This window comes from Bacillus sp. FSL K6-1218 (assembly GCF_038006445.1).
In the GTDB taxonomy this organism is placed as follows: domain Bacteria; phylum Bacillota; class Bacilli; order Bacillales; family Bacillaceae_G; genus Bacillus_A; species Bacillus_A thuringiensis_S.
In genome coordinates this window covers 1,364,174-1,479,516 of record NZ_JBBOVE010000001.1, presented here as the reverse complement: position 1 = coordinate 1,479,516, position 115,343 = coordinate 1,364,174, and the positions used below count along the sequence as shown (strand labels likewise).

Sequence of the window (115,343 nt, the reverse complement as noted above, 5' to 3'; positions counted from 1 at the left end):
TTTAATTAAGTTCTCTGGAATTTCTTCCTCGATTACTTCCGAAATACGTTTTGACGTACCAGGTTCAATCCCTTTACTCGCATGAATCCAAGTAATCGGTTCTGTAACAATTTCTTTCATCTCTTGTAATACATCTCTGTAGGCTTTCGTCGGTACTACTAGCAGTACTGTATTTACATCTACTAATGCTTCTTCTAAAGAAGAGTAGGCTACGATTGTGCTTGGCAATGTAATGCCTGGGAGATATCGACTATTCTCATGTTTCGTATTCATTTCATCCATAAGTTCTGAGCGATTTCCCCAAATACGTACATCATGTCCATTGTCAGCTAATACCATCGCTAACGCTGTTCCCCAGCTACCTGCTCCTACTACTGTGATTTTTGTCATAAAATCACACCCTCTCCATTAGTCTCTTGCTCGAGCAATAATGTGAATCGGCGTTCCTACAAAACCGAACGCTTCACGTAAACGATTCTTTAAGAAGCGCTCATATGAAAAGTGCATTAATTCTGTATCGTTTACAAACACAACAAATGTCGGTGGTTTTACCGCAACCTGTGTCGCATAGAAGATTTTCAGACGGCTACCATTATGAGTCGGTGTTGGATTCATCGCTACCGCATCCATAATTACATCGTTTAATACGTTTGTTTGTACACGGATACTATGGCTTTCATTTACCTCATTGATAACCGGTAATAACGTTTGTGTACGTTTTTTCGTTTTTGCAGATAAGAATACAATCGGCGCATAATCCAAGAATTGGAAATGAGCACGGATATTTTCTTCAAATGCTTTCATTGTTTTTTCATCTTTTTTCACTGCATCCCATTTGTTTACAACGATAATAACAGCTCGTCCTGAATCATGAGCATATCCAGCGATTTTTTTATCTTGCTCAATAATTCCTTCTTCTCCGTCTAAAACAACTAAAACAACGTCAGAACGTTCAATTGCTCTAAGTGCACGAAGTACACTATACTTTTCTGTACTTTCATATACTTTTCCTTTTTTACGCATACCAGCTGTATCAATGATTACATAATCTTGATCATCTTTACTATATGGTGTATCGACAGCATCACGCGTCGTTCCTGCGATATTACTTACAATTACACGTTCTTGACCAAGAAGTGCATTTACAAGCGATGATTTCCCTACATTTGGACGTCCAATTAAAGAGAAACGGATTGTTTCATCGTCATACGCCTCTTCTTCAATCTTTGGAAAATGATTTGCAGCTTCATCTAACAAATCACCAAGCCCTAAACCGTGTGTACCTGAAATCGGGAATGGCTCGCCAAATCCTAATGAATAAAAATCATAAATATCACTACGCATTTCTGGATTATCAACTTTATTTACCGCAAGTACAATTGGTTTTTTAGAACGATACAAAATTTTAGCAACTTCTTCATCCGCTGCAGTTACACCATCGCGACCATTCGTCATAAAAATGATAACATCTGCTTCATCAATCGCAACTTCCGCCTGTTGACGAATTTGTGTCAAGAACGGCTCGTCTCCAATATCAATTCCACCTGTATCAATAATGTTAAACTCATGATTTAACCATTCTCCCGCACTATAAATACGGTCTCGAGTTATACCTGGGATATCTTCTACGATTGAAACTCTTTCTCCAACTATTCTATTGAAAATAGTAGATTTTCCTACGTTCGGGCGGCCTACTATTGCTATTACTGGTTTCGGCATATACTTTCATCCTTTCAACTTGCTTCTGTTTATTATGTAAAAAACCCTTCTTTGTGCAAGAAGGGATTTGCATTCCAGAATATTTCTCAACGTATCAAAACACCTCACATTATAACACACGTTCCTAATGTTTCACAATAATATATACATTCTCTTGTAAGCGATGCGCAATACCATCTAAAATTGCCTCTAAATTATTTGCAACAAATTCTAGTTCCTCCATCGACTCACAAACAAATAAAGGAGCACCACCTGCAAATTTTTCTGGCGCTGTTGTAATAACTGCCAGGATAACGCTTTCTAACATCATCTCTTATCTCCCCTTCCTTTCGGGGCTTCCGATGACATATGGACAGCACTTTCTAACGTTGGTACATTTCCTATGACACTTATCGCTTTCTCTGCATCTTGATCTTGCGGTAAGACAAAGATTCCAACCCTGCCATCCTCTAAATCACGCTTTGCTAACGGTACAAGCGCTGGTGTACCAGAATCTCTATAAATCCCTAACGCCACCGAAACATCGTGTAAAATAGCTTGTCGTTGCCCTAAATTTGAGATTGTAACCATCGCATCAATTGATTTCGGTTTTAAAATAAACCCCATGCCATATTTCATAATCTCTTCTTGCCTCGCCGGCAATCCAATATTCATAATATAAATATTATCAATATACAGTCCTGCCCCTTCAAAACGAAGCGGAACGTGCTCAATTTCAACAAGATCATGTAGCCTTTTTCCAGACATTAATTTTTTCGCAATAAAAAATGCGATTATAGCCATAATTACTCCAGCAATCCATGAACGGAATCCTATATACGCAAACGTCGTTGCAAACGACGTTAACATCGCCAAATAGTTGCGACTTTCAAAAACCAATGCAATTCCTTCAATATATGTATTTCCACGCGGTACGAGCTCATATCCATCTAATTGTTGAAGCGTATTTCTTTCCATATTACGTACATCACGAAATTGTGTTGCTGCTAACGTAAGAAATGTAATGGCAGAAAAATCTTTTTTCAAAATAGACGGGATTGCAATCGCTCCTAAAGCTGCTGCAATTAACCCCATTGCAATATGAATAATTTTCCCATGCAGCCTCGTCGGATATTGCCGCGTATCCGTCCGAAGCATTAACAACCTTGTAACTGTACCCGCTATTACGCCGCATAAAATGGCTGGTGTATATTCAGTCATGTATTACCCTCGCCTTTCTTTTACGTGTTTTTCTCTTAAACTGTTCCATGTATACTGATGCTTTTGCAATCCAAAACAATACTGCCATGAATAATGTAGAAACGGCGACGATATCAAAAAATGCTAAACTACCGTAATCATATGGAAAATTCAATTTCCGAAAAATAAATGTCACTAGCAACTCTCCTTGTAACATCCCTACATATAGGGAACATAATCGTAATATGCGATCCCCATGCAATAACACCGATGCATACACAAGAGCACTACTTAGCAGAAACACTCTATCCACCACAATCCAAATCGGATCATATATCTCTAACAGATGAAAACTTGTATATAACATTGCAATAATAAGTGCCGAAAGTAAGCTATATAATTTTTTCCAAACAGAATATAGCGTGATCCCTATAAAAGAAATAATACAAAGTAAAAGAGCATTTACTGATACCATGAATGAGGCAATCGTTACATGTAACGGAGAGCAAATTATAAAAATCAATATACAAGCGCCTAACTTCCACCGAATAGGGTCCTTTTTCATAAAAAAGGTTACGACAATCCACCCTATCCAAGCTATAAAATAAAAAGTACTTCCATCCATCAACTTCACCTCCTATGTTTTCCATTATGGGAACTTTTTATGAAAGTTAATCCACTTTATTTACGCATAGTTTTTTCTTATAACAGCAACACTTTTAACAAGGAGGTGTTATTCATTATGGGTAAAGATCGCCAAGAACGAAAACTGCGAGAATCGCGCCGCGTTGAATCTGATCGTAATCAATCACTACAGTATCCAGGTGCAACTGGACTTGATACACCAGAGCAGGCTCGAAAACAAAACCAGCACTAATCAACACAAAAAGACGGTTTCGATATTGTACGAAACCGTCTTTTACATAATCATTTTAATGATTTTTATTTATATTGAAATAATATTTTGTGTACTATATCCTCCTATCACTCCTTTTTACCTCCACCTATTTTCCTTAGAAAATCAAGCCCTCTCCAAAAATCTAGTAACTAATCATCTTCATTTTTTAACCTTTTTTCAATTACAATTTTTATAAAATTATATTTTTATAAAATACCAATTCCATTTTATATTACGAGAAACAAAACAAAACAAAAAAATCAACCGAACGGTTGATTTTTTATCTCCTACTATAATGCGCAGTATCAATACCACGCTGCATTAACCAATGATATGTTTCACCTTTTACAACAAGAGGTACAGATTGCAACTCTTCTATCGTCTTCGCACCAAGAGCTGTCATAATAAATTTCAAATCTGTATGTAGAAGCTCAATTTCATCCACTAATTTCTCGATACCATCTTGCATTAAAATACGTAAAAAGTAACCAGCAAACGCAGTTGTATTCGCCCCTAATGCGATTGCTTTTGCTACGTCAAGCGCTGTCTGTATACCCCCTGATGCAATAAAAGAGAGGTTATTATTTGTAGAGGTTGCTTCAATAATCGAGGTTGCTGTTTGTATGCCCCAGTTATTAAAATAAGAAAGCATTCGCTGTCTTCTTTCATTTTCAACAGCAGCAAAATTCGTACCACCTTGCCCACCAATATCAATTGCTGTTACACCTACGTTCGCTAACTGTTGCATTGTTTCCTTACTCATCCCAAATCCAACTTCTTTTACAATGACAGGAACTTTACTATTTAAAACAATTTTCTCAATACGCTGAAGTACGCCAGTAAAATCACGGTCTCCTTCTGGCATCGTTAACTCTTGTATGACATTTAAATGAATTTGCAACGCATTCGCTTCAATCATATCAACGGCACGCTCTGCCTGCTCGATAGTTGCCTCACTACCTAAATTAGCAAAGAAAATACCATTTGGGTTTACCTTTCTGATCACCTTATAAGAAGCAGCCTCACTTTCATCTTTTAACGCCGCCATTTGCGAACCTACAGCCATAGCAAGGTTATGTTGTTTCGCTACATATGCTAATTGCTCATTGATATGTAACGTTTTCTCTCCTCCACCACCAGTCATCGCATTGATAAAAATCGGCGAACTTAGTGAAAGTTCGCCGATTTTTGTTTCACATGTTATTGTGTCATAATTTGAATTTGGCAAGCTTTGATGCACAAAATCAATATCATGAAAGCCATGCGTACGAGACTGACCAGTAGAAAGAGCGTATTCAATATGATCTAATTTACGTTTTGCCCTTACCACTTGTACCCCTCATTATTTCTTTAATTTTTTCAGTTGTTCACCAATAATATCACTTAATTGGAAAGTAGCAGAATCAGCATTTGGCTCATACTGACTATAATCTTCAATTACATTATTTTCCTCAAGCGCTTCTTTTATACTTAAAGAAATACGTTTCTCTGCTGCGTGAACTTCAAGTACTTTCACTTTTACTTCTTGTCCCATTTCCAATACTTCATTCGGATTTTTCACGTGACGATTTGCAATTTGAGATACATGTACAAGTCCTTCAACGCCAGGTAAAATCTCAACGAATGCACCAAATGTAACAAGGCGTTTTACTACTCCCTCACGAATATCTCCAGCTTTTATTTCGCCAGCAACGTTTTCCCAAGGTCCTGGTTGAGCTGCTTTAATCGATAAAGAAATACGTTGTGTATCAGCATCAACAGATAACACCTTTACCTTAACCTTTTGACCTTGCTCTAAAACTTCAGAAGGTTGCTCTACACGTTCGTGTGAAATTTGTGAAATGTGAACTAAACCGTCCACGCCACCAACGTTAACGAAAGCACCAAAGTCAGTTAATCGTTGCACTGTTCCTTCAACAACGTCCCCTTCTTTTAATGAAGAAATTGCTTCTTTTTTCTGAGAATCTAGTTCTAATTCTACTACCGCTTTATGCGAAAGGATTACACGATTTTTTTCACGGTCTAATTCAATAATTTTCACCGCTAACGTTTTACCTTTATAGTCAGTAAAGTCTTCTACATAATGTACTTCTACAAGTGAAGCTGGGATAAAACCGCGAACCCCAAGATCCACAACTAATCCGCCATTCACAATATCTTTTACAGTAACATCAAACACATGACCAGAAGTAAATTTCTCTTGTAATTCTACCCATGCTTTTTCTGCATCAACAGCACGTTTAGACAAGACAAGATCATCTTCTTCTAATTTAATAATTTTCAACTCTAGTGTTTGATCTAATTCTACAACATCGCTTGCTTTTTCAATATGAACGTTAGCTAATTCACTAATTGGAATTACGCCATCTGTTTTGTATCCAACATTTACAAGCACTTGTTTCTCTTCAACTTTCGTTACAGAACCTGTAACAACGTCACCAACTTGTAATTCTTTTGAATCCATAACTTCTTCATTCATTTTCTCTACCATGGAAATACCTCCCTACAGAATTGACAAAGCATTTTTTATGTATATACGAAATGAAAACAAAGTTTTCATTTGCATGTTTAAGAATTTCTCATCACATACTTTTTTTCAATACCATTCACAAGAAAATATATTAAACCTATATAAATAGTATACAGCAAAACCAGCTTGAAAAAAGTATGTTTTGAAATATAATAGCGAATATATTCTGACAGTTTTATTCCTCTTTAACTAACTTCTTACAAATCAGCTCATTTGTCAAGGAAAGAGACTCACAATTCACGTATCCTTTACATTTCTATTTAAACAAAAAAAGAAAGAGGATCATCCCCTTTCTTTATTTCGCAAACACTCCTGAAACAATACTCATAATTTTTTGGACAACTTCTTCAATTGATAAAGAAGTCGTATCTAATTCCAATGCATCATCAGCCTTTTTTAGTGGAGAAACTTCGCGTTCTGAATCTAATTTATCACGCTGAGCAATTTCTTCTTTTAGCTGCTCTAAATTAGAATCGAAACCTTTATTTAAATTTTCTAAATGTCTTCTTTCCGCTCTTTCTTCAACAGAAGCAAGCATAAAGATTTTCACTTCAGCATCCGGTAATACATGTGTACCAATATCACGGCCGTCCATTACAACGCCGCCTTTTTTCGCTAAATCTTGCTGACGGCGTACCATTTCTTCACGAACAAGGCGATGCTTTGCTACAATAGATACTCGATTCGTCACATCAGGTGTACGAATTACTTCAGAAACATCTTGTCCATTTAAAAATACAAGCTGTGTATTTTCTCCTTGCTGAAATTCAATATTTACATTCCTTACAACTTCCATTAACTGCTCTTCATTTTCAATATCTACTTTTTGTTCAAGGGCTGCATATGTAAGCGTACGGTACATTGCGCCTGTATCAATATAAACGTAAGAAAGTTCCTTTGCAACAACTTTTGCCACTGTACTTTTCCCAGCAGCTGCTGGACCATCTATAGCAATTGAAATTCGTTTATCCATTGTAACACCTCATTTTTTCACTTATAAAACAAAACGAAAAGCAGGTGTTCACCCTGCTTCTTCTCATTTGCTTCACGTCATTAAATCCTCAATTATTGTAGCATAATCCTTCATAGAAGAAAATGAAAACTACCTATTCACCTGTAAGATTTCCGCTTTGTCTTTTACCATGACACCTTCATAATAAACAATTTTAGATAAATATTTCACTGATGACTTATGTATAAATAACAATTGCACAACAGAAAGACAAATAAATTGTATTATTAATATACGAATAAAAATTCTCTCCATCTTTTCCACCGTAATTGCTCCCTCCTATACTATATTTGCACATCTCGTTTCGTAATTTTATACATCGTACATATAGCAGTTAATTTTATTGTCATTTGCGAGGCATACTTTTATACATTTCCATTGTCGAATTTACTAAAAACATGTTATGTTCTAAATGTATTTTTTTACTTGAAAGGGGTATAAGAATTGAAAAGAATCCTAGTTTTACACACAGGTGGAACAATTGCAATGGAGGAGGATAAAGAAACTGGAGTCGTACAACCAGGTGAAAAAAATCCTCTTTTAAAATTCATTCCTGATTTAGAAGACGATGTTGATTTAATCGTTGAAGATGTGTTCCATTTACCATCTCCCCATATGACACCGAGCGAAATGTTACAATTACAAGTCATCATTGATGAAAGAGTAAAACAAGACAACATTCATGGCGTAGTCATTACGCATGGTACTGATACATTAGAAGAAACAGCCTATTTCTTAGATTTAACAGTACAAGCAACTATTCCGATCGTTGTGACAGGTGCAATGCGCTCTAGCAATGAATTAGGTGCTGACGGCCTATATAACTTCTTATCAGCTGTAAAAGTTGCTAGTTGTGATGAAGCTGCAGAAAAAGGTGTTTTAGTCGTATTAAATGACGAAATTCATTGCGCTACAAATGTAACGAAAACACATACAAGTAATGTCGCAACATTCCAAAGCCCACAATACGGACCAATTGGAATGGTAACAAAACGCGGCGTTGTCTTCCATCACGCTTTAGTACATCATGAAACATATACGATAAACACAGTGTCTAAAAATGTAGTTGTTCTAAAAGCATATGCTGGCATGGATGATACATTATTAGCAGCAATCGAAAATCTTCCTGTAGACGGTATTGTTATCGAAGCGCTTGGACAAGGTAATCTACCTCCAAGAACACTTCCTAGTCTAGAACGATTATTAAATAAAGGTATTCCTGTCGTATTAGTTTCTCGCTGTTTCAACGGTATCGTTCAAGACGTATATTCGTATGAAGGTGGTGGTAAACACTTAAAAGATATGGGCGTTGTATTCACATACGGCTTAAATGCACAAAAAGCACGTATTAAATTACTTGTCGCATTAGAGAATACAAATTCTCATGAATCCATTCAAAATATGTTTATGCACGAATAAAAAGGAGCTGTCGAGATTTTCTCGACAACTCCTTTTTATTTTTCTCTTGATGCAATGGTTTGCGCAATCGCATCTCCATGAAATCTACCGTTCTCGATAAATATTTCATTTGCATTATTTCCAGCAGCAATGACACCTGCAATGAAAATATTTTCAGCATTCGTTTCCATTCTATCCTCTGTATAAATTGGACGTCCTGTTTCTTCATCAATCTGAACACCCATCTTCGTTAAGAAGCTATGATCAGGATGATAACCAGTCATCGCAAATACAAAATCGTTTTGGATTGTATAAACTTCACCATCAACTGTAAACGTTAATGTATGCTCAGTAATTTCTTTCACATGAGCCCCGAAATGCATTTGAATTGTACCGTTTCGTACTAACGCCTCAAATTCCGGCAAAATCCAAGGCTTTATGCTTGGTGAATACTCACTTCCACGATACAGTACCGTTACACGCGCACCAGCTTTAACAAGTTCTAATGCGGCATCTACACTCGAATTTTTCCCACCTATAACTACTACGTCTCGATCAAAATAAGGATGCCCCTCTTTAAAATAGTGAGCTACTTTCTTCAATCCCTCACCTGGAACATTCATATAATTTGGATTATCATAATATCCAGTTGCTGCAACAATATATTTCGCTATATATGTTTCTTTACTTCCGTCACGCTTTGTCGTCTCAACTTGAAAAACTTCTCCATCTTTTTGAACTTTCTCCACTCGCTCAAAAGCATTTACACGTACAGATTTACGTTTTACTACTTCACGATAATACGCAAGCGCTTGATTTCGAACTGGCTTACGATTTTCTGTAATAAAAGCTACATCACCAATTTCTAATTTTTCACTAGAAGAGAAAAATGTTTGATGAGTTGGATAATTATAAATGGCATTTACAATGTTTCCTTTTTCAATTACTAACGGATTTATTCCTACCTTTTGCAACGAAATCGCTGCCGCTAATCCGCACGGACCGCCTCCAATTATAATAACTGTTTCTTTTTGCATACTCGTCCACTCCTAGTCTTCTACCAATACACTATTTATAAAAACAAGAAAAAACCTACTTACAGCAGTAGGCACCTATCTTTATTGTATTCATTTTTCATATATTTGTCATCTAAACGAAACGTACATCCGATAGACATCTGCTAAAAACTGCTGAAATTTAATACCTTGTTTCCCTAATACATTCTCAGGATCAATCTTTCTAGCTGGATCAAGCGTTTTATGTGACACGATATCTTTTTTCGGATTTAAGCCAAAGTTTTGGCATAAATACGCATGATACCATGTAAAACGATTATATGCTTCCCAAAAGTTAACATCACCACCATAACAAAGTTCCACTCCAATGGCCGCCTTATTCGCATCATAGCCGTATAAGTCATTATCCGTCGGCACACCATATCGAACATGATACGCAACTTCATTTATAGGAATAATCTCCAATATTGTTTTATCATCTATAAATGTATGCGCCGAAGCTTTCGGTTGTAATTCATTAAAGTAATCTCGATTTCCTATCGCATTGCTTCCTGGATTCCCCGTATCATGGCTTACAATAAATCTCACTTTAGTCAGAGGAATCCCCGGCCGTGAACTTCCATATCCAATATAGTTGCGCTCTATAGGAAACATCGCCATTGCTACCAACTCCCGCTCTAGAAGATTACCTTACTTCCTTATATATGTATTCGGTAGCAACGTCCTTATCGCATATTTCTTACACGAAGAGAAAATCGAAAATATTTGAAGTGAACACCATAAACAACAAGATACTTACAGCCACTCCATAAAAACCGTAAAACCAAACACAATCTTCTTTCGTATCTAAACCGAAAAATTTATTTACCGATTGTAATAATGTGCCACGCTTGCTTTGTTTGTTTCGTAATACTTCCACTCTCTCTACAACATCTGCTGGCATCATAAATCTTTGGTCTACTGTCATTTTCATCATTTATCTCTCCTTAAAATCATTTCCGTTTTGTTTATCTAAGGAGAGTATAGCACGTTTGTTCGTATAGAACAAGCGTTCTTTTTTTATTTTTATTTTATTTTTCAGCAAGCCAAGTAAAAATTGAGATTACAACGGCAATAATCGGCCCTACTACAACCACACCAAATATCAAAAACAGTAGCCCTTCCCCGAACATTCTAACGGTACTTATTTTTCGAGCTTTCATCGTTCTTGCAAGTTCTCCCTCTAACCTCTTAACCTTTTCTTCTAATTGTTCTACTCGTTCCAGCATTTCATTCTCCATATATAACACCTCATTTAATACTTCAACAAAAAAACGTGATTCCCTCGAAAGGAAATCACGTTTTCTCAAGATATAATATTTTATACCCAACCTCTGAAGCGGCTTGCTTCAGCCATTTTACGAACACCAACCATGTACGCCGCTAAGCGCATGTTCACTTTACGAACTTGTGCTGTTTCATAAATAGAATCAAATGATCTTACCATTACTTTTTCTAAACGTTGTTCTACTTCTTCTTCAGTCCAGTAGTATCCTTGGTTATTTTGTACCCACTCAAAGTAAGATACTGTTACACCACCAGCACTTGCTAACACGTCTGGAACAAGTAAAATTCCGCGATCTGTTAAAATTTTAGTCGCTTCTAATGTTGTTGGACCATTTGCAGCTTCAACAACGATTTTCGCTTTAATATCATTAGCATTTTCTTCTGTAATTTGGTTCTCAATTGCAGCTGGAACTAAAATATCGCAATCAAGTTCTAACAATTCTTTGTTTGAAATTGTATTGTTAAATAGCTTTGTTACTGTACCGAAGCTATCACGACGGTCTAATAAATAATCAATATCTAATCCGTTTGGATCATGTAACGCGCCGTAAGCATCTGAGATTGCAATAACTTTCGCACCTGCATCATGCATAAATTTAGCTAAGAAGCTACCAGCATTACCGAATCCTTGAACAACAACGCGTGCACCCTTAATATCAATGCCACGTTTTTTCGCAGCTTCACGAATACAAATTGTTACACCTTTCGCTGTTGCTGTTTCACGGCCATGTGATCCACCTAATACAAGCGGTTTACCTGTAATAAATCCTGGTGAATTAAATTCATCAATACGGCTATACTCATCCATCATCCATGCCATAATTTGAGAGTTTGTGAATACATCTGGAGCTGGAATATCTTTCGTCGGACCTACGATTTGGCTAATTGCTCGTACATAACCGCGGCTTAATCTTTCTAACTCACGGAATGACATTTCACGTGGATCACAGATAATTCCACCCTTACCTCCACCATATGGTAAATCAACAATACCACATTTTAAACTCATCCAGATTGAAAGTGCTTTCACTTCATTTTCTGTTACATTCGGATGGAAGCGAATTCCACCTTTCGTTGGACCAACAGCATCATTATGTTGTGCACGATATCCTGTAAATATTTTAACAGTCCCGTCATCCATACGAACTGGTATTTTCACTGTCATCATACGAATTGGTTCTTTTAATAATTCATATACTTCGTTTGGATAACCCAATTTTTCTAACGCTTCACTAATAACAATTTGTGTTGAATTCAATAGTTCAAAATGTTGTTCCCTTTGTTGTTGTGTTTTTGTTTGAGTTCCCTTTTCGGCTACCATAGTAAGTAAACCCCCTGTAATTTCACTTGTTTAGTAAACCTTCATTGCCTAGTATACACCCTTAAATTTGGAATGCAATAGAAAACGCTAACAAATATATACAAACTATTTTCTATTGCAAGCGTTTTCACTATTATTATAGTCCTTTTATTACTTTTAGAAAAGTAAAATACTTAAATATTTAAATATTTTTTATTTTACTCAAACATACTCCCATAAAACTGCATATTTTATTTTAAAAAAGTATGTTGGAGTATTTACAATCATCCTTTCCCTTATCCAAATAAAAACAAAACCTCAGCTATGTTGTATTAGCTGAGGTTTTGTTTTTTCACAAAGTAATTGTGTATTTGTTCTATCGCATTAAAATCCATTAATTCTTTACCGTACTCCATGATGCGATAAATAGTTGCTGTAGACGGATTACCGTATTCCGCTAAAATAGCTATAAAATCCGCCTTTAACAATTGAATTTGTTCCTCTTCTTCCATCCAAAGATAGAAGCGCTTATCCCACGTATATAGCTTTCCGCCAGTTACACCAAGGTTATATAAGCGATTCGACAGGTTAATTATGTCATCTAGCGTAGCAAACTCATATAATATATGCTCACTTTCATCTAGAGTCACTTGCATTTCAATAAACTCGTCACGAAACTCATCATCTGTATCCATTTCTTGATTTTCTTTCGTTACAATTACAACCATCCCTTGTGCTTGTAGAGAAAATACTTCAACTGCAATCGGACCATCTGCTTCAAATCCTAATTCCTTATTTGCTTCTTGCATCATATCACGAAATAATTGCTGTACTTTCGGCGCATTTCTCCATAAATCTTCTTTCGTTAATCCTCGTTCAGATAAATCATCAAATGTTAGAAAAATTTTTATCTTATTGTAATTTAATCGTTCCAGCCTCATCTCATACCCTCCCTACGTAACCAATGCATCTAATTTTTATTATATGAAATAGAAAATAGATGGTTCTTTTCGAACAACTATTCCGACATTTTTAACCATTCATCCCATTCTTCTTTCGTATCACCAATTAAGGTTGTTTCAATGTCCAACTGGTTTAGAACGCCTAGCTTTCCGATAAACCCAACAGAAAGAGATTCCCTTTTTTCTTGTAATAAATTTATAAAGTTCATCGTCTTTTTCATTTCTTGTTCGTCAGCAAAAGATACAAATACATATTTCGGCTGTATTTCTTCTACCGCTGACAACATACCATCTTCAGCTAAGCTTGTCCTAATATATATCGCCTCATATCCTTTTAAGCGTAAATACGTTGAAAAAATAAATCCTTGCAATGCATTCTTTTCTAACACAATAACTTTGTGTAAAGAGGAAAACATTGAGGCATTGTGATACACCATTCCTAGACGCGTTTGTAAAAATGATAGTGCATATTGGAATTGCGCCATTGAAATCTCATTATTATTTTTTGACATTAATAAATTGTCTGTCACTCGAAGAACGATACTGGCAACAACCTTTTCTGTTGAATATATACTAAAAGCTTCGTTTAATAATGCAGTAATTGTAATTTCATCAAATTTTAACAAAGCTTGTAGCAAATCGTCCACTAAAACAACTTCTTTATCGAAAGGTATCTCTTTTTGAACTGTACTCTGCAAACGATTCTCTTCTAATAACTGAACTGCTTGTCCAATCATCATACCGGAAGAAACTTTTTCCATTAACCATTTTAAAATTTGAATATGTTCTTCTGTATATAAACGATGCCCAGCTTGATTCCGCTTTGGGGCAATAATTTGATATCGTCTTTCCCATGCACGAAGCGTACTCGGCTGAACTCCAATTATATTCGAAACAGCTTTTATATTATATTTTCCACTAAGAGTTGGCATCATTTCCCTCCGCACAATGTAATGATATGTGTTTGAGCAGGTGCTCGGAAACGAAGTGGTATCAATGTTGTTCCGTACCCATTACTAACAAAGAGAATCGTATTCAAATGGTTATATACGCCACCTTTTAAATATTTTTTAGATGGGAATAATCGGATTTGTCCCCCATGCGTATGTCCACTTAATACAAGTGAAATCTGCTCATTTCCAGACATCTTTTTTATTATATCAGGGTTGTGACTAACTAAGATACGAAAACCATCTTCTTTACAATCCGCCAATGCCAAATCTAGACGATCACGGTGCAATCCAACATCATCTATACCGAGCAAACAAATTTTCTCTCCTAATTCAGACTCAAATACCACTCTTGTATTATCTAAAACTTTTACGTTATTTTCTAATAATAACGCATCTAATTCATGATATTCTATCTCATAATCATTGTTTCCCCACACAAAATATACAGGAGCTATCTCTCTTAACTTTTGAATATTCGCAGAGATTTTTGATAAAGAGACACCTTTCTCTGCTAAATCTCCTCCGATAATTACTAGATCTACTTTTCCTTTTACTTGTTCAATTAACAAATTCGAAATGACTCTTCTATGAATATCAGAAATAAAAAACACATTTACTTTTTGAAAACTTTTCGGAAATTCTTTAAATACTAAAGTATGTTCCAACACCGTATTACGCGTCGCTTCTTTATACATCACAAGAAGTAATAAAATCCCCATGCCTATGAGAGTACTGAATAATATAATCCATATCATATTTTTTACTCCCCTCCTCATAAAGATAATCCTAGGCTTTTATAACAAATTGTGATCGCTTAATTCACTAGCTCTCTTGCTTTGTGGATTTATCTTTTATCGGAATTTTTAATTCTTGCCCTGCACTCACTTCATCTTCTTGCAAGTTATTATACTTTTTAATGACTTCAATCCCATTTTCATCCGAAAAATATTGCTTCGCTATACTTTCTAAAGTTTCTCCCTCTTTCACAGTATGCGTTATCGCTTTTTCAGACTGTTTCTGCGAATCAGATTTAGCTGAATCAAAGAAGATTACTTCAAACGCACTTTTCCCGGCATTATTACTATCGCCCTTCACCTGAATATATTTATCCGTATACCACAAAATACTAATTGGCAGCAGAATGAATAGAAATGTTAAAACCCGGACGAAAATGTGATTTATTTTAAACTTTTGTTTTTTCTCTTTATTTCTATGAATTTCACTACGCGGCGGTAAACTTTCTTTTTCTTCCACTCGCTCAACTTCTAATTCCTCTTCAAAATCAGGAATTCGTTTCCTCATGTTGTTCACCACCACCTTCCATTTATTTTCTTAATTGGAGTCCCATTATAAAATCAACAAGAAAGTGTGCAAAGATTGTTATAAACAAATTCCCTGTCCATTCAAATACATAACCAAAGACAAAACTAATGAAACAGACGAAACAAAACAAAAATGGCTTTGTTATATAACGAATATGTAACACTGCAAATACTAAACTCGCAATTACAATTCCAAAATGAGTCTGCACTACACCTCTAAATAAAAATTCTTCTGCAAAACCGATTACGAACGTAATAACGAGTAAATGGAGAACCGACATTCCTCGAAACATCTTATCGTTAATACCACCATCATCAAACCAAGACTCTGGAAACACTCGCATTGCAACATAATCTAATAACACAATACCAATCGCTAACAAACCACCTATAATAAGTATAGATACTGGTTCCCATTTCCATAAATTAAACACTTCTTTTACATCTTGAAATAATATATATGCTAGTAAACAGCCAATACCGATAATAATTAACTGTGTTATATATAGATTCAGCCTTATTTCCTGCGGACTCATATCTTCAACATTATACCTTTGAATGTTCATCATTCCTCCATCTTTTCTAGGCCGAAAAGCTTTTGTAACTCTGTTTCCCAATTATAGTCGAAATCCGATTGTTGCGCTCGTCTTTTTTTATAATCTTCTTTTGTAATACCGCAATAATCGCAGCAATTATTTAACTCTTTCTCTTTCCTATAACCGAACTGTTGCAGCACATATTCACGTCTACATCCTTTAACTCGTATCCATGACTTCATATTTTCTAGTTCACTATATTTATTACGCAACCTTATTTCTACTTCAGCTATTAATCGGTTCATAATTTCATCTGACAAACCCTCTAATAATAATCTTCGTTGTTGTATAATTCCAACCTGTTCGAGATGATAACGAACGAAACGCCAATATTGCTCATTAAATCTTGCTGCATTATAACAAATTTCTTCTACATCTTCTATTGGTAATTCTTTCGTTTGGAACATTCTTTCTTGTAGTAAAGAAAATAAAAATTGTATTTGCGACTTACTTGGCAATTCATCCTCAATGATTGAAATTGGTAAATCATGATCCAACGGACTACACAATAAAATAGCTATACTCGGTTCGCCATCTCTTCCAGCTCTTCCGATTTCTTGTAAGTAAGAAGCTATATTAGTTGGATAATGAAAATGAATAATATATTGCGTATTCGCCTTATTTACCCCCATACCAAATGCACTTGTACATATTACAAGCTGCAATTGATCGTTCATAAACTGCTGTTGAATTAACATACGCTCTTCATGTTCCATACCACCATGATAAAAAGCTACACCAGTAACACCTTTCCCTCTCAAGTATTCCGTTAACCTTTCTGTCCACGCTCTACTTGAACAATATACAATCCCCGGCCCTTGTAAATACATCACCTGCTCCAAAAGCGCCTCTTTCTTTTCTTCTATCGTCTCTACAAATTGCACCTCCATTGCAATATTAGGACGGTCAATAGAGTATACATGTTCCGCGGCACCCTTTAAATTTAAACTGTCTGCGATATCTTGCAGTACCCCTTTTGTCGCTGTGGCTGTCAATGCTAACACTGTAGGAGAACCAATATTTTCAATAACTACATTTAGTTTCTTATAGTCCGGTCTAAAATCATAACCCCATTGAGAAATACAATGAGCCTCATCAACAACAAATAATGAAATATGAATTTTCTTCAATTCCCTAATTAATAACTCCGACTGTAACATCTCTGGTGAAACAAAAATAAATTTATATGAAGATAATTTTTTCATCGCTTCTCTTTTTTCATTTAATGTCCGAAAACTATTAAATGCTATCACTCGGTTTTTCACAACATACTTTAATTGTGTCACTTGATCTTCCATTAAAGATAATAACGGTGATACAACAAGCACTGTTCCTTCTCGCATAAGCCCCGGAAACTGATAGCACATAGACTTTCCTCTTCCAGTCGGAAGCATTGCTATCACATCTTTTCCTTCTAATAAATCTGTAATAACTCCTTTTTGACCTGGACGAAATTCAGAATATCCAAACCACTTATATAAATATTCTTCAAGTTTCATTTACACCCTCCATCCGCGCTAATACAAGACGAACTTCAAAATAAGAGATATCTTCTCCAATCGCTTGTTTCAAAACACGTAACTTCCGCGTTTGCAATGCTTCAATTACTTTTATTACTTTGTCTATCTTTTCTTTTTCCATAAACATTTCAATAGAAAAATCTTTTTCTCGCAAAGCAATTTCAACAAAATGATCTTCTATCGTTGCAACCTTCAAATTCCGAATCGTTGCTATTTCTTCTAAAGAACGCCCTTGTCTCCAAAAATTATATGTTTTTTTCGTAGATAAACTAAATAATTCAGCTCTCTCATTTGGATAAGATATAATTTCAGCTAATAGTGGAAATTCATTTTCTTTATCACGAACTTCTTGTATAAAGAAATGCATTGTACCCCAAAATAAAAAATACACCCTGAACATATCTTGTTTCGTAATTTCTGCTAATTGTTGCAATGTACAACCAATCCGTTCATAACCCGTTAGTCGATATGTTACAATCGTCGCTTCTATCGCATTACTTTTTTCTAAAAGATTATGTACTTCCGTCCACAATTTTCTCGCCAATTCACTTCTCTTATATGGCCTTCCTGTTAGAAAACGTTTCACCCACATCATTATTTCTGTATCTTGTTGAATCGGGATAAACTTCGTATTATTCTGTTGTAAATTTGATATAGTTTGAATAATCAATGATAATCTTTTCCAAAATGTTTCACCTAATTCTCCATAATGTAAACCATGCAAATGCGCTGGAAAAGCATAAACTTCCTCCCATTTATGTAACTGCGTTTTACCCTTAGGTGTTAACACATATGTATTTTCATGTATTTCTTGAATAAAATCTGCTTGCAACAACTTTACAACTTCACCATCATAGTCATTTCTATTTAATGATTTATATATTCCGAACAAAAAAGAAATTCTAAACATATTTCCATCTTGTAAAGTTTGCGAAGAACGTTTGCCCTTTAGTAAATAATAAATAGATGAAACGGTTCTTTCACCATTCAATTGTTTTAAACAATGCAACAAAGTATATTGTATTTGCATGACCGCTTCCACCTTCCAATCTTAACTTCATTCTTTTCAGTACAATTACACTATCTACTGTCGCTCATTAAACTTATCATAATAAGAACTATATACTTGTATATATTCTATTGTATCAAACGAAATCATATTTACGTATTTTGAAAATCTTATGACATAATTCAAAAATAAGTTGACACTCTAATTGATAAGAATTATCATTATAATTTTATGTTGAAAAGTTTTACAAACCGTTTTACAATAAGGTTATAATTTTTATGGCAAGCTTTTCACATACATATTATCAGGAGGGAAAAAAGATGGCAAAATATACAATCGTTGATAAAGATACTTGTATTGCATGTGGTGCTTGTGGCGCTGCTGCACCAGATATTTATGACTATGATGATGAAGGTATTGCATTTGTAACATTAGACGATAACCAGGGTATCGTTGAAATTCCAGATGTATTAATTGAAGATATGATGGATGCATTCGAAGGCTGTCCAACTGACTCAATTAAAGTTGCTGACGAATCATTCGACGGAGACGCTTTAAAATTCGAATAGTCTTTTATTAACTTCAAAAAATGCCCCTCATATTGATGAGGGGCATTTTTTGTATCTAAATTTTATTTTTCTTAATAAAAAACCATTAGTAGTTCCACACTACTAATGGTTTATATATATTATGCATTTTTCATTTTTGCAAACACCCATACTTTCAGGCGTGAGAATAATGCTACAAATACAATTGTTACAACAATTCCTTTAATTAAATTAAATGGTAAGATTGCCGTTACAACCGTTGTTCTTATAGCTTCGCTAGACATAGCCGGTGAATTTAAAAACCAAGTGTACGCCGGGAATATGATGATGTAGTTTAATACACTCATAATAAGTGCCATTGTAATTGTCCCTAGCATTAACCCTGTCGTTAAACTCTTCACAGTACGATACTTTCTAAATAAGAAAGCTGCTGGTCCAATAAATAAACACCCTGCAATAAAGTTTGCAATTTCTCCAACTGGTACTCCCGTTAAACTTCCTTGAATCCCGTAATGTAAAATGTTCTTTATTGCCTCTACAATCACTCCTGCTACTGGTCCAAAGATAATTGCTGCAATTAGAGCTGGTACATCACTAAAATCAATTTTCAAAAATGGCGGAAGCCCTGGGAACGGGAAATCTAACATCATTAGTAAATATGCAATACTACTTAGCATCGCTACACTCACCATCTGCACCACACTGTTTTTTTGTTTCATCTTTCTCTCTCCTTTTCCATCGATCATCTCATGGAAAGTGGAAAGGTTCTGCTATGCCTATTTTTTCATAGAACGAAAAAACCCTTTGTGTTTTACACAAAGGGAGAATTTAAGGCACATCAAACAGACGTTCAAATCCATATCTTTTTTGAACGCTTGAACCTCCATCTTCTCCCATCCAGACTGTACTGTCGGCTTTGGAATCACACCAAATCCTGCCTTAACGGCTCGCGGGCTTAGAACAAAATCATAAATAGTTCATCACCGCCGGTCGGGATTTTCACCCTGCCCCGAAGATAGACCGATATTCTATTTTCCCCCTCATTATACAACAACCTCATAACATTGTGAACAAAAAAATTGTAACTTATTTAAAATTAGTTGTTTATTTTTCGTAACAATAAATAAATTGCGAGATATTTTACAATACAATCCATATTTTTTATTATTCGGCATTTCTCTTTTGAATTACCTAGTCATATATAATTAAAAGTGATAAGATATTGAATTGTTAAGATAAGAACATTTTCTGAGTTATGGAGGAAATGTCATGAAAAAAGAAAAGAGACATTCTATTCGAGAAGCAATGAAAAAAAACTTAAGAAAAGAATACTTTTACTTAAAAAAAGAATTACTTTTCTACTGCCCAATTGATTTAGGCACATTCTCAAACGAGACATACTATGCTACTTTCGATGAAGATGGCATCAGTATTTATCAGTATGATAAAAAAACAGAAAGTAAATTAAAATTGTGTGAGCGTCATCCGTGGAAGAGTTGGAGTAAAGTGAAGATTGATCACTATTTGACAACTTCTCAATTTATTTTTCAGGGTGAGCGAAATTGGATCTTATCCCTTTTTCAAAAAGGAAAAGAAGCTCAAAGAATTATTGAAGAGCATACATCTTTACAAACAGAAGTTGTTTCCCGCTCTTTCTTAAAAAAACTTCCTGGTTTTCGTTCTAATACACCACTGAATAAATACATCGGTAGCATTTGTTACACTGCACTTATTGCATTTTTATTAAAATGGATGATTCCATTTCAAGCACCACAAATCGCCCTGTATTCTATTTCGATTGGTTGTATGCTTCTTGGCCTACTTTGTTTGACAATCGGTTTAATCGAACCGACTATCGTACTGTTTCGAACAAAAGAGAAAACAAGAACAAAAGTTTTTTACTTATATAGCTATTTAGCTATTTCTGGATTTATATGTGTCTTTATTTTTTGGTAAAAGAAAACCGTCCCAAAATAAATTTTGGGACGGTTTTCTTTTAGATATAAATACTCTAATTCACTCAATACTTCTAGCAGAAGCGCCCATATAATTTCATTTACATTGAACCTTATTTAAGATTATTCAAAGTTTAATTTTTGAGACGTTGCCTTTACTTAACATATAATTGTTGATTAGGATAAATTAGCTCTTGCCGCAATCCATTTTTTTCTTTAATTTCCTTAAGTGTCATACTAAATTTCCGTGCAATACTAACTAAAGTATCCCCTTTTTGTACGACATATAATGATGAAGAAACAACTTCATTTCTTTGTTCACTTAAAACAAGCAATGGGTTCATCGCATTCTTTTTCGCCATCGTCCATCTTCCTTGATGAAGTTCTAGATGTAAGTGTGCACCTCGCGATTCTCCCGTGTTCCCTACTTCTCCAATTTTTTCACCTTTTGAAATATAATCTCCTTGACCCACATATCTCTTATTTAAATGTGCATATACAGCCTCATATTCTCCGTGTTTAATAAATACAACATTTCCATAACTACTTGAATAATAAGACTTTGTTACCTTACCATCTTGGATAGCTGCCACAGGCGTTCCAATCGGTGCAGCTACATCAATACCATAGTGTTTTCCATGCCTTGTCCCAAAATAATCACTTATCTGACCTTCAACAGGCCATGTCCATCGATTTTCTTCTGCATAAACATGTAATTGAGATACAAACAGTATACTCAATAACATGACTCCGCATTTTAAAACTTTCATATACATCCTCCGTTTTCTAATTACCACCATACCTTCTCTATTTTGGTATATTACAGAAAAAAGTATACAAAAAAAGAAAGTGAATTACTCCACTTCCTTCTCTTTCTTATCACGAAAAACTAATGCACTACGGTTATACTCCACATCTTTCACTTGTAATCGTGCATTTATTACTCTAGCTATCGCAAACAAATAATCAGATAATCTATTTACATACTTTAAGACAACTTCATTTATTCTCACTTCTTTTTGCAATGATACTATAGAGCGTTCCGCTCTCCTTACAACAGTACGTGCAATATGAATAGTAGCCGCCGCCTCGCTACCACCTGGCAAAATAAAGCGTTCTAATGGCGGGGCTTCTTCTATATATAAATCAATCTTTCTTTCTAAGCTTTCAACCATCTCAATTGTCACTTTATAAGGAATTTTTTGTTCCACTATTGCCAAGTCTCCTCCGCAATCAAATAGTTCATGTTGAATATTTTCGAGCTCATTGTAAATATTTCTAAAAGCCCCGCTTTGAAGCTTAGTCATTGCATATCCAATATAAGAATTTGCCTCGTCTATTGTTCCATACGCTTCCACACGGATATCGTCTTTATCAACCCTACCACCTATTACACTTGTCGTTCCTTTATCTCCTGTTTTTGTATATAATTTCATTTCTTCACAGCACCTCTCTTGTTATTCTTAATTCGACCAAGATAGAAAAAAGTTCTACTATTCTTTATTTAATTGAGTTTACAAAAAAATAAAAAACAGTAGAACTTTATTCATTATCAACTTTAAAAACACATATCTAAATTATACGATTCGGTAAATATACAGAGAATGTAGTTCCTTCTCCAACAACACTTGAAACAGAAATTTTACCATCATGACCTTGAACAATATTTTTCGCAATCGCAAGCCCGAGTCCTGTTCCACCCTTTTTACCACGTGTTCTTGCTTTATCAGCTTTATAGAAACGATCAAATAAAAATGGAATATCCTCTTCTGGAATACCTGCACCCGAATCTTGTACTTCAAAAATGAGGCCATTATTTTTCGTATCAATTACAAGCGTTACATGTCCACCCGCATTCGTATGACGAATTGCGTTATCAATCAAGTTCGTCAACACTTGTTCCATCCGATCTGCATCAAACGCATATTCTTCGATCGGATTTCGGAAATCAACTGTTAGTTCAACTTCTTTATCCTTTGCGATCCCTTGGAATTTACGACCAATTTTCTCAACAAACGGATGTATGTCCACTTCACCAATATGTAACTCTACATGACCGCTTTCCATACGAGCTAAATCTAACAATTCATTTACAAGTTTACCTAAACGAACAGATTCATCATAAATAATTTGAACAAACTCATCAATTTCCTCTTTCGTTTGCACAATATCATCTAAAATCGCTTCACTATACCCTTGCAGCATTACCATTGGTGTACGAAGTTCATGCGATACATTCGCAATAAAGTCTTGACGCATCTTTTCAAGACGACGTTCTTCCGTCATATCTCGCAGTACTGCTACAGCTCCTCGAATTTTCGTTTGATTGTAGAGCGGCGTCATAAGAACTACATAGTTCCCTTTTTGTAAATTAATTTCAACAACTTGTTGTTGTTCGCTTTCTACAACGAGATGGAATAGTTCCACAAGTTCAGAAGGTAGTTTTTTACTTAACTCTATCTCTTTTTCTTCTTGCCAAACTTGTAAGAAATGTTCGGCCGGCGGATTGATTACTACAACTTCACCTTCTTGGTTTAACGTAATAACCCCATCTGCCATACTACTCAAAATACTTGCTAACTGCTCTTTTTCTTGCTGCAAGGCGTTCATATTGAACTTCAACTGTTTTCCCATTTGATTTAAGGCCGTTGCAAGCTCACCAATCTCATCCTGAGATACCATAGGAGCCTTTGCATCAAACTTCCCACGTGACACTTCAAAAGCAACCTCACGCATTTTACGAAGCGGCGCTGTAATCCGAGTAGATAAGAAGAACGCAAAGAAAGTTGTTAATATAATCGCAATCCCAGCCGATAAGAAAATAAAATCAGTCGTTCTTTCCATACCTTGTATCGGCACTTGTAATGATTCATATACGAACACTGCACTTTGATTTTTTGATTGCACTGGTTTTCCGACGATCATAATATCATTTTCGGTGTTTTTATTCTTCCTACTATTAGACGCTTTTCTAACGTTATTTTTAATTTCTTTTTTGTCCGTAAAAACAGCAGCTAATTCTTTATCTTCTTTTAAATCATCCATTGTAAGAGTGACTAGCCCTTCTTGTTTCGGTGAAGAAGAGATTTCCTTACCATCTTCTACAATAATGATCCTTGAAAGTGGATCAGAGAATTTGTACGCGATATTCTCAATCGTTTTTACATCGGCACCTTCTTCAATTAACTCCGAAACACTTGTTGCGACTTTTTGAAGCCTAGCTTCACTCATATCAACATAATACGTTCTAAAAAACTGTGAAAGTAAAATCGCAACAAATCCAAGAACAAACGAAACGAGAAGTAATATGGTCATCCATAACTTCCCTACTACACTTCTCCAAAGCATCAGTCGTTCACAACCTCAAATTTGTAACCCACACCCCAAACAGTAACAATCATTTTCGCTGCATCTGGTGATTTTTTGCTTAACTTCTCACGTAAACGCTTTACATGTGTATCAACTGTACGTAAATCTCCGAAGAATTCATATTGCCATACTTCTTTTAACAGTTGCTCACGATCGAATACTTTATCAGGAGCTTTCGCTAAAAATAATAGTAACTCATATTCTTTCGGCGTTAAGTTTACTTCATTACCATCTGCAGTAACACGGTGTGCATCGTTATCAATTGTTAAGTGCGGGAATACAGTAACATCTTTTGTCGTTGTATCTTGTGTAAAGAATGTTGTTGGTACAGCACGACGTAATACCGCTTTCACACGTAGCACGACCTCACGTGGACTAAATGGCTTTACAATATAATCATCTGTTCCAACTTCAAATCCTTGTACTCTATTTACTTCTTCACCTTTTGCTGTCAGCATAATAATTGGTGTCGCTTTCTTCTCACGAACCCCTTTACATACTTCAATGCCATCTTTACCAGGCATCATAAGATCTAATAAGATTAAATCGTAATCATTTTGCAACGCCATTTCTAAAGCTGTATCACCATTATCTGCTTCTTCAATTGTGTATTGTTCTCTTTCTAAGTACATTTTCAATAAACGACGAATACGATCCTCATCATCTACAATTAAAATTCTTGATTCATTTTCCATCTCTACCCGCTGCGTACTCTCACCTCAGCGGTTCACACCTACCCTTCTTTACTATTATGTTGCGCTATTCTCGTTTATTTAAGCAATCTTCTAAATGTTTCACTTCCCATATTATGCTTCACAAGAATAATAAATTTTGTTCAATTTTTTTCCAAAACTATGTATTTTTTTTGAACAGTATATAATGTCCTCGACATCATTTTACAAAATCAACCGCTACTTTGTCATGTTTTTCTCAAAAAAGAAGAAAAGTTGACAAAAATAAAATAGGAAAGTGACATGCACTCTCCTATTTTATTTCTCTATGCATATGAATGTAAACCGGCAATAATTAAGTTTACTACAATAAAGTTAAACATAATAATTGCAAAACCAATTACTGCAAGCCAAGCTGATTTCTCTCCATGCCACCCTTTAGATAATCGTAAATGTAGTACTGCAGCATAAAATAGCCACGTTATAAGTGCCCAAACCTCTTTCGGATCCCAGCCCCAAAAACGCGTCCACGCTATTTGAGCCCAAATCATTGCAAAAATTAACGCTCCTAATGTGAAAACTGGGAATCCAATTGCAATAGATCGATATCCGATTTCATCTAGTAAATCACTATTCGTATTCTTTACTAACGGCTGAAGTGCCGCCGATACTCGCTTCCGTAAAACAAGTCTTAATACAATATAAAGTAATGTTCCAACTAACACTGACCAAATAACAGTATTTAATTTTTTCGCATTTACAATTGCTGGAACTTCAACTGCCGGTTCTAATTTATTTTCTGTCTGTAACTTCCCTTCATGCGGTCCTACTAAAGCTGGAAGATTGTACTTCATTTCCAGTTGTTGTTCATTTTTATCAACCCATTGAAACTTCGCTTCATATTTCATACTAGAAAATACCGTTGTTACTCCAATAAATCCAACTGTACAAACAAGTGTAAATACTACCGTCTCTAGCCAAAATGTCCGTTTACTTCTCATTGATTGATCTACATTTTTTAACAAATACATGACGCCCGTAATAAAACTAATCGCTAAAATTGCTTGTCCTGCTGCTGCAGTCGTCACGTGAATATGTAACCAGTTACTTTTTAAAGATGGAATAAGCGGAGATATTTCCCTCGGAAACATACTTGCATAGGCAATTAATAAAAGCGCAACTGGTAATGCAAATAGTCCAATTATACTTACGCGGTACATAAAATACATTACAATAAATGCTCCTACAAGCATCATGCCGAAAAATGTACCGAATTCAAAAAAGTTACTAACTGGCGCATGTCCTGATGCAATCCACCTTGTAACAAAATATACTGTTTGTGCTATAAACCCTAAAATTGTAATTGTTATTCCTACATTTGCCCATTTATGACCCTTTTCTTTAATGGCTCCACCAAAAAATAGAGTCGCAATTAAATATAAAATAAATGCGGTAAAGAGAAAGTTACTACTTATTTGCACCATATCGTTTCCCCACCTTAACTAATTTTTTTATCGATTACTTTATCATTTGGCTGTGGAATTGCTGTACCTTCTATTACTCTTTCAATATCTTTCTTTAAACCAAACCAATTTTTATTCGTATGCCCTGCAATCCACCATTCATCATTAACACGTTGTATCCAAATACGGCGATGATTCCAATACATACCTTGAATGACACCAACCATAAATATAAACCCTCCAATACCGAGAATCCAAAGCGTTAAATCTTTTCTTACAGTAAGTGCTGTTGCATTTTGCATTTCAACACCTGCAAACGACATTTTATATTTGTTGTTTCCATCAGGTTCTATATTTTGCTGAATACCAACAAAACTCACTTCACCATCTGGTGTTTCAGGTGTAAACATTTTAAATACAAATGCAGGATTGTTCGGTAATTTCGTTTTTGTATTTGGTTTTCCATTCTCATCAAAATAAAAATCAGGAAAATAGCTTAATAGTTCTAGAGAATAACCATTTCCTAAATCATATTTTTCCTTAGGATTCGTTAAATCTACTTTAATCGGTCCCCATTTTTGATTATTTTCTTTATTTTGCAAGTTGAAGGACATACTTTTAAATTCACTTTCTTTATAATCCACTTGATACACTGCAAATTGATCAAATTTCAGTGGTTCATTCACTCGAATTTCTGCTTCTTTTACTTTTTCTAATTTCGGTTTTTGTCCTGCAATATTTTCTCCTACCGCTTTATATAATACGGCATTCGTTTGGAAGTTTTTCGCAATCATTTTATCGCCTACACGATCAATCGCTTCCTCAAAAACTTCCTTGTCCTTACTTTTATCATAAACTTCTTTTATAAATTTCTCGTTTTTTAAGTAGTATTGCCCATCCGTCCCTGGTATTTCTTTCGTTTCACCGTCACGTAACCAAAGTGCTTCGTCTACGTACATACTCGGTAAAAAACGAAGCATCGCACCGAATAAAAAGATAATAAGACCGATATGATTTACATATGGACCCCAACGCGAGAAGCGTCCCTTTTCTGCTAAAACGTTTCCGTCTTCTACTTTCACGTTATAGTTTCTTTTCTTTAAACTCTTTTGCACTCTTTCCAGGTCACCATCTTGCGGTGTACCAGTCCCATATAATCTCTGTCTCTTTAAAAAGCTAGGATGTCTTTTTACGCCTTGCTTTTTTAAAGCTTTATAAAGTGGAATAACGCGGTCTAAACTACATATCACAAGTGAAATACCGATAGAAGCAATCAAAATCATATACCACCATGAACCGTATAAATTATTAAATCCTAATTGATAGTATAATTGTCCTAAAAATCCGTATTCTTGTTTATAATATTCAGCTGGTGCAATCCCTGGAGTTATGTACATTTCTTGCGGAAAAATAGTTCCTATCGCTGATGCAGCTAAAGTTATTACGATTAGCCATACCCCCACTTTTACAGAAGAGAAAAAGCTCCAAATTTTATCGACTATCGTTTTTGTTTGCGTGAGAGATCTCCGTGCACTCCCCTCATAGCGCATATCCAATAGTTTTGCATTTTCATTGCTTTCAAATGGTTTCCCGCAAGCTTCACAAAAAACGGTTCCTATCGGGTTAACATGTCCACATTCACATTTAATTTCTTTCAACACTCTCACCGCCCCTGTATCTATATGTACTATTGTATATTCTAACCTCAAGTTACCGCAATACTCAGAATTTTTAAATCAGAGGCACTATAGACACGCACCTCTTATGTAAAGGCTTTCTTTATTACGGAGTAATTTTCTTTAAATACCCTTCTAACTGTTCTTTCGTTTGTTCACCTATAATTTGCTCCACTACTTTTCCATCTTTATCAATCAAAAAGCTTGTCGGTAATGGACCTACTCCATATGTCCCTATAATCTTCTGTCCTTTATCAATGGCAACTGGGAATTTCAAACCATATTGGTTCACAAAGTTCTTTACTGCAATATCCGTTTCATCTGCATCTAACGCTATGATTTCAACGCCTTTTTCTTTATACTTTGGATATAATTCATTCATATAAGGCATTTCTTTTTCACAAGGTTTACACCACGTGCCCCAAAAGTTTAAAAATACTCCTTTTCCCTTTAAATCTTTTAGTTCAATTTTCTTCCCTTCTAAATCCGTCACAACAAAGTTAGGTGCTTCTTTTCCGATTTGCATTTTCTCTTTATTAGCAAAGAATCCTTGATAAAGGGTAAACCCTACAGCACCGCATAAAATGAGTAGAATAATAACGCGAAATAATAAGCGATTTTTCTTCATATTACCTCTCCTCTCCTCGGTAAATGTTATGTATTATCTTCTGTAAATGTTGTATTGAATAAATCACCAGCAGAGCACTCCACTGGTGAATTTTTAACTCTATAGCTTATCTTGGCTTTGTAGAAGCAAGCGCGCGTAATTGTTTCACCTCATGTGGTGTCAATTCTCTCGCATCACCAGGTCGCAGGCTTCCTACTTCTAAGAAAGCATAACGTTCACGTTTTAATTTCACCACTTTACAATCTAACGCTTCAAACATACGACGTACTTGACGGTTACGTCCTTCATGAATTGTTAATTGTACAATAGCCATTTCTTTACGCTTGTCCCAAGAAATAATTTTCACATGTGCTGGTGCTGTTTTACCGTCTTCTAGTGCAACACCGCGTTCTAACATGCGAATTTTCTCACCTGTTAATGGGCCTTTTATTTTTGCAACATACGTTTTTTCAACTTTATATTTAGGATGCATTAATATATTTGCGAAGTCCCCGTCGTTTGTCATTAATAATACTCCTGACGTATCATAATCTAGACGTCCGATTGGGAATAAACGTTGTGTAATTTCAGGGAAAAAGTCTGTTACAACACTTCTACCTTTATCATCTGATACACTTGAAATTACACCAGTTGGTTTATATAGTAAAAAATAAACAGGTTCTTCTTTTTCAAGAGGGATGTTATTTACTTCTACTTTATCTTGAGGAGTTACTTTTGTTCCTAACTCTTTCACTATTTTTCCGTTAACTTTCACTTTTCCTTGCTGAATTAATTCCTCAGCCTTTCTTCTCGATGCAATACCTGCTTGCGCAATCACTTTTTGTAATCGTTCCATTTCTTTTTTTCACCTCGAATTTATCTTACCTTACATTAGAAAGACTTGGCAACCGCATACGCTTTACGGTTATTCGCTCCATCTCACTTAAACAACATAGCGATGATATTAAACATATAAAGGTCAAATCATGTTTTTATCCTTTATTATTGTCCATATTTTTCATATTTCTCACAATAAAAGTTCATCATTTTGTCAAAAATACCACATAAAAAAACCACTATTAAGCTACACCTTAATAGTGGTCGTATACGTATTATACGCGAAATAGCATAAAAAATGAATAGCTTTACTGAAACAATAGGGAAACAAAGACAATCGAGCAAATAATTCCGATTAAATCTGCAAAAAGCCCTACTTTTAATGCATCTCCCATTTTTCTAATACCAACAGCTCCAAAGTATACTGTTAAAATATAAAAAGTCGTATCTGTACTCCCTTGCATCGTAGAAGCTAATCTCCCAATGAATGAGTCTGGCCCATATGTGGCAATTAAATCAGTCGTAATACTTAGACCAGCAGAACCAGAAATAGGGCGTATTAGTGCTAATGGAACGATTTCTGCTGGAACATGAATTAAATCTAACATTGGCTTCATTACTGATATCATTGCATCTAGCGCACCTGACGATCGGAATATAGAAATAGACACAAGCATTCCAACCATAAATGGTAAAATGGAAATTGCAATTTGAATCCCTTCTTTTCCTCCCTCAACGAACGATTCATACGTCGGCACTTTCTTTATCGTGCCATATAAAAGGATAAAACCAATTACACAAGGGATTACCCATAAGGATATTGCATTTACAATACTCATTTTTTCCGCCCCTTTCTACTCCTTCTTCGGTAAAAATAGCGGTCAATCCAAATTGCTCCAATCATAGAAAGTACTTGTGCAATAAATGTTACCCCAACAATTTCAGTAGGATTGGCTGATTCATACGTCATTCGAATTGAAATGACTGTCGTAGGGATTAATGTAATAGCTGATGTATTTAATGCTAGAAACGTCACCATAGAACGGCTCGCCGAATCCTTTCCTCCATTTAACTCTTTTAGTTGTTCCATCGCTTTAATACCAAGAGGGGTTGCTGCATTACCTAGACCAAAAAAGTTTGCCATCATATTTGATAGAATAAATCCCATGGACGGATGATCCTTTGGTATTTCTGGAAACAACCTTTTTACTATCGGCATAAAAAGTGAAACTAATTTTTTTAACAATCCGGCTTCCTCTGCAATTTTCATTAAACCAAGCCAAAATACTAAAACACTAATAAGTCCTATACAAATCGTTACTGCATCTTTTGCTCCGTCAAATACAGCTTTATTCACTTCTTCCATCGTTCCATTTATCATGGCGTATACAATCCCAATGACAGCCATCGCTACCCATACGAGATTAACCATCGTTCCCAACACCTATCATGTAAGAAAAAATTTCTTTCACATTATTCCAGTAAAGTCCTGTTGTAGCTACTAACTTCCGTTTACTATAAAATAAATTCCGTTCTCCAACTTTCTCATTGCCAACATAAACATCTGTCTTTCCAACCTTTACTCCATCCTCAAGCGCTATACTTTTATCCAGTTCAACTTTTAATAACACGTTCTTTCTTTCCTCTTCAGTTAACGGCACTGAAAAACTATTTTTCGTATAAACATGGTTGGCATACTTCTTTTCATTTATTTCAGCAATTGCTCCTTGTCCCAAAACTTTCGTTTGCTTGAAACGTTCAAATCCTTTGTCAAAGAGATTCATATGATCATCCCAATCACTAGAAGCACTCAAAGTTACGACAATTAAGTCTAATCCATCTTTTGATGCAGTTGTAACAAGCGTTCTCCCAGCTTTCTTCGTAAAGCCTGTTTTTCCTCCTGTTGCAAATTCATAATAAGACGTTACCAGCTTATGTTTATTTTTCCACGGATAATCCCAAGAATCGGATTTATACGTTTTTGTTCCAAAGATTTTCTTAAATGACTCGTTTCCCATTGCATATTTCGTTAATAACGCCATATCGTAAGCCGACGAATAATGTGATCCATCTCCATCTAAGCCATGAGGGTTTGAGAAGTGCGTGTCTTTCATTCCAATTTCTTTCGCTTTTTCATTCATTAAATATACGAATCCATCTATACTCCCACCCACACTTTCAGCAATTACTTGCGCTGCGTCATTACCAGATCTAAGCATGAGTCCGTATACTAAATCTTCTAACTTCACTTTTTGTCCAGGCTTTAAATAGATTGCCGATCCTTCCACCCTCACCGCTTCATTACTAACTGACACCATTTCTTTCATCTTCCCTGATTCAGCAGCTAACAAGGCGGTCATAATTTTTGTTATACTAGCAATTTTTTGAGGCTCATGTTCTGCTTTTCCGTATAATACACGACCAGACTGTTGCTCCATTAATACAGCATTTCGAGCACTAACATTGCTGTTCATCTTTGCATATGTAGGAATCGGCATAACGCTTGCATACATAATAAGAAGCGTAATAATTACACAAATTCGTCTCATATTTCCCCCCACGTCCTTTTGGCACTTTTTGTACAAGTGTATGCTTGGCCTTTTAAAATATGAACGAAATCTTCCTTCTGCTTCCATTAAAAAAGACGCAGAGAATTTGCGCCTAATATGGTGTCCATTCAATTTGTTTCGCAGTTTCAAACCTTTTTTCTACATCAGGCCAATTTACAACATTCCACCAATTTTTAATATATTCATCTTTTCGATTTTGGTATTGTAAATAATACGCATGTTCCCAGACATCTAGTACAAGGAGTGGTATCGTATCCCATTGTGTAAATAATTGATGAAGTGTACTTTGCAAAATTTCTAACCTTCCAGACCGGGGCACCCAAACGAGAATCGCCCAGCCTGAACCTTCTACTTTAGAGGCCGCTTCTGTAAAATGTTTTTGGAAACGTAAAAAGCTCCCAAAATCTTGTTCGATTTGTTGTGAAAAAGCACCTCTTGGACTTCCACCACCGTCTTTTTTCATGTTATTCCAAAATATCGTGTGTAAGTAATGACCTGACCCATGAAAAGCCGCTTCTCTTTCCCAATGCTTAATTAAATCAAATTGATTTGTTTTTCTCGCTTCTTCCATCATCTTCTCTGCTTTATTTAACCCTTCCACGTAACTCCGATGATGTTTATCATGGTGTAACATCATAATTTCTTTAGAAATATACGGTTCTAACGCATTATACGGATAAGGTAATGGCGGGAGTGTATGTCCTCCAATTGGAACAGCTCGTTCGCTATCCCCTCTTTCATATAATTCATATTCCTCTTCTTCTTGCATAAATACTTCCTGCAAATGATGCTGAATATGTTCTACATCATCGCTTATTTCATACATAAACTCTGCATCTGTTTCATACTCATGCTCTTTCATACGCTCTAACAACGTCTGAATTTTATAAGCAAGCATATGGACATCATACACTTCCATTGCGCGGCTATCTAATACGTGAAGAACACTTTCACACCAATTTTCTACTTCATGAAAGTAATCTGTAAATACACCTTGCTGATTCATGTCGCACCTCCCTAATGCTATCCACTTAACTATATTCAATGAAAATCCCTTATATAACTGTACAAAAGGAAAAGAAGCTAAGTCACCTTAGCTTCTTTTCCTCAATCAATATTTGTGTAACATCTTTGTCTGATAATCCGTCTCATAATATTCTAGTTCTTCACGCATCAATTGAAATTTACCTTCTAAACTCTTCATCACTTGCTCCAAAGATGCAGGTGGTGTTTGTTGAAAAACGATAGAATTTTTCCCTGTATATGCAGACCGACTATTTTCATACCAATAATCACTCTTCGGTGAAAAAAACTCTGCAATTACTTGATGGTAAATCTTATATAAAATTTTTTCAGCTGCTGTTTTTCGAAATGGCTGACTATTCAACAAAACAAAACATGCATCATGTCCTTCTTCGCAAAAAACGAGAAGTCGTCTCATTGATGCTAATAACCCTTTATAATATTGCTCATTCCCTGCTGGTGTTTCCTCTAATAAAGAAGGCAACGTATGATAATTTACATAATCGGTTATCAAATTAATAGCATCTTCTAAAAATATAGAAACTTGTTCTGTTTGATTTTCAACCATCAAATTAGACATTTTCTCTCTCTCCTTTGCCATTTCACGCTATTTCTACTCTTTTATTTTTATGTAATTCAGCCAATATTTCTTGTACTTTCGACACCGTTCCCTCATCAAAATATTGTTGAAATTCTTCCATATTATTTAAATACAAACGTTTTTGCGCACGAAGTTCCCTATCCTTCACTAAACAACATATCGCTACAATATCGCGCAAATATATGTTTTGTTCTTCTACTTTATACACTGGATTTCCTTCAAAAGGAGTAATTTCTTGTAAAACTTCTTCAAAATATCGAACGTATAAAACCGAAAAAGTTTTCTCTTTATCATTTAATATATATGTCACTTCAGATCTGTTAAAAAAATCTTCTGATGTATTAGGTTTCGCTTTTTCTAACTCATATCCTACATAACCTTTTATAATCATATACTCCCCCTCCACCTTATTCTAACTTAATTTTCTGATAAACAAAATATTCTTTTAAATATACCTATATAAAAAATAGCTCCCCTATACAGGAATTTACCTTTTTATTTTTCTTGAAGTTTGTCATAATAATATTATTGTCTCAGTTTTCTTATACAAGGAGAGTTGTATTTATGTCGTTTTCATGGAAACGTTTCTTACAAATCGGGAAAATTATCTTCCCATTTGTTGTATTAACAATTGTATTCTTTCAAGCAAAAAAAGAATTAGCAGGCATTTCTTTTTTAGAAGCGATTGATACAATTAAAAACATTCCAACTGGAGGAGTCTTTTTAGCAATTACACTTGGTGCATTCGCTGTATCAACAATGTTCTTTTATGACTATGTTATGCTTCGTTACTTAAAAGCTGATATCCCTGTCCAAAAGATTTTCCGTATCTCGTGGATTGCTAATACTTTAAACGGATTTATCGGGTTTGGTGGTCTAGTTGGAGCCGGCGTACGCACAATGCTTTATCGTCCATACATAAAAGAAAATGGAAAACTTATTAAAAGTATCGCTTGGATGACAACTGCCTTTATTAATGGATTAGCCATTCTTTCATTTCTTGGTCTTATCGGAATATTAGACACGAGATTTATTTTGCATGAAAAACCATGGCTATGGCCTGTTCTTATCTTCTTTGCTCTTTTCGTCCCTATATATATCGGATTTTCTAAATTAAAAAATAGAAAAGCGATGCAAACAGAGGGACAAGAAGAAGAGGAGAAAAACCCAACTGTTTTATACTCATTAGTTTCATTAGTCGAATGGGTATCTGCTGGTATTGTTATGTACGTCATATTACTATTATTTGGCATTGAAATCGAATTCCAAAAGTTTTTAGGCGTATATGTCATTGCTGCTTTAGCTGGTGTCGTTAGTCTTGTTCCTGGTGGCCTTGGATCATTTGATCTTGTCTTCTTAACTGGGCTTGGGCAATACGGCATCGATACAGGTGTTTTACTTCCTGCTATGTTATTATATCGTCTCGTCTATTACATCTTACCATTCTGCCTTGGTCTCATTTTTGCAGCTTTTGAAATGACAGGAGTAGCCATTAAAAAGTTTGAAGATAAACCCTTTATTGCGCCTGCATTAGAGACAACTGGTGTTATATGGACTTTGCAGCGTGACTTTCTAGGAAAGTTAGGTTCTTGGGCATCTGCTGCTTTAACAGTATTTGCTGGCTTAATGGTTATTTTATCAACTATTCTACCGACAAGTATAAATCGGGCACACGCCTTACATATTCTAGCTCCAAAACATCTTATTCAATTTTCTTTTAGCTTATCGCTAACATTCGGTATTCTCCTCCTCATTCTTTCACGAGGGATATATTACGGAACAAAACGTTCTTATTATATGACGATTGTTTCTTTAATTGGAGCGGCTATTTTTAATACACTAAAAGGAATTGATGTTGAAGAAACTTTTATTTTATTAATCGTACTCGCTGTATTGTATATGCTTCGTAAAAGGTTTGTACGTGAGAAAATGGAAGTCTCACTTTCCGATATCGTAAAAGTTTTTATATTCCTACTTGTAACGTTATATTTATATAAAAACTTAGGTATTTTATTTGCAGGTGCAAAAGAAGCTTTCAAACCTGATTTTGTCGTTCGTAATATTACACAAGTGAAACGAAGTGCATTAGCAGCTGCCTTTTTTGTTCCTACTTTTTTACTAATTGGTTCACTCATTGCAAATCGTTATCGAAATGAATTTCCCGGGCAACCAGCTAATGATAAAAGATTACAAAACTTCTTAGATGAACATGGTGGAAATGTACTTAGTCATTTAGGTTTTTTAGGAGATAAACAGTTCTTTTTCAGTAGTGATGGAAAAGCACTCATTCTCTTCTCAATAACTGGAAAACGACTTATTGTACTAGGTGATCCAATCGGGGACCCTTCCTCCTATCGTACTGTATTGCAAGAGTTTTTAGCTGAGGCTGATCGATTTGGATACATTTGTGTATTCTACCAAATTGAAAGTAAATGGATGAGTTTATATCACGATTTTGGTTATAACTTCTTTAAGCTCGGTGAAGAAGCTGTTGTTGATTTAAATACATTTACAATAACAGGAAAGAAACGCGCTGGGATGCGAGCTACTTTCAACCGTTTTGAAAGAGAAGGCTATACATTCTCTATTCATGAGCCACCTTTCTCAGACGAATTATATGAAGAGTTAAGAAAAGTTTCGGATGCATGGCTTGGTGGAAAAAAAGAGAAAGGTTTTTCACTCGGATACTTCGATCGTGAATATATTAGTCGCGCTCCTATTGCAACATTATCTGATGCGGATGGAAAAATTATTGCATTCACAACATTCATGCCCGTATATCAAAACGGATCATTATCTGTCGATTTAATGCGATATTATCCAGATGCGCCTAGCGGCATTATGGACGCAATTTTCATCCACTTATTCCAATGGGCAAAAGAAAATGAATACCACTCCTTTAATATTGGTATGGCACCACTTTCAAATGTTGGTTTATCCACACAGTCTTTCTGGTCTGAAAGAGTGGCTGCTGCAATCTTTAATAACGTTCGTTATACGTATAGTTTCAGCGGATTACGGCATTTTAAAGAAAAATATAAACCAGCATGGAGCGGTAAATATTTAGCATTTAGGAAGAATCATTCTTTACCAATTACAATGCTCTCTGTAACAAAATTAATAGGAAAAAGAAAAAACAGCTAAATTCTTAGCTGTTTTTTCTTTTTTGAACTTGTACAATAAATTCTTTTTCATATTTCTTACCATTTATATAGAAATTCCCCCACATTTTATACGTACCCTCGGCAGGAAATGTAATCCGGTATTGTAATTGCTCATCCGTATCCACAGGCATAGCGTATAAAAAGTTCTCCTTCGTTTCATCAACGATATAAAGTGACTCTACTTCTCCTCTCTCTGAATGTAATTTCAATTTTTCACCCTTTTTCGCTTGAAACTGAAATGTTAACGTAACTGGTTCATTCGGATGTAATGCGCCAAATAAAAGAGAAACTTCATACTCTCCTATTTTTTTTGTAAGTACACTGTCGATTGGAAATTTCACTTTTTTCTTATTGTTCTCCTCTTTCGTTCTACCAAAATCTTTCCTAGCGAATGACTCTACGGACTTATTTTTATCTTCGTATAAAAATATTGTATATTCTTCGTCTTTCGCTATTTTGGAAGATAACTTATATGACCCGTTCCCTGCAAATGTAGGTTTAATTTGTTGTATGTGTTTTAACTGTCCATCTACAATCACTGCCCGAATTTGATCATTTACACCACGAATTTCATTATTCTTTTTGTTTAACAACTGAAATATAATATCTACTTTCTCATTTCCCTTTCCAGTTGACACATCCCACTTTACTTCCTGAACATCTCCTACAGTCTCTTCGTTTTCTTGATATTTTTTTATGTAAAATCCTCCTGCCACAATAAGTACTAACGCAATAAGCCCAATGACAAGGTTTTTCAAAACATCACCTACCATTTTTATTGTCTCTGTTCATATAAAACTTCTTAAGCTATATATTCTAGATTATGATTTATGAAATCCTCCTATTTTGCACATATTACAAATAATAAAAAGATTTTAATTGAAAGGATTCGTAGTGTATAATGCAAATGATATTGATTTCTATCAATACATTATAAGGAGGACTTTTCATGAGTGTACATATCGAAGCAAAACAAGGCGAAATCGCTGAATCTATTCTATTACCAGGTGATCCATTACGTGCAAAATATATCGCTGAAACATTTCTAGAGGATGTTACTTGCTATAATAACGTACGTGGTATGTTAGGTTTTACTGGAACTTATAAAGGAAAACGTGTATCTGTTCAAGGTACAGGTATGGGTGTTCCTTCTATTTCTATTTATGTAAACGAATTAATCCAAAGCTACGGAGTTAAAAATTTAATTCGCGTTGGCACTTGCGGTGCAATTCAAAAAGATGTAAAAGTTCGTGATGTTATTATCGCAATGACGGCTTGTACTGATTCTAATATGAACCGTTTAACATTCCCAGGATTTGATTTCGCACCAGCTGCAAACTTTGATCTTTTAAAGAAAGCTTACGATGCTGGAACTGAAAAAGGATTACACGTTCGTGTCGGTAACGTTTTAACAGCAGATGTGTTTTATCGCGAAAGCATGGACATGGTTAAAAAACTTGGAGATTACGGTGTATTAGCAGTAGAAATGGAAACAACTGCTCTTTATACATTAGCAGCGAAATACGGTGTAAATGCATTATCTGTATTAACAGTTAGCGATCACATCTTCACTGGCGAAGAAACAACATCTGAAGAGCGTCAAACTACATTTAACGAAATGATTGAAATCGCTTTAGATGCAGCAATTCAACAATAATACACTAAAGAACTTGTCATACGTCTGGCGAGTTCTTTTTATGTGACTTTTTATAAATAACTATTTTATAAAGAGACAGATTTCTCCCCTCTACTTTATTGAAACGTTTGTTATAATAAAGTGAAACTTTAATCAGTGGGTTTTTTTTCCATCCTCCACTGATTATTAGTTGAACCAATCAGGCTTTTACGGACAGTTGATCTCCCACCTAACTCCCTTGTATTCGCCGAATTTTGAAGTGGGAGTCTTATTGCCTGTTAAAGCGGGATAAAGAAATCATTTACAGTATTTCTCATAAGAGGTGACGCAGTGAAAAACAGAAGTATCGTCTTTAAACTATTTTTATTAACATCAACTTTATTTACAATCATATTCCTACTTTTTTTCCTAGGACAATCTCTATTTTTAGAGAAATTTTATATTAATAAAAAAGTAAAAACAGTTCAAACTGCTTTTGAAAAATTCGTAGATAATTATGACAAAAGTGATAAAAGTTATGAGAAAGTTAGGAAACTAAAACAAGAATTTCATGATAAAACAAATGCCGATATGCAGTTTTTGGATTCTAACGGTATTATTAAAAGTGATAACAATTACTATATCGATGTATTTAATCCCAATAATAATAAACAGTATTCCATTCCACTCAATAACCTTTTAACACCAGAAGAATATAATAAATTCGAAAATTTAGGTTTAAAAAAAGATGTAATAATTAATGTTGATGGAGTCGTACAAGAGAATAATATAATTACACCACAAAAATTAGGAACGAATTATAATCAATGGCAAAACGAACATTTCTATTCGGATTTTCAGTCAATTAATGGTAATCCTTCTAAGAATAGACTTGCAAGCCGCTACAAATCTACAACTCGCATCGTCTTTACAGGTGTTATAACTAAGTTACAGCTCCCATCAAAAGCTGAGGTTCGTCTTGCAAATGATATTGAAACATTACAAGCCGTTCAATATTTTGCAGATATTATTAGAGATGGCACTTCTAACTCGAACCAATTAAACACTTTCATATTAGATGGCGGCGAAAATATAAAAAATAGTATCTTTGTAAAGCCGATTATAGAAAACGGAAAGATTACAGAATATGCTTTTGCGATAGCATCTTTACAACCCGTTAATGAAGCGATGCTAGTTTTAAAAGACTATTATGTTTATGCCTTAATCATCGTGTTTCTCGTTATTATTTTATTATCCTTCTACTACTCAAAAATCATTGTTAAGCCATTAATTAAAATGAATCGTGTTACAAAAAAAATGGCTAATTTTGATTTCAGCGAGAAATTACCTGTTACAGCCGACGATGAAATTGGTGGGCTTTCCGGCAGTATCAATACATTATCTGTAAATTTAAAAGATCGAATCGATCGATTAAATGTTGCCAATACAAAGTTACAACAAGACATTGAACGTGAACGTCAATTAGAGAAAACAAGAAAAGAATTCATTTCTGGCGTATCACACGAATTAAAAACACCACTGAGTGTAATTAGAAGTTTTGCAGAAGGTATTAAAGATGGTGTTAGTAAGGATACTTCGTATTATACTGATGTTATTTTAGAAGAAACAGAAAATATGAACAGGCTGATTGTTGAAATGTTAGAATTAGCAAAGTTAGAATCTGGTACTTACAAACTAGATATGACGACGTTCTCAATTGGTGAATTAACGCAACAAGTCTATACAAAATTATTATTTAGCATGGAAGAAAAGCATCTACAAGTGAACGTCGATGCAGACCCTTCTATACTTGTTAAAGCAAATCGTAGCCGTATTGAGCAAGTAGTTGTGAACTTACTAAGTAATGCAATCCGCTATACGCCGGATGGAGAAAAAATACAAGTCTCCATTATAGAAGCAGAAGATACCGTAAAAATCGAAATCGAAAATACAGGAAACCCTATCCCTGAAGAAAGTCTTGAAAAAATTTGGGATCGCTTCTATCGCCTGGATGCATCACGTAGCCGTCACACCGGAGGTACCGGTCTCGGATTATCTATTGTAAAAAACATTCTAGACCTCCATCATGCCGAGTACGGTGTGTATAATACGACTAACAGTGTTGTATTCTATTTCAATTTACAAAAAGTAAAAGAAGTCAAATAATTTGTCTTAATTTCACTAGGAGTTCACATGAAATTCACACTCTCCCTTTATAGTAAGAAACAAGTTAATCCTTTCCTTTACACATATAAAAGAGGAGAGTGCGTGAAATGAAACAAGCAGGACAACCTATTCAAAATGAAAAACAATTAGAAACTATCAAAAATATACTTTTACAATCTTCGAAACGTGATGGCTTATTATTCGTATTAGCTGTAAATTCTGGCTTAAAAGTAAGTGAAATCTTACAATTAAAAGTTAGTGATGTAATCGATGAAAATGAAAATGTTCGCCATTCCATTTTATTTTACAATGAAAAAGTGAAGAAACATAAATGGTTTGCTGTAAATGAAGACTTACAGCACGCAATCGAAGACTACATGAAAGAACGTAAAACTTGGAAACGTAATGAACCATTGTTAAAATCTCAAAAAGGAACAAAATCTATTACGAGACAACATGCATGGTACATTTTAAACAAAGCTGCAAAAGAAGTTGGATTAGAAGGGATTAGCTCACATACACTTCGAAAAACTTGGGGTTATTGTGCATACAAATCAGGTGTTGATATTGCATTTTTACAACACTTCTTTGATCACAGTACTCCATCAAAAACTTTAAAGTATATCGGTATTGCTTAATAACTCTTATACATAAAAAAGGTTACCATTTGAAAATTTGGTAACCTTTTTTATATTTCACATTCTCTTTTCTTGTCTCTCCTATACTGTAGTGGTACTCTAATAATAAGGGGGAGAAATTATGAACACACTTACAATTGAATTACCAAAAGAAACGGCTGAAAAACTTGATTTATTAAAACAAGCTTACGAAAAGAAAACAGGTGCTTCTATCTCTGAGAGCACTCTCGTGCAAACACTTATCTCAAAAGAATTTATCCAGGCGATAACTCCTTTTGATTTACAACAATTCGTCAACGGAAAAGAACAGCATTAATGCTGTTCTTTTTCAGAGTGTTGGGAAACCCTTTAGGGTTCCCCACACTCTGGAATCATTTTGATTTTAGCGAATAAAAACAACATAAAATAATAGAGTTTCAAAAAAATAGCCCTCCACCAGACCTTTTTTGGTCAGATGGAGGGCTATTTTTTTCATGTTTTGACAAGTTGCGGTGAGATAAGCCTGCATTTGGACAGACTTCAGCCCCCGAAATCGAGCATATCGATAGCCATGTAGTTCTTTGGCATCCGCAAAGCTTCGCTCTATAGTTGAACAGCGTACTTTGTACAACTTTTTCCCTGTAACTGTTAGTTTGTTTTTTCTAGCGATATCCTTATATTTCTCCCATATATGATGAGTGATAACTTTTTGTTTTTGTTTCTTTGAAAAACATACCTCACGTAGCGGACAAACAGCGCAGTCTTCTGGGTTGGATTTATAGTGACGATATCCTTCACGATCCGTTGTCGCATACTCTAAAATACACCCCATCGGACAAGCAAATGCATTCATTTCTTCTACATATTTAAATTGGCTTTTTGGTACTTCTTTATTTCGTTTTCCAAATCGGCGATACCCCATCACCATAAATATATTTCTCTCCGATAATTTCTTACAGATATACCCTGTAAAATAGCCTGCATCAAGAGCTACAGCTTCCACTTTAAATCCGAATTTATCAATTTGAGCTTGTAGACGCGCTAAATATGGCTCGGAATCTGCCATATTTCCAGCCGTTACATAAGTATCTGTAATAATATTGTACTTCGCATCAGTCGTACGATGGTCTAAGAAATGAAAACCGTTCGGTTTTCCATCTCTCATTAAAAATCCACTATCTGGATCCGTAGTACTTATACGAGTTTTTTTAGTGGGAGTATCACTTTCCTTTCTGGGTTTTAATTCTTTTTTTCGTGTACCTCACGATCTTCAATTACCGCAACTTCTAATTCATCTATATAAAACTTTGCCTTTTCTTTTTTATATTTATGTACAAACTTATTTTTATTAGCATTGGCCTTAATGTGCGTAGAATCTGTCATCAGCGCACGTCCTCCCACCATCCGGTGCTCTGTCGCTTGCCTCACGATCTCATCAAAAATTTCTTCGAAAATATTTGTATGAATAAAGCGAGTACGACGATTCCAACTGATTGTAGAATGATCCGGAATAGTATCTGATAGAGAAAACCCTAAAAACCAACGGTAGGCGATATTCGTTTTAATCTCTTTTTCCAATTGACGCTCCGAACGAATACCGTAAAAATATCCAATAAACATCATTTTAAATAAAACGATAGGATGGATTGACGGACGTCCATTGTTTTCACAGTAATAAGGGCGTAACTTCTCTTCAATAAAATCAAAACTAATTGTCGCTTCGATCGCACGAAGGAAATGATCTTGTGGAACCAACTCTTCTACAGAAACAGATACACGTTCATCACGATGATTTTTTAAAGCACCCATCATAAAAAATCTCTCCTTTACCTCTTTTTATCAGTGTTGACACATAAAAAGAGGTTCAGACACAAAAACAGACTTTCTCCACAGCCTGGAAAAGAACAGCATTAATGCTGTTCTTTTTTTATCTCTATTTAAAATATACAAAGTTTTTTATATATTTTTAGAAAAACCATTGACAATGATAATGATAACCATTATCATTTATTATGAAGCCAACAATTGATGAATCAACCAAACGCTCAGTAACATTGTTACCCCTCTTTTTCATATAGAAAGGCACTGTACATTCCCCCTGTTTGTACAGTGCCTTTCTTGTTTATTATCATTCAAAAAAATTTAATTGCTCCGGCTTCGGCTCACCATATGTAATGTTCATCATTTTCATAAGCTGTTTCGCATTATCTGCTGCATCCCCACCTGAATTGTTGTTAAACAGTACGTATATATCCTTTGTTTTCTTTTTTAATTGCTCTAGTCGTTCAACCCATTCTCCCAGTTCTTTATTGTTGTAGCGATATAAACAACGGACCGCTCTCCAATTTTCCCCTTTATCAAGCCAACCATGAACATTTCGACCGTGAAAACGTATTAATGCCATGTTTGAATTCGTAACCTCTAATACGAGTGGCACAGAACCTATCCCAGCCTGTGGTTCATCACAAATTGTATGAACCCATTCCTCCTGTTCTAGAAACTGTAACGTCTTATCTCTCATTTCTGGATAAAACCATGTTTGATTTCGAAATTCTATTGCACATGGTAAACCTTCCATTTTTTCTTTCGTATATCGAAGAAAATCTACATTTTTCTTTTTGCAATCAAACCATGGTGGATATTGAAATAAAATTGTTTTTAATTTATTAGCTTCTATTAAAGGAAGAATAGACTGCTTATACACATCAAACATCTCATCAAACGTAGAAAAAGGAATTTCCCCTTTCATATGTCCTGTCATTCCTTGATACGCTTTTACGACAAAAGAAAAATCTTTCGGCGTTTCCATTGCCCATTTTATATAATTTCGTGCAGGTTGCATCGCGTAAAATGAACTATCCACTTCCACAATAGGAAAATACTCACTATATGTTCGTAATTTATTTCTATTTTCATAGGAATCTATGTATAAAGAATCATGATCTCCCCATCCTGTCACTCCAATGAACAGCACATATATTCCTCCCTTTTTAACTTTATCTTCTATTCACTCCCCAAACACTTTGGCTAATCAATTTCATTAAGTAGCCCTTTCTTTAAGAGTATCCTTATTAAAATATGATATACTATATGGAAGAATTTTTAAAATGAGGGGTTATTTATTTATGCTTCCAAACGATGCTACTGTATCTCATGAAAAACGAATTGAAGAACTAGAAAATAAAGTGCGTTTTTATGAAGAACTTGTAAATCAATTACCACATCATTTCACATACAAAAATCCACATATTGGTTTACAAATAAAGAAAACTAGAACAACTCATTCCATTCAAGAAATACCAAAAGAGAATAAAGAGGCTCATTTTCAACTTACTTGTGATTCATTATTTTTATTTGAACAACTTGAAAAACACTTTGTACATATTTTTGATGCCTTTTCACATCATGTAACCTTTGTCGATAGTAAAGGGAATATTACTTTATGTAATCAAGTTGCCGCAGATGATTTCGGTGTAATACGAAATGATATTATCGGAAAACCGATTCAACAATTACTAAACTTGCCGGAAGAAAAAATTAAAGCGATTGAAACATTAAGAACGGGAACAGAAATATATAATGAAGAAGTTTTAGACAAAAACTATGGCATTATAAACAACCGAATTATTCGCGATTATAACGGGGAGATTTTTAGGGTTATTAGTGTCTTTCATTATTTAAACACAGAGCGTGATGCAGAGAAGTTTTCGTTAGCAGGACGAATCGCAGCCGGAATTGCACACGAGGTACGAAACCCTCTTACGACAGTACGAGGATACTTACAATTTTTACAAGAAAGTGTTTCTCCATCAAATAAAGAGTTATTTAAAAGCTTACTTATCCCTGAATTAGATCGTGCAAATAGTATTATCACAAAATTTTTAGCCATTTCAAAAACACGTGAATTTACAAGAGAACCGTTTCCTATTAATACATTTTTATGCGACTATATTCAACAGTTACTAGCTAGTGAAGTCTTCTTGCATAACATTTCAATTGATTATAACTTTTCTAATGAATTAGATGATATTTTAGTCAATATTGATCGACATGAACTTGTTCAAGTATTTTTAAACCTATTTCAAAATGCCGTCGATGCTCAAGGCGAAAAGCCTCTTTCTATTCAAATCACTAGTTATCGCCTAGATAACTTCGTTCGGATTACTTTCACAGACAATGGAGTTGGTATTCCTCTAGCTATTCAAGAATATATCTTTGATCCATTCTTCTCAACGAAGGATTCGGGGACAGGACTAGGCTTATCAGTAACAAAAAAAATCATCCAAAATCATAACGGTACGCTCAAAATGACTAGTGCTCCAGACGGTACAACCTTCACTATTTCTATTCCGATTTTACCTAAAGTAAATCGTGAAGCAATTAACTTATAAAATGATAATGCTGTCCTATTAACTCCCTTTAATTGTTAAGCACACTCTAACAATTAAAGGGAGTTTTTTATGCTAATTTGATCTCTTTAAAACATATAGATTTTTCTCTACTTCTTTATTGTTCGTGTTAGGTAGGTAAACTTCTTATTTTTTGAGAAATAGTAGTTTGTCCATCACGAATTTAATTTAAATTTCATTTTAATATATAGTAACGACTATTTATTCTATGAAAGAAAGGAATGAAAAGATAAACAACAAAAATAAAGGGAAAGTATTTTATGGTAATGATTGTTGCGAAGTAAGAGCTTGTAGTTATATCAACATCTCTAAGTCCGAACTTAAATAATTTGTTAGACTTCTTCAAGCTCTCGGCCAAGCTATTCAAGCTGTCTTAGTTCAATATGGATCTGGTTCCTAGGTGGAGGCGCTACTGGACCAGCGGGTACTCCGATTCCGGTAATTATAGCTGCAATAGGAAACTCCAATGCTCAAACAATATCACCTGGAATGAATATCCAATTCAATCGAGTTTTTGAAATAAATAATATTAATTTTAATGACACTACAGATACTTTAACAGTTTTAGAAACAGGCGTATATGATATTAGTTTCTCGGCATCTACAACTTTCCCAGGCCCTTCACCGTTTGGATTCGATATTTCATTCAATGGCCAACCACCTACTCGTAATTTTTCAACTAATGTTATCGGTAGTGCTGTTTCTTTCTCTACAATCGTTACTTTACAAGCTGGTACAACGATTTCTGTACAACCTACAGCAAATACTATTTCTATTCCTAACACGGGCGATACAACTGCGACACTATCTGTCTTCCGAATTTACTAACCACAATTTCCGATAATATTTTGGGAGGACTAAACACATTTATAAGTAATAGGTGTGATTTTGATTGTCTATTAAATCTCTCTTTTAATAAAAAGGAGCACTTGTTTGGGAGGATAAGTGCTCCTTCTTTACGTTTCTTTACCTCAAATTTACTCTATCTTAATCCTCATTTTGTATGATAAATAATGAAGTCAAAGATATGAAAGAGGGATGAAAAATGAGAGTTATGTCACCGATACGCATTTGGATTGCTCTTATGATATGCATTATTTTATGTGTAGGGTTTTTTTTAACTCTAAAATATTCTACTATTTCAAAAGCAGAGAGAAAAACAGTTCCATACACACTTTTGTATACGAAACAAAACAACATCCTTTATTCCAATTCCACAAATAATGAAAAAAAAGTTATAAAAGGAATGCTTATTACGAAAGCTTCTAGTTACGAAACTCTACTTCAAATTACTGAAACGATTAAAGATCAGTATACAAATAAAGGAATTGATGAAATCACGCTGTCTATCCATAATGAAAATAATGGTAGTTATGAAGAAGAATTACCATACGAACCGATTAGTAAAGGAACAATAATCATCACATACGATTCTCAATCCTTTGGCAGTACGAACATTACTCTTAATGAATAGTAGCATTTACCTCACTAATTATGAGCTCACTTCATTTTTCACATGAGAAAGAGGCGAATAACGAAATTCGCCTCTTTTTTTTACCATAACGATGGAATCCACTCTTTTACTTTATTAAACCACTCTTGCTGTTCTTTTTTCCTTTTTTGTTCTTCTTCTTGCCTTTTCTTTTCTTCTTCTTTTCTTCGCTTTTCTTCTTCAATTGTTTGCAATTGTTTTTTATAGTCCGCCTCAGATATTAACGACAATTGGAACGCTTTTTGGGCTGGGTTTGCATTTGCTTTTTTCATGATATCCCGGAACATCGTCGTTGTAATTTGGCTACCACCTGGAACATAATGCTCGCTATCTGTTTTGTCATATCCTACCCAAATTGCACCTACTAAATCTGGTGTGTATCCTACAAACCACGAGTCCTTTGCCCCTACGCTCGGGCCATTTACAAGTTGAGTAGTCCCTGTCTTCCCTGCTGTATCAACATTAGTAACTTTCGCTTTTCCACCTGTTCCCTTTTCTACAACACCTTTTAATAAATACGTCATCTTTTGAGCAATTTTCTCACTCGTCACTCGTGTCTCTTTCTTATACCATTTCCCTATTATTTCCCCTTCAGCATTTTGAACTTCTCTAATTGCATGAGCCTCTACTTGAACCCCATCATTAGCAAATGTACTATATGCTTGGGCCATTACAAATGGTGATGTCCCTACATGCATCCCACCTAAAGCAATTGGATACGTACGGTCTTCTGGTACTAACGGAATACCAAATCGCTCTAAAGATTTCAATCCTTTATCTAATCCTATTTGTTCTAATAGCCACACAGCGGAAACATTATACGACTTTGCTACCGCTTCATACATTGTCACATTACCATGAAAGGCCTGATCACTATTTTTCGGTTCATATTCTTTAATATGAAATGGTTCATCTTTTAATATATCGTATACTTCATACCCTTGTTCTAAAGCGGGTACATATACAGCTAGAGGCTTTAATGTTGAACCTGGCTGTCTTTTTAATTGCGTAGCATGATTAAATTGTAAAAACTGATATGGTCCTCTACCTCCAACTAAAGCTGGAACACCGCCTGTTTTTGGATTTATAAGGACTACACCCGTTTGCATAAGTTGATCTGAGCCACTATCTTTGAAATAACTATCATTATTCACAACATCTTCTACAGCTTGTTGTTTTTTCGGATCAAGCTCTGTATAAATACGATAACCACCTGCTAAAATTTCATTTTGTGTTAATTCATACTTATCCATCGCTTCTCTAACTATATAGTCTACATATTGGGAGTATTTACCTTTGTATTTATCATCAACCCCACGTTTTAATACAAGGCCTGACTCTTTTTCTTTATTGTATTGCTCTTCAGAAATATATCCTTGTTCCTTCATTAAACTTAATACGACATTACGTCGTTCAATTGATTTATTAAAGTTTTTATAAGGCGAATACGCAGACGGCGCTTTAATTAAACCTGCAATCGTTGCAGCTTCTGAAATTGATAAATCTTTTACCTCTTTATCAAAATAAGATTTAGCTGCCCTCTTTATTCCCCAAGCACCTTCCCCAAAATAAATTTGATTCATATACATTTCAATAATTTCATCTTTTGTATAAGTACGTTCTATTTTTTTGGTTAAAAAGTATTCCTTTATTTTACGAGAAAATGTACGATCTTGTGTCAGAAATACATTCTTTGCAAGCTGCTGTGTAATTGTACTTCCCCCTGCTACAACTTCTCCTGCTGTAATATTTTTAAAAACTGCACTTATAATTCCACTATAATAAATACCATGATGGTTAAAAAAACCCTTATCTTCTACTGCAACAACTGCCTGAACCATAATATCAGGAATATCTTTTCTTTTAACACCTTCTGTTTTCGAAGAAGCTAATTTAGTTGCGACCTCATTATTTGCATCATAAATTAAAGTCGGTTGTGGAACAGCTTGTTTTAATTCAGATATGTCTTGAATGGATATTATTATATTTATAGCAATAAATAGAGTAACGAGTACACTTCCCAATACAATTAATGAATTACGAAGTTTCTTCCTCTTATTGAACCACTCAAGCATTTTTTTAAAATGAGTGTTCTTCAATTTCATTCGTTCACTTCCTTCATTTATTTACACTCTTCTTTTTAAAAGGAAGAATATACCGCCTTTTAAATTTACTATAATAACGTAGTCATTCCTATAGTGTAAAGCTTTTCTTTTACATTCATACTTTTTGCAAGAAAAGGACATTCTACAAGTAAGATATTCACTATTGGATATTAATATTATTAATAGAACAACGAGAGTTATGTTAAGTTTTTGTAAACTTTTCGATAAAATGTTTTAAAAAACGACAGTTTTTTGTTAGAATTGATTAGCCAATATATTTTACATATATTACTTTTGTGGGGGTAACAATAATGGTCTTTAAATCAAAAAAAGATAAATTTTCTGAAATGTTAATGAATGTTTCCGAAAATTTAAAAGAAGGCGCGCAGTTTTTCGTGGAGTATAAAATTAAAAATGCTAGCGATTTAAAAGAGTTTTCTATGCGCATGAAAGAGTATGAGTCAAAAGGTGACTCATTTATTCACGAAATCATTATGGAGCTAAACAAAGCGTTTATTACTCCAATTGAACGTGAGGACATCCTACAACTTGCAATGAGTATGGATGATGTATTAGACGGATTAGATCACAGTGCTGGTCTGTTCGAAATGTATTCTATTACAGAAGCTGATGAATACATGATTAAATTCGTGGAAGCAATTAATCAATGTGCGATTGAGATTGCAAACTCTGTTGAACTACTGTCTAAAAAGAAGTTAGTCGACATTCGTACGAACGCGATTAAGATTAAGGATTACGAATCACAATGCGATGATATTCGTCGTCATGCGATTAAGCACTTATTCTCTCGTGAAAAAGATCCGATTAAGATTATTCAATTTAAAGAGATTTACGAAGAGCTTGAAGAAGTAGCTGATAGCTGTCAAAGCGTTGCAAACGTATTAGAAACAATTATTATGAAGAACGCGTAAGGAGTTTGATCATGGATACACTCTTGATACTGACCGTTTTAGTAGTCATTTGCGCTTTAGCTTTTGACTTTATCAATGGATTTCACGATACAGCAAACGCTATTGCAACGGCTGTTTCAACGAAAGCTCTAAAGCCTAGACATGCAATTATTATGGCAGCTATTATGAACTTTTTAGGTGCAATGACATTTACAGGTGTAGCAAAAACGATTACAAAAGATATCGTTGACCCATTTGCTTTACAAAATGGTTCTCTTGTAATTTTAGCTGCTTTGCTTGCGGCGATAGCATGGAACTTAATTACTTGGTACTACGGTATCCCAAGTAGTTCTTCGCATGCAATTATTGGCTCAATCGCAGGTGCAGCCATTGCTGCTGCTGGTATTAGCTCATTAAACCTTAAAGGATTCATTAAAATTCTTGAAGCTTTAATCATTTCACCAATTATCGCTTTCGTTATTGGTTATATCGTTTACAGTATTTTTAAAGTGGTCTTTAAAAACTTTAACTTAACGAAAACGAATAAAAACTTCCGTATATTCCAGATTTTCACTGCAGCATTACAAGCCTATACACACGGTACGAATGATGCACAAAAAGCAATGGGAATCATTACGATGGCTCTTATGGCTAATAACTATCATACTTCTAGCGATATCCCGTTCTGGGTACAATTATCTTGTGCTATCGCAATGGGGCTTGGTACTTCTGTCGGTGGATGGAAAATTATTAAAACTGTCGGTGGACAAATTATGAAAATTCGTCCTGTAAATGGTGTAGCTGCCGATTTATCATCATCACTTGTTATTTTCGGTGCAACATTCATTCACTTACCGGTTAGTACGACGCACGTTATCTCTTCTTCTATTTTAGGGGTTGGTGCTTCTCACCGTGTGAAAGGGGTAAAATGGGGAACTGCAAAACGTATGTTAATTACATGGGTTATTACACTTCCTATTTCAGCTTCTTTAGCTGCTCTGTTTTACTACCTATTACATTTTGTTTTCTAATCAAAAGTCGTCTTCCTTATTTTTCTAGGAAGACGACTTTTTTGTGAACAAGCCTATTTCTCATTAAAAAGCGTGTATAATAATTGGTGGATAAGTTATTTAGAGGAGTTGGCAATTTTGGAATACATCATGTTACTTTTCATCGGACTAATCGCCGGGACAGTCGGCAGCCTAGTTGGACTTGGAGGCGGAATTATTATTGTTCCGTTATTAATTGGATTACACAGTTTATCACCACAACTTGCAGTAGGGACTTCTATGGTAACAGTCGTTTTCACAGGACTATCTTCTACCCTTACTTACATGAAGCATAAGCGAGTAGATTATAAAAGCGGACTTATTTTATTTATCGGAAGCGGCCCTGGTGGTATTATCGGATCATGGGCAAATAAATTTTTAAACCAAGACACATTTTCTTTATACTTTGGGATTTTCCTTATATTCGTCTCAATTCTACTTATGCTTCGAGACAAATTAAAACCTCTTTCCCTCTCAAATACGTCTGTAATTAAGCGTTCTTTTACAGATAATGATGGAAATGCTGTACACTACCAATTCCCACCGTTTCTTGCTATCTTTATCGCCTTTATAGTTGGGTTTATATCTGGGTTATTTGGAATTGGTGGCGGTGCCTTACTTGTTCCAGCAATGATGCTTCTTTTTGCATTCCCAGCACATATTGCAGTAGCAACTTCAATGTTCATCGTATTTCTATCAGCAATTGTAAGTTCTGCAACTCACATCTCACTTGGAAATGTCAGCTGGATTTATGCATTAATCCTTATTCCTGGTGCATGGATCGGCGGAAAAATCGGGGCTTACATTAATACAAAACTGAGTGGTAACGCCGTAATTAATTTATTACGTATTACGTTAATTATTCTTGGAACTAGATTAATCATTATTTCTCTTTTATAACGTATTCTTTTTAGAATGCGTTTTTCTTATACACATGAATATAAAAATCCTCCGAGGAGAACAAATAAAATTAAACAAACACTTAATAACATATAATTTGAAATATGTACTTTCTTCAAGTTGACCACTCCTATAACTGCGACTGTTATCTTTATGATAGCGAAAAAATAGTTCACTTGCAGTTACAGAGTGCTAACAATGCAAAATCAATTATTACAAATTTTATCCTTATATTTCATTTCTTTGTATATTCTATCGATTTAATAAAAAAAGATGTCATATTGACATCTTTTTTAGTGAAGAAGTGACCATCCCATAAAGTCTTCATGTACTTGGCACGCCCTCTTATCGTTTCGATCATATAATTCAGCATAACTATCTGTTTCTTCATCATAAGCCATCGTATAAATAATTTGGCCGTCTACTTCAACGGATAAAACGACTCCACCTTTCATCTCTTCTACATGAATGATAGCATTCGCCGGAATTCTCATATCCGTCATTCTCATCGCATCTAACAATATACTAAACCCCCTACAGCGTATTCATTGCTAGTACTATTACACACTAAATAGTATACTACTGTAATAGCATACATTTCGTCAATGAAATTGCTGTTGAAATAGCATATTGTCTATATACATATACGCTAAAATAGAAGAAATAGAAACATATTAATGGGGGGCTAACATTGATTCTACACAAAGGAGATGTACTATTCCGTCAAGGCGAGGACGGTCCTTTATACTTTATAAAAACAGGCTTATTAAAAGTAGTTCGGCTAGAAGAAGACGGAACACCATTTTTATTCAACATTATCGTTCCAGGTGAAACGATACCTCATCATTCTTTAATTTCACCGAAAGAATATCACGGTACAGCTATCGCTTTAATAAAGACAGAAGTGGAACCGATCACTAGTAGTGAATGGTACGAGAGACTTCAAGCAAATCCCGAATCGTATGCCAACATCGCTATGCAATTGCAATCTAAATTAAGAATGATGCAACAACGAATTGATCAATTGACAACTGTCTCTCCGAAAGAACGTCTTCATCGTTTACAAGAATGGTTCACATTATATTTAGGTGACATTCCTATATATGAAATATTAACACAAACTGAAATTGGTCAACTGATAGGCATACGCCGTGAAACAGTTAACCGTTTATTACGAGAACAAATAAAAAACGAGGTAAAATAAATACCTCGTTTTTTTGTTTATTCTCATCCGTCTTATTGTAAGCTTGTTGCTGGGCCGAAAAATTCATAATGAATATGCTCTTGTTTCACACCTAAATCAGTTAGTGAAGCATTTATATGTTTCATAAATGCTACTGGACCACAGAAATAAAATTCTGCTTCAGTTGTCGGAATAATAGTTTTTAACCATTCGCTTTCAACGAAACCTTCTTTATCAAAGTTCTTCATTTCTAAATCTTTTTCAGTCGGTGCAGAATAACAAGTATATGCTTTAACTTGTTCATATTCATTTTCTACTGCCTTAACGTGTTCTTTCATTGCATGTGTATTACTATTTATTGCTGCATGAATAAAATATACATTACGTTTTGAATCTTGTTCAATTAACGTATTTAACATACTCATCATCGGTGTAATCCCTACTCCACCACTAATTAGTACAACTGGTAATGTTGAATCCATATTTAACACGAAATCACCCGCTGGTGCACTTACTGGTAAAACATCTCCTTCTTTTACATGTTCATGTAAGTAATTAGACACTTTACCGTCTGGTGTATCTACACCTTTTTCTTTCTTTACACTAATACGATAATATTCTTTCCCAAGTGCATCGGATAAACTGTATTGACGATTATGTGTATATGTCTCACCTTCAATATTGATTTGAACCGTTACATATTGACCTGGGATGAATGAAGAAACTTTCCCTCCATCTTCAGGTTTCAAATAAAATGACGTAATAACATCGCTTTCCTTCACTTTTTTAACAATCACAAAGTTGCGGAAGTCTTTCCATCCACCTTCTTTATGTGCAGCTTCTTCATACATCTCTGCTTCAATGCTAATAAATGCATCAGCAATGACACCATATGCTTCTCCCCATGCATTTAAAACTTCATCAGGTGCACCTGCGACCTCTTTAATGGCACGTAGTAAACATGTACCTACAATCGGATAATGCTCAGCTTTAATACCTAAACTTCTATGCTTATGACCAATTTGTTTTACAACTGGAATAATTGCTTCTAAATTATCAATGTACGTTGCAGCTGCATAAACAGCATTCGCTAACGCTTGTTGTTGTCTTCCCTTTTTCTGATTCGTATGGTTGAAAATATTCAATAACTCCGGATGTTCTGAAAATAAAATTTGATAAAATCTCGTTGTAATTTCAACGCCTTTTTCTTGTAATAATGGTACTGTTGACTTTACGATTTCAATTGTTTTTGCACTTAACATTGTATCCCACTCCTCTATGTCCTTAACTGTTTTTAGTTTAACTGAATCTTATAATGCAGATTGTGATTTTAATCACTATTAACACGTTGTTTTTGTGAATAATATATGAACATTGTACTTACAAAAGAAAATAAGCTAACTAGAATTCTAGCTAGCTTATTATTTTGTTTGTATAGCTTGTTCAATTACTTTTATATCTTTCCCCTCGCCAAACTCTGTATACCCCCAGATATTCGTTTCACCCCTATATTTATTTACGATAATATCCAAGTCATGATATACACGGTGGGCATACACTACATACTCAATATTTTGAAGTTCCACACCTTTTTTTACAATTTCATAGCTTCTATTTACATCGCGTTTTATTTTTTCATTCTTTATTTCCGTATGTATATTTTTTAAAGATGGTTCTTGTTGTTGAAACCATTGCTTAAATTGATTCCAATCCCCGTCTGTATAATTCTCTGCTTTACCGTAATTTAAGAAATTATTATAGCTTTCATGTGTCATTCGAATAAAATCTAGAACTTTTGTCTCTTCTTGCACATCTTCTACTTGAGCTATTGTATTTACCTCAGCAGGCTTATTCGCATAATGTAACAGCACTTTCATAAGACTGTAACTCGCAATGATCATTACGATAATAATCCCGAATACACGTAACAATTTCTTCATATACAGAACTCCTTCTCTACTAAAGATATTACAATGTATGGCTATACTTGTAACATTCTCTCGTAGAAATATACTTCCTGTATAAATTCTTCCTATCATTTCGACAATATTTTTCTATACATTTCTCGTTGGCAAATGTTCTTGTAAAACAATATATCCTTCATAAGCTGTGTAACCGAGTATAGCCATTAATCCGATATAACAAGCAAATACTGTCCATTTCGTTTTCGCATCCACTTTATAATAGTTTTCTTGTTGTTCCTTTTCTATTTTCCATTCATTTAATTTTCTTTCTGACGCTTCAAATGCTTCCCTTATGTGAATTGTATACTCATCTTTTTCATCTTCATATGGAACATAATCTAACGGTTCGAACTTCGGTAAAAGATACTCTAACACTTCCATTTTTTGAAGTTCACCTATTTGTAACTCTTTTTCCCGTTCTCTTTGTCTTAATGCATTCATCTCATGGTGCATCATGTATATAGTCCGATGTACAGCACCCGTTTCTTTTAATTCCTCTTCAAGCCTAGCAACATATTCTTTCATCCCATCAATTTTATGCCCTAATTCCTTAATCGGCTCATCTCTCTTTATCACTCTATATAATTCCATACAACCGATAATAACAATAAATCCTCCCAAAATACTTTTAAAGTAAATTGAATAGCCAAGTAATAAAATAAGGCCTGCTCCCCAAATTTTAGTGCTGACAACTGAAATAATTCGCCCACCATCTAGCGGCGAAACGGGAATTAAATTAAAGAAATTAATCATACTTCCAAGCAAAATAACAAGCGCCCAAAATGGTTCTTTCGTCATTATGTAAAGCGGTATCGCTGGTAAAAATGACAGAAGTCCGAAAAGCGGACCCATATAGGCAATGTAAGCTTCATCTTTTGCATTTTTCGGCATCTCTTTCATTCCAATAAGAGCCCCCATAAATGGGATAAAGATTGCTGGCGATGTTGGGATCCCTTTTCTTTTCGCAGCCCATAAATGGCCCATTTCATGAACAAACAACAAATAAATGAGCGCCACCCCAAATTTCCAACCATATAGAACTGCGTATGCGCCAAGCGATAGAAACATACTAAATACCGTTGAAAACTTTGCTAATTTAAAAATTGCAAATACCCACTTTAACTTAGACAGTAAAAATAATCCTATGGCAACAATAATTCCCCATAATCCTTTTTTATTATTTTTCATCTCTCTCTCCTTTAACCCCCTGTAACGAGTCATACAAGCTCATCAAAAATTATTCTCCTCTTTATTATGACATATTTTTTTCTATTGTTAGAAATAATGTTTATTTAATCCATTTTTAGCCAAAAATATAAATAAAGGAGGTATATACGAATGAATTTACAATCTCTCATAATAAGTGTTTTATCCTTTTTAGCTTCAACTCTTATTTTTTATACAGTGAGCTATGTATTATTATTAGATTGGTTGCCAAATCACTTACTTATCACTCTTATCATTCTTTCCGCTCTTATGATTTCATTTCTTATTACACGAAAATCAATGAATGAGCCATCTGCAAAAGCAAAATAATAGAGAGGGTGTTCTTCTCCCCTCTCTATTATCATTTCCTAGGAAAGGCTATATAGAATTTACAATTCAGTTACAGCCAATAAGGGCCTTACCCCAAAATTCAGTCGGAACAACGAAGTTAAGTGAGAGTCAACGCCGAATTGGCAAAGACTATTAATCAATGAGAAATGAGCAGCCCCCGCCGATTAAATTCTCACTTTATCTTTGGAAATTCATTTTTTCACCATACTCTTTAACGATTTGAATTATATTTTGAAACACACCTATTTTTTCTTTTTCACTGTTTAATATTTTTAAATCATACTTTTCGTAATATGTTTCTAATGATTTTAATTGTGATTCTGAAGCGCCTTTTACCTGCACAGTAGCATGCAATTCATATTGCTTATACCCTTCCTTTACTTTTTCACCTAAAATCATTTCACTCTCTTTTGCTCCAATTAATTTTTGAACTTTTTCTGGGAAAGTGAGTTGCAAATAATATTCTTGTTCCTTCACTAACTTGTTGTATAGTGATTGTGAAATCGTATACCGTACCATATAATTCACGTTTTGATCGCCTGCTTTAATATGAAACGCGGTAATCTGCAAATCTTTTTTTGTTACCTCCGTTAAAGGACCTACCTGCATCTCATCTTCTTTTTGTTCTGAAACATTTGGAAATATACCCAAAAGCTTTTCCGTATCTTTTTCATTCAACATATACATAACTTTCTTATATTGCACCCATCCTCGTCTATCTTCTCCCCTTAACCATGCATAATAAGTTTCTTTTTTCCCCTCTCTACTAATTTGTATTTCATATTCAGGTTCACCGAAGCTTCCGGTTATTTCTTGTTTCTCAGCTTTATCCAAAATGTCTATTACTAACTTCGCTTCTGATTCCTGCAACTTTTTCTCTTTATGTTTTTTTTGTATAACGGTTACCCCTATTGTTTCTTTCACTTCATTCACCGTCTCTTCTACTTTTTTTGTTTCTTGTTTTTGCTCAGCTTGACCACAAGCTGCTAGTAACATAACAAATAACAACAATACATATTTCCCTTTCAAATTAATCCTCCTTTTACGATAAGAAATTCTTATAATCTTCATACATAAAACAAAAACGTGACATCCTATTAAATAAGTTATACTAATCATTGAAAGGAGGTCTTTATCATGTCCATTAATTTTCATGATGCAAATAATAAATACACATACGCAACAAGAAACGCCCATATTTCTTGGGCTGAAATGGTAAAAAACATTACAGACATACAAAACAAGCAAATAATTGATATTGGCTGCGGTGGCGGGATTTATACGAAAGAACTTGCTCTTATGGGAGCCAAAAATGTTGTGGGACTTGATTTTTCAAAAGAAATATTACAAGCTGCAAAAGAAAATTGCAACAATTTCCCAAATATTTCTTTCATCCACGGTGATGCACATAATATCCCATACCCTAATGAAACATTCGACATAGTTATTTCGCGCGCAGTTATTCATCATTTACAAGACATTCCTACATTTTTATGTGAAGCTTCTCGTATATTAAATAAAAACGGTGTACTTATTTTACAAGATCGAACGATTGAAGATTGTACAGTTCCAGGAAGTCCCGAACACATTCGTGGATACTTTTTCTCTATATTTCCAAAACTCATTGAAATAGAGTCAAAAAGACGTCCAAAAACCAACACGATACAGAAAGAATTACAAAAACATTCTCTTCACGTGCTTCCCACACAAACACAATGGGAAGTACGAAAAATACATGATTCTGTAGAAGCATTGCTACAAGATTTATCTCCTCGAACAGGTCGATCCATTCTATATGAGTTAACAGATGATGAACTTTCTCAACTTCTACAACATATACAGACCGCATTACAAAACGTCTCTCCTATTATTGAAAGAGATCGATGGACAATTTGGAGCGCCATGAAGTTGTAAGGAAGGAAGCCTCACAAAATAATGTGAGGCTTCCTTTCTTTCATAATCTAATTTTGCAACACTCTTGATATCCTCCACTTCTGGCCTGTGCACTTCCACACTTCGGACATACTAAATATCTAGACTGATTTGTCAACAAACTACCTTTTTGAAAGAGTAAAACTTCTGCTTGTTTAAACGAACGCGAATAATATAACCACATAAAACCAATTATAGCAATAATGCCAAATAATACTCCCATCGCAAGCATTTCAGTCACCTCTTTTGGTTTGTTCTTTCCAGCAAGTGGATTGTTGTAATATTCTCTGTAAATTCAAATAATCCCTTCTTTACTCCTATAAATATCAACTTTCTCTATAAATTTTACAATTCTCCACAAATTTTTACTCCCATTTTACAATTCATTATTCCTTTTGCAACAACGAATATTACTTTCGATATTTCTGTATATAAATATATCTTTCAAAAAACATATTGACTTTCTAAAAAAAACATGCAACAATACTGTCAGAATACTTGAATAAAAATTCATTGACGAGAACGAGTACGTTATAGAACTGTTCCCCAGAGAGTTGGCGATTTGCTGAAAGCCAACGTTCAGTGCGTAACCGAAAATCATCTCCGAGAAGTAGAACCGAATGTTACAGTAAGTTCTTACCGGCCGTCCCCCGTTACAAGGAACACGTATCATGTTGTACGTTGCAAAGCCGTATACATATAGATTTATTTCTACATGTGTAAATTAGGGTGGTATCGCGGGTAAATATAACTCGTCCCTTTCTTTAGGGACGAGTTTTTTGTGTTCTTACAAATGAATTTAAAAAAGGAGGAAAAACAATGAACACTGTATCAAAAAAACATATTTTTTTCACGGGTCTTATGCTATTTTCTTTATTTTTTGGGGCAGGTAATTTAATTTTCCCTCCCATGCTCGGACAAAACGCAGGTGAAAACTTTTGGCCAGCAATGATTGGATTTTTACTAACAGGAGTTGGCTTACCACTACTTACTGTTATCGCAATTTCTCTATCAGGAAATGGGATGCAGCAACTTGCAAGTCATGTTCATCCATTATTCGGAATTTTCTTTACAGTAGTTGTATACATTGCCATCGGTCCATCCATGGGCATCCCACGTGTTGCAAATGTTGCTTATGAAATGGGTGTTAGTTCTTTCTTACCAGAAACAATCCGCTCTAGCAGCCTAGTGCTATTTGTATATACAATCATATTCTTCACTATCGTATTTTGGCTGAGTTTAAATCCATCTAAACTTGTCGATCGTATTGGAAATATATTAACACCTATTTTATTACTCTCAATTTTCTTATTGTTTGTTAAAAGTGTCTTTACACCACTTGGGCAATCAGGACCAGCTATGCAAGAGTATCAAACTTCTCCAATCTTCAAAGGTTTTATGGAAGGGTACTTAACAATGGACACCATTTCAGCACTTGCATTTGGAATTATCGTTGTAAATGCAATTCGCTCTAAAGGTGTGAATGATCGTAAGTCCATTGCTATCGCCACAGCAAAAGCAGGGCTTATTGCCGCTACAGGACTCGTACTTGTATATGGTGCACTCGGCTGGCTTGGGACAACTAGTGTCTCTCTCGGATATGCAAAAAATGGTGGACAGCTACTTACTGTTATCGTACAACAATTATTCGGCCCATACGGTTTGCTTCTATTATCTCTTATCGTTACACTCGCTTGTTTAACGACATGCGTTGGACTCGTATCTGCGTGCAGCCAATATTTTTCAACATTATTGACTACATTTTCATACAAAACATTCGCGAGTATCATTTGCGCATTAGGATTATTAGTTGCCAACTTAGGTTTAACGAAAATTATCGCAATCTCTGTTCCAATTCTACTTGTTGTGTATCCAATTGCGATTGTACTCGTACTACTATCATTACTTCATAAATACTTCGGTGGATATCGCTCTGTTTATGTAGGTGCTTTAATCGGAGCAGCTGTAGTGAGCGTATTTGATGGATTAAAACAAGGTGGTATTTCAGTTTCATTCATCACACCATATTTTGAATTTATCCCTTTATATAATGAAGGAATCGGTTGGCTAATACCAGCATTAGCAGGAGCTCTTATTGGCCTTGCAATCGCTAAGTTAAGCGGTACGAAAAAAGTTCCATTACTAACCGAATCTAACGAAGTAAAAGCCTCCTAAAAAAACTCCCAAAGGGGAGTTTTTTTACATTTGATAAGCAGTATGATTAAAACTGCTTATTTTATAAGCTTTCGTATAATATTCAATATTCGTATCAACTGTTTCTACCTTGACAACATCATAGTGCTCTTCTTGCTTTACTAAAAATAAATAGTATTCCTCTGTTGCCTCAATAATCGCAATTTTATCTGTTTCAACATTATATTGTTCACAAAGTGCTTGTAATGCGTTCACATACTCCCCTAATTTTTTAGACTTATCCATTCCGAATATAGTTTGAACTAACATATACATTCTCCCCTTTATATGTACTGTTAACACCTTAATGATAACGCTTACATTATTTATCGTCAATAAAAACATTCAATGGTTTTAACGCCAAATCTATATTGTAGCGAGCCAATAATCAACGGGGGATGAACAAAACCCCCACTGATTAAAGTTTCACTTTATCACTTCGTTAATTGATGCCTAAATGCATAAATAACTGCCTGAGTACGATCACTTACATTCAATTTATTTAATATATTACTCACATGTGTCTTTACCGTTTTCAGTGCAATAAATAACTCATCCGCAATCTCTTGATTACTTTTCCCCTCTGCAATTAATAACAAAATCTCAAACTCTCTTTCAGTTAAGTCATCATGCAAAGGTTGCTCTTTCTTTTGACGCATACGGGACATCATTTTCCCGGTAACTTTCGGCTCTAATACCGTTTCTCCATCATAAGTAGCTCGTACAGCATCTGCAATATCACTTGCTTTTGATGTTTTTAATAAATAACTAGTCGCCCCAGCCTCAATAACAGGATACAATTTTTCGTCATCTAAAAAGCTTGTTACAACTACAATTTTTGCTTCTGGCCATTCTTGAATAATAGCACGTGTTGCTTCGACACCATCCATCTCATCCATAACAAGGTCCATTAAAATAATATCCGGTCTTAATTGCAGTGCTAATTCTGATCCTTTTTTTCCATTTTCAGCTTCCCCGACCACTTCAATATCTGGTTGTGTAGATAAATATGCCGATACACCCATACGAACCATTTCATGATCATCGACAAGCAATACTTTTATCATACTTCTCCCCCTCTCTCAAGCATAATCGGTACTTTCACTTCTATTTGTGTACCTTTGGCCGGGAAACTCAGTACCTTGAGTGTCCCACCAATTTCATGAACACGCTCTTGCATCGATCTTAAGCCATAGGAACCGGCTTTATTAACGCCTACTTCAAACCCAACACCGTCATCAATGATTTTTAAAATCGCATATTGATCAATTTTTCGAAGGCGCACTTCTGTTTTCTTTGCCTTCGCGTGTCGCAACGTATTTGATAGCGCTTCTTGCACAATACGGAATAAATGATCTTCTACACCTTTTTTTAATTCTATTGGCTCAATAAGCCATTCAATTTTCATATGTTGTTTTCGCGATAATTCCGTTAATAATTCCTCTATACCTTCTGTCAGTTTCTTACCTTCCAATTGTACAGGACGTAAATGAAGGAGCAATGCTCTCATTTCTGATTGAGCATTTACAACCATATTTTCAACAAGTTGTAATTGTTTTTTTGTCACATCTGGAAATTCAGTTATTTGTTCATTAATCGCTGACATCATCATCGACATTGCGAAAAGCTGCTGACTTACTGAATCATGCAACTCCCTTGCTAAGCGATGCCTTTCTTGAGAAATCGCTTCTTGTCTCATCTCTTCATTCCAATGAGCTCGTTCATTCGTTACTTTTTGAAAGAGTCCAGCTTGCTCCTCTAATCGACGAGCCAGAACGATTACTTTTCGTTCCACTTCATGAAATTCATCATCCGCAGTAAACGAAACATCACTCGGAAAATTCCCTCGCTCTACTTCAAATAGAAAAGTATTTAATCCTTGTATACGCTGCTCTATATAGTAACCGATTGCATATCCTACAATTCCCCCGATAAGTAAACTTGTAGTCATAATAAACAAGCCAATTGGAACAGAAGCGATGGATTCCTTCCATAATAAATCATACACTTGTTGCTCGCTTTTCCATACATATACAATTGTACAAATGAGTGCGATACTAACAGAGGACAACATAGAATAACGAATATACATCCACGAAATATTTTTTTGTTTCTTCATTATACTTTCCTCACTTCCGTGTCGCCTACGACAAGCGAAGAAATAATTTTAATACGACGAGGAGCCTCTTTATACTGCTCTGTTCTAAATGTAACATTGCGGTTAAACCCTGTCTCTTCATGACCTGGCAAGAGCACACGGCCGACAATAACAGAATGATTTAAAGAAAGTTCAATATCATATGGCACATATAAACGAATATTACCAACGACACCTCGAATAACAATTACTGTTTCTCCTTCTGGAATCATAGCAGTTGTTAAATCTATTTCCACATCACAAGCACCATATTGAACATTAATATCCTCAAGTTCATAAATATGATCCATCATTCGTACATTGCCTACAAACATATTTTTCAAATATGGTTCTGTACGATATATTTGCTTCTCTTCGTCTATAATCCCTTTTTCTTTAATTTCAACCTTCATTGCTTTTTGCTGATGTCCTTGTTGAATCAATTGATAACCAATTAAAGCTAAACAAGCAAATACGACAAGAACAAATGCTGCTGATGAAAATAAGAAAAATAAAAATACGATACCACCAACAAATAAAAATACATTTCCCCGTACATAACGATTCTTTTTACGATAATGCCTTCCAAACATAAGCATAATAAATGCAAAAATGAGACCACCTGGTTCAAAATGTCCAAGTATCATATCAAGAAAAAGACCGAATCCAAATATGATGAGGAGCATCCCCATTAATTGTGTCTTTGAAAAATGTTTCTTCACTTCAGCTCCCCCCCTTCTTGTCACATATACATAGAAGAAAAGGCATTGCTTTCCAACACCTTTTCTCCTATCACTATATCATAAGCCTGTTTTATAATATACTACTATTATTTTGTTAACTCTTTCGTTAACGATACATCATTCTTTTCTTTCATTTCACGCTCAAGTTTTGCAATTTTCATATCAAATGTGTCACGCTCATGCTCTTCATTCATACGAGTTTCTAAGTCACGAATGTGATCTTCAATTTCTTCAAATCGTAAGAACGGATTATTTTCATCCATTTTATGCATCGCAGTATTCATCCGACGATTTGCATGTGCCATATTTTCACGTGCCATTAGTTCCATACGCTTTGCGTGCATTTCTTTTAATTTATTTTTCATTTCAGAAAGACGACGCTCTAACTCATCGATTTGCTCTACAACACCTGCATACATTTCTTCTAATCGAGTTACTTGCCCTTCATAATAAGCTACCTCTTCTAACGCACGTTCGTGCAATTGTAATTCGTCTGCTTCTTGAGCAATGATAGCTTGCTTTGATCTTTTATTAACGAAATAACGTGCTTGCTCAAGCTCACGAGCGAAGTTAGATTTTAATGTTTTATGACGCTCAATTAACTTCTCAATTTTTGTTATTTCACGCTCACTATCACGTAAATATTGGTTTAACATCGCAATTGGATTTTTTCTTTCCTTCTCATCTAACACGTTATGAAAATCAGCTAAAATTGCATCGCGTACACGTCCGAATAAAGATTGTTTCATTATAAATCTTCCTCTCTTCTACTTTATTTATAATTTGATTTATTGTTTTAGTTTTTCATTAATTTGTTCCACTCATCTTCAAAGTTGCTATATGGTTTAGAACTTTCTGGAGCAGATTCAACAACTACATCTTTTTCTTTTTTCCACTCACGGTATCCGTAGTATAAAACCACTAAAGCAGCGATACCAATTAATGCTGGTGAATGAGAAAGTGCAATGGATAAACCGATTAAACCAACAATACCCCAAGCTAACTTTCCAAAAAATGATTTAGCTCGCACAAATGATTTATAGCTCCAATATACAACTCCTGCTCCGATTGCGAATCCTACAATACCAGCAAGACTACCAAGAGCAATTAAAGCCAAAATACCGGCTGCGATAAACGCTAGAAATTGTTTCATCTTGTGCTTGCCTCCCTTCGATTTGATACTCTTATCTTAACTATTTTTTCATCTTTCCATAACGAGCTTAAGAACCGTTTTTAACTCAGACTTAAGACCGAGTCATATTCAGCCCTTTACGCAAAAAAACGTGCAGAGTCTATTCTCTGCACGTTTTTTAATTACTAACGTTCATATTAAATTAAGCTGTTTTATGATACTCTTTTTTCTCAGCTACTTTCGAAAACCTTGGAAACCCAATTAAAATAGAAACAATCCCACATACTCCAACTAAAATTGGATAAAATGCATATGGTAACAATTCAACCGGAGATAACGCTGCAAATCCTGCTGCCGTTAACATTTGGGCACCGTACGGAATTAACCCTTGCACACAACATGAGAAAAGATCTAATACACTCGCTGATTTACGAGGGTCTATTTCATATTGATCTGCAATATTTTTTGCAAGCGGGCCTGTAAAGATAATAGAAATCGTATTATTCGCTGTACACATATTCGTCATACTCACTAAACCAGCAATACCAAATTCCGCTCCTTTTTTCGAACGAATATTACGTGTTAATACATTCATTAAATATTGAATACCACCATTATATTGGATTAATTCAACCATACCACCAATTAATATAGCAAGTAATACTAACTCCATCATACCGCCCATTCCAGTCGTTACACTTTTAAAGAAACTTTCTAACGTATAACTTCCATCTATAAGACCGATAACACCAGATAATACAGTTCCACCAGTTAATACGATAAGTACATTCCACCCAAGTAGCGCTGTAATAAGTACTCCTGCGTACGGTAAAATCTTTATCCAATCAAAGCTATGCGCTTTAATCTGCGTATCACTTCCTGAAGTAACTATCACTAATAGTATAATTGTAATAATAGCCGCTGGTAATACAATTAAAAAATTCGCTTTAAACTTATCTTTCATTTCTGTTCCTTGTGAACGAACAGCTGCGATTGTTGTATCTGAAATAAATGATAAATTATCACCAAACATCGCTCCGCCAACAACAGTAGCCATCGTAAGCGCAATTGAGATATCAGTTTGACCACTAATACCTACAGCAATCGGTGCTAACGCTGCAATTGTTCCCATTGAAGTTCCCATCGCTAATGAAATAAATGCACCAATAACAAAGATTCCAGCTACGATAAATCCTGGCGGTAAAATAGTTAACGCTAAATTAACAGTTGAGTCTACCCCGCCCATTCCTTTAGCAGTTTCAGAAAATGCACCAGCAAGCACAAAAATTAATACCATAATCATAATATCTGGATTTCCTGCTCCTTTAGCGAACCGCTCTACTTTCACATTAAAACTTTCTTTACGATTCATCACTAAAGCGACTCCTACAGCAATTGAAATCGCTACAAGTATCGGCAATTTATAGAAATCACCTGTAATAATTCCAGAACCAATAAATAGCGCCAAAAATATCCCAAGTGGTAATAAAGCTAAACCATTTCCTCTCGTTTCTTTCAAAGTACCATCTCTCCCTAGTTTCAACCTTTTTCTAATGAATAACAAAAGACCTCTTCCGATGAGAAGAGGTCTTATACATCTATAAGAAACACTCTTCTCATCTTTCAAGCACACGCTTGCTGGATTTGGCACAGCACTCTGAAATCGAGTCCGCTGCCGAGGCATCGTAGGGCCAGTCCCTCCGCCTCTCTTTATAAGAAGGTTTCATATTTATTTTTTAATAATAATTTCTTCCCTAACTTTACTCGCTTACAAAACAAAAGTCAATTATTTTTTGTATAGATTTTTTTGGTAATTATACAAAAATTTGAATACAACAATCATTTTAACTTTTCGATTTCTTCTTCCAATATTGAAATCCAATAAAATTCACTATTTTTTATTGCTGCTAATATCCATTTCGTAGTGTACCAAGCTAACTCATACTCTACCTTCGTGACATCGCCACTTTTATAAGCATCCTCTAGCTCCTCTTCATCTAATATATACACCTTACCGCTGGGTAATAATACTACATCTAAATATAAATCATCAAAATACGGTAAACCACGATCGTCTATTTCATATTCTTTCGTCACATCAATATAATATTGCACTAAATTGTGCCTATCATCTAACATAGCTGTAATCGCAAAGTTCTTTCCATTAATGAAATATTGAACCCACGTATACCCATCACTTGCAATACAAATTTCTTTACCATCATATTCTTTACGACTAAGCTCTCTCACCTTTTTTATATCCAGTATTCCGAGTATTCCCTCTTCCACTTGCTTAACCGTATAACTCTTTTCTATTAGCCTCTTCCACGAAGAACCGTCACCATATTTACGTTTCATTATGTCTGCTCCTCTTCTATATACAGAAAAGCTCCCACATATTATGTGAGAGCTTGTTCATATTATAATTAAGCCGCTTGACCCTTTTCAGAAATCTCTTTTAAATAAGCTTGTCCTTTTTCAGCGTCATATTGACCTTCCCACTTAGACATAACTACAGCTGCTAAAGAGTTTCCTACAACGTTAACTGCTGTACGAGCCATATCTAAAATACGGTCAATACCAGCAATGAACGCTAAGCCTTCAGGTGGAATACCTACTGTACCAAGTGTCGCTAATAATACAACGAATGATACGCCCGGTACACCTGCGATACCTTTTGATGTAACCATTAATACAAGCAATAATGTAATTTGTTGTGTAATAGATAAATCAATACCGTACATTTGCGCTAAGAAAATAGCCGCAATTGCTTGATATAAAGTTGATCCATCTAAGTTAAATGAATAACCTGTCGGAATAACGAAAGATGTAATTGCTTTCGGACAACCGAATTTCTCCATTTTCTCCATGATTTTTGGTAAAACTGTTTCTGAGCTTGCTGTAGAATACGCTAAAATCAGCTCGTCTTTTAAAATCTTAAAGAATTGGAAAATGTTAATTCCAAATATTTTCGCTGTAAGTCCTAAGACAACTACGACGAAGAAAATCATTGCTCCATATACGACAATTAGTAATTTCCCTAATGGAATTAATGAAGCAAGACCAAATGTAGAAACTGTAACACCAATTAGTGCAAACACACCAAATGGTGCAAATTTCATAACTTGGTTTGTTACGTAAAACATTGCGTCAGCTACACCTTGGAAAAATTGAAGAACTGGTCTTCCTCTTTCACCAATTGCTGCTACACCTAAACCAAATAGTACAGAGAAGAAGATAATAGCAAGCATATCTCCGTCAGCTAACGACTTCATAATGTTCGTTGGAACAATATTTACAAATGTATCTGCAAATGAATGACTTTGTACTTGCTCTGTCGTATGTGTATATTTCGAAATATCTGTCTTTGTTAACTGCTCCATATTTACGCCTTTTCCTGGTTGGAAAATATTCGCTATTAATAGACCAACAATAATTGCAATTGTTGTAATAATTTCAAAGTAAAGAATTGTTTTTCCGCCTAGTCGACCTAGTTTTTTAACATCGCCAACACCAGCAACCCCAACAACAATACTTGCTACAACAATCGGTACAACGATCATTTTAATTAATCGGATGAAAATATCACCAATTGGTTGTAAATAACTCACTACAGCCGGATTGCCAAAGAAAATCGCCCCAACTGCAATACCAAGTGCAAGTCCTATTAATATTTGCCATGCAAGTCCTATTCTTTTCATATTTGTTGTAACCCCCTCTTCGATGTGTCACTCTATCTCTCATTCTATCTCTATAAAACTAAGAAATTAAGAGTATTACATATTATTCGACAATTCACTACATTTTGTCCCTGTTAAAAATCATAAATCAAAATTTAAAATCTGACAACAAAATAACTTTGCCCGAACACAAATAATTTTCTTGACAAAAAATAAACTCATGTCAGAAAACCTCACATGAGAACGATTCCTTACTAGTATTTTATTGGCTTTCTAAGTAATATTTCACCCCACAAAAACTCTTATTTCCATCCTGTATTTTACAAATTAATCAAATTTTACCTTTGTTACACATATAAATAAAATGTAAGTACTATGACAATTAAAGTTGAAAAATGATAAATTCCGACAAAACTTAGCAATTTTATAAAGTTTTCTTTACATTATGATTACAACGATAGACACTCTTCTTCTTATGATATATAACATTCATAGGGAAAGGAGTCAGACAACAATGAAAAAGAAATTTGCAGCGTTTAGTGTTTTAGCAGCAGGAACGATTTTTGCTTCCCCGTTACTTTCACCCGCATACGCTGAAACGAATCAAGATAAATTATCTAACATTCAATCTGAATTAGAAGGCAAACAAAGTGACTTACAAAATAAATCAGTCGAGAAAGAACAAATAGAAAAAGAAATTCAAGAATTACAGAAGAAAATCGATGAATTAACTACTTCCATTAATAAAAACGAGACTGAATTAAACGATACAAAAAAAGAAATTAGCAAAACACAACAAGTAATTACTGACAAAAAGAAACATATAGAACAATTACAAACAAACATAGATACACGTCAGGAAGTTATTAAACAACGATTACAATCTATGCAAGAAAAACCGCGTACAAATATCATTACAGAAGTATTAACAAACTCTACCAACATTGCTGATCTTGTTGATAATATGTACTCCGTAAGTTTAATATTAAACAACGATACAGATATTGTAAAAAAACAAACATCTGATCAAAATGCTGTAACGTCAGAAAAAGAGGCTGTTGAGAAAAAAGAACAACAACTGAAAGAATCTGAACAAAAACTAGAACAAAAACAGCAAGAATTACAAAATAACCAACAACAGCAACAAACTCTTATTAACGATCTACATACGAAAGTAGCAAAAGTAGATTCAGAGATTGAAGGATTAGAAGAATCCAAAGGCATTTTAGAAAATCAACGTCAAGCTGTTCAAAAAGCAATTGAAGAAGAAAAACGTGCCGAAGAAGCTCGTAAAGCGGAAGAAGCTCGCCAGGCAGAAGAGGCTCGCAAACAACAAGCTACTAAATCTGCTCAAGCAACTCAAGCGGCCCCAACACCACATGATACAAATATCGGTGGCTTTATCAAACCAGCAGCTGGATCAAAAACTTCCGGATTTGGTGTACGTTCTTTAGATAACCATAAAGGAATTGACATCGCTGCTTCGGGAACGGTTCCAATTATCGCTGCTGCAGATGGCGTTGTTATTCGCTCAGAATTATCATCTAGTTACGGAAACGTAGTGTATTTATCTCACCGTATAAACGGAAAAACATATACGACAGTATATGCTCATATGAATAGCCGTTCTGTATCGAATGGACAAACTGTAAAACAAGGCGATCAGCTTGGATTTATGGGGAATACGGGCCAATCATACGGACAACATTTACACTTCGAACTTCATCTTGGAGAATGGAATGTCGGCAAGACAAACGCAGTTGACCCATCTCCTTATATCGGATTATAAAAAACCTCGGTGCCTACCGAGGTTTTTTATTTACACTTCACACAATATAGGCATTCTACATAAACTATAACTAAATGCCTATAGTTTACGAGGTGATCCATATGAATACGCAATTACAACAAAAAATAGAAGAAGCTAGAGAAACGTATATTGGCCGGATATTTACATTTGGCGGCTCAGTTTTATTTTTAATCGGTTCATTCCTCGCAGTCACCACAGCCTATAAAGCGTATAATCGTCTATTACATTCATCAACATAAAAAAAGACGGGAGATCCCCGCCTTTTTTTATGCAAACATTTTAAATACACCTATCGCATTTAAAAATACAATTATTACAGTTACTGGAATAACATAACGAAGTAAGAAGAACCAAATGTTAAATAGCGTTTTCCCTTTCGTTTCCGTCACTTCTAATTCTTTCATTAACAATTCTTTACTCATTTTATTTGGTACAAATAATGAAATAGCTAGTACTCCTAACGGTAGCAATACGTTACTTACCGAAAAGTCGACTAAATCAAAGAATGTTTTCCCAAATATTTTCACGTCACTCATAATCCCAAATGATAACGCCGATGGAATACCGACTGCAAAAATAAGAATACCAATTAATAATGATGCTGATGGACGCTTCTTCTCATTACCTTTCGCAACAGATGCTACTACAATTTCAAGCATTGAAATTGCTGATGTTAAAGTCGCAAAGAAGAATAAAATTAAAAACATAATAAAGAAAAATTGACCAAATGGTATTTTTGCAAATACTGCTGGAAGGACAATAAACAGTAATCCTGGCCCTTCAGTCGGTTTAACTCCTAATGCGAAAATCGCTGGGAAAATTGCTAATCCTGCAAGTACTGTAACAAAAACAGTTAAACTTACAATAGATGTTGCTGATTTCGTTAAATGTTCCTCTTTCTTTAAATACGAACTATACGTTACCATTACTGAGGCACCTACTGTTAGCGAGAAGAAAGATTGTCCCATTGCATATAAAATCGTATCTGCTGTAAGCTTTGAAAAATCTGGCTTTAAGAAGAACTCTACTCCAGCAAAAGCACCATCGAGTGTTAGCGCACGAACAATAATCGCAATAAATAAAATAAATAATAGCGGCATCATGTACTTACTTGCCTTTTCTATACCTTTCTCTACACCTTTACTTACAACAAAAATCGTACAAAGCATAAAGATAAATTGTGCTCCAATCGCACTTAATGGATTTGAAATCGTTTCACCGAACAATTGTCCATAATCAGCTACTCCATTCCAGAAACTTCCTGTCACACTATAATATAAATAAAGTAAAATCCATCCACCTACAACACTATAAAAAGATAGTACACTAAAACAAGTAACAACTCCCATACGACCAATCCAAGGATATAATTTGCTATTTGGCACTAGTACTTTATAAGCTGTAACCGCCTCTTTTTGCGTGCTACGTCCAATAACAAACTCCGCTATTAGAAGAGGCATACCTATAAATAAAGTTAATAGTAAAAATACAAGGAAGAATGCGCCTCCCCCGCCATTACCTGCAACATATGGAAATTTCCATATCGCACCAAGACCTACTGCGGCTCCGGCTGCTGCGAGTACAAAGCCTATTTTCGACGTCCATTGCTGTGTTTCTTTCATCATAAATTCTCCTTTTCTGAATATTTAAACTTTTGTTAATTATACACTTTCATTTCATACTCGCACACCTCCTTTAGAAAATAAAAAAGTCCCCTACACGCAAATATGCATGTAGAGGACGATATATGTAATGTAAATACCGTGGTACCACCTCAATTGGATTGATAAATCCCACTTGTTCAAGTACAGGAATAATTCCGATACTCTATCCTTTTAACGGCGGAACCCGGGTTGCCTACTACAATGTTCAACATACCTCTCGCAAGCCCATTCTGTATATTTTATCGTACCGGGCTCCCACCTAATCCCAGCTCTCTGAACGCATCAAATATACGTACTCTTCTTGCTCATCGATTTCATCTATTGAAGTTACTTGTGATTATAAATTATATTTTTATATTTGTAAAGCGCACTTTATCTTTTATTATTTTAAAACCTTTTCCTCTAACTCTCGTAAAAAACTTTCTCTTTTCCCCTCGTTTTGCACATATACTGATTTCAACACTTCTTGGAGCAATATATTTCGTTCCCTCTTTTCTAACTGTAAATCTTTTAACTTCAACCTTACTTCATATAAAAAATCTAAATACGATTCATATGTCTCATCATATTTATTTGCAATCTCATCTCGAATTTTTTTTGCGAGCTTTGGGCTCGCTCCCCCAGTAGAAACTGCTATATTAAGCAAACCACGATGAATCGCTGCCGGAAAGTGAACATTACCACTTTCCGGATTTGTAATAACATTTACTAATTGATTCTCGGCGGCATCTTCAGCAACTTGTTCATTTAATATTGAATCACTACTCGCTGCAACAACTAAAAAAGCACTTTTAATATCACTTTTTTCATATTCTCTTTGATACCAACGAATTTTCTTTTCTTCCACAAGTTTTACTAAATTCGCATCTAATTCTGGACTTATCACAACTATATCCGCACCCTGTTTGAGTAAAGGAATAATTTTAAATCCTGCAACTTTTCCCCCGCCAATAACAACAACGCGTTTCTCATTAACTCGCACTGTAAGTGGATACATACTGATCTCCTTTCAATAACTCCGTCGTTTTCTGAATTAACATATCTTGAAACGCTTCATTCTTCCCTAAATATGGACTGATTTTTATCTCTTCCAATTCATATTGGCGCACTTCTTTCTCAATATGTTTCATAAGTAAACCTGTAAATAACAAGTAAGGCAGTACAACGATGTTCTTTTCTTTTCGTTCTACAACTTCCTTTAACTTCTCCTCAAATTTTGGCTCTGCAGCTGCTAAATAACAAACTTCTACTTTTTTAACCTTCTCTTTTGTTTGAAATAAAGAAGCAATCCAGTTTATATCTCTTAATACTTCAGGATCACTGCTCCCTCTTGCAACGAGAAGTAACGTCACTTCATTTTTATCTTCCTGTTCGATGCCACTTCCGCTATACACCGATTTAACAAGTGTTTCTGATACACCAAACGGATTACCATAAGTCACTTTAACATTCGGATATTGATTCTTGAGCTTTACCAATTCAAACGGAATATCTTTCTTCACATGACCTGCCGCTAATAAAAAAACAGGGATAGCAATAATCTCCGTGGCCCCACGCTTCACACATGTACGAAAACCATCTTCAATAGAAGGATTCGCTAACTCTAAAAAACAAACTTCTTGAATAGTCGCTTCTATACGGCTCATGCACGATGTAATAAATTGAATCGCCTCTTCTTTCGCTGTCTTCAAACGACTTCCATGACATATATATAAGACGGCTTTCATTTTACAACACTCCACTTACTTGATAAGCATTTTCTGTTTGCTTCTCAAACCAATGGATTTTTTCTCTAAAACGGACAACTTCTCCAATTACAATCATGCTCGGATTTTGAATTTGCTCTTTTTTCGCAACATCTACAATTGTCCCTAACGTTCCAACAACTGTGCGTTGCATAGACGTCGTCCCCTGCTCAATAATAGCAGCTGGCGTACTTTTATCTTTTCCATGCTTCATAAGTTGCTCACATATGTAGGGCAAATTACTAACCCCCATATATACCGCTAAAGTCTCTACACCTTTCGCTAAACTTTCCCATTTCACTTCTTCTTCAGCACCTTCTTTCCTATGCCCAGTCACAATAGCAAAACTTGCACTTGCATCACGGTGCGTCACTGGAATGCCCGCATAAGCAGGAGCAGCTATTCCAGCTGAAATACCAGGAATGATTTCAAATGGTACACCTTGCTTTGCTAATGCTTCAGCTTCTTCTCCCCCTCTACCAAACACAAATGGATCGCCACCCTTAAGCCTCGTTACAACTTTTCCTTTTTTCGCATACTTAATAAGAAACGTGTTAATTGTCTCTTGCTTCATCGTGTGATAATTCGGGAGTTTTCCGCAATAAATTAAATCCGCGCCAGGCTTTGCGTGTGAAAGCAGCTCTTTATTCACAAGTCGGTCGTATAAAATAACATCTGCCTTCTCAATACATTTCAACCCTTTAACAGTAATTAAATCTGGATCGCCAGGACCTGCTCCAACAATATAAACCTTTCCCATCATCTCTCCTCATTTCTTCTATTAAAATGAAACTTCCATTCGTATATAAGAATGGAAGTTTTTATTTTTTCGTATTACTGATCTCTACTCATGAATAACAAATGCCCCACCTTTTCGAATCTTCTTTTTTTCAAACAAAGAAATCTCTTTTACCTCTGGCAACGGTAAAAAATGCTTTTCAAGCTCAATCTCCGCAAGCTTAAATGCCTGTTCTTCACTTTGAGCAACAACAACAATCGGAACAATACTATTTACTAACACAGCTTCAAATCGATATAAATCCATATCGTCCCTCCTAAGACGCTATTACTTCTTCTAGCACGTTATTTAACGCTATTTGTAATGTATCTACACCAACACGACCTACAAAATCATAAAATGTCTCGGCTGGTAATTTATTCTCTTTGAAATAACTTATAAATGATGCAAGTACATCTGGTAAATCTTCGCCATCTATTTTTCCTTTTAACTTTTGATTATAAGCACCACCATCTAACAACGTTCCACCTACGTATATTTCAAACGCTTCAACAATGCCTTTTTCCTTCGTTTTCATTTTCACCCCTTGTAACCCAATGTCAGCAATTTGACGTTGACCACATGAATTCGGGCAGCCTACCATATGAATTCGAACTGGAACATCGAGTGCAATTTGTGTATCTAAGTATTCTGCAATTTTTCGTAATCTTTCTTTCGTTTCTACTAGTGCAAGATTACAATATTCAATACCGGTACATGAAACCGCATGACCAATAAATGATTTCGGGCTAGCAGATATCGCTTCAAACAGCCGTTCACTAAGTAATTCTTTTACATTTTCCGGAGGAACATTCGGAATAATGAAGTTTTGCGAGTTACATGTACGAATTTGTCCATTTCCATATTGCTTTGCGATTCTTGCAATCTCAAACATTTCTTCTGCATGTAAACGACCTACCGGTACATTAAAACCTACATACTTTAATCCCTTTTGTTTTTGGTCTTGAACACCATAAAAATAGCCTGCATTCCATCCTTTGAGTGCACTTTCCCCTTTACTTTGTAAAGGCCCTGTATACTCTATTAGTTTCTCTTTAAATTTCGCTGCTCCCCAGTCCGCAACAAGAAATTTCAACCGAGCTAAATGACGTTTTTCACGATATCCAAAATCACGGAATATAGTAGCAATCGCAATCGCCACCGCCTTCACTTCTTCTGGTAAAACGAACACATCTAATTCATCAGCTAAATACGGTCGAGCTGATAATCCTCCACCTACTTTTATATGAAAACCAACTTTTTTCTCACCATCTATTTCTTTCGTTGCAGGCGTAAATGCAACACAGTTAATTTCTGCGTTTGCTGAATTATAAATATTAGAACTAATAGACATTTTAAATTTACGTGGCAAGTTAGAAAACTCTTCATTATGTTGGAAGTAATCATATACTTCTTTTACAATATGCGTTGTATCGAATAGTTCATTTGCATCAATTCCAGCAAGCGGATTACCTGTAATATTTCGCGTTATATCACCACAAGCCCCCGCTGAAGATAACCCAACTCTTGCTAATCTTTTAAAAATATCTGGAATTTGCTGAATTTCTAACCAGTGAAACTGAATCGCCTGTCTCGTCGTAATATCTATTACATCACGTCCATAATCTTCAGCGATAGAAGCAAGTACTTCTGCCTGTGCATTTGTAATAATCCCTGACGGAATATTTACCCGCATCATAAAATAACCAGCTTCTTTCGGTCTTTGTAAATACAAGCCTGCCCATTTAAAGGCATCCCACTCTTCTTTCGGAATAGATTCGAAACCATTTTCCGCATAGTAAGGAATATCATTAAAAATTTCTAAGCCATCTTTTTCTAATTTATTTTTCTCGGTCTGATTTAATTTTTCATTGTTAGCCCATACTTTTTCATAACTCATTGTTTATCCCCCTATATAAAACTACGCTCTTGTAAGTACTTCACGATTTGTTCTGCACATTCTTCAATAGAATATTTGTGCGTTTCTACAATTAATTCTGCTTGCTCTGGCTCTTCATAAGGCGAATCAATACCTGTGAAATCCTTAATATCACCTTTTCTTGCCTTTTTATAAAGCCCTTTCGGATCACGTTTCTCACACTCTTCAATCGGACACTTCACAAAAATTTCAATAAATTCATCTGCCGCTAATAAATCTCTTACTTGTTTGCGGTCTACTCGAAATGGTGAAATAAATGCTGTAAGGACAACTGCTCCTTGGTCTACAAATAACTTTGCCACTTCGCCAATACGTCTTATATTTTCCATGCGATCACTTTCAGAAAATCCTAAGTCTTTATTTAAACCGTGGCGAATGTTATCCCCATCCAGCACATAATTTCCAATATTCTTTTCAAACAGTTTACGAGCGACCGCATTCGCTACTGTAGATTTACCCGAAGCTGATAAACCAGTAAACCAAATTACAAAACTGTGATGTCCATTCTTCACTCTTCTATCATCTTTTGAAACCGAAGCTGTATGCCAAGTAATATTCGTATCCATCTCGTTCTCTCCCTATTCTGTTACTACTTCTTTTTTTAAACCTTTAATTAGCACTTCTACTACTTCTTTACGACTAAATGTACTTGGCGGAATCTCACCGTTTCTTAATAATTCTCTTACTTTCGTACCCGATAAAATAACATGATCTTCTTTTCCGTGCGGACATGTTTTCGTTGAAGCCATCGCTTCACATTTCGTGCAGTAAAAACTATGTTCAAAGAATAGTGGTGTAATTCCTAACTCTTCTATCGTAAAATTTGTAAAGATTTCTTGCGCTTCGTATGTTCCGTAATAATCTCCTACTCCAGCATGATCACGCCCTACAATAAAGTGTGTACATCCAAAATTCTTTCTTACTAACGCATGAAATATAGCTTCCCTTGGTCCTGCGTAACGCATTGCAGCAGGAAATACACTTAAAAAGACACGATTTTTCGGATAATAGTTTTGAAGGAGTACTTCATAGCTTTCCATTCTTACATCAGCAGGAATATCATCCGATTTCGTTTCTCCAACGAGTGGATTTAAAAAGAGACCATCTACAATTTCAAGAGCAGATTTTTGAATATACTCATGGGCACGATGTACCGGGTTTCTCGTTTGAAATCCGACCACTGTTTTCCACCCACGTTTTTTAAATGCTTCCCTCGTTTCAATTGGGTCTAAATGATAAGAAGGAAATTGATTATTTTCAAAGCGTTTTGTTAGAATAATAGTTCCTCCAACGTAAACGTTTGGTCGTTCATATAATTTTTTCACTCCTGGATGAGCCTCATCCGTTGTTTTATATACAAGTAACGCTTCTTTTTCTTTATCTGGTACAAAAATATCTTCTATTTGAATGACACCGTATATATTTCCATTGTTGACAAGCTTTACTTCCTCTCCAGCCTTCAGGCTTTCTGCGACTTTTTCTGTTACCGGTAATGTAATCGGTATACTCCACACACTACCATTTGCTAAACGAAGCGTTTCTACAACTGAATCATAATCTTCCTTCCCTAAAAAACCAGTAAGCGGGCTATATCCACCTGTCGCCAATAGTTCTAAATCACTTAACGCAATATTGTCTAATTTAATTTCTTTTTCAATTTGTGATACGTCATATGTCTCATCTATACGGTTTACTAATTCGTTTACTATGCTCATTTTTCTATATCCTCTCTTAGTTTTATTTCAAGATTCATCTTATTGGTAATGAAGACCACATTCAGTTTTCATTTTTCCAGCCCATCTACCATCTCTTAAATCGCCACCATCCCCTACAGGTAACGTACATTTCTCACATCCAATACTTGGATAGCCAACATCATGCAACGGGTTATACGGCAAGCTATGTTTGTATACATATCGCCAAACTTCTTTCCACGTCCAATGAATGAGTGGACAAACTTTAATAGATTGAAAACGATGATCTTGATTTATAAACTTTGTATGCTTACGTGTTTCTGATTGTTCCCTTCTTAAGCCCGATATCCATGCTTTTTCCACGACTAATGATTTTTCTAAAGGTAAAATTTTTCTAATCTTACAACAAAGATTCGGATTGCTCTCCCACAGTTTTTCACCATGCAACTTCGCCTGTTCATCAAGTGTAAGTTCTGGCTGTTTTTCTATAATATTCAATGAAGGAAATCGTTCCCGCACTTTTTGAATTAATTCATACGTTTCTTGAAAATGAACATTTGTATCCAAAAATACAACTTTAGCAGATGGATTTACTTGGTTTATAAGGTGCAGCAATACCATACCTTCCACCCCAAAGCTACATGCGTAGACAATCTCATCTTTATATTCTTTATAAGCCCACTTTAATACTGATAGCGCACCTTTCGTTTCATCTTCTTCCGAAAATGAAACAACATTTTCTTCCCACGTTTCATACGTCAACATGTTTTTTCCCCCTGTAAAAGCAAAAAGACGGTTTTAACCTAATGAAATAGGTTAAAACCGCCTCTAGTTTTTCTAGTCAGCGCTTTTCACTTTAAACGTACTTTTTCACTTTTCTCTAACTGAATTACTTTTCCATCTTGCACAACAATTGTAATCGAACCATATTTCATATCAGCAAGCATCGCTTCAATCTTCTCGGATACTTCATCAAAATGTTCCCGTACACTCACGCGAACAGCCCCCCTTTTTATTCATAAAAAAAATCTTTCCCATTTCGAAAAGACTGTTCGGTAATATATTTTACCTTATCTTTCAAAATGGATTCCATTTTGCTGGATTTAGCACCTTGCTTTCTATAAGCAGGTTGCCGAGCTTCTTCGGGCCAGTTCCCTCCGCTTCTCTTGATAAGCTTTGTATTTGTATTTTATCACAATTCTGATTTTTTTCAATCCTAGTTTTCCGATATATTTTAATTATTTTATTTTACAAAAAAGGAATTGCCCATCCGAACAACTCCTTTTTCTATTTAGACAAGCTCTTTAATACGTATGCGATCGTTCCCAATAATATTTTCATATGTTTCGCGTTCCACAACTACTTGCGATGTTCCGCCTTTTGCAAAGACAACGGCTGGTCTTCGAATCCGATTGTAATTATTCGCCATCGAGTACCCGTATGCTCCTGTACAGGAAACTGCTAGTAAATCAGAAGCAGCGACTTTCGGTAAATGAATATCCCAAATCAACATGTCTCCACTCTCACAGCATTTCCCGGCAATCGAAACGAGTTCCTCATTCTCATCATTCCCTCGATTCGCTAACATCGCTTCATAACGCGCACTATATAAAGCAGGTCTTAAATTATCTGTCATTCCACCATCGACTGATACATATTTTCGAATACCAGGAATATCTTTCACAGATCCAACTGTATAAATTGTTGTCCCAGCATCACCTACAATGCTACGGCCTGGTTCAATCCATATTTCTGGCAATGGATATTCACATACAGTAAATTGTTCTCTCACTGCACTTGTTACAGCTCGCACATATGTCTCAAGAGTTAATGGTGTATCCGACTCTGTGTAGCGTATTCCAAATCCCCCGCCTACATTTAACACTTTTACTACATAGTTTGTTTGCTCTCTCACTTTTTCTAAAAATTGGCGAAGAACTTCAATTGCTCGAACAAAACCAGCTGTTTCAAATATTTGCGATCCGATATGTGAATGAATCCCTAGCACATTATAATTTGATTTTTGTAAAGCAAATCCAATTGCCTGCATCGCTTGACCGTTTGAAACGCCAAATCCAAATTTCGAATCATCTTGGCCTGTTGTAATATATTCATGTGTGTGCGCCTCTACTCCAGGCGTTACACGAATTAATATGTTCACAAATTTCCCATGTTGCATCGCTAAATCGTGTAAAACTTCTAATTCAAAGAAATTATCTACGACAAAACAACCAATATTCGCCTGAAGAGCCATCACTATTTCTTCTTCTGTTTTATTATTTCCATGAAAATGAATACGTGATGCTGGAAATCCTGCTTGGAGCGCAGTATATAATTCTCCCCCAGAAACAACGTCTAATGACATATTCTCTTCACGAGCTACTCGGCACATCTCCATGCACAAGAACGCCTTGCTTGCATATGCTACTTGATAAGAGAAACCACTTTCTTTAAAAGCACGATGAAACGCTCGGCATTTTCCTCGAATAGACTCTTCATCGTATACATAAAGTGGTGTTCCGTATTGCTTTGCTAGCTGCGTCGTATCGCACCCTCCAATTTCTAAGTGTCCTTGCCCATTAATTCGGCTTGTGCCGTGTAAATACATTTAAATTCCTCCCTTATTTCCTCTAAAACTCATAACCCCAATCTTCTATTCATTGCAGCACGCTTTTAGATAGACAAAAAACGCGCGGAACAATGTTCACACGCGTTTCTTATTAGGAAAAATATATATTGAAAAAATAAACGAGTTGTTATCTCCTCAAAATAAGAAACCGCATCAACATCTCCAAATAGCTCTCCATAAAATAAATCTTATGACAGTACTACATTTATTCAATGCAGTCCCAATATATGAATAAGATGGTTATTCTTATATTTCGGCAATAGTCCCTTTCAACCTATGATCACAGATTCCATTAAATCTCCCATAGCTTACTCTTTCCTATCGCGGCCTCTACCTTTGAGAGTAGATGAGGTAAGTCTATTTAATTTTCAAACATCTAATTGTTGCTATTAACAATACCAAAGGACCATTTTATTTGTCAAACAATTTTTTATATTGTTTTTTTACAGTTTAACTTTGTATCGTTTGGTAAGCGCTTTACTGAAATCTTTGTCACTTCCCATTCGCCTTCTTCGTTATTAAATGTAATCGTTACCTTCTCAAATGGCGGAGCAATTTTCCCAGCAACACGTTCATACTTTGTCACTTCAATACTTGCTTGAAATAAATATGTACCGCTATACACTTTTTTTAAACTAATAATTTTAGGACATTGATACGGTTTCAAACTTCCATATTGTTTTTCAATTGCTTTATTTATTTTTGGAAATAAAACAGAATAAAGTGCATCTTCCATAAGAGGTGCATCATATTGAGCTATTGACACACTCGGTGAGGTAAAAAGTATAACAATACCGCATGCTATAAAATATAATAATTTCCGCATTATAACCTCCGTATTATCACGCGATTCTTTCTGCGTACGATAATTATCATACATAGAAATTCTGTTTTATTGTCTCCCACCACTCTTTTTCTACTCGATTATTATAAAAAAGCCCACAACTCTCTTTTATTTTCGTATAATGATACTCATAGTATAATAATCATAATAACAAAGGGCTGTTCGTATATATATAATGAGTCGTTAAGCAAACTGACTCACAAGAACTGTCATGCTTTTTAGGAGAGGAGTATATTATGCTACAACATCTGTTTCCAAAACTGCGATTTGCACTCGTTGCAGTCGTTTTACTATGGATTAAAACATATATTGTGTACAAGCTAGCATTTGATATTAAAATTGATAATTTCTTTGAAGAATTCATGCTTTTTATTAATCCACTAGCTGCGTTACTTTTATTTTTCGGCTTAGCTTTACTTGCATCTAAGCACCGAAACCGAATTATAATTGGAATCAGTTTTATACTGTCATTTATTTTATTTGGAAACGCAATGTTTTATGGGTTCTATAACGATTTCGTTACTTTCCCGGTTTTATTCCAAACAAACAATATGGCTGATTTAGGGACAAGTATAAAAGAACTCTTTACGTACAAAACATTACTTTTATTTGCAGATGCAATTATTTTAATGTTTATTTCGCGTAAATTCCCATCATTTGGTGACAAAACACCACTTTCCCGCTCAGAGAAGCGAACTTTCTTTAGCGGTGTAACAGCTTTATTAGCACTACAAATTGTTGTATCAGTTATTTATAAACCACAAATGTTCTCACGCTCATTTGACCGTCAAACTGTCGTGAAGAATTTAGGTTTATACACATATCATCTATTTGATATTACGCTTCAATCCAAGTCTTCAGCTGAGCGTGTATTTGCAAGTGGGGATGGATTTTCTGAAATCAAAAACTATACAGACTCAAAAGACAAACAAGTTGATAAAAAATTATTTGGAGCTGCAAAAGGTAAAAATGTAATTTTAATTTCAATGGAATCTACGCAAAGCTTTGTTATTAATAAAAAAATAAATGGAAAAGAAATTACACCATTTTTAAATGAATTTATTAAGGATAGTTTCTATTTCGATAACTTCTATCATCAAACTGGACAAGGCAAAACTTCTGATGCCGAATTTATCGTTGAAAACTCACTTTATCCGCTAGATCGTGGTTCTGTATTCTTTACTCATGCAACAAATGAATACACAGCGACACCAGAACAATTAAAGAAATACGGATATTCTTCTGCCGTCTTCCATTCAAATGATAAAACGTTTTGGAATCGGGATGTAATGTATCCTGCGCTTGGATATGATCGTTACTTTAATTTAAATGATTACGCAGGAACGGAACAAATGTCTGTCGGTTGGGGATTAAAAGATAAAGAGTTCTTTGAACAATCTATTCCAAAGTTAAAATCTTTACCGCAACCGTTCTATACAAAATTTATTACATTAACAAATCATTTTCCGTTTCTTCTAAATCCGGAAGACCAATATGTTGATGAATTCAACTCAGAAAGTGGTGTTGTAAACCGCTACTTCCCAACTGTTCGTTACACAGATGAAGCTCTTAAATTATTTATTAAACAATTAAAAGAAGAAGGACTGTATGATAATTCCGTTATTGTCATTTATGGTGATCATTATGGTATTTCCGAAAACCATAACGCAGCTATGGCACAGTTCCTAGGAAAAGATACTATTACACCATTCGATTCTATGCAATTACAACGCGTTCCTCTTATTATTCATGTGCCTGGTCAAGAAGGAAAAGTTGTTTCTAAAGTATCTGGTCAAATTGATATTAAACCAACGCTCCTTCATTTACTTGGTATTAAAACAAATAAATCCGTTGAATTTGGAACTGACTTATTTATTAAAGAAAAAGACCCGCTTATGGTAATGCGTGATGGTAGCTTTGTTTCTGAAGAGTATGTTTATACAAAAAATATGTGCTACAAAAGAAGTACGGGTGAAGAAGCTGACATGACGCTATGTCAGCCGTATATTGAAAAAGCAAAAACAGAATTAAAACTCTCCGATAAATTAATTTATGGAGATTTATTACGTTTCGATCCTAATAATCGATATAAAACCGGAACGATGACAACGAAATTTGAATAGTAAAGGAAGCAACTTTATACAAGTTGCTTCCTCTTTTTATTTTCACTTAATTTATTCCTCATCCTTCTATGAAATCTTTCACAAATTGGTAATTTCTTTCGTATGAGGAATAAATTTATGGTATGATAAAATAAGTAAACTTTCATACACTAATTAAGAATTTATTACAGAAAGCAAGGGATCAGATTTTGTATAGAGCAGCTATTCCAAACTTATTTACGCTCGGAAATTTATATAGCGGATTTTTATCAATCGGCTATGCATCTTTAGGATATTATAAATCAGCTGCTATTTTAGTACTTATCGGGATGATGTTAGATAGTCTTGATGGTCGTGTTGCTCGTTTATTACGTGTTGATTCACAAATGGGAAAAGAGCTCGACTCGCTTGCAGATGTCGTAACATTTGGTGCAGCACCTGCTGTTTTAATGTATTACACATCTTTCTCAAACTACGGAATCATCGGATTATACATAGCGGGATTATTCCCTCTTTTCGGAGCATATCGTTTAGCACGATTTAATGTAACACCATCTTCTACTTCAATGAAATATTTCACTGGAGTACCGATTACAGCAGCGGGAGGGCTTGTTGCTTTCTTAACATTATTTTCACATACCATTCCAAAAATCGTTCTTATTACCGTATTTGTAACGTTCGCATTTTTAATGGTGAGCCGCATTCGTATCCCAAGTTTAAAAGATGTACCAATTCCACGATATAGCATCATTATTACACTATTTTTAGTTGGAATCATTATTACAATGTATCAAACAGGATTTGGCAATTTTTCTGTTTTCTTATTCATTGCCATTCCACTATATATTTTGTACATGTTATCTCAATTCATTAGACAAAGACCGTCTAAAAAAGCGAATAAAGAAAAATAAGAAAACCTTCCGAGTCCGGAAGGCTTCTTTTTATTTTGTGACTAATACCTTTTGATTTACAGGTGTTACTGGCTCTTCGCCGTTTAATACAGCTAAAATATTTCTGACAGCCATTTCAGCCATCGCATCACGAGTTTCAAACGTTGCATTCCCTACGTGGGGAGCAAGTACTACATTCTTTAACTCTTTTAGCTCTTCTGTAATTTTCGGTTCAAATTCAAACACATCAAGAGCTGCCCCTTCAATTTCATTCGTTTTTAATGCATGAGCAAGTGCTGCTTCATTCATAATTGGTCCACGTGAAGCATTTACAATATACGCTGTTTTCTTCATCATTTTAAACTGCTCTTCATCAATCATATGATGTAATTTCGGATTATAAGCACAGTTAATTGTAATAAAATCTGCTGTTTGTAATAATTTTTCCAACGTCACATACGTTGCTCCCAGTTCACTTTCAGCTTCAAACTTACGATTTGGCCCTGTATATAAAACATCCATTCCAAATGCTTTCGCACGTTTTGCAACAGCCTTCCCGATTTCTCCAAGACCAATAATTCCGATTGTCTTACCGTGGACTTCTCGTCCTAAGAAAAATAACGGTGCCCATCCGTTAAATCCAGTCGTACGACATAACGTATCCCCTTCAGGAATTCTACGCGCCGCTGCTAAAAGAAGTGCAAATGTTAATTCTGCAGTCGCTTCCGTTGATACTTTCGGTGTATTCGTTACTGCAATTCCTTTTTCACCCGCATACGTGTAGTCAATATTGTCGTAACCAGCACCATAGTTTGCAACAATCTTTAAATGAGGCGCTGCATCAATAACTTCTTTTGGCACCTTTGTCGAAAGTAAACTTAACAATGCATCTTTATCTTTTACACGCTCTGTTAATTCATCTATAGAAATTAACTCCTCTTTATCGTACATTTCTACATCATGATCTTTTAATAGTTCTAATCCAATTTCCGGAATTTTTCCCGCTACTAATATTTTTGCCACTACTAACACCTCTTCTATAGAAAATAAGATATCTCTTATATTTCATTGTAAGAAATCCACATATAAAAACCAAGGAATTTGATTATAGTTTTGAAAATCGACACTTTTCCATAAAAAAAGAGGAGATGCAACTCTCCCCTCTTCTTACGCTTTTTCCTGCGATTCTTTTCCGAGCTTCACATCAATCGTTCCTTCTGCAACCGTATCGCTAATTTGCTCCTCAATAACCGATTGAGATGCAGCATTCGTTTCAGAAGTATAAGCTTGTTGCTGTGCAACTTGTACATTTTGTACATTTTGTACATTTTGTTTATTTTGTTTATTTTGTTGTTTCGCCATTTCTTACCCTCCTTTTCATTCTTTCTTATTTTGAACAAAAAGGGTGGTTTTCATCAAAAAATTGCGTTTCATTTTGAATTTGTTACTTCTTCTTCAAGCGACCTCATTACTCTTGCTCGCTTCGTAAATGTTGCAACCTGAGTAACACCGTGAGCTCGTAGTATTTGTACATTTTCTTGTACATAGTTCCCTAAATCATTTGGATAATGGGCATCCGAAGAAATCGTAATTGGAACACCATACTTAGCTAATACTTGTAAATATAGTGGACTTGGGCACATTTCACGAACAGGATAACGATAGTACAATCCTGCATTTATTTCTGTTGCCGTATTCGTTTCTACTAACGCACAGGCAATTTCCTCATAATAAGAAAGCTGTTCATTCTCATCCAATCGATAATTAAATACCTTTATATTATCTAGATGAGCGATAATATCAAATAACTCGGTACGAATCGCACTCTCAACTGTTTTAAAAAACGTATCGTATAATGCGCGTAGGTCATGCACCTCAAAATATTCTTTCGTATCTGGATTATCAAATCCCCAGCCATTTAGAAAATGAACGGAACCAATTACATAATCAAAGTCTCCTAGCGCTAATAATTCTTTTAACTCTCCTTCACAACCAATAAAATAATCCGCTTCAATTCCAAGTTTAAGTGTGACACCTCTTTTACTCCATCGTTCTTTCGCCTCTTCAATTGCCTTTGTAAAATCATACAGTGAAACTACCCTTACTTGATCTAACCATTCTTTCTGTATACGACCGAGCTTAGAATCACTAATATCTACATATTTTTCATAATATCCTTTTGCTTCATGAAAACGATATAGATGATCAACAATTCCCACTTCTTTTATTCCTTTTCGCACAGCTTCTTCTAAATATAGATCTATCCATTCTGTTGTAAATGGCCCTTCCTTCACACGCTTTTGCAAACGCTCTTGTGTTTTCATAAGCCAATCAATAGAATGCCTTTCTTGAAGCGGTTCATAACATTCCAACGCTTCATTTATTTTAGCAAGCCACCCTATTGAATACGGTCCTTCTTCTAAGTGAAGATGATAATCTACTTTCATATACATTCCCCCTTATAATGTATCTATTTCCCTTCTATCCCCAATTCTCGAAAGCTTTCCATTTCGTTCTTTCACCTCTCGCATGACATCTTCCAATGCGATATTTTTTTCAGCTAATAAAACGAAACAGTGATAAAATACATCAACCATTTCTTTCACTACTTCTTCTTTATCATTATTTTTACATGCGATAATTACTTCAGCACACTCTTCACCAATTTTCTTTAAAATTTTATCTTCTCCTTTTGAAAATAAATAATTTGTATACGATTCAGGAAGTGGGCTTTCCTTTCGTTCTTCAATTGTTTTATACAGCAACTTAAAGGCATTTTCCATATGTATCCCCCTATATAATTTGATAGTGAAAACATGTCTTCTCCCCCGTATGACAAGCAGGTCCTACTTGTTTCACATTCACAACAATTGAATCTTGATCACAATCTAAGTATAGAGATTGCACATATTGAACATTCCCTGATGTTTCTCCCTTATTCCATAACGACTGCCTCGAACGAGAGTAAAACCATGTTCTTTTCGTCTCTAACGTTTTTTCATATGCTTCTTCATTCATATAAGCTAGCATTAAAACTTCTTTCGTACCTTCTTCGACGACAATTGCCGGTATTAATCCTTTTGAAAAATTAGGTTTCATAATCGCACCTCAACATTTGCATCTCTTAATTTTCGCTTTACACTCTGCACTGTCGCCTCACCATAATGAAAGATGGATGCCGCTAACGCTGCATCAACTGTTGTCTTTTGAAAAACTTCTATAATGTGATCCGTATGACCACAGCCTCCTGATGCGATGACTGGAATGGAAACACTTTTTGAAATTTCTTCTGTTAAACGAAGGTCATATCCGCTTTTCGTTCCATCTGCATCCATACTCGTTAACAAAATTTCACCTGCCCCGAGTTTAACAACACGCTTCGCCCATTCTATGGCATCCATTCCTGTGTCAACTCTTCCGCCGTTGACGTATACGTTCCATTTACCTTCTGCAACTTTTCTAGCATCAATTGCCACGACAATACATTGTGATCCAAAGTGTTCTGCCCCTTCTTCTATTAGCTTCGGGTTTCGCACTGCCGCTGAGTTTATTGAAACTTTGTCTGCTCCAGCTCTTAGTAAATTGTACATATCTTTCACACTTGAAATCCCCCCGCCAACCGTAAGAGGAATAAATACTTTAGCTGCTGTTTTTTCTACAACATCTATAATCGTTTTTCTTCCTTCATGAGTCGCTGTAATATCTAAAAATACGATTTCATCTGCCCCTGCCTCGTTATATGCTTCAGCTATTTCAACCGGATCACCGACATCTTGTAATCCTATAAAATTTACACCCTTTACGACTCGTCCTTCTTTCACATCTAGACATGGAATAATTCGTTTCGCTAACATAACTTCGTTACCTGTAACACTTCTTCTAAATCAATCGTTTTCTCGTAAAGCGCCTTTCCAATTATGACACCATATATATTCATATCATTTAACTTTTTCACATCTTGAATAGATGCCACTCCTCCAGAGGCAATGAGACGAATGCCCACACTTTTTTGAAGTAACGCCAATTGTTCAAAATTTGGCCCTGCAAGCGTCCCGTCTTTCGAAATGTCTGTAAACACAATCGTTTGAACACCTAAACTTTCCATTTGTTTCGCTAAACTAATATAAGAAATTTCAGACAGATCAAGCCAACCTCTCGTTGCTACGAAACCATTTTTCGCATCAATTCCAACAATAATTTTCTCTTTATATAGACGAACTGCTTCCTCTAAAAATGACTTATCATAAAGAGCTGCTGTTCCTAAAATCACTTTTTCTACACCTACTGACAATAACTCCTCCACCGCTACAAGTGAACGAATTCCTCCTCCCACTTGCACAGGAATACGTACCGCCTTGCAGATTTTTTCAATGACGGGCAAATTTAACGACTCGCCAGCAATTGCACCGTCTAAATCAACAATGTGTAGTATTTCCGCTCCAAGCTTTTCAAATATGATTGCCTGCGCTACCGGATCTTCATTCATCACCGTTTCTTTACTAAACTCTCCTTGATAAAGTCTAACGCATCGTCCTTCTTTTAAATCGATAGCTGGGAAGATTTCCATGTTTCTACCACCCCTTGAAAATTTTTTAATATTTGCATGCCAATTTCGCCACTTTTTTCTGGATGAAACTGTGCACCAAATACATTTCCTTTCGCTACAAACCCTGGTACTTGCATTCCATAATCACTTACTCCGCATACAATTTCATCTGGACAATCCGCGTAATATGAGTGAACATAATACACGAAAGAACCATCCACTAATCCATTCCAAAGCGGAAATTCTCTTTCCTTCCTTAATTCATTCCATCCCATATGAGGAATTTTATACGAAACTTTTAACTTACGAATTTCCCCCGGTAGTAAACCTAGCCCGCTACAATCTTTTAGTTCCTCACTTCGTTCAAATAAAAGTTGCATGCCCAAACATATACCGAGGATTGGTTTTCCTATGTCACAAACTTCTTTTAATACACACACTAAATCTCTTTCTTCTAATACGTCCATCGCTTTCGGAAATGCACCTACTCCCGGTAAAATCACGCCATCGCTTCTCAATATCTCTTCTTTATCACTCGTTACAATGTACTCTGCCCCAATATATTTTAATGCTTGCTCTACACTGCGAATATTCCCCATTCCATAATCTATAATGGCAATCAATTACAACATCCCTTTCGTTGAATTTACACCAGTAATGTTGGCATTTTTTTCGACCGCTTCTCTAAGTGCTCTACCAAAAGCTTTAAATAATGCTTCAATTTTGTGATGTGTATTACTTCCATATAGAACGCGCGCATGTAATGTAATATTGGCAGCATGTGCAACTGCTCTAAAAAATTCTTCCGTCAATTCTGTATCAAAATCCCCGAGCTTCGGATTTGTTAATTCCCCTTGAAATACACAATATGAGCGTCCACTTATATCAATTGCGACAAATCCTAAAGATTCATCCATCGGTACATACGCAGAACCGTAACGATTAATTCCCTCTTTATTTTGCAATGCTTCTTTCAAGCAATTTCCGAGTACAATTCCAACATCTTCAACGGTGTGATGTGCATCGACAAATACATCACCTTCTGCTTCAACTTGCAATCCAAATCTTCCATGTCTAGCAAATAAAGTAATCATATGATCGAAAAAACCAACCCCCGTTTGAATAGATACATTTGTACTTTCATCAAGCTGCAAACTTAATTTAATTTTTGTTTCTGTCGTCTGACGTACTTGACTGGACTGACGCATTATTTTTCCTCCTCAAACCTTATTTGGATTGCTCTCGCATGTGCATGTAACCCTTCTTTATTTGCAAGCTCTGCAATATGATGCTGTACATTTTTTAATGCTTCCTCCGTATAAGAAATAAAACTTGATTTTTTCACGAAATCATCGACTGATAACGGAGAAAAAAATCTTGCCGTTCCGCTCGTTGGTAATACATGATTCGGTCCCGCTAAATAATCCCCGAGCGGTTCAGGTGCATATGGCCCAAGGAAAATAGAGCCTGCATGTTTCACATAACCTAGAGCATTCATCGGTTCTTTTATATGTAACTCTAAATGTTCTGGAGCAATTTCATTTGATAACTTTAGTGCCTCCTCTAAAGAAGGAACGATAAAGATGGCTCCATTTCTATTTATCGATTCACGTGCAATTTCACTTCTTGGTAACGTTTCTAACTGTCTTTCTATCTCTTTTTCTACTTCTTTAGCTAGTTCCATATTCGTTGTAATACAAATCGCCGTCGCCCTCTCGTCATGCTCTGCTTGCGATAATAAATCCGCTGCGATATATTTTGCATTACCTGTTTCATCCGCGACAACTACAATTTCTGATGGACCAGCAATCATATCGATATTTACTATTCCGTATACTTCTCGCTTCGCTAGAGCGACATACAAATTTCCCGGTCCAACTATTTTATCCACTTTCGGAATCGATTCCGTCCCGTATGCTAAAGCAGCAATTGCTTGCGCGCCACCTATCGTATAAATTTCATCTACTCCCGCAAGATTTGCAGCAGCTAATATATGCGGATCAATTCCTCCTTTCCTCGGCGGTGTTACCATTACAATCTTTTTCACACCTGCGAGTTTCGCCGGCAATACATTCATTAATACTGAAGAAGGATATGAGGCTGTCCCACCCGGTACATATACACCTACATTTTCTAACGGCCGAATGAGTTGCCCTCTAATTATCCCTTTACTTTCACAATCGAATATTGAGTGCTTCTTTTGCTTCTCGTGATACGAAACAATGTTTTTCTTCGCCTCTTTTAAAGCTTCTAAAAATGAATTCTCTACAAACATACTCGCTTGCTGTATTTCTTCTTCACTTACACGAAAATCTTTCATCTCTATACCATCAAACTTTTTTGTATAGAAAGATAAAGCTTCATCTTTCCCTTCCCTTACATTTCTAATGATTTCTCTTACACTTCTTTGAACAGTTTCTTCTATTATATTAGCGTTTTCTCTTAGCACTTTTACTTTAGATAATGCCTCCTTAAAGTCTTCATAAATGATTTTCATTTTAAGTCCTCCTATTTCCCTGATAAGATTTCTTGCTCCATCATATTTATAATACTGAATATTTCGTCTTTTTTAGTTTTTAAGGCTGCCTTATTTACAATCATCCGAGCCGATATAGAGTGCATTTCCTCAAATACAATAAGTCCATTCTCTTGTAATGTTTTTCCTGTTTCAACAATATCTACAATCGCATCTGCCAATCCAAGAAGAGGAGCGATTTCTACAGAACCTTCTATTTTAATAATTTCTACATCCTCTCCCTTATCATGAAAATAAGTAGAAGTAATATGTGGGTATTTCGTAGCAATTCTTTTCTTCCGGTAACTCTTCGGATTATACGTAGGAATAGAAGCAACACAAAACTTACAAATCCCCACTCCTAAATCCAGCATTTCATAAATATCTTTCTCGTTTTCCATTAAAATATCTTTTCCAACGATCCCAATATCAGCTACCCCATGTTCTACATAAGTAGCAACATCAACCGCTTTTACTAAAATAAATGAAACATTTGTATTTTTACTTTGAAATACAAGCTTCCGACCTTTATTTTTGAGCTCAAAACAATCAATTCCAATCTGCTCAAAAAGTGAAATGACATGTTTTTCTAATCTTCCTTTCGTTAACGCAATTTGAATGTTACGCATGAAGCCTCTCCTTCTTTCTGGACTACCCATTTCTCATTCCATACATATTCCACTAAATATTCATTCTTTGCCTCAACGACCGTTCCTATTTTATTTTTTCTTGCAAATTGAAAGGTATCGCTTAGATTAGAGAATAGAGATAACCAAGCATTCTTCCCATCCTTTCGAAGTAAATTTCGTAACCTTTCTGCTTCCGCTAATCTATTTAACTCATAATGAATCACAATATCAATTTGATTTCGTTCATATGGTTCTTGCTGCTCTTGCAGCGCCTTCACAATTTGATTTACTTGTACCGCGAGTCCAACAGCTGGCAGCATTTCTCCAAAATTCCCAATTAGCTCATCGTATCTTCCGCCACTAACGATTTCTTCTCCAATTTCATATATATATCCTTTAAAAATAACACCCGTATAGTAATCTAAGTGTTGAATCATGCCCAAATCAATTGATATGTAAGAACCATATCCTAACGTTTCAATTGTTTCATACATTTCTTTTACTCTTGCAATTGCCATTTTCATTTCATTACTTGAAGCAAGCTTTTCTGCCTCCTCAATAACTTCTAAATTTCCAAATAGCCTTGGTAATTTCTCAAGTAATCTTACTGTCTCATCGCATCGATCTAATTTCTTTTCTCCGATAAAATTTGAGAGGGCAGCATAATTTTTACTTTCTATATACGTTCTAAGTACCCTTTCTTCTTCATCATGGATGGAGAGTTTTTTTACAATACATTTATATAACTGTACTTGCCCAATCTCAATTGTAAAAGATTGCACCTTCAACTTTTGAAGTGCTTGAATGACACTTATTACACATTCAATTTCAGCTCTTACATTATCAATCCCGATAACTTCAATACCACTTTGTACGATTTCATTATATTTTCCAGAATGGGATTCATTCGCTCGAAATACATTCCCGCTATACGTCACTTTAAGTGGCGTATCCCATCTCTGTGTTCCAATCACTCTTGCTAAAGGAATTGTCATATCTGGACGTAAAACGATAATCCTTCCCTTTTCATCAAAAAATTTATACATCTTCTCTTCATCTATCGGTCTATTTTGAAATGCAAAAACATCATAAAATTCAATTGTAGGTGTTCTTATTTCCTCATAACCTCTCTCTAAAAAAGTAAGCCTTAATTTTTGCTCCACTTCTTCAATTAACGTACATTCTTCGAATAAATAATCTCTCGTTCCATTCGGGTTTGCCCGTTTCCATTTTGTCATCTGAATTTTCACACCTTTCCCCTTCTAATGTATGCCTATTTCATTCACCTAAGCCGAAAATAAAAAGAGCCTTGTAGACAAAATACCTACAAGGCTCTTCAGTAGAGTGTAGGTACAACGGGAATACCCCTTGTACCTACACGTTTTCACGCTAGGTTCAAGGGTTTCATGTATGATGATGTAGTTGTGTAAGCATTGTAATAGATTTTATTGTATTCATAATACTTACTCCCTTTCTCCTCTGATTTTCACATAGTATATAACAGTTAATTTTGAATGTAAATACATTTTTAATATTCCGTCACTTTTTTAAATATAAAGCCACTTTTCTTTCATACTCTTTTATTTCTTGTTCATATTGCATTGTAATACTAATTTCATCTAAACCATTCAATAACTTCTCTTTCCACATTTTCTCGATTGTAAAATGAAATCTGTGCATATTCGTTATAATTATTTCATTTTCTAAATCAACTGTGATTTGTTCCCTCGCATCTGTTTTTGCAAGTTGTTCACGCATATCTTTGTCCATTACAATCGGTAACATGCCATTCTTCATACAATTCATATAAAAGATATCGGCAAATCCTCCAGCGATAATAACGCGGAAACCATAATCAGCAAGCGCCCATGGAGCATGTTCTCTAGACGAGCCACATCCAAAATTATCACCTGTGATTAATATGCTGGCTCCTTTTCTTTCTTGCGCATTAAGCGGGAAATTAGGGTTTTCTTGGCGATTATTATCATATCGCCACTCATCAAATAAAAACTTCCCAAACCCAGTTCTTTCAATTCTCTTTAAATATTGCTTCGGAATAATTTGATCTGTATCAATGTTATCATTCATCAGTACTGCGGCAGTACCTTTATGAATACGAAATGGCTCCATCATAACTCTCCTTTCTAATATCAACAAAATGACCATGTAACGCAGCCGCTGCCGCCATTGCCGGGCTAACTAAATGCGTTCGTGCTCCCTTTCCTTGTCTTCCTTCAAAATTGCGATTTGACGTAGAGGCACAATGTTCTCCTTCAGGCACTTGATCTGGATTCATACCTAGACACATTGAGCATCCGGGCTCTCTCCATTCAAATCCAGCTTCTTCAAATATGCGATGTAATCCTTTATGCATCGCTGCTTCTCTTACCCTTTGAGATCCAGGTACAACAAGTGCTCGCACACCTTCTTTTACTTTTTTACCTTTCACGACAGATGCAGCAATTTCTAAATCAGAAAGCCTAGAATTTGTACAAGATCCAATGAAAACATGTTGAACTGGAATGTCATACGTACTTTGTCCGGGACTCAACCCCATATAAGAAAACGCTCTTTCGTCATTTGCATCATGCTTTTCTGGCAATTTCTCATCAATCCGAACACCCATACTAGGATTTGTTCCCCACGTAACGTACGGCGCTAAATCCGTAACATCTACTAGAATATGTAAATCATAAACTGCATCTAAATCTGTATAAAGTTCTGACCATTTTTCCTTAATAGATTCATAGTCTTTCGGCGCATATTTACGCCCTTTTACGTAAGCAACCGTTTTTTCATCTGGTGCAATAATGCCAGCCTTTGCTCCCCCTTCAATTGCCATATTGCAAAGCGTCATCCTCTCTTCCATATCCATAGCATGAATGGCCTCTCCGTAAAACTCCATTACGTAACCTGTTCCAACTGCTACTCCGTACTTTGAAAGGAGATGTAAAATAATATCTTTCGCATAAACACCTTGCGGTAACTTTCCTTTTAACTCAATGCCCATCGCTTTCGGCTTTCGTTGCCATAACGTTTGCGTTGCTAATACATGTTCCACTTCACTCGTACCAATACCAAACGCTAGTGCGCCAAAAGCACCGTGTGTTGCTGTATGACTATCACCACAAACAATCGTTTTTCCTGGCTGTGTGAGTCCAAGTTCTGGTCCTATAACATGAACGATCCCTTGCTCTTCATCTCCGATATCCGCTAATGGCACCTGAAATTGTTTACAGTTTTCCCGGAGTGTATCTAGTTGCTGCTTCGCAATGCGATCGGTAATATTCCAAACATCTTTCGTTGGAATATTATGATCCATTGTTGCAAATGTTAAATCTGGTCTGCGGACTGTTCGATTTGTAAGCCGCAAGCCTTCAAAGGCTTGCGGTGACGTTACTTCATGAACAAGATGTAGATCGATATATAATAAATCCAATCCATTTTCATTTGTCGCAACTACATGTCTTTCCCAAAGCTTATCTAGTAACCTTTTCCCCATTATTTTCCTCTCCCTACTAACGCTTGCTCTTCCATTTCTTGCATAACTGCCTTTGTAAATGAAGTTGTCGTTTCAGTCCCCCCGATATCTGCTGTACATTTTCCTGATTTAAGGACTGCAGAAACTGCTTCTTCAATTGCATATCCTTCTCTCGTTAATCCGAACGATTGCCCAAGCATCATTGCAACAGAACGCATCATCGCAATTGGATTTGCCTTATTTTTCCCCGCAATATCCGGTGCTGATCCGTGAATAGGCTCGTATAATGAAGGCCCCTTTTCAGCGTGACTTGCTGATGGAAGCATTCCTAATGATCCAGCTAATACTGAAGCCTCATCACTTAAAATATCACCAAATAAATTTTCCGTTACAATAACATCAAATCTTCCTGGATTCCGAATTAATTCCATAGCCGCTGCATCTACTAAAATGTGTTCTACTTCCACATTTGGGTAACGAAGTGCTACTTCTTCTGTCACAGTTCTCCATAGTTTACTAGATTCTAAAACATTCGCTTTATCAATAGATGTTACTTTTTTCTTCCGCTTATTTGCTAATTGAAAGGCATACGAAACGATACGTTCAATTTCATGTCGATGATACGTAAGTGTATCTGTCGCCACTTCTTCCGTTCGCTCTTTCGGATAAGAAAAATAAATTCCGCCTGTTAATTCACGAACGACAACGAAATCAATTTCATCAGCATTTTTTAATGGTGATAAATGTGCAGTTGCACTTTCTACCGTTACAGGGCGAACATTCGCAAATACACCGAGTCCTTTTCTTAATGCTAATAATCCTTTCTCAGGCCTTTCTTTCGCACTATCCCACCTTGGTCCACCTACTGCTCCAAGTAAAACCGCATCACTCGCTAAACAGGCGGCAAGTGTTCGCTGTGGTAATGGTTGCCCAGTTAAATCGATAGCAACACCACCAAAGTACTCATCTTGCAAATGAAAATGATGTCCATATAGCCTTTCTACCATATGCAATACTTCCTTCGCACTTTCCATAACTTCTGGACCAACACCATCACCAGCTAAACAAACGATACGTTTTTCCATTTTTAACACTCCTTTTAACTGAATTTTCAGAACTTCGATTTGATAGGTGAGGAAAGCTTCTCTCACCTATCAAATATTTATTTCACAAGCGCTATAAGAGATTTTAATTTCCCTGCTGCATGGACATAAGCTCTCGCCGACGCTTCCAATACGTCTTGCGCAACTCCGAAACCTGATATTTGGTGACTACCTTCTTTTAATTCAACATGAACGTGAGCAAGTGCATCTTGACCTTGTGTAATAGATTGTATGCGATAATCTGCCAATTCACATTCTAATCCTAAAATTCTTTGAATCGCATTGTATATCGCTTCAATACTACCAGAACCAGTGGCTGCATCTTCATATACATTTCCTTCCTCATCCTTCAGCACAACTGTTGCGCATTGTGTACTATTTGATACGAAATGCACTTGTAATTGCGTAATGTTATATTGCTGGGCTGCAAATGCTGCTTCACCAAGCATAATTGCGCGTAAATCTTCCTCAGTAATTTCCTTTTTACGATCCGCCAATTTTTTAAATGCTTCGAATGCCGCATCTCGCTCTTCATTTGTAAATTCATAACCAAGCTCTTTCATTTTTTCCGTAAACGCATGACGGCCAGAATGTTTCCCAAGTACAAAGAGATTTTGAGATTCTCCTATAAGCGCTGGTTCGATAATTTCATAAGTTGTTACTTCTTTTAGAACCCCATCTTGGTGGATGCCTGATTCATGAGCAAATGCATTCGCTCCAACGATTGCTTTATTTTTCGGTACAACCATACCCGTTAACCTGCTTACTAATGTACTCGTTGCCTTAATCTCTTTTAAAGTCATCGAAGGTTCTGCTTTATAAAAATCTTTTCTAATATGAAGAGCAACCGCAACTTCTTCTAACGCTGCATTCCCTGCTCTTTCTCCAATGCCATTAATCGTTCCTTCTACTTGCAATGCTCCACCTTCAACCGCAGCTAACGAATTTGCTACTGCCATACCAAGATCGTCGTGACAATGACAAGAAAAAATCGCTTTTTCATATGATGGAACGGATTCTTGTAAGTATCTAAAAAGAGAATAATATTCTTCCGGATTCGTATATCCAACTGTATCCGGAATATTAATTACATTCGCTCCTGCGCGAATCGCAGTTTCTACTGCTTCAGCTAAAAATGCTCTCGATGTTCTTGTCGCATCTTCTGCAGAAAATTGTACTGTCGGAAATAATGATTTTCCAAGCGTAACCGAACGATGAATACTATTTAACACATCTTCTTTTGACATACAAAGTTTATATTTCATATGAATATCACTCGTAGCTAGAAATACGTGTAGACGAGGAGATACAGCACCTTTCACAGCTTCATATGCTCTTCGAATGTCACTTTCTTTCGCTCTAGCTAAACTCATAACCGTAGCATTTTGAATTGTATTCGCGATGCGTTTTACCGATTGGAAGTCACCTTCGGAAGCTGCCGCGAATCCAGCTTCCATTACATGAATACCAAGCCTCTCTAATTGCCTAGCAATTTGTAACTTCTCTTGTTCATTTAAATTTACTCCTGGTGATTGTTCGCCATCACGAAGCGTTGTATCCATGAACAAAATCTGCTTCATATTATTTAATCCCTACCTTTACTCGCGGCTGTACGAAAGGCATCATTTCACGTAATTTACGTCCAACTACTTCGATTTCATGTTCATTCTCTTTCTCATTTGTCGCATGGAAATTTGGTTTTCCTGCTTTATGCTCTGCAATCCAGCCTCTTGCAAATGTACCATCTTGAATTTCTGCTAATACTGTCCCCATCGCTTTCTTCGTATCTTCAGTCACAACGCGCGGTCCTGATACGAAGTCTCCCCACTGCGCTGTATCTGAAACTGAATATCTCATATTTTCAAGTCCACCTTCGTACATAAGGTCGACAATTAGTTTTAGTTCATGTAAACATTCAAAATATGCAAGTTCCGGTTGATAACCAGCATCAACTAACGTTTCAAATCCAGCTTTTACTAGCGCAGTTACTCCGCCGCAAAGCACAGCTTGCTCTCCAAATAAATCTGTTTCTGTTTCTTCTTTAAACGTCGTTTCTAATACACCGGCTCTCGTCGCTCCAATTCCATCAGCATAAGAAAGTGCCTTTTCAGTCGCAACTCCTGTTGCATCTTGATATACGGCAAATAATGCAGGAACAGCCCCGCCCTCGGCGAACGTACGACGTACGAGATGCCCCGGTCCTTTTGGCGCTACTAGAAATACATCTACATTAGCTGGTGGTTTTACTTGATCAAAGTGAACATTAAATCCATGTGCGAACACGAGAGAGTTTCCGGCCTGTAAATTTGGTGCAATTTCAGCTTCATATACTTCTGGTTGTAATTCATCAGGTAGAAGAATCATTACTACATCAGCTTTTTCCGCTGCTTCTGCTACTGTATATACAGAAAACCCATCTTCATTCGCTTTATCCCAAGACTTACCTTTTCTTAAACCTACTACTACATCAAATCCGTTATCTCGTAAATTTTGCGCATGCGCATGACCTTGCGAGCCATATCCGATGATTGCTACTTTCTTTTCCTTTAATACATTTACTGTTACATCTTTCTCATAATAAACTTTTGCCATTTTCATTTCCCCCTATATTTAAATGATTATTGAATTAACATAACTTGCTTATCTTGTTTTTTCATACTACGTGTAAATGCTGTTACACCTGTTCTCGCAATTTCTTTCAAACCGTATGGACGAAGTAATTCAATTAACGCTTCTACTTTATCTTGCGTACCTGTTACTTGCACAACTATGGAATCCTTCCCAACATCTATTACAGCGGCTCGAAACGGTTCAATTAAACTATATAATTCTGCCCTCGCTACAGAAGTTGCTACTTTAATAAGAGCAAGCTCTCTAGCAATCATTGCTTCTTCTGTAATATCTGACACTTTCAGAACATCGATTTGCTTATGAAGTTGTTTAATTAACTGCTCAACTTGCTGTTCACTTTCCACATGCACAACTATCGTCATTCGTGAAATATCCGATGATTCCGTATGCCCCACTGAAATACTTTCAATATTAAAATGTCTTCGGGTCATAACACCTGTAATTCTATTTAACACACCGCTCTGATTACGAACTGTCGCTGTAACAATTCTCTTCACCTTTTTTCCACTCCCTCCATTTGGTGAACACCTTTCCCGGGCGCAACCATCGGCATAACTTTCTCAGATTGAAGTACACGGCAATCAATTACGACTGGTTCTTGTAATTCGATCGCATGCTGGATTTGCTTCTTTGCAAGAAGTGGATCATCAATACGAACACCTTTTATACCATACGCATTCGCAAGAGCGACGAAATCTGGTTGGCATAGCAATAAAGAATGTGAATATCTTTGATTATAAAATTCGTCTTGCCATTGCCTTACCATCCCTAAAGCTTCATTATTTAAAATAAATACTTTAACAGGTAAAGAATGTTCTTTTAATACACTTAATTCTTGCAGAGTCATTTGAAACCCAGCGTCACCGACAATTGCAATGACTAGTTCATCTGGCTTTGCAATTTGTGCACCAATTGCTGCCGGAAATCCAAATCCCATCGTCCCTAATCCTCCAGAAGTTACCCATTTATCTGGATTTTTCAACGGATAGTATTGCGCTGCCCACATTTGATGTTGCCCAACGTCTGTTGTTACAATCGCTTCTCCTTTCGTGATTTCATATAGCATATCAATCGCGTATTGAGGTTTAATACTTTCAGAATTTCGTTTATAAGAGAATGGATACTTTTCTTTTCTACTCTTTAATAAAGAGAGCCATTCATGATGATTTTCTTTCTTTCCTTCTGATTGAAGCAATACTTCTAACGCCTGCTTAGCACTTGCAACAATAGGAATCTCTGTTGGCACATTTTTCCCGATTTCTGCTGGATCAATATCAATATGTGCGACAGTCGCACCTTTAGCAAAATAAGCTAAATTCCCAGTAAGACGATCGTCAAATCTCGCACCTATATTAATCAGTAAGTCGCATTCATATAACGCCATATTAGCTGTATAAGAACCGTGCATTCCCCCCATCCCTAGAAATAGCTCATCATCTGGTGGAAAACCACCAAGTCCAAGTAATGTATGCACAACAGGGATTTCATATTTACGTGCAAAACTTGTCAATTCTTTCGAAGCTTTCGCATGCAGTATACCTGCTCCAGCTAAAATTAACGGTTTTTTTGCGGTTTCAATTGCTTGTAGTAATTTGTTTATTTGAAGTAGATTCGGTTCATAATTTGGATTATATCCTGGTAAATCCATTTGTACATTGCTACATCGCTCACCTTTCTCGACTACCATATCTTTCGGAAGGTCAATAACGACTGGTCCTGGTCTTCCTGTTCTAGCAATATGAAATGCTTCTTTAATAATTCGAGGTAAATCTGAAGCCTTTCGCACTTGATAGTTATGTTTTGTCACCGGCATCGTAAGCCCCATAATATCAGCTTCTTGAAAAGCATCACTTCCAATTAACGTCGTTGCTACTTGGCCTGTAAATACTACAAGTGGCAATGAATCAATCATCGCGTCTGCTAGACCAGTAATAACATTTGTAGCACCTGGTCCACTCGTTGCAATGACAACCCCTGGATTACCAGTAATTCTGGCATATCCTTCAGCAGCGTGAATAGCCCCTTGCTCATGCCTTGTTAAAATATGCGGAATTTCACAATCATACAGTGCATCATAGAGAGGTAAAACGGCACCACCCGGATAACCGAAAATCACTTCTACGCCTTCCTTTTCTAGCGCTTCTAACAATAGCTGTGCACCAGTTGCCAGTTTCTCTTCCGTTTTTGAAGACATTGTTCTTATAAGCCCCCTTTTTCAAACTTTTATACAATAAAAAAATCCTACGTCCACACTCCAGCTATGTGCTGAAGGGACGAAAGATTTCGCGGTACCACCCTTCTTTGCAAGAATACTCTTGCCTCAGTGATCCATAAATGGATCTAGCTAATAACGGAGCTACCGTCTAAGCCTAGACAAATGCTTTAGCTTAGCACTCAAGGGCGATGTTCGTCGACGTGAACCATCGGTTTTCAGCAACCACCGACTCTCTGTGAGGCTTCACAATCAACTACTCCTCCCTATCAACGCTTTCTTATGTTAAAAAAGTTGTTATCCAACTTTATTTTCTTCGTAAATTTTCTCTCCATCTTCTACAACTAACTTACGAAACTCTTCTAATAAACGGTTCGTATGTGGACCTGTTTGCCCTAAGCCAATCGTTCTACCATCTACTGTCGTAACAGCAATAACTTCAGCAGCTGTTCCTGTTAAAAACACTTCATCAGCTACATATACATCATGTCTTGTAAATAACTCTTCTCTTACGTCATACCCAAGTTTTTCGCCGATTTCTAAAATAGCGTTTCGTGTAATACCTTCTAACGCTCCAGCAGAACTTGGTGGTGTAATTAATTTATTTCCTTTTACAATAAACACGTTATCTCCTGATCCTTCAGCTACATATCCTTGATCATTTAACATAAGTGCTTCTTGTACTCCAGCTAATTTCGCTTCAATACGAACTAAAATATTGTTTAAGTAATTTAAAGATTTTACTTGAGGGGATAAAACATCGGGACGATTTCGGCGCGTTGCAACTGTTACAACTGGAATCCCTTTCTCATAATATTCTTGTGGGAATAAAGATAATTGTTCTGCAATTACTACTACATTCGGCTTCTTACATGAATCGGGATCTAATCCAAGATTTCCTGCTCCTCTCGATACAACAAGGCGAATGTATCCATTAGATAATTTATTTTGTCGAATCGTCTCAACAACAATATTTGTTACTTCATCTAATGAATATGGAATTTCTAAAAGGATTGATTTTGCTGATTCATACAACCGGACAAGATGCTCTCTCAAACGGAAAACATTACCGCTATAAACTCTAATTCCTTCAAATACTCCATCGCCATATAAATAGCCATGATCATATACTGAAACTTTTGCTTCATCTTTTGGAACAAATTCTCCATTTAAGAAAATCCATTGCTCATTCACTAGATGCGCCTCCTATGTTCTATGAATTTTTTATTGTTTCCTAGTTTACTCTCCTTTTTAAATAAATCAAGTGAATTTTTAGAAAATTTATAATCTTTAATCGTACGTACATCTTAAATTATATTGATTTAACAACATTGTTAACGTTTACAAAAAGTTCAAAATTTTTTTTCGCCAATTTTCACTAAAAAAATATTTGTTTAAAAGAAGGATTTTCATCAATTAATACGAATCTATTGTATTCAATAAACGGACGTCCGATTTTATAAATCCAGGAATATATAACGACTTTTGCTGAAAAAGGGGGAAAATAACCAAAATAGCGCTGTCTAAAAATAACATTCATATTTTTCATTTCGTAATCATAATCCTATTTTTAAAAAACAATTTGTCAAAATGAAGGAGGAAATAAATATGGCGTGTGTACAAATTAAAGGAACGAGACAAGAGGTAGTAGAAATGCTGCAATTATTTGATCTAATGGACACGAAAGGTTTTTGTAAATTCGATAATTACGTAGAGGTAGAACCAAATACGCAAGAACATAATCATTTTATTGCTTCAATCGACATCCATTCAAATACTTCTTCTGCACAAGATACATTAAACGATCAATTCGTTAGTCAAATGCTTACTGGCGTATATAACGACTAAACAAAGATTTACTTCCTACCGTCTTTTCATAAATATATGCAGTGAACTTGAGCATACTAGCAATTAGATGGTAGGAGGTGAGAATTATGGCTAGAATTGGCGTTGAAAACTCATTAACAGACGTTCAACAAGCTCTTCAGCAACAAGGTCATGAAGTTGTTACACTTAACTCAGAACAGGATGCACAAGGGTGTGATTGTTGCGTTGTAACTGGGCAAGATTCTAATGTGATGGGCATTGCAGATGCATCAATTAAAGGATCAGTCATTACAGCTCACGGTTTAACAACGGATGAAATTTGTCAACAAGTTGAAAGTCGCACTTAAAAAATGAAAGAGGACTCCTTTTAAAAGGAGTCCTCTTTTTTATATTCACCTAACGGGAAAGTAACATATACTGGATGAAAGCCCTACCTCTCTCTCATCATTACGGTTCCACTGACCGCTCCTTGATTCACTAGTATACATATATAGCTTACAAATACAATTTATAGGGTTTGTTCACAAAAGTTGTTGATAAAATTACCCGATCTTTCGCAAACTTTTCGTATTGCATTCATAAGAGATATTTACTTTACACTAGCTGTAACCGAGACACGAACTAAAATTCTAACACCAATACAATAACTTGTCAACTTTTTTCCACAAATTAAAAACAGACAGTAACGGTTTGTCTGTTTTAGAATGGAGCTTTTTCTTTTATTACATATACAACAAAGCCGCTTACTAACATAAATAAGCCAACTACTAAGTTTTTGATATTAATCATAAATTCCTCTCCCTTATTCCACACATCATATATATTTACATTTCAATTATTCCGATCATCCTAAAGCGCACTTTTTCTAATATATCATAATTCCTAAAAAATGCAAGTTCACTTTCGACGACCATTCACAAATTTATCTACAGTGCTTGGTACCGTATTTAAAGCCTTTTCAATTAAATGTGTACTACTATTAAGGTGTAATACTTGCACACCGTTAGAACCGACTACTAAAAAAGCAACTGGGCTAATAGAAACCCCAGCCCCGCTTCCTCCTCCAAATGGATGCCCTTGCTTGTTCTCTTTATGCTGATTTTGCCCACCGTTATGTTTTTCAGTAATGAAATCCCCTTTAAAATCACTTCCACCAGCTCCAAAACCAAAAGCCACTTGAGATACTGTTAATACTACATTTCCGTCAGCTGTTGAGACCGGGCTCCCAACAATTGTATTTACATCTACCATCTCTTTTAAATTTGTCATTGCCGTTTTCATTAAATTTTCAATTGGATGTTCCATTATGTATTGCACCCTTTCCTCATTATTCCTTTTTATACTTTCCAAAATAGAGGAAGTCATACTAACTTTTCCTATTTCAAGAAAACATTTTCCTCCTTTTATAAGATACTACTCCCTGTACATGCTCCGGTATAGTGAAACTTTAATCAGTGGGATGTGTACGTAGCTCGACTCCCACAAATAGCAGGATAAAAAAGAAAAAGAGATACATACTACTATTGAACCTTGTTATGAAAGGAGTCATGACTTTGACTGAGAAATTTGATGATTATAAAAGAAGAGATAGAATAGATAGTGATTATAGTGACTATAAAGAAGAGTACGCCGCTGAGGTTGCACCACAACGCATTGATTATGATTACGATGATAAAGACGATAAAGATGTTGTAAAATCATCCGCCGCTGGATCAACTGCTGGTTTTATCGCTCTTGCACTATCTATCTTATCGCTATTTACATTCCCAACACTATTTGGTCTTGTTTCTGTTTTACTCGGTATTTACGCTTATAATCGCGGAGCTACTGTAACTGGCGGTATCGCTGCAGTTGTCGGTGGGATTGCTGCACTTATCGCAATTTTATTCCGAGTAGCACTAATTGGTTTACTGTTCTCTCTGTTCTAAAAAAGAAAAAGGTATCTCGCTTAACGCGGGATACCTTATCCTGTAAACACATCTTCCGATGGATATTTTATTTTTTGTTTTGCTGGTCGTGCTAAAGAGAACACAAGTGTTAATGGTCCAATTAATCCGCAAAACATAACAAACATAATAATACATTTTCCTAATGCCGATAGCTTTGCAGTAATTCCCATCGTTAACCCGACTGTGCCAAACGCTGATATTGTCTCAAATAATAATTGAATAAAGCTGAAGTTTTCTGTAAGCATTAATATAAATACCGCTGCAAAAATAAGTATTTGGCTCGCAACAGCAATCGCTAAGGCCCTCGTTACTGTCGACATTTTAATTGTACGCTGAAATAAAACAATTTCCTCCTTTTTTCTAAAGAAAGAAAGGACAGATGTAATTAAGATAACAAACGTTGTTAATTTAATCCCTCCACCTGTTGATACACTTCCTGCACCAATAAACATTAAAATCATCGTAAATAATATAGATGATTCTTCCATACCTCCATAGTCAACCGTATTGAATCCAGCTGTCCGCGGGGTAATACCTTGAAAGAAGGAAGCCCATAGTTTTTCATTTAAAGATAAATTCCCTAACGTCTTAACATTATTATATTCCAATACAAAAATTACAATCATTGCTATAACATTTAGCACTACTGTTCCAATAATCATTATTTTTGAGTGAAGTGATAATTTTCGAAAACTACGACTATACCATATATCAATTAATACGGTAAAACCGAGTCCCCCGATTACAATTAAAGAGCAAATCCCAATATTAATAATGGGATCCCCTACATATCTTGTTAAATTATCTGGCCATAAAGCAAATCCTGCATTATTATAAGATGCAATTACATGAAAAATACTATAGTATAAACCTTTTCCAAAACCAAACTCTGGAATAAAGCGAAACGATAAAAAGATGACCCCAATAAGTTCAATACAAATCGAAAATATAAAGACACGCTTTACTAATTTTACAAGACCACCTATATTTGTTTGATTAAATGCTTCTCCAATTAATAAACGATGGCGTAATCCGATTTTTTTACCTAGTACCCAAACAATTAAAATGGCAATTGTCATAAGACCTAGACCACCTGTTTGAATTAAAAACATAATAACAATTTCGCCAAATATCGTAAATGTACTTGCTGTATCCACTACTCCCAAACCAGTTACGGTCGCTGCTGACGTTGCTGTAAAGAAAGCATCTACCCAACTAATATGTGCTTTCGTTGCGAATGGTAATTTCAACAACAAACCGCCAACCACAATTAAGCAGAAAAAGCCTAATGCTAATATTTGTGGTGGGTTTAATCGTATAAGACGATTATACAGCCCTTGTTTTTTTGCTACGTCCATATCACTAACTCCCTTATTAAAGTGAAGCTTTCCCCTCATACAATAAAAAGCTTTTTAAAAGCCCTTAAATAATTGGGACAAACCTTATATTCTCATAATATAGTTGAGCATAATCCTTTTTTTCATAGATTACAACTTTTATTTATATTCAGATTCCTTTTCATTTTATGCTGGAAAACTCTATATCCTAACTCAATATTGTTAGCAATAACAATTTCATATGTACTATTTTTCAAATCCCCATATCTTTCACTCTATGTTCACATAGAGGTCACATCCACCTTTTATAGTATATGTATCGAAGCTGTTCCTCCCTAATTTATAAGACATTCCCCAGTGTCTTTGAATAGCTTCCATCCCTAATTAAATTGACATAAATTGTCCCCTTCCTTGACCATCTTATAAATGATGGTCTTATTTTTTTGTCTTTCTATCTTTTATTTAAAACTCCCTCTCTCTTTCACTCTATATTCACACAGAGGTCACATCTACCTTTTATAGTATATGTATCGAAGTTGTTCCTCCCTAATTTATAAGACATTCCCCAGTGTCTTTGAACAGCTTCCATCCCTAATTAAATTGACATAAATTGTCCCCTTCCTTGACCATCTTATAAATGATGGTCTTATTTTTTTGTCTTTCTATCTTTTATTTAAAACTCCCTCTCTCTTTCACCCTATGTTCACATGAGAGTCACATCTACCTTTTATAGTATATGTATCGAAGTTGTTCCTCCCTAATTTATAAGACATTCCCCAGTGTCTTAAAGCAACTTCCATCCCTAATTAAATTGACATAAATTGTCCCCTTCCTTGACCATCTTATAAATGATGGTCTTATTTTTTTGTCTTTCTATCTTTTATTTAAAACTCCCTCTCTCTTTCACCCTATGTTCACATGAGAGTCACACCTACCTTTTATAGTATATGTATCGAAGTTGTTCCTCCCTAATTTATAAGACATTCCCCAGTGTCTTAAAGCAACTTCCATCCCTAATTAAATTGACATAAATTGTCCCCTTCCCTAGACCATCCTATGTGATGGTCTATTTTATTTTCCAAACACAAAATCAGTCTATCTACACTTAAATAAAAACCGAAAAATTCAGAAAATATTGTCAAATTAGGTATTTTTTCGGTATAATTACTTTAGAAAGAAATTTCGCAAAAACAAAAGGGGGGATTTTATTGAAACAAACAAAAGCAATCTTAATCGCATTATTTCTAGGTCTAGTTGTTGGACTCACTCTAAATTTAGCTGCTCCATCTATCTTTGAGCCACTAAATCAATATGTGTTCAACCCAATTGGTCAATTATTTATTCGACTTATTAAAATGCTAGTTGTTCCTGTTGTGTTCATTTCTATCGTACTTGGTGCTGCCGGCCTTGGAGATCCGAAACAACTTGGAAGAATCGGTTTAAAATCAATTTCATTCTTTCTCGTAACAACTGCGGTTGCCATCTCTATAGCGGTTACATTTGCACTTATTATAAAACCAGGAGCTGGCGGTAATTTTAAAACAGAAGGTCTTAAGTATGAAGGTGCAAAAACTGAAACATCTTTCGTCGACACATTGCTAAATATCGTACCAGATAACCCAGCAAAAGCGATGGCTGACGGAAACATGTTACAAATCATTGCCTTTGCCGTATTGATTGGACTCGGTATAGCTATTTTAGGAAAACGAGTTCAAGGTATCCATTCATTACTTGAACAGGGCAACGAATTAATGATGTATCTTGTTAATCTCGTTATGAAATTAGCCCCAATTGGAACATTCGGTTTGCTCGCTTCATCCGTTGGTAAAATGGGGCTTGCAGGCGTCGCTGCGATGTTCAAGTATATGATTGTCGTTATGTTAGTACTCATTATTCACGGGGTCTTTGTATATGGTGGCTTATTAAAGGTATTAGCAAAAGAAAGTATTGTTCGTTTCTTTAAACATTTCGGACCAGTAATGGCAATTGGCTTTAGTACATCTAGCTCTAATGCATCGCTTCCATTTGCAATGAAAACAGCACAAGATAAGCTTGGCGTTCCAAAAGCGATAAGCTCATTTGTACAACCACTAGGGGCAACTATTAATATGGATGGTACTGCCATTATGCAAGGGGTAGCCACTGTATTTATCGCTCAAGTATACGGTGTTGAACTTACATTACCGCAATTAGCTATGGTCGTATTAACTGCTGTACTAGCTAGTATCGGTACTGCTGGTGTGCCAGGTGTTGGACTTGTAATGCTTACAATGGTTTTAAATCAAGTAAATCTACCAGTAGAGGGTATCGCTTTAATTATCGGTATTGACCGTATTCTAGATATGTCTAGAACAGCTGTAAACATTTCTGGTGATGCAATTTGCGCAATGATTGTCGCAAAATCAGAAGAAAAATATAATACTGATCAATCGGCAGCATCTTAAATCAAAAAAGGAGTGAAATATATTCACTCCTTTTTTGATTTACTCCCTTTTTTAGAACGATATTCTTTCCCTTTATTATCATTACCAGTTTCAAATTCAGTGCTAAATTCCTGATTGAACTGGCCGGACTTTGGTGATCCTTGATTACCGCTCCCTTTACTACCGTTACGATTCGTCATATTTCTCCCTCCCTTCCTTGTATTAGTAGTATGGCGCTCTATCTTTTTTCATACACATTTTATTTTTTAACATCTATTACACACGAAAGAAGACCTCCCATATATAAGGAAGATCTTCTATTTCATCACGTAAGCGTTTTCTTGTTTATAATCACTTAAATAAGTTTTTTGGAAATTGAAATCATTACATTCATTTCATCTTCTGAAAGTGCAGAGAATCTTTCTTGTAAATATTGTTTTTTCGCATCTTCCATTTTCGCAACTAAATCTTTCCCTTGTTCTGTAATCTCTAAATACACAACTCGGCGATCTGATGTAGAACGTGAACGAGTTACAAAACCTTTATTAATTAATTTTTCTGTAACAGCTGTAATATGACTATTCGACACATTTAATTCATTTGCTACACGCGATACCATTTCTTTATTCGTACGATTTAATATTCTCAGGACGATGAATTCATTCCACGGTATGTAACCACCGAATATTTTTCCGATATCATTACGCAATGTGCGAAACATAGCAAACACATTTGTCGATAGTTCTTCCATTAATTGCTCTCGATTTTGAGACAACATTGACAGCTCCTTTTATTTCATTTAGTTAAATAAAAACCTTATTAATAATTTTACATGAAATCTTACTTTTTGTCACCTTATTTTCCCATAATTCGTAGTTTTTTAATATGTATTTCATGATAAAATGAAGTCAACTTCCAGAAAAAGGGGGTATTTTAATGCGTGAGGAGGAGAAGTTCTCAAATCTCAGCCTAAAAGATAAAACGATTATCATTAGTATTATTGCTCTTTTTCTCATTATAGTTTTTGCATTTATATTTTTTGTATATGTAGGAATCTTTCAAATTACAGGTATAGAGTATAGTTCACGTAATGCGTTACTTCTCTTTTTTTTATTAATCACTTTCTTAGACAGTATTACATTTTTCATCTTCAGTTTCTTCAAAGCGCTGCTATATCCACTGACACAAAACATGCCAAATTGGATTTCTATTACTCTTTTCTCATTCATTGAAATTACACTAGATTGGTTCGTCATTCATACTGCTGATGATTGGATAGAAAGCGTACAAATGTCCAACATAGCTGAATTATGTGTCGTACTATTCTTTTTCCTCTTAAATAAATTATTAAGTGACGAGAAAGAGTAAGAATACAAGCTTTTCTATATAAAAATTGGTACAATGAAAGCAAATCTTACTAAAGAGGTGCTAATTATGAACTTACAACAATGGGCTGATAAAGGTATGTCCTTTGATACATATGTGAATGAAATGCAAGTAAACCAATATGAGCTACTACACATTTACAATAACTTTTTAATTCCAAATGAATTACTCCCTGTATTAGAAGAACGTCAAAATGACGGCTGGCGTGTTATCGTATTAACTGCTGATTGGTGTGGCGATGCTCTTTTATGCGTACCTGTTATGAAACGAATTTCTGAAGTTGCAAATATTGAAATGAGTTTATTAATTCGCGACGAAAACTTAGAATTAATGGATCAATATTTAACAAATGGAACAGCACGTGCGATTCCAATCTTTATTTTCATTGATAAAGATGGAAATGAACAAGCCGTCTTTGGACCACGCGCTCCAAAAGTACAAGAATTAGTAACTTCAATGCGCGCTACATTACCTGAAAAAGAAGATCCAACATTCGAAGAAAAACAAAAAGAAATGTATGCTAATTTCCGTGCTACATTAGCTGATGATACTTCTCTTTGGGAGCATGTAATGGAAAATATGGTGGAAAAAATAGTAAAATAAAAAAAACTGCCGAGCTCGGCAGTTTTTTTTATTACATAATGAAGAAATAGAATACCGCAGCTAAAATGAAACGATAATAAGCGAACGGTGTTAGTTTCACACGAGATAATAATTTCAAGAATGAAACAATTGCAAGCATCGCAACAACGAATGCAGTTACAAATCCTGTTACAAATAGCGTTATATCTGCCGAGCTTAATACATCCCAGCTTTTAATTAAATCTAATCCACTTGCAGCTACCATCATCGGCACCGCTAAAATGAACGTATATTCAGCTGCCGCTGTATGCGACACGCGAGCTAATAAACCACCACTGATTGTAGAACCAGAACGAGAAAATCCTGGCCAAAGAGCTAAACATTGAAACATTCCAATTGTAAATGCCTGTTTATATGTGATTTCATCTAACGTTCTTGCTGTACTTGGTTTTGAAAACTTCTCAGCAACAATCATTAAAATACCACCGGCTACTAAGCTAATAACAACTGGTCCTGGACCAAATAAAACCTCTTTAATAGTGCTATGGAATAATACGCCAAGTATCCCGGCAGGAATCATCCCGATAATAATATGTAATAAATTTAACGATGGTCCGTCTGTTACTTTACCTATTCCAACTAACGACCATAGACGCTTCCAAAATATAACAACAACTGCTAAAATCGATCCCAATTGGATAACAACTTCAAAAACTTTCGCTCTCTCATCGTCAAATCCAATTAAATGTCCTGTTAAAATCATATGTCCTGTTGATGATACTGGTAGAAACTCTGTTAACCCTTCAACAGCACCCATGATTAAACCAATTAACCAATCAGCCACAAGTAGTGCCTCCTTAATAACAAATAATATGTAATTTTTTCACACCTTATCATAATACCTTATCCCTTTTCAAAGTGCATCCTTTTTTTATTGGTTTCATATGTTGTAGGCGCGTATTTCTTTTCTAATCTTTGATTAAATTGTATGATAGTAAGAGTTTGTTTTTTTATATGGAAAGGGGATTTTATGAAAGAAACTACTTCATTTTCACAAAAGTTAAAGCAATTTGTATTACTATTTTTTCCGATTTTCGTAACGCAAATGTCATTATTTGCGATGAGTTTTTTTGATACAACAATGTCAGGACATGCAAGTCCAACTGATTTAGCAGGTGTTGCAATTGGAACAAGTATATGGCTTCCAGTTAGTACGGGATTAACAGGAATTTTAATGGCTACTACTCCCATTGTTGCACAGCTCGTCGGATCCAAGAAAAAAAAGGACGTTCCCCACGTTGTCATACAAGCAGTTTATTTAGCAATTTGTGCTAGCTTCGTTGTTATCCTCATCGGTTTCTTCGTCGTTTCACCTATTTTAAACGGCATGCGCTTAGAAGAACCTGTGGAACGAATTGCAGCTCAATTTTTAAGTATTATCGCAATAGGAATTATACCTTTATTCACTTACACTGTTTTACGTGGATTTATTGATACATTAGGAAAAACTCGAACAACGATGATTATTACATTGCTATCATTACCAATTAACGTAATATTAAATTACCTATTAATTTTTGGTAACTTCGGTTTCCCAAAGCTTGGTGGTGTCGGAGCAGCAATTGCTTCCACTGCAACATATTGGTGCATTTTAATTATTACAGTCATTATTATTCAGACGAAAGAGCCTTTTGCCTCTTTCAACATTTTCAAACAATTATATCGCCCTTCTCTTTCTAGTTGGACAGCATTCTTAAAGCTTGGCGTTCCTATCGGATTTGCTATCTTTTTTGAAACGAGTATTTTTGCTGCGGTAACGCTCATGATGAGTAATTTTAGTACGACAACTATTGCAGCTCATCAAGCAGCTATGAACTTTGCTTCCTTGTTATATATGACTCCGCTCAGTTTAGCAATGGCAATGACTATTGCAGTCGGATTCGAAGTTGGAGCAAAACGTTACGATAATGCAAAACAATACGGACTGATTGGAATTGGATTAGCCCTTGCCTTTGCTTTATTATATTCGATTCTTCTCTACTTCTTTGATAATCAAATTGCTTCTATTTATACGACAGATGCAAAAGTTCATCATTTAGCAAAAGAATTTCTTATCTTTGCGATTTTATTTCAAATTTCAGATGCAATTGCAACCCCTGTACAAGGAGCTCTGCGTGGTTATAAAGATGTAAATGTTGCTCTAATTATGACTTTAATTGCTTATTGGATAATAGGTCTACCACTAGGTTACATATTAGCAACGTATACAGAATGGGCCGCAAAAGGCTATTGGATCGGTCTTATTATCGGTCTAGCATTTGGCGCTGCCTTCCTACTTATCCGTCTCTTTCAAGTACAACGAAAATATACAACACAAAACAGCCGCTAATAATAAAGTGGCTGTTTTCTTTATGCATATTTTTTCTTGTAACGTATAATATAATGAAAAAGAAAGGTGGGTACATATGGACGAAAAAGAAAAAAAGCAACCATTCGATGAAGAATTTGCCCCTGAAATTTCACCTGGATATCGGCAAGATGTACATAAGCCACCTAAATATAAAAACACTTCGTTTTTAATGGGCATTACCATTTTCGCTGCTGTATTACTCATACTTATCATTTTCGTTTATTTTTGATGAAAGGTGGCCTATTATATGAAGAAACAAAATTCCAATCGTTCCAAAAGAACTGTTAAAACACAAAAAGGATATGCAGGCGATTCTGTTCATACACTTAAACAAGTAGAGCAAGGAAATTTATATATTGCTCAAAAAGAACTTGGTCAACAAAATGAAAATCTTTAAAGGTCCTTGATTCCTTGAGGGCCTTTTTATTCCGCATTAAGTAGTACACCCCCAAATGATCTATTGAGCAATGAATTTCCTTTATTGTACGCGCTGCTTTTGTTCTAGCACCATAAATATATTATTAACCTTTACAATTTTCACTTCATAATTCAATTTCATTTCGCTTCTCTTACCATTTTCAGTACCCGCAACGTACGCTACAGCTTGATAGAGAAAACTCTCATCTGTCTCTTCACGTATCTCCTCGTTTGTAAATTTATACTCTAACTCTTGAAAACGATTTGGATAATAATTTTCCATTAATTGTTCATACCCTCTATTTAAAAATATTTCTTCACCTTTTCGTTTCACATCTTCTTTATTATTAAACTCAAACACTGATAGTTGTTCAGTCACAAAATGCTCTCCTACCTTTTTCATTTCATTATGAGTTAAATTTTCTATACTTTTATTCTTTAACTCCTTATTTAATCCGTACTGATCAATCGGTTTAAAGGTAGCAAAAACCTCCTCTTTATATGACCAAAACAATACAAAAGCGATACATAGAGAAATGATTAACAGTCTTTTTTTCGTAATACTCCCGCCCTTCTTCATAATGATAGCTATATTTTAACATATAGAAAGAAAATTCTGATATCATAAAGTAGAATAACTTAACTCAGAAACGAGGAACAATTATGGACTCTTACAAACATTATATAAAAGAAGCTTTGCCTAATCTTTCTATACGTTCATATAAACAAAATGAAGAAGGATGGGATAATGTAGCAGTTATAGTAAATGATGAGCTACTGTTTCGTTTCCC

126 protein-coding genes, 1 pseudogene, 4 riboswitches and 3 other annotated features (2 of these 134 running past the window's edge) are annotated in these 115,343 nt (G+C 35.4%); of the genes and pseudogenes, 33 read left to right on the top strand and 94 right to left on the bottom strand.

Annotation, left to right across the window (positions count from 1 at the left end; translation table 11 throughout):
- The 5 genes from MHI26_RS07765 to MHI26_RS07745 all read right to left on the bottom strand — a co-directional run.
- A protein-coding gene (locus tag MHI26_RS07765; protein ID WP_000161784.1) for an NAD(P)H-dependent glycerol-3-phosphate dehydrogenase crosses the window boundary here: on the bottom strand, positions 1-390 show its 5' portion. 633 nt of this gene lie to the left of the window's left edge; the window shows 390 of its 1,023 coding nt (coding positions 1-390); it begins with the start codon at positions 388-390; its stop codon lies beyond the left edge, outside the window.
- 18 nt (positions 391-408) lie between these two features.
- A complete protein-coding gene (gene der, locus MHI26_RS07760) occupies positions 409-1,719 on the bottom strand; it encodes a ribosome biogenesis GTPase Der (RefSeq protein ID WP_001125890.1) in 1,311 nt (436 codons plus the stop codon).
- Between the two features lie 124 nt (positions 1,720-1,843).
- The gene (locus MHI26_RS07755; protein WP_000979048.1) at positions 1,844-2,029 is read right to left on the bottom strand and encodes a capping complex subunit for YIEGIA; all 186 of its coding nucleotides are present in this window, start codon (positions 2,027-2,029) and stop codon (positions 1,844-1,846) included.
- A complete protein-coding gene (locus tag MHI26_RS07750) occupies positions 2,026-2,919 on the bottom strand; it encodes a YIEGIA family protein (protein WP_000141589.1) in 894 nt (297 codons plus the stop codon). Before MHI26_RS07750 ends, MHI26_RS07755 begins: the two co-directional genes overlap by 4 nt.
- Positions 2,912-3,523 (bottom strand): YphA family membrane protein, encoded by a 612-nt coding sequence (locus MHI26_RS07745; protein ID WP_000349094.1) that lies wholly within the window; start codon positions 3,521-3,523, stop codon positions 2,912-2,914. The genes MHI26_RS07750 and MHI26_RS07745 overlap by 8 nt, the downstream gene beginning before the upstream one ends.
- Positions 3,524-3,640: 117 nt before the next feature.
- Here MHI26_RS07745 and MHI26_RS07740 point away from each other — a divergent pair, with 117 nt between their 5' ends.
- The gene (locus MHI26_RS07740) at positions 3,641-3,775 is read left to right on the top strand and encodes a YpzI family protein (protein ID WP_000513902.1); all 135 of its coding nucleotides are present in this window, start codon (positions 3,641-3,643) and stop codon (positions 3,773-3,775) included.
- Positions 3,776-4,076: 301 nt separating this feature from the next.
- Here the strand turns inward: MHI26_RS07740 and MHI26_RS07735 are convergent, their stop codons facing one another.
- The 4 genes from MHI26_RS07735 to MHI26_RS07720 all read right to left on the bottom strand — a co-directional run bounded on the left by MHI26_RS07735 (position 4,077) and on the right by MHI26_RS07720 (position 7,602).
- On the bottom strand, positions 4,077-5,126 hold the full coding sequence (locus MHI26_RS07735; protein WP_000251041.1) for a type 2 isopentenyl-diphosphate Delta-isomerase: 1,050 nt from the start codon (positions 5,124-5,126) through the stop codon (positions 4,077-4,079).
- A 12-nt stretch (positions 5,127-5,138) separates the two neighbouring features.
- Positions 5,139-6,287: a 30S ribosomal protein S1 gene (gene rpsA / locus MHI26_RS07730; protein ID WP_000229554.1), complete on the bottom strand. Its 1,149-nt coding sequence runs from the start codon at positions 6,285-6,287 to the stop codon at positions 5,139-5,141.
- A 334-nt stretch (positions 6,288-6,621) separates the two neighbouring features.
- A complete protein-coding gene (gene cmk, locus MHI26_RS07725) occupies positions 6,622-7,299 on the bottom strand; it encodes a (d)CMP kinase (RefSeq protein WP_000361254.1) in 678 nt (225 codons plus the stop codon).
- A gap of 129 nt (positions 7,300-7,428) precedes the next feature.
- Positions 7,429-7,602, bottom strand: coding sequence for a YpfB family protein (locus MHI26_RS07720; RefSeq protein ID WP_000413849.1), 174 nt, complete (start codon positions 7,600-7,602; stop codon positions 7,429-7,431).
- Between the two features lie 180 nt (positions 7,603-7,782).
- Here MHI26_RS07720 and ansA point away from each other — a divergent pair, with 180 nt between their 5' ends.
- A complete protein-coding gene (ansA, locus tag MHI26_RS07715; protein ID WP_097888641.1) occupies positions 7,783-8,757 on the top strand; it encodes an asparaginase in 975 nt (324 codons plus the stop codon).
- 35 nt (positions 8,758-8,792) lie between these two features.
- On the opposite strand, the gene MHI26_RS07710 is transcribed toward ansA, so the two are convergent.
- The 12 genes from MHI26_RS07710 to MHI26_RS07655 form a co-directional block, all read right to left on the bottom strand.
- Entirely contained in the window at positions 8,793-9,773 is a 981-nt protein-coding gene (locus MHI26_RS07710; RefSeq protein WP_061666889.1) for a YpdA family putative bacillithiol disulfide reductase, read from the bottom strand.
- 108 nt (positions 9,774-9,881) lie between these two features.
- Positions 9,882-10,412: a peptidoglycan recognition protein family protein gene (locus MHI26_RS07705; protein ID WP_001240655.1), complete on the bottom strand. Its 531-nt coding sequence runs from the start codon at positions 10,410-10,412 to the stop codon at positions 9,882-9,884.
- Positions 10,413-10,491: 79 nt separating this feature from the next.
- Complete coding sequence (locus MHI26_RS07700) at positions 10,492-10,728, bottom strand: DUF3961 domain-containing protein (protein WP_002083150.1); 237 nt, start codon at positions 10,726-10,728, stop codon at positions 10,492-10,494.
- Positions 10,729-10,822: 94 nt separating this feature from the next.
- On the bottom strand, positions 10,823-11,032 hold the full coding sequence (locus tag MHI26_RS07695) for a hypothetical protein (RefSeq protein ID WP_000426762.1): 210 nt from the start codon (positions 11,030-11,032) through the stop codon (positions 10,823-10,825).
- Positions 11,033-11,112: 80 nt separating this feature from the next.
- Positions 11,113-12,399, bottom strand: coding sequence for an NAD-specific glutamate dehydrogenase (gene gudB / locus MHI26_RS07690; protein WP_000225173.1), 1,287 nt, complete (start codon positions 12,397-12,399; stop codon positions 11,113-11,115).
- 311 nt (positions 12,400-12,710) lie between these two features.
- Complete coding sequence (locus tag MHI26_RS07685; RefSeq protein ID WP_001235399.1) at positions 12,711-13,319, bottom strand: genetic competence negative regulator; 609 nt, start codon at positions 13,317-13,319, stop codon at positions 12,711-12,713.
- Between the two features lie 77 nt (positions 13,320-13,396).
- A complete protein-coding gene (locus tag MHI26_RS07680) occupies positions 13,397-14,272 on the bottom strand; it encodes a MerR family transcriptional regulator (protein ID WP_001142722.1) in 876 nt (291 codons plus the stop codon).
- On the bottom strand, positions 14,272-15,048 hold the full coding sequence (locus tag MHI26_RS07675) for a metallophosphoesterase (RefSeq protein ID WP_000637801.1): 777 nt from the start codon (positions 15,046-15,048) through the stop codon (positions 14,272-14,274). The genes MHI26_RS07680 and MHI26_RS07675 overlap by 1 nt, the downstream gene beginning before the upstream one ends.
- 67 nt (positions 15,049-15,115) lie before the next feature.
- Complete coding sequence (locus MHI26_RS07670) at positions 15,116-15,595, bottom strand: LysM peptidoglycan-binding domain-containing protein (protein ID WP_001231548.1); 480 nt, start codon at positions 15,593-15,595, stop codon at positions 15,116-15,118.
- A gap of 22 nt (positions 15,596-15,617) precedes the next feature.
- Entirely contained in the window at positions 15,618-16,181 is a 564-nt protein-coding gene (locus tag MHI26_RS07665; RefSeq protein ID WP_001025791.1) for a CPBP family intramembrane glutamic endopeptidase, read from the bottom strand.
- A complete protein-coding gene (gene recQ, locus MHI26_RS07660) occupies positions 16,181-17,710 on the bottom strand; it encodes an ATP-dependent DNA helicase RecQ (protein ID WP_061666890.1) in 1,530 nt (509 codons plus the stop codon). The genes MHI26_RS07665 and recQ overlap by 1 nt, the downstream gene beginning before the upstream one ends.
- Positions 17,700-18,761, bottom strand: coding sequence for a helix-turn-helix domain-containing protein (locus MHI26_RS07655; RefSeq protein ID WP_001167015.1), 1,062 nt, complete (start codon positions 18,759-18,761; stop codon positions 17,700-17,702). The genes recQ and MHI26_RS07655 overlap by 11 nt, the downstream gene beginning before the upstream one ends.
- Positions 18,762-19,060: 299 nt before the next feature.
- On the opposite strand from MHI26_RS07655, the gene MHI26_RS07650 reads away from it, so the two are divergent.
- A complete protein-coding gene (locus tag MHI26_RS07650) occupies positions 19,061-19,309 on the top strand; it encodes a ferredoxin (RefSeq protein WP_001151993.1) in 249 nt (82 codons plus the stop codon).
- 119 nt (positions 19,310-19,428) lie between these two features.
- Here the strand turns inward: MHI26_RS07650 and MHI26_RS07645 are convergent, their stop codons facing one another.
- The gene (locus MHI26_RS07645) at positions 19,429-20,007 is read right to left on the bottom strand and encodes an ECF transporter S component (RefSeq protein ID WP_000810856.1); all 579 of its coding nucleotides are present in this window, start codon (positions 20,005-20,007) and stop codon (positions 19,429-19,431) included.
- 162 nt (positions 20,008-20,169) lie between these two features.
- Positions 20,170-20,309: riboswitch (FMN riboswitch) on the bottom strand.
- A gap of 248 nt (positions 20,310-20,557) precedes the next feature.
- Here MHI26_RS07645 and MHI26_RS07640 point away from each other — a divergent pair.
- On the top strand, positions 20,558-21,244 hold the full coding sequence (locus MHI26_RS07640; RefSeq protein ID WP_000711799.1) for a hypothetical protein: 687 nt from the start codon (positions 20,558-20,560) through the stop codon (positions 21,242-21,244).
- 154 nt (positions 21,245-21,398) lie between these two features.
- On the opposite strand, the gene MHI26_RS07635 is transcribed toward MHI26_RS07640, so the two are convergent.
- From MHI26_RS07635 to MHI26_RS07570, 14 genes are all read right to left on the bottom strand, one after another.
- Complete coding sequence (locus tag MHI26_RS07635) at positions 21,399-22,013, bottom strand: peptidoglycan DD-metalloendopeptidase family protein (RefSeq protein ID WP_000866114.1); 615 nt, start codon at positions 22,011-22,013, stop codon at positions 21,399-21,401.
- Between the two features lie 84 nt (positions 22,014-22,097).
- Complete coding sequence (locus MHI26_RS07630; protein WP_061666891.1) at positions 22,098-22,679, bottom strand: cob(I)yrinic acid a,c-diamide adenosyltransferase; 582 nt, start codon at positions 22,677-22,679, stop codon at positions 22,098-22,100.
- A 136-nt stretch (positions 22,680-22,815) separates the two neighbouring features.
- Positions 22,816-24,591, bottom strand: a complete 1,776-nt coding sequence (gene resE / locus MHI26_RS07625; RefSeq protein ID WP_097820774.1) for a sensor histidine kinase ResE — start codon at positions 24,589-24,591, stop codon at positions 22,816-22,818.
- Positions 24,591-25,307 carry a DNA-binding response regulator ResD gene (gene resD, locus MHI26_RS07620; RefSeq protein WP_000426861.1) on the bottom strand — a complete coding sequence of 239 codons (717 nt, stop codon included), beginning with the start codon at positions 25,305-25,307 and terminating at the stop codon, positions 24,591-24,593. The genes resE and resD overlap by 1 nt, the downstream gene beginning before the upstream one ends.
- Positions 25,308-25,609: 302 nt before the next feature.
- Positions 25,610-26,767 (bottom strand): cytochrome c biogenesis protein ResC, encoded by a 1,158-nt coding sequence (gene resC / locus MHI26_RS07615; RefSeq protein WP_061666892.1) that lies wholly within the window; start codon positions 26,765-26,767, stop codon positions 25,610-25,612.
- A gap of 14 nt (positions 26,768-26,781) precedes the next feature.
- Positions 26,782-28,407, bottom strand: coding sequence for a cytochrome c biogenesis protein ResB (resB, locus tag MHI26_RS07610; RefSeq protein WP_061666893.1), 1,626 nt, complete (start codon positions 28,405-28,407; stop codon positions 26,782-26,784).
- Between the two features lie 121 nt (positions 28,408-28,528).
- A complete protein-coding gene (resA, locus tag MHI26_RS07605; protein WP_000742194.1) occupies positions 28,529-29,050 on the bottom strand; it encodes a thiol-disulfide oxidoreductase ResA in 522 nt (173 codons plus the stop codon).
- Positions 29,051-29,156: 106 nt separating this feature from the next.
- Positions 29,157-29,885 carry a 23S rRNA pseudouridine(2605) synthase RluB gene (rluB, locus tag MHI26_RS07600; RefSeq protein ID WP_000440553.1) on the bottom strand — a complete coding sequence of 243 codons (729 nt, stop codon included), beginning with the start codon at positions 29,883-29,885 and terminating at the stop codon, positions 29,157-29,159.
- Between the two features lie 289 nt (positions 29,886-30,174).
- Positions 30,175-30,705: a spore maturation protein SpmB gene (gene spmB / locus MHI26_RS07595; RefSeq protein ID WP_000029480.1), complete on the bottom strand. Its 531-nt coding sequence runs from the start codon at positions 30,703-30,705 to the stop codon at positions 30,175-30,177.
- Positions 30,702-31,298, bottom strand: coding sequence for a spore maturation protein SpmA (gene spmA, locus MHI26_RS07590; RefSeq protein WP_000247810.1), 597 nt, complete (start codon positions 31,296-31,298; stop codon positions 30,702-30,704). Before spmA ends, spmB begins: the two co-directional genes overlap by 4 nt.
- Positions 31,291-32,415: a D-alanyl-D-alanine carboxypeptidase family protein gene (locus MHI26_RS07585; RefSeq protein ID WP_001252624.1), complete on the bottom strand. Its 1,125-nt coding sequence runs from the start codon at positions 32,413-32,415 to the stop codon at positions 31,291-31,293. The genes spmA and MHI26_RS07585 overlap by 8 nt, the downstream gene beginning before the upstream one ends.
- 112 nt (positions 32,416-32,527) lie before the next feature.
- Positions 32,528-33,442, bottom strand: a complete 915-nt coding sequence (locus tag MHI26_RS07580) for a superoxide dismutase (RefSeq protein ID WP_001075742.1) — start codon at positions 33,440-33,442, stop codon at positions 32,528-32,530.
- Between the two features lie 105 nt (positions 33,443-33,547).
- On the bottom strand, positions 33,548-34,039 hold the full coding sequence (locus MHI26_RS07575; RefSeq protein WP_000067553.1) for a YpuI family protein: 492 nt from the start codon (positions 34,037-34,039) through the stop codon (positions 33,548-33,550).
- Between the two features lie 22 nt (positions 34,040-34,061).
- Complete coding sequence (locus MHI26_RS07570) at positions 34,062-34,451, bottom strand: hypothetical protein (RefSeq protein WP_000584361.1); 390 nt, start codon at positions 34,449-34,451, stop codon at positions 34,062-34,064.
- A gap of 173 nt (positions 34,452-34,624) precedes the next feature.
- Between MHI26_RS07570 and mprF the strand changes: the two genes are divergently transcribed.
- Positions 34,625-37,204, top strand: a complete 2,580-nt coding sequence (mprF, locus tag MHI26_RS07565) for a bifunctional lysylphosphatidylglycerol flippase/synthetase MprF (RefSeq protein WP_061666894.1) — start codon at positions 34,625-34,627, stop codon at positions 37,202-37,204.
- A gap of 4 nt (positions 37,205-37,208) precedes the next feature.
- On the opposite strand, the gene MHI26_RS07560 is transcribed toward mprF, so the two are convergent.
- Entirely contained in the window at positions 37,209-37,997 is a 789-nt protein-coding gene (locus MHI26_RS07560; RefSeq protein ID WP_061666895.1) for a hypothetical protein, read from the bottom strand.
- Between the two features lie 176 nt (positions 37,998-38,173).
- Here MHI26_RS07560 and deoD point away from each other — a divergent pair, with 176 nt between their 5' ends.
- From deoD to MHI26_RS07540, 4 genes are all read left to right on the top strand, one after another.
- Positions 38,174-38,881, top strand: a complete 708-nt coding sequence (gene deoD / locus MHI26_RS07555) for a purine-nucleoside phosphorylase (protein WP_000110707.1) — start codon at positions 38,174-38,176, stop codon at positions 38,879-38,881.
- Positions 38,882-39,190: 309 nt separating this feature from the next.
- The gene (locus tag MHI26_RS07550) at positions 39,191-41,005 is read left to right on the top strand and encodes a sensor histidine kinase (RefSeq protein WP_000797506.1); all 1,815 of its coding nucleotides are present in this window, start codon (positions 39,191-39,193) and stop codon (positions 41,003-41,005) included.
- Between the two features lie 107 nt (positions 41,006-41,112).
- Positions 41,113-41,643 (top strand): tyrosine-type recombinase/integrase, encoded by a 531-nt coding sequence (locus tag MHI26_RS07545; protein WP_000806236.1) that lies wholly within the window; start codon positions 41,113-41,115, stop codon positions 41,641-41,643.
- 121 nt (positions 41,644-41,764) lie between these two features.
- Positions 41,765-41,959 carry a DUF3924 domain-containing protein gene (locus tag MHI26_RS07540; RefSeq protein WP_001094860.1) on the top strand — a complete coding sequence of 65 codons (195 nt, stop codon included), beginning with the start codon at positions 41,765-41,767 and terminating at the stop codon, positions 41,957-41,959.
- A gap of 66 nt (positions 41,960-42,025) precedes the next feature.
- Here the strand turns inward: MHI26_RS07540 and MHI26_RS07535 are convergent.
- Together MHI26_RS07535 and MHI26_RS07530 are read right to left on the bottom strand one after the other, a co-directional pair.
- A protein-coding gene (locus MHI26_RS07535) for an IS1182 family transposase (RefSeq protein ID WP_340808698.1) occupies positions 42,026-43,434 on the bottom strand; the annotation gives its coding sequence in 2 pieces (ribosomal slippage) (positions 42,026-42,876 and positions 42,876-43,434; 1,410 coding nt in all).
- Positions 43,435-43,750: 316 nt separating this feature from the next.
- The gene (locus MHI26_RS07530) at positions 43,751-44,596 is read right to left on the bottom strand and encodes a DUF72 domain-containing protein (RefSeq protein WP_061666709.1); all 846 of its coding nucleotides are present in this window, start codon (positions 44,594-44,596) and stop codon (positions 43,751-43,753) included.
- Between the two features lie 151 nt (positions 44,597-44,747).
- Here MHI26_RS07530 and MHI26_RS07525 point away from each other — a divergent pair, with 151 nt between their 5' ends.
- The 3 genes and pseudogenes from MHI26_RS07525 to MHI26_RS07515 all read left to right on the top strand — a co-directional run bounded on the left by MHI26_RS07525 (position 44,748) and on the right by MHI26_RS07515 (position 47,505).
- Positions 44,748-46,013 carry an ATP-binding protein gene (locus MHI26_RS07525; RefSeq protein WP_061666710.1) on the top strand — a complete coding sequence of 422 codons (1,266 nt, stop codon included), beginning with the start codon at positions 44,748-44,750 and terminating at the stop codon, positions 46,011-46,013.
- 226 nt (positions 46,014-46,239) lie between these two features.
- Positions 46,240-46,859: pseudogene (locus MHI26_RS07520) on the top strand (Gly-Xaa-Xaa repeat protein).
- Positions 46,860-47,076: 217 nt separating this feature from the next.
- The gene (locus MHI26_RS07515; RefSeq protein ID WP_001265586.1) at positions 47,077-47,505 is read left to right on the top strand and encodes a hypothetical protein; all 429 of its coding nucleotides are present in this window, start codon (positions 47,077-47,079) and stop codon (positions 47,503-47,505) included.
- Positions 47,506-47,585: 80 nt separating this feature from the next.
- On the opposite strand, the gene MHI26_RS07510 is transcribed toward MHI26_RS07515, so the two are convergent.
- The gene (locus tag MHI26_RS07510) at positions 47,586-49,628 is read right to left on the bottom strand and encodes a transglycosylase domain-containing protein (RefSeq protein ID WP_061666712.1); all 2,043 of its coding nucleotides are present in this window, start codon (positions 49,626-49,628) and stop codon (positions 47,586-47,588) included.
- Between the two features lie 311 nt (positions 49,629-49,939).
- Here MHI26_RS07510 and MHI26_RS07505 point away from each other — a divergent pair, with 311 nt between their 5' ends.
- The 3 genes from MHI26_RS07505 to MHI26_RS07495 all read left to right on the top strand — a co-directional run bounded on the left by MHI26_RS07505 (position 49,940) and on the right by MHI26_RS07495 (position 52,488).
- Positions 49,940-50,560, top strand: coding sequence for a DUF47 domain-containing protein (locus tag MHI26_RS07505; protein ID WP_000231445.1), 621 nt, complete (start codon positions 49,940-49,942; stop codon positions 50,558-50,560).
- A gap of 11 nt (positions 50,561-50,571) precedes the next feature.
- Entirely contained in the window at positions 50,572-51,570 is a 999-nt protein-coding gene (locus MHI26_RS07500; RefSeq protein ID WP_000380276.1) for an inorganic phosphate transporter, read from the top strand.
- A gap of 117 nt (positions 51,571-51,687) precedes the next feature.
- Positions 51,688-52,488: a sulfite exporter TauE/SafE family protein gene (locus MHI26_RS07495; protein ID WP_000455760.1), complete on the top strand. Its 801-nt coding sequence runs from the start codon at positions 51,688-51,690 to the stop codon at positions 52,486-52,488.
- Between the two features lie 293 nt (positions 52,489-52,781).
- On the opposite strand, the gene MHI26_RS07490 is transcribed toward MHI26_RS07495, so the two are convergent.
- Entirely contained in the window at positions 52,782-53,009 is a 228-nt protein-coding gene (locus MHI26_RS07490) for a hypothetical protein (protein ID WP_000883009.1), read from the bottom strand.
- 170 nt (positions 53,010-53,179) lie between these two features.
- On the opposite strand from MHI26_RS07490, the gene MHI26_RS07485 reads away from it, so the two are divergent.
- Positions 53,180-53,692, top strand: coding sequence for a Crp/Fnr family transcriptional regulator (locus MHI26_RS07485; protein ID WP_000600585.1), 513 nt, complete (start codon positions 53,180-53,182; stop codon positions 53,690-53,692).
- A 32-nt stretch (positions 53,693-53,724) separates the two neighbouring features.
- Here the strand turns inward: MHI26_RS07485 and hmpA are convergent, their stop codons facing one another.
- The 3 genes from hmpA to MHI26_RS07470 form a co-directional block, all read right to left on the bottom strand.
- Positions 53,725-54,933 (bottom strand): NO-inducible flavohemoprotein, encoded by a 1,209-nt coding sequence (gene hmpA / locus MHI26_RS07480; RefSeq protein ID WP_061666713.1) that lies wholly within the window; start codon positions 54,931-54,933, stop codon positions 53,725-53,727.
- 159 nt (positions 54,934-55,092) lie between these two features.
- The gene (locus MHI26_RS07475; protein WP_000735433.1) at positions 55,093-55,611 is read right to left on the bottom strand and encodes a hypothetical protein; all 519 of its coding nucleotides are present in this window, start codon (positions 55,609-55,611) and stop codon (positions 55,093-55,095) included.
- Between the two features lie 114 nt (positions 55,612-55,725).
- Positions 55,726-56,823, bottom strand: coding sequence for a site-2 protease family protein (locus MHI26_RS07470; RefSeq protein WP_061666714.1), 1,098 nt, complete (start codon positions 56,821-56,823; stop codon positions 55,726-55,728).
- Positions 56,824-56,973: 150 nt separating this feature from the next.
- Between MHI26_RS07470 and MHI26_RS07465 the strand changes: the two genes are divergently transcribed.
- Complete coding sequence (locus MHI26_RS07465) at positions 56,974-57,171, top strand: hypothetical protein (RefSeq protein ID WP_001053359.1); 198 nt, start codon at positions 56,974-56,976, stop codon at positions 57,169-57,171.
- A 198-nt stretch (positions 57,172-57,369) separates the two neighbouring features.
- Here MHI26_RS07465 and MHI26_RS07460 read toward each other — a convergent pair whose 3' ends face one another.
- Positions 57,370-58,221: a hypothetical protein gene (locus tag MHI26_RS07460; protein WP_061666715.1), complete on the bottom strand. Its 852-nt coding sequence runs from the start codon at positions 58,219-58,221 to the stop codon at positions 57,370-57,372.
- A gap of 108 nt (positions 58,222-58,329) precedes the next feature.
- On the opposite strand from MHI26_RS07460, the gene MHI26_RS07455 reads away from it, so the two are divergent.
- Positions 58,330-59,106, top strand: coding sequence for a class I SAM-dependent methyltransferase (locus MHI26_RS07455; protein ID WP_061666716.1), 777 nt, complete (start codon positions 58,330-58,332; stop codon positions 59,104-59,106).
- Positions 59,107-59,146: 40 nt separating this feature from the next.
- On the opposite strand, the gene MHI26_RS07450 is transcribed toward MHI26_RS07455, so the two are convergent.
- Entirely contained in the window at positions 59,147-59,356 is a 210-nt protein-coding gene (locus MHI26_RS07450; RefSeq protein ID WP_000880630.1) for a hypothetical protein, read from the bottom strand.
- A 272-nt stretch (positions 59,357-59,628) separates the two neighbouring features.
- Positions 59,629-59,887 (top strand) — a binding site (T-box leader).
- Between the two features lie 56 nt (positions 59,888-59,943).
- Between MHI26_RS07450 and brnQ3 the strand changes: the two genes are divergently transcribed.
- The gene (brnQ3, locus tag MHI26_RS07445) at positions 59,944-61,299 is read left to right on the top strand and encodes a branched-chain amino acid transport system II carrier protein BrnQ3 (RefSeq protein WP_061666717.1); all 1,356 of its coding nucleotides are present in this window, start codon (positions 59,944-59,946) and stop codon (positions 61,297-61,299) included.
- 24 nt (positions 61,300-61,323) lie between these two features.
- Here the strand turns inward: brnQ3 and MHI26_RS07440 are convergent, their stop codons facing one another.
- The 9 genes from MHI26_RS07440 to gltP all read right to left on the bottom strand — a co-directional run bounded on the left by MHI26_RS07440 (position 61,324) and on the right by gltP (position 69,030).
- Positions 61,324-61,662, bottom strand: coding sequence for a DUF3922 domain-containing protein (locus tag MHI26_RS07440; RefSeq protein ID WP_140337705.1), 339 nt, complete (start codon positions 61,660-61,662; stop codon positions 61,324-61,326).
- A gap of 89 nt (positions 61,663-61,751) precedes the next feature.
- Positions 61,752-62,384 (bottom strand): response regulator, encoded by a 633-nt coding sequence (locus MHI26_RS07435; RefSeq protein ID WP_000598701.1) that lies wholly within the window; start codon positions 62,382-62,384, stop codon positions 61,752-61,754.
- Positions 62,381-63,436: a sensor histidine kinase gene (locus tag MHI26_RS07430; protein WP_000744327.1), complete on the bottom strand. Its 1,056-nt coding sequence runs from the start codon at positions 63,434-63,436 to the stop codon at positions 62,381-62,383. Before MHI26_RS07430 ends, MHI26_RS07435 begins: the two co-directional genes overlap by 4 nt.
- Positions 63,436-64,176 (bottom strand): cell wall-active antibiotics response protein LiaF, encoded by a 741-nt coding sequence (gene liaF, locus MHI26_RS07425; protein ID WP_000716094.1) that lies wholly within the window; start codon positions 64,174-64,176, stop codon positions 63,436-63,438. Before liaF ends, MHI26_RS07430 begins: the two co-directional genes overlap by 1 nt.
- A 107-nt stretch (positions 64,177-64,283) precedes the next feature.
- On the bottom strand, positions 64,284-64,946 hold the full coding sequence (locus tag MHI26_RS07420; protein ID WP_000814124.1) for a PspA/IM30 family protein: 663 nt from the start codon (positions 64,944-64,946) through the stop codon (positions 64,284-64,286).
- A 47-nt stretch (positions 64,947-64,993) separates the two neighbouring features.
- Positions 64,994-65,350 (bottom strand): lmo0954 family membrane protein, encoded by a 357-nt coding sequence (locus tag MHI26_RS07415; RefSeq protein WP_000808640.1) that lies wholly within the window; start codon positions 65,348-65,350, stop codon positions 64,994-64,996.
- A gap of 181 nt (positions 65,351-65,531) precedes the next feature.
- Positions 65,532-66,848 carry a Na+/H+ antiporter NhaC family protein gene (locus tag MHI26_RS07410; protein WP_061666718.1) on the bottom strand — a complete coding sequence of 439 codons (1,317 nt, stop codon included), beginning with the start codon at positions 66,846-66,848 and terminating at the stop codon, positions 65,532-65,534.
- Between the two features lie 94 nt (positions 66,849-66,942).
- A riboswitch (SAM riboswitch) is annotated at positions 66,943-67,048 on the bottom strand.
- 120 nt (positions 67,049-67,168) lie between these two features.
- On the bottom strand, positions 67,169-67,687 hold the full coding sequence (locus MHI26_RS07405; protein ID WP_061666719.1) for a DUF402 domain-containing protein: 519 nt from the start codon (positions 67,685-67,687) through the stop codon (positions 67,169-67,171).
- 68 nt (positions 67,688-67,755) lie between these two features.
- Positions 67,756-69,030, bottom strand: coding sequence for a glutamate/aspartate:proton symporter GltP (gltP, locus tag MHI26_RS07400; protein ID WP_000821140.1), 1,275 nt, complete (start codon positions 69,028-69,030; stop codon positions 67,756-67,758).
- Between the two features lie 493 nt (positions 69,031-69,523).
- On the opposite strand from gltP, the gene MHI26_RS07395 reads away from it, so the two are divergent.
- Both MHI26_RS07395 and MHI26_RS07390 read left to right on the top strand, forming a co-directional pair.
- Positions 69,524-70,798, top strand: coding sequence for a murein hydrolase activator EnvC family protein (locus MHI26_RS07395; protein ID WP_000726071.1), 1,275 nt, complete (start codon positions 69,524-69,526; stop codon positions 70,796-70,798).
- Positions 70,799-70,899: 101 nt separating this feature from the next.
- Positions 70,900-71,058, top strand: coding sequence for a hypothetical protein (locus MHI26_RS07390; RefSeq protein ID WP_001096001.1), 159 nt, complete (start codon positions 70,900-70,902; stop codon positions 71,056-71,058).
- Between the two features lie 27 nt (positions 71,059-71,085).
- Here the strand turns inward: MHI26_RS07390 and MHI26_RS07385 are convergent, their stop codons facing one another.
- The 12 genes from MHI26_RS07385 to MHI26_RS07330 all read right to left on the bottom strand — a co-directional run bounded on the left by MHI26_RS07385 (position 71,086) and on the right by MHI26_RS07330 (position 82,094).
- On the bottom strand, positions 71,086-72,441 hold the full coding sequence (locus MHI26_RS07385) for a sodium-dependent transporter (protein ID WP_000665435.1): 1,356 nt from the start codon (positions 72,439-72,441) through the stop codon (positions 71,086-71,088).
- A 111-nt stretch (positions 72,442-72,552) separates the two neighbouring features.
- Positions 72,553-72,801 (bottom strand) — a binding site (T-box leader).
- A 64-nt stretch (positions 72,802-72,865) separates the two neighbouring features.
- Positions 72,866-73,480, bottom strand: a complete 615-nt coding sequence (locus tag MHI26_RS07380) for an NAD(P)-binding protein (RefSeq protein WP_000283359.1) — start codon at positions 73,478-73,480, stop codon at positions 72,866-72,868.
- Positions 73,455-74,210, bottom strand: a complete 756-nt coding sequence (locus tag MHI26_RS07375) for a sirohydrochlorin chelatase (protein ID WP_000648889.1) — start codon at positions 74,208-74,210, stop codon at positions 73,455-73,457. Before MHI26_RS07375 ends, MHI26_RS07380 begins: the two co-directional genes overlap by 26 nt.
- Position 74,211: 1 nt before the next feature.
- Positions 74,212-74,988 (bottom strand): uroporphyrinogen-III C-methyltransferase, encoded by a 777-nt coding sequence (gene cobA, locus MHI26_RS07370; RefSeq protein ID WP_000521260.1) that lies wholly within the window; start codon positions 74,986-74,988, stop codon positions 74,212-74,214.
- 84 nt (positions 74,989-75,072) lie between these two features.
- Positions 75,073-75,273, bottom strand: coding sequence for a DUF3906 family protein (locus MHI26_RS07365; RefSeq protein WP_000366914.1), 201 nt, complete (start codon positions 75,271-75,273; stop codon positions 75,073-75,075).
- Positions 75,274-75,283: 10 nt separating this feature from the next.
- Positions 75,284-76,906: a nitrite/sulfite reductase gene (locus MHI26_RS07360; RefSeq protein WP_000119609.1), complete on the bottom strand. Its 1,623-nt coding sequence runs from the start codon at positions 76,904-76,906 to the stop codon at positions 75,284-75,286.
- A gap of 11 nt (positions 76,907-76,917) precedes the next feature.
- The gene (cysC, locus tag MHI26_RS07355) at positions 76,918-77,511 is read right to left on the bottom strand and encodes an adenylyl-sulfate kinase (RefSeq protein ID WP_000380491.1); all 594 of its coding nucleotides are present in this window, start codon (positions 77,509-77,511) and stop codon (positions 76,918-76,920) included.
- A gap of 12 nt (positions 77,512-77,523) precedes the next feature.
- A complete protein-coding gene (sat, locus tag MHI26_RS07350) occupies positions 77,524-78,660 on the bottom strand; it encodes a sulfate adenylyltransferase (protein WP_000029491.1) in 1,137 nt (378 codons plus the stop codon).
- 39 nt (positions 78,661-78,699) lie between these two features.
- The gene (locus MHI26_RS07345) at positions 78,700-79,404 is read right to left on the bottom strand and encodes a phosphoadenylyl-sulfate reductase (protein ID WP_000959012.1); all 705 of its coding nucleotides are present in this window, start codon (positions 79,402-79,404) and stop codon (positions 78,700-78,702) included.
- 86 nt (positions 79,405-79,490) lie between these two features.
- Positions 79,491-79,634, bottom strand: coding sequence for a YezD family protein (locus MHI26_RS07340; RefSeq protein WP_000116158.1), 144 nt, complete (start codon positions 79,632-79,634; stop codon positions 79,491-79,493).
- Positions 79,635-79,706: 72 nt separating this feature from the next.
- Positions 79,707-79,815: riboswitch (SAM riboswitch) on the bottom strand.
- A gap of 115 nt (positions 79,816-79,930) precedes the next feature.
- The gene (gene lysA, locus MHI26_RS07335; protein ID WP_061666720.1) at positions 79,931-81,247 is read right to left on the bottom strand and encodes a diaminopimelate decarboxylase; all 1,317 of its coding nucleotides are present in this window, start codon (positions 81,245-81,247) and stop codon (positions 79,931-79,933) included.
- Positions 81,248-81,427: 180 nt separating this feature from the next.
- Positions 81,428-81,609: riboswitch (Lysine riboswitch) on the bottom strand.
- Between the two features lie 89 nt (positions 81,610-81,698).
- On the bottom strand, positions 81,699-82,094 hold the full coding sequence (locus tag MHI26_RS07330; RefSeq protein WP_001228817.1) for a DUF3888 domain-containing protein: 396 nt from the start codon (positions 82,092-82,094) through the stop codon (positions 81,699-81,701).
- A 254-nt stretch (positions 82,095-82,348) separates the two neighbouring features.
- Here MHI26_RS07330 and MHI26_RS07325 point away from each other — a divergent pair, with 254 nt between their 5' ends.
- A complete protein-coding gene (locus MHI26_RS07325) occupies positions 82,349-84,235 on the top strand; it encodes an LTA synthase family protein (RefSeq protein WP_061666722.1) in 1,887 nt (628 codons plus the stop codon).
- 188 nt (positions 84,236-84,423) lie between these two features.
- Positions 84,424-85,125: a CDP-diacylglycerol--serine O-phosphatidyltransferase gene (gene pssA, locus MHI26_RS07320; RefSeq protein ID WP_000285417.1), complete on the top strand. Its 702-nt coding sequence runs from the start codon at positions 84,424-84,426 to the stop codon at positions 85,123-85,125.
- Positions 85,126-85,155: 30 nt separating this feature from the next.
- Here pssA and MHI26_RS07315 read toward each other — a convergent pair whose 3' ends face one another.
- From MHI26_RS07315 to ilvE, 20 genes are all read right to left on the bottom strand, one after another.
- The gene (locus MHI26_RS07315; RefSeq protein ID WP_001062833.1) at positions 85,156-86,127 is read right to left on the bottom strand and encodes an NAD(P)-dependent oxidoreductase; all 972 of its coding nucleotides are present in this window, start codon (positions 86,125-86,127) and stop codon (positions 85,156-85,158) included.
- Between the two features lie 144 nt (positions 86,128-86,271).
- Positions 86,272-86,466 (bottom strand): DUF4025 domain-containing protein, encoded by a 195-nt coding sequence (locus tag MHI26_RS07310; RefSeq protein WP_061666723.1) that lies wholly within the window; start codon positions 86,464-86,466, stop codon positions 86,272-86,274.
- Between the two features lie 68 nt (positions 86,467-86,534).
- Positions 86,535-87,551, bottom strand: coding sequence for a histidinol phosphate phosphatase domain-containing protein (locus MHI26_RS07305; RefSeq protein WP_061666724.1), 1,017 nt, complete (start codon positions 87,549-87,551; stop codon positions 86,535-86,537).
- Between the two features lie 12 nt (positions 87,552-87,563).
- A complete protein-coding gene (gene hisE, locus MHI26_RS07300; protein ID WP_000426354.1) occupies positions 87,564-87,887 on the bottom strand; it encodes a phosphoribosyl-ATP diphosphatase in 324 nt (107 codons plus the stop codon).
- Positions 87,888-87,897: 10 nt separating this feature from the next.
- Positions 87,898-88,203, bottom strand: coding sequence for a phosphoribosyl-AMP cyclohydrolase (gene hisI / locus MHI26_RS07295; RefSeq protein WP_000803966.1), 306 nt, complete (start codon positions 88,201-88,203; stop codon positions 87,898-87,900).
- Positions 88,200-88,958, bottom strand: coding sequence for an imidazoleglycerol phosphate synthase cyclase subunit (hisF, locus tag MHI26_RS07290; protein WP_000880109.1), 759 nt, complete (start codon positions 88,956-88,958; stop codon positions 88,200-88,202). The genes hisI and hisF overlap by 4 nt, the downstream gene beginning before the upstream one ends.
- Positions 88,952-89,671, bottom strand: a complete 720-nt coding sequence (hisA, locus tag MHI26_RS07285) for a 1-(5-phosphoribosyl)-5-[(5-phosphoribosylamino)methylideneamino]imidazole-4-carboxamide isomerase (protein WP_000402294.1) — start codon at positions 89,669-89,671, stop codon at positions 88,952-88,954. The genes hisF and hisA overlap by 7 nt, the downstream gene beginning before the upstream one ends.
- The gene (hisH, locus tag MHI26_RS07280) at positions 89,644-90,273 is read right to left on the bottom strand and encodes an imidazole glycerol phosphate synthase subunit HisH (RefSeq protein ID WP_000560352.1); all 630 of its coding nucleotides are present in this window, start codon (positions 90,271-90,273) and stop codon (positions 89,644-89,646) included. Before hisH ends, hisA begins: the two co-directional genes overlap by 28 nt.
- Entirely contained in the window at positions 90,274-90,858 is a 585-nt protein-coding gene (hisB, locus tag MHI26_RS07275; RefSeq protein ID WP_001249963.1) for an imidazoleglycerol-phosphate dehydratase HisB, read from the bottom strand.
- Positions 90,858-92,147, bottom strand: a complete 1,290-nt coding sequence (hisD, locus tag MHI26_RS07270; RefSeq protein ID WP_000692517.1) for a histidinol dehydrogenase — start codon at positions 92,145-92,147, stop codon at positions 90,858-90,860. The genes hisB and hisD overlap by 1 nt, the downstream gene beginning before the upstream one ends.
- Positions 92,148-92,158: 11 nt before the next feature.
- Entirely contained in the window at positions 92,159-92,794 is a 636-nt protein-coding gene (gene hisG / locus MHI26_RS07265) for an ATP phosphoribosyltransferase (protein WP_001244496.1), read from the bottom strand.
- A complete protein-coding gene (locus MHI26_RS07260) occupies positions 92,770-94,032 on the bottom strand; it encodes an ATP phosphoribosyltransferase regulatory subunit (RefSeq protein WP_000170292.1) in 1,263 nt (420 codons plus the stop codon). The genes hisG and MHI26_RS07260 overlap by 25 nt, the downstream gene beginning before the upstream one ends.
- Positions 94,033-94,333: 301 nt before the next feature.
- On the bottom strand, positions 94,334-94,924 hold the full coding sequence (leuD, locus tag MHI26_RS07255; protein ID WP_061666725.1) for a 3-isopropylmalate dehydratase small subunit: 591 nt from the start codon (positions 94,922-94,924) through the stop codon (positions 94,334-94,336).
- Positions 94,902-96,296, bottom strand: coding sequence for a 3-isopropylmalate dehydratase large subunit (gene leuC, locus MHI26_RS07250; protein ID WP_000518099.1), 1,395 nt, complete (start codon positions 96,294-96,296; stop codon positions 94,902-94,904). The genes leuD and leuC overlap by 23 nt, the downstream gene beginning before the upstream one ends.
- Positions 96,296-97,360: a 3-isopropylmalate dehydrogenase gene (gene leuB / locus MHI26_RS07245; protein ID WP_000415385.1), complete on the bottom strand. Its 1,065-nt coding sequence runs from the start codon at positions 97,358-97,360 to the stop codon at positions 96,296-96,298. Before leuB ends, leuC begins: the two co-directional genes overlap by 1 nt.
- 77 nt (positions 97,361-97,437) lie before the next feature.
- Positions 97,438-98,958: a 2-isopropylmalate synthase gene (leuA, locus tag MHI26_RS07240; RefSeq protein ID WP_042972357.1), complete on the bottom strand. Its 1,521-nt coding sequence runs from the start codon at positions 98,956-98,958 to the stop codon at positions 97,438-97,440.
- 1 nt (position 98,959) lies between these two features.
- Complete coding sequence (ilvC, locus tag MHI26_RS07235) at positions 98,960-99,970, bottom strand: ketol-acid reductoisomerase (protein ID WP_061666726.1); 1,011 nt, start codon at positions 99,968-99,970, stop codon at positions 98,960-98,962.
- 26 nt (positions 99,971-99,996) lie between these two features.
- Positions 99,997-100,506 carry an acetolactate synthase small subunit gene (ilvN, locus tag MHI26_RS07230; RefSeq protein WP_000822952.1) on the bottom strand — a complete coding sequence of 170 codons (510 nt, stop codon included), beginning with the start codon at positions 100,504-100,506 and terminating at the stop codon, positions 99,997-99,999.
- Positions 100,503-102,203, bottom strand: a complete 1,701-nt coding sequence (ilvB, locus tag MHI26_RS07225) for an acetolactate synthase large subunit (protein WP_000095840.1) — start codon at positions 102,201-102,203, stop codon at positions 100,503-100,505. Before ilvB ends, ilvN begins: the two co-directional genes overlap by 4 nt.
- Positions 102,204-102,275: 72 nt before the next feature.
- Positions 102,276-102,503: a binding site (T-box leader), on the bottom strand.
- Positions 102,504-102,518: 15 nt separating this feature from the next.
- On the bottom strand, positions 102,519-103,415 hold the full coding sequence (ilvE, locus tag MHI26_RS07220; RefSeq protein WP_001005486.1) for a branched-chain-amino-acid transaminase: 897 nt from the start codon (positions 103,413-103,415) through the stop codon (positions 102,519-102,521).
- 414 nt (positions 103,416-103,829) lie between these two features.
- Here ilvE and MHI26_RS07215 point away from each other — a divergent pair, with 414 nt between their 5' ends.
- Entirely contained in the window at positions 103,830-104,069 is a 240-nt protein-coding gene (locus tag MHI26_RS07215) for a DUF3911 family protein (protein WP_000752514.1), read from the top strand.
- 86 nt (positions 104,070-104,155) lie between these two features.
- Positions 104,156-104,395, top strand: a complete 240-nt coding sequence (locus MHI26_RS07210) for a YkuS family protein (RefSeq protein WP_000101021.1) — start codon at positions 104,156-104,158, stop codon at positions 104,393-104,395.
- 352 nt (positions 104,396-104,747) lie between these two features.
- Here MHI26_RS07210 and MHI26_RS07205 read toward each other — a convergent pair whose 3' ends face one another.
- Entirely contained in the window at positions 104,748-104,837 is a 90-nt protein-coding gene (locus tag MHI26_RS07205; protein ID WP_000608227.1) for a hypothetical protein, read from the bottom strand.
- 108 nt (positions 104,838-104,945) lie between these two features.
- Positions 104,946-105,413 carry a GerW family sporulation protein gene (gene ytfJ / locus MHI26_RS07200; protein ID WP_042972355.1) on the bottom strand — a complete coding sequence of 156 codons (468 nt, stop codon included), beginning with the start codon at positions 105,411-105,413 and terminating at the stop codon, positions 104,946-104,948.
- Positions 105,414-105,601: 188 nt separating this feature from the next.
- On the opposite strand from ytfJ, the gene MHI26_RS07195 reads away from it, so the two are divergent.
- Complete coding sequence (locus tag MHI26_RS07195; protein ID WP_000136546.1) at positions 105,602-105,976, top strand: hypothetical protein; 375 nt, start codon at positions 105,602-105,604, stop codon at positions 105,974-105,976.
- A gap of 35 nt (positions 105,977-106,011) precedes the next feature.
- Here the strand turns inward: MHI26_RS07195 and MHI26_RS07190 are convergent, their stop codons facing one another.
- The gene (locus MHI26_RS07190) at positions 106,012-107,355 is read right to left on the bottom strand and encodes a TrkH family potassium uptake protein (protein WP_000382144.1); all 1,344 of its coding nucleotides are present in this window, start codon (positions 107,353-107,355) and stop codon (positions 106,012-106,014) included.
- 1,187 nt (positions 107,356-108,542) lie between these two features.
- On the opposite strand from MHI26_RS07190, the gene MHI26_RS07185 reads away from it, so the two are divergent.
- Positions 108,543-109,778, top strand: a complete 1,236-nt coding sequence (locus MHI26_RS07185) for a dicarboxylate/amino acid:cation symporter (RefSeq protein WP_000814809.1) — start codon at positions 108,543-108,545, stop codon at positions 109,776-109,778.
- Between the two features lie 23 nt (positions 109,779-109,801).
- Here MHI26_RS07185 and MHI26_RS07180 read toward each other — a convergent pair whose 3' ends face one another.
- Together MHI26_RS07180 and MHI26_RS07175 are read right to left on the bottom strand one after the other, a co-directional pair.
- Positions 109,802-109,957, bottom strand: coding sequence for a hypothetical protein (locus tag MHI26_RS07180; protein ID WP_000184928.1), 156 nt, complete (start codon positions 109,955-109,957; stop codon positions 109,802-109,804).
- A gap of 155 nt (positions 109,958-110,112) precedes the next feature.
- On the bottom strand, positions 110,113-110,532 hold the full coding sequence (locus tag MHI26_RS07175) for a MarR family winged helix-turn-helix transcriptional regulator (RefSeq protein ID WP_000081432.1): 420 nt from the start codon (positions 110,530-110,532) through the stop codon (positions 110,113-110,115).
- Positions 110,533-110,693: 161 nt separating this feature from the next.
- Here MHI26_RS07175 and MHI26_RS07170 point away from each other — a divergent pair, with 161 nt between their 5' ends.
- Entirely contained in the window at positions 110,694-111,125 is a 432-nt protein-coding gene (locus MHI26_RS07170; RefSeq protein WP_001206403.1) for a regulatory YrvL family protein, read from the top strand.
- Between the two features lie 33 nt (positions 111,126-111,158).
- Positions 111,159-111,746 carry a thioredoxin family protein gene (locus MHI26_RS07165; protein ID WP_002040836.1) on the top strand — a complete coding sequence of 196 codons (588 nt, stop codon included), beginning with the start codon at positions 111,159-111,161 and terminating at the stop codon, positions 111,744-111,746.
- A 31-nt stretch (positions 111,747-111,777) separates the two neighbouring features.
- On the opposite strand, the gene uppP is transcribed toward MHI26_RS07165, so the two are convergent.
- Positions 111,778-112,569: a bacitracin resistance undecaprenyl-diphosphatase gene (uppP, locus tag MHI26_RS07160; RefSeq protein ID WP_000796253.1), complete on the bottom strand. Its 792-nt coding sequence runs from the start codon at positions 112,567-112,569 to the stop codon at positions 111,778-111,780.
- Positions 112,570-112,755: 186 nt separating this feature from the next.
- On the opposite strand from uppP, the gene MHI26_RS07155 reads away from it, so the two are divergent.
- From MHI26_RS07155 to MHI26_RS07145, 3 genes are all read left to right on the top strand, one after another.
- Positions 112,756-114,114 carry an MATE family efflux transporter gene (locus tag MHI26_RS07155; RefSeq protein WP_061667996.1) on the top strand — a complete coding sequence of 453 codons (1,359 nt, stop codon included), beginning with the start codon at positions 112,756-112,758 and terminating at the stop codon, positions 114,112-114,114.
- A 76-nt stretch (positions 114,115-114,190) separates the two neighbouring features.
- Positions 114,191-114,364, top strand: coding sequence for a hypothetical protein (locus MHI26_RS07150; RefSeq protein WP_000343556.1), 174 nt, complete (start codon positions 114,191-114,193; stop codon positions 114,362-114,364).
- An 18-nt stretch (positions 114,365-114,382) separates the two neighbouring features.
- Positions 114,383-114,532 carry a hypothetical protein gene (locus MHI26_RS07145; protein WP_000744623.1) on the top strand — a complete coding sequence of 50 codons (150 nt, stop codon included), beginning with the start codon at positions 114,383-114,385 and terminating at the stop codon, positions 114,530-114,532.
- A gap of 81 nt (positions 114,533-114,613) precedes the next feature.
- Here the strand turns inward: MHI26_RS07145 and MHI26_RS07140 are convergent, their stop codons facing one another.
- Complete coding sequence (locus MHI26_RS07140; RefSeq protein ID WP_061667997.1) at positions 114,614-115,132, bottom strand: hypothetical protein; 519 nt, start codon at positions 115,130-115,132, stop codon at positions 114,614-114,616.
- Positions 115,133-115,215: 83 nt separating this feature from the next.
- Between MHI26_RS07140 and MHI26_RS07135 the strand changes: the two genes are divergently transcribed.
- A protein-coding gene (locus tag MHI26_RS07135) for an aminoglycoside phosphotransferase family protein (RefSeq protein ID WP_000378989.1) crosses the window boundary here: on the top strand, positions 115,216-115,343 show its beginning. It continues 775 nt past the right edge of the window; the window shows 128 of its 903 coding nt (coding positions 1-128); the start codon lies at positions 115,216-115,218; its stop codon lies off the right edge, out of view.

Bases quoted from the DNA above. Each gene is read 5' to 3' on its own strand.
- MHI26_RS07560 (WP_061666895.1), bottom strand. From the start codon at position 37,997: ATGGTAGGTGATGTTTTGAAAAACCTTGTCATTGGGCTTATTGCGTTA.
- gltP (WP_000821140.1), bottom strand. From the start codon at position 69,030: ATGAAAAGAATAGGACTTGCATGGCAAATATTAATAGGACTTGCACTT.
- MHI26_RS07440 (WP_140337705.1), bottom strand. From the start codon at position 61,662: ATGTTTTTATTGACGATAAATAATGTAAGCGTTATCATTAAGGTGTTA.
- MHI26_RS07540 (WP_001094860.1), top strand. From the start codon at position 41,765: ATGAACACACTTACAATTGAATTACCAAAAGAAACGGCTGAAAAACTT.
- MHI26_RS07405 (WP_061666719.1), bottom strand. From the start codon at position 67,687: ATGAAACGTAAATATGGTGACGGTTCTTCGTGGAAGAGGCTAATAGAA.
- cobA (WP_000521260.1), bottom strand. From the start codon at position 74,988: ATGGGAAAGGTTTATATTGTTGGAGCAGGTCCTGGCGATCCAGATTTA.
- MHI26_RS07325 (WP_061666722.1), top strand. From the start codon at position 82,349: ATGCTACAACATCTGTTTCCAAAACTGCGATTTGCACTCGTTGCAGTC.
- MHI26_RS07150 (WP_000343556.1), top strand. From the start codon at position 114,191: ATGGACGAAAAAGAAAAAAAGCAACCATTCGATGAAGAATTTGCCCCT.
- leuD (WP_061666725.1), bottom strand. From the start codon at position 94,924: ATGGAGCCATTTCGTATTCATAAAGGTACTGCCGCAGTACTGATGAAT.
- deoD (WP_000110707.1), top strand. From the start codon at position 38,174: ATGAGTGTACATATCGAAGCAAAACAAGGCGAAATCGCTGAATCTATT.
- MHI26_RS07180 (WP_000184928.1), bottom strand. From the start codon at position 109,957: ATGACGAATCGTAACGGTAGTAAAGGGAGCGGTAATCAAGGATCACCA.
- MHI26_RS07645 (WP_000810856.1), bottom strand. From the start codon at position 20,007: ATGAAACAAAAAAACAGTGTGGTGCAGATGGTGAGTGTAGCGATGCTA.
- MHI26_RS07395 (WP_000726071.1), top strand. From the start codon at position 69,524: ATGAAAAAGAAATTTGCAGCGTTTAGTGTTTTAGCAGCAGGAACGATT.
- MHI26_RS07655 (WP_001167015.1), bottom strand. From the start codon at position 18,761: ATGCAAATACAATATACTTTGTTGCATTGTTTAAAACAATTGAATGGT.
- lysA (WP_061666720.1), bottom strand. From the start codon at position 81,247: ATGTATTTACACGGCACAAGCCGAATTAATGGGCAAGGACACTTAGAA.
- MHI26_RS07650 (WP_001151993.1), top strand. From the start codon at position 19,061: ATGGCAAAATATACAATCGTTGATAAAGATACTTGTATTGCATGTGGT.
- MHI26_RS07430 (WP_000744327.1), bottom strand. From the start codon at position 63,436: ATGAAGAAACAAAAAAATATTTCGTGGATGTATATTCGTTATTCTATG.
- MHI26_RS07500 (WP_000380276.1), top strand. From the start codon at position 50,572: ATGGATACACTCTTGATACTGACCGTTTTAGTAGTCATTTGCGCTTTA.
- MHI26_RS07570 (WP_000584361.1), bottom strand. From the start codon at position 34,451: ATGATTATAAAAGGTTATGTAGGATATGAGTTAGAAAAAGCGAAACCT.
- MHI26_RS07740 (WP_000513902.1), top strand. From the start codon at position 3,641: ATGGGTAAAGATCGCCAAGAACGAAAACTGCGAGAATCGCGCCGCGTT.
- hisE (WP_000426354.1), bottom strand. From the start codon at position 87,887: ATGGAAAATGCCTTTAAGTTGCTGTATAAAACAATTGAAGAACGAAAG.
- MHI26_RS07170 (WP_001206403.1), top strand. From the start codon at position 110,694: ATGCGTGAGGAGGAGAAGTTCTCAAATCTCAGCCTAAAAGATAAAACG.
- MHI26_RS07215 (WP_000752514.1), top strand. From the start codon at position 103,830: ATGGCGTGTGTACAAATTAAAGGAACGAGACAAGAGGTAGTAGAAATG.
- resD (WP_000426861.1), bottom strand. From the start codon at position 25,307: ATGGAAAATGAATCAAGAATTTTAATTGTAGATGATGAGGATCGTATT.
- MHI26_RS07505 (WP_000231445.1), top strand. From the start codon at position 49,940: ATGGTCTTTAAATCAAAAAAAGATAAATTTTCTGAAATGTTAATGAAT.
- MHI26_RS07420 (WP_000814124.1), bottom strand. From the start codon at position 64,946: ATGAAACAATCTTTATTCGGACGTGTACGCGATGCAATTTTAGCTGAT.
- MHI26_RS07515 (WP_001265586.1), top strand. From the start codon at position 47,077: ATGAGAGTTATGTCACCGATACGCATTTGGATTGCTCTTATGATATGC.
- MHI26_RS07635 (WP_000866114.1), bottom strand. From the start codon at position 22,013: ATGAAAGTTTTAAAATGCGGAGTCATGTTATTGAGTATACTGTTTGTA.
- MHI26_RS07545 (WP_000806236.1), top strand. From the start codon at position 41,113: ATGAAACAAGCAGGACAACCTATTCAAAATGAAAAACAATTAGAAACT.
- MHI26_RS07700 (WP_002083150.1), bottom strand. From the start codon at position 10,728: ATGATGAAAATGACAGTAGACCAAAGATTTATGATGCCAGCAGATGTT.
- MHI26_RS07705 (WP_001240655.1), bottom strand. From the start codon at position 10,412: ATGGCGATGTTTCCTATAGAGCGCAACTATATTGGATATGGAAGTTCA.
- MHI26_RS07310 (WP_061666723.1), bottom strand. From the start codon at position 86,466: ATGGCGAAACAACAAAATAAACAAAATAAACAAAATGTACAAAATGTA.
- MHI26_RS07630 (WP_061666891.1), bottom strand. From the start codon at position 22,679: ATGAAATTATATACAAAAACAGGAGATAAAGGAACGACAAGTGTAATA.
- MHI26_RS07140 (WP_061667997.1), bottom strand. From the start codon at position 115,132: ATGAAGAAGGGCGGGAGTATTACGAAAAAAAGACTGTTAATCATTTCT.
- spmA (WP_000247810.1), bottom strand. From the start codon at position 31,298: ATGGTTAATCTCGTATGGGTAGCGATGGCTGTCATTGGGATTGTATAC.
- ytfJ (WP_042972355.1), bottom strand. From the start codon at position 105,413: ATGACTTCCTCTATTTTGGAAAGTATAAAAAGGAATAATGAGGAAAGG.
- MHI26_RS07675 (WP_000637801.1), bottom strand. From the start codon at position 15,048: ATGATATGGATTATATTATTCAGTACTCTCATAGGCATGGGGATTTTA.
- hisG (WP_001244496.1), bottom strand. From the start codon at position 92,794: ATGCGTAACATTCAAATTGCGTTAACGAAAGGAAGATTAGAAAAACAT.
- MHI26_RS07210 (WP_000101021.1), top strand. From the start codon at position 104,156: ATGGCTAGAATTGGCGTTGAAAACTCATTAACAGACGTTCAACAAGCT.
- hisA (WP_000402294.1), bottom strand. From the start codon at position 89,671: ATGGAAATCTTCCCAGCTATCGATTTAAAAGAAGGACGATGCGTTAGA.
- resC (WP_061666892.1), bottom strand. From the start codon at position 26,767: ATGGTGCAAATAAGTAGTAACTTTCTCTTTACCGCATTTATTTTATAT.
- MHI26_RS07375 (WP_000648889.1), bottom strand. From the start codon at position 74,210: ATGAAAGCCGTCTTATATATATGTCATGGAAGTCGTTTGAAGACAGCG.
- brnQ3 (WP_061666717.1), top strand. From the start codon at position 59,944: ATGAACACTGTATCAAAAAAACATATTTTTTTCACGGGTCTTATGCTA.
- MHI26_RS07665 (WP_001025791.1), bottom strand. From the start codon at position 16,181: ATGAACATTCAAAGGTATAATGTTGAAGATATGAGTCCGCAGGAAATA.
- MHI26_RS07435 (WP_000598701.1), bottom strand. From the start codon at position 62,384: ATGATAAAAGTATTGCTTGTCGATGATCATGAAATGGTTCGTATGGGT.
- leuB (WP_000415385.1), bottom strand. From the start codon at position 97,360: ATGGAAAAACGTATCGTTTGTTTAGCTGGTGATGGTGTTGGTCCAGAA.
- gudB (WP_000225173.1), bottom strand. From the start codon at position 12,399: ATGGTAGCCGAAAAGGGAACTCAAACAAAAACACAACAACAAAGGGAA.
- MHI26_RS07525 (WP_061666710.1), top strand. From the start codon at position 44,748: ATGCTTCCAAACGATGCTACTGTATCTCATGAAAAACGAATTGAAGAA.
- recQ (WP_061666890.1), bottom strand. From the start codon at position 17,710: ATGAAACTTGAAGAATATTTATATAAGTGGTTTGGATATTCTGAATTT.
- hisB (WP_001249963.1), bottom strand. From the start codon at position 90,858: ATGCGTCAGTCCAGTCAAGTACGTCAGACGACAGAAACAAAAATTAAA.
- MHI26_RS07330 (WP_001228817.1), bottom strand. From the start codon at position 82,094: ATGCGGAAATTATTATATTTTATAGCATGCGGTATTGTTATACTTTTT.
- MHI26_RS07640 (WP_000711799.1), top strand. From the start codon at position 20,558: ATGAAAAAAGAAAAGAGACATTCTATTCGAGAAGCAATGAAAAAAAAC.
- MHI26_RS07145 (WP_000744623.1), top strand. From the start codon at position 114,383: ATGAAGAAACAAAATTCCAATCGTTCCAAAAGAACTGTTAAAACACAA.
- MHI26_RS07695 (WP_000426762.1), bottom strand. From the start codon at position 11,032: ATGGAGAATGAAATGCTGGAACGAGTAGAACAATTAGAAGAAAAGGTT.
- MHI26_RS07345 (WP_000959012.1), bottom strand. From the start codon at position 79,404: ATGTTGACGTATGAAACGTGGGAAGAAAATGTTGTTTCATTTTCGGAA.
- MHI26_RS07155 (WP_061667996.1), top strand. From the start codon at position 112,756: ATGAAAGAAACTACTTCATTTTCACAAAAGTTAAAGCAATTTGTATTA.
- MHI26_RS07360 (WP_000119609.1), bottom strand. From the start codon at position 76,906: ATGAGTTATGAAAAAGTATGGGCTAACAATGAAAAATTAAATCAGACC.
- MHI26_RS07165 (WP_002040836.1), top strand. From the start codon at position 111,159: ATGAAAGCAAATCTTACTAAAGAGGTGCTAATTATGAACTTACAACAA.
- rpsA (WP_000229554.1), bottom strand. From the start codon at position 6,287: ATGGTAGAGAAAATGAATGAAGAAGTTATGGATTCAAAAGAATTACAA.
- leuA (WP_042972357.1), bottom strand. From the start codon at position 98,958: ATGAAGCAGATTTTGTTCATGGATACAACGCTTCGTGATGGCGAACAA.
- resE (WP_097820774.1), bottom strand. From the start codon at position 24,591: ATGCTTTGGAGAAGTGTAGTAGGGAAGTTATGGATGACCATATTACTT.
- mprF (WP_061666894.1), top strand. From the start codon at position 34,625: ATGTCGTTTTCATGGAAACGTTTCTTACAAATCGGGAAAATTATCTTC.
- ilvB (WP_000095840.1), bottom strand. From the start codon at position 102,203: ATGTCTTCAAAAACGGAAGAGAAACTGGCAACTGGTGCACAGCTATTG.
- MHI26_RS07475 (WP_000735433.1), bottom strand. From the start codon at position 55,611: ATGAAGAAATTGTTACGTGTATTCGGGATTATTATCGTAATGATCATT.
- MHI26_RS07450 (WP_000880630.1), bottom strand. From the start codon at position 59,356: ATGCTTGCGATGGGAGTATTATTTGGCATTATTGCTATAATTGGTTTT.
- MHI26_RS07470 (WP_061666714.1), bottom strand. From the start codon at position 56,823: ATGAAAAATAATAAAAAAGGATTATGGGGAATTATTGTTGCCATAGGA.
- MHI26_RS07585 (WP_001252624.1), bottom strand. From the start codon at position 32,415: ATGAGACGAATTTGTGTAATTATTACGCTTCTTATTATGTATGCAAGC.
- MHI26_RS07745 (WP_000349094.1), bottom strand. From the start codon at position 3,523: ATGGATGGAAGTACTTTTTATTTTATAGCTTGGATAGGGTGGATTGTC.
- MHI26_RS07750 (WP_000141589.1), bottom strand. From the start codon at position 2,919: ATGACTGAATATACACCAGCCATTTTATGCGGCGTAATAGCGGGTACA.
- MHI26_RS07465 (WP_001053359.1), top strand. From the start codon at position 56,974: ATGAATTTACAATCTCTCATAATAAGTGTTTTATCCTTTTTAGCTTCA.
- MHI26_RS07190 (WP_000382144.1), bottom strand. From the start codon at position 107,355: ATGGACGTAGCAAAAAAACAAGGGCTGTATAATCGTCTTATACGATTA.
- resA (WP_000742194.1), bottom strand. From the start codon at position 29,050: ATGAAGAAAAATCGCTTATTATTTCGCGTTATTATTCTACTCATTTTA.
- MHI26_RS07205 (WP_000608227.1), bottom strand. From the start codon at position 104,837: ATGATTAATATCAAAAACTTAGTAGTTGGCTTATTTATGTTAGTAAGC.
- MHI26_RS07580 (WP_001075742.1), bottom strand. From the start codon at position 33,442: ATGAATCAGCAAGGTGTATTTACAGATTACTTTCATGAAGTAGAAAAT.
- hisI (WP_000803966.1), bottom strand. From the start codon at position 88,203: ATGAAACCTAATTTTTCAAAAGGATTAATACCGGCAATTGTCGTCGAA.
- MHI26_RS07305 (WP_061666724.1), bottom strand. From the start codon at position 87,551: ATGAAAGTAGATTATCATCTTCACTTAGAAGAAGGACCGTATTCAATA.
- cmk (WP_000361254.1), bottom strand. From the start codon at position 7,299: ATGGATAAACGAATTTCAATTGCTATAGATGGTCCAGCAGCTGCTGGG.
- MHI26_RS07455 (WP_061666716.1), top strand. From the start codon at position 58,330: ATGTCCATTAATTTTCATGATGCAAATAATAAATACACATACGCAACA.
- MHI26_RS07365 (WP_000366914.1), bottom strand. From the start codon at position 75,273: ATGGATTTATATCGATTTGAAGCTGTGTTAGTAAATAGTATTGTTCCG.
- rluB (WP_000440553.1), bottom strand. From the start codon at position 29,885: ATGGAACGATTACAAAAAGTGATTGCGCAAGCAGGTATTGCATCGAGA.
- cysC (WP_000380491.1), bottom strand. From the start codon at position 77,511: ATGGATACGAATATTACTTGGCATACAGCTTCGGTTTCAAAAGATGAT.
- MHI26_RS07755 (WP_000979048.1), bottom strand. From the start codon at position 2,029: ATGATGTTAGAAAGCGTTATCCTGGCAGTTATTACAACAGCGCCAGAA.
- MHI26_RS07260 (WP_000170292.1), bottom strand. From the start codon at position 94,032: ATGACAAAATGGAAACGGGCAAACCCGAATGGAACGAGAGATTATTTA.
- MHI26_RS07380 (WP_000283359.1), bottom strand. From the start codon at position 73,480: ATGTATCCACTTACAGTGCGAGTTAATGAGAAACGCGTTGTTGTTATT.
- MHI26_RS07670 (WP_001231548.1), bottom strand. From the start codon at position 15,595: ATGAGGAAACGAATTCCTGATTTTGAAGAGGAATTAGAAGTTGAGCGA.
- MHI26_RS07390 (WP_001096001.1), top strand. From the start codon at position 70,900: ATGAATACGCAATTACAACAAAAAATAGAAGAAGCTAGAGAAACGTAT.
- spmB (WP_000029480.1), bottom strand. From the start codon at position 30,705: ATGAGTATTGTAAATGCAATATCCTTATGGGTAATCCCTTGTGTAATT.
- MHI26_RS07510 (WP_061666712.1), bottom strand. From the start codon at position 49,628: ATGAAATTGAAGAACACTCATTTTAAAAAAATGCTTGAGTGGTTCAAT.
- ilvC (WP_061666726.1), bottom strand. From the start codon at position 99,970: ATGGCAAAAGTTTATTATGAGAAAGATGTAACAGTAAATGTATTAAAG.
- MHI26_RS07680 (WP_001142722.1), bottom strand. From the start codon at position 14,272: ATGCCAACTCTTAGTGGAAAATATAATATAAAAGCTGTTTCGAATATA.
- MHI26_RS07685 (WP_001235399.1), bottom strand. From the start codon at position 13,319: ATGAGGCTGGAACGATTAAATTACAATAAGATAAAAATTTTTCTAACA.
- der (WP_001125890.1), bottom strand. From the start codon at position 1,719: ATGCCGAAACCAGTAATAGCAATAGTAGGCCGCCCGAACGTAGGAAAA.
- MHI26_RS07385 (WP_000665435.1), bottom strand. From the start codon at position 72,441: ATGAAAGAAACACAGCAATGGACGTCGAAAATAGGCTTTGTACTCGCA.
- MHI26_RS07575 (WP_000067553.1), bottom strand. From the start codon at position 34,039: ATGTCTAATTTGATGGTTGAAAATCAAACAGAACAAGTTTCTATATTT.
- hmpA (WP_061666713.1), bottom strand. From the start codon at position 54,933: ATGTTAAGTGCAAAAACAATTGAAATCGTAAAGTCAACAGTACCATTA.
- MHI26_RS07710 (WP_061666889.1), bottom strand. From the start codon at position 9,773: ATGCAAAAAGAAACAGTTATTATAATTGGAGGCGGTCCGTGCGGATTA.
- sat (WP_000029491.1), bottom strand. From the start codon at position 78,660: ATGAGCATAGTAAACGAATTAGTAAACCGTATAGATGAGACATATGAC.
- hisF (WP_000880109.1), bottom strand. From the start codon at position 88,958: ATGTTAGCGAAACGAATTATTCCATGTCTAGATGTGAAAGAAGGACGA.
- hisD (WP_000692517.1), bottom strand. From the start codon at position 92,147: ATGAAAATCATTTATGAAGACTTTAAGGAGGCATTATCTAAAGTAAAA.
- leuC (WP_000518099.1), bottom strand. From the start codon at position 96,296: ATGGGGAAAAGGTTACTAGATAAGCTTTGGGAAAGACATGTAGTTGCG.
- MHI26_RS07415 (WP_000808640.1), bottom strand. From the start codon at position 65,350: ATGAAACAATTTCTAGCGTTTATCGCAGCCGGTATTTTGGCTTTAATT.